General features: G+C 25.0%; 101 protein-coding genes and 1 pseudogene (2 of these 102 cut by a window edge). 78 read left to right on the top strand and 24 right to left on the bottom strand.

Going from position 1 to position 115,343, the window contains the following annotated elements; genetic code table 4:
* The 7 genes from RRG59_RS03760 to RRG59_RS03730 form a co-directional block, all read right to left on the bottom strand.
* Positions 1-2,526: the 5' portion of a DNA topoisomerase IV subunit A gene (locus RRG59_RS03760; protein WP_322902214.1), read on the bottom strand. The gene continues 39 nt to the left of window position 1, outside the view; only the first 2,526 of its 2,565 coding nucleotides appear in the window; it begins with the start codon at positions 2,524-2,526; its stop codon lies beyond the left edge, outside the window.
* 663 nt (positions 2,527-3,189) lie between these two features.
* Positions 3,190-4,479, bottom strand: a complete 1,290-nt coding sequence (locus tag RRG59_RS03755; protein ID WP_322902212.1) for a putative cysteine peptidase — start codon at positions 4,477-4,479, stop codon at positions 3,190-3,192.
* A 253-nt stretch (positions 4,480-4,732) separates the two neighbouring features.
* On the bottom strand, positions 4,733-5,821 hold the full coding sequence (locus RRG59_RS03750) for a hypothetical protein (RefSeq protein ID WP_322900399.1): 1,089 nt from the start codon (positions 5,819-5,821) through the stop codon (positions 4,733-4,735).
* Complete coding sequence (gene thiI, locus RRG59_RS03745) at positions 5,814-6,959, bottom strand: tRNA uracil 4-sulfurtransferase ThiI (RefSeq protein ID WP_322902210.1); 1,146 nt, start codon at positions 6,957-6,959, stop codon at positions 5,814-5,816. Before thiI ends, RRG59_RS03750 begins: the two co-directional genes overlap by 8 nt.
* Entirely contained in the window at positions 6,949-7,251 is a 303-nt protein-coding gene (locus tag RRG59_RS03740) for a hypothetical protein (RefSeq protein WP_322902208.1), read from the bottom strand. Before RRG59_RS03740 ends, thiI begins: the two co-directional genes overlap by 11 nt.
* A gap of 24 nt (positions 7,252-7,275) precedes the next feature.
* Positions 7,276-8,439, bottom strand: coding sequence for a hypothetical protein (locus RRG59_RS03735; protein ID WP_322902206.1), 1,164 nt, complete (start codon positions 8,437-8,439; stop codon positions 7,276-7,278).
* A 1-nt stretch (position 8,440) separates the two neighbouring features.
* A complete protein-coding gene (locus RRG59_RS03730; protein WP_322876389.1) occupies positions 8,441-9,211 on the bottom strand; it encodes a hypothetical protein in 771 nt (256 codons plus the stop codon).
* Between the two features lie 79 nt (positions 9,212-9,290).
* Here RRG59_RS03730 and RRG59_RS03725 point away from each other — a divergent pair, with 79 nt between their 5' ends.
* The 13 genes and pseudogenes from RRG59_RS03725 (at position 9,291) to RRG59_RS03660 (ending at position 20,600) form a co-directional block, all read left to right on the top strand.
* The gene (locus tag RRG59_RS03725) at positions 9,291-10,199 is read left to right on the top strand and encodes an ROK family protein (protein ID WP_322902204.1); all 909 of its coding nucleotides are present in this window, start codon (positions 9,291-9,293) and stop codon (positions 10,197-10,199) included.
* A gap of 35 nt (positions 10,200-10,234) precedes the next feature.
* The gene (gene nadE, locus RRG59_RS03720; protein WP_322900395.1) at positions 10,235-11,026 is read left to right on the top strand and encodes an NAD(+) synthase; all 792 of its coding nucleotides are present in this window, start codon (positions 10,235-10,237) and stop codon (positions 11,024-11,026) included.
* Positions 11,027-11,035: 9 nt separating this feature from the next.
* Positions 11,036-11,761, top strand: coding sequence for a YebC/PmpR family DNA-binding transcriptional regulator (locus tag RRG59_RS03715; protein ID WP_322902202.1), 726 nt, complete (start codon positions 11,036-11,038; stop codon positions 11,759-11,761).
* Between the two features lies 1 nt (position 11,762).
* A complete protein-coding gene (locus tag RRG59_RS03710; RefSeq protein ID WP_322900393.1) occupies positions 11,763-12,797 on the top strand; it encodes a ZIP family metal transporter in 1,035 nt (344 codons plus the stop codon).
* A gap of 83 nt (positions 12,798-12,880) precedes the next feature.
* On the top strand, positions 12,881-14,845 hold the full coding sequence (locus tag RRG59_RS03705) for a GGDEF domain-containing protein (RefSeq protein ID WP_322902200.1): 1,965 nt from the start codon (positions 12,881-12,883) through the stop codon (positions 14,843-14,845).
* Between the two features lie 2 nt (positions 14,846-14,847).
* Positions 14,848-15,306: a 50S ribosomal protein L9 gene (rplI, locus tag RRG59_RS03700; RefSeq protein ID WP_036430723.1), complete on the top strand. Its 459-nt coding sequence runs from the start codon at positions 14,848-14,850 to the stop codon at positions 15,304-15,306.
* Positions 15,293-16,780 (top strand): replicative DNA helicase, encoded by a 1,488-nt coding sequence (locus tag RRG59_RS03695; RefSeq protein ID WP_322902199.1) that lies wholly within the window; start codon positions 15,293-15,295, stop codon positions 16,778-16,780. The genes rplI and RRG59_RS03695 overlap by 14 nt, the downstream gene beginning before the upstream one ends.
* Positions 16,781-16,828: 48 nt before the next feature.
* Positions 16,829-18,061 carry a CNNM domain-containing protein gene (locus tag RRG59_RS03690; RefSeq protein WP_322902197.1) on the top strand — a complete coding sequence of 411 codons (1,233 nt, stop codon included), beginning with the start codon at positions 16,829-16,831 and terminating at the stop codon, positions 18,059-18,061.
* 129 nt (positions 18,062-18,190) lie between these two features.
* A complete protein-coding gene (locus tag RRG59_RS03685) occupies positions 18,191-18,658 on the top strand; it encodes a hypothetical protein (protein WP_322902195.1) in 468 nt (155 codons plus the stop codon).
* Between the two features lie 477 nt (positions 18,659-19,135).
* A complete protein-coding gene (locus RRG59_RS03680; RefSeq protein ID WP_322902193.1) occupies positions 19,136-19,405 on the top strand; it encodes a hypothetical protein in 270 nt (89 codons plus the stop codon).
* A pseudogene (locus tag RRG59_RS03670) lies at positions 19,386-19,921 on the top strand (DNA cytosine methyltransferase). Before RRG59_RS03680 ends, RRG59_RS03670 begins: the two are co-directional and overlap by 20 nt.
* Before the next feature lie 206 nt (positions 19,922-20,127).
* Positions 20,128-20,547 carry a hypothetical protein gene (locus RRG59_RS03665; RefSeq protein ID WP_322902189.1) on the top strand — a complete coding sequence of 140 codons (420 nt, stop codon included), beginning with the start codon at positions 20,128-20,130 and terminating at the stop codon, positions 20,545-20,547.
* Positions 20,505-20,600, top strand: a complete 96-nt coding sequence (locus RRG59_RS03660) for a DNA cytosine methyltransferase (protein WP_322902188.1) — start codon at positions 20,505-20,507, stop codon at positions 20,598-20,600. The genes RRG59_RS03665 and RRG59_RS03660 overlap by 43 nt, the downstream gene beginning before the upstream one ends.
* A gap of 62 nt (positions 20,601-20,662) precedes the next feature.
* Here the strand turns inward: RRG59_RS03660 and rplS are convergent, their stop codons facing one another.
* The 3 genes from rplS to rpsP are packed head-to-tail and all read right to left on the bottom strand — an operon-like array spanning position 20,663 to position 21,929.
* Positions 20,663-21,013: a 50S ribosomal protein L19 gene (rplS, locus tag RRG59_RS03655; RefSeq protein WP_036430715.1), complete on the bottom strand. Its 351-nt coding sequence runs from the start codon at positions 21,011-21,013 to the stop codon at positions 20,663-20,665.
* Complete coding sequence (gene trmD, locus RRG59_RS03650) at positions 21,003-21,689, bottom strand: tRNA (guanosine(37)-N1)-methyltransferase TrmD (protein WP_036430713.1); 687 nt, start codon at positions 21,687-21,689, stop codon at positions 21,003-21,005. Before trmD ends, rplS begins: the two co-directional genes overlap by 11 nt.
* A 3-nt stretch (positions 21,690-21,692) precedes the next feature.
* Complete coding sequence (gene rpsP / locus RRG59_RS03645; protein WP_260622795.1) at positions 21,693-21,929, bottom strand: 30S ribosomal protein S16; 237 nt, start codon at positions 21,927-21,929, stop codon at positions 21,693-21,695.
* 404 nt (positions 21,930-22,333) lie between these two features.
* Here rpsP and RRG59_RS03640 point away from each other — a divergent pair, with 404 nt between their 5' ends.
* The 19 genes from RRG59_RS03640 to RRG59_RS03550 all read left to right on the top strand — a co-directional run bounded on the left by RRG59_RS03640 (position 22,334) and on the right by RRG59_RS03550 (position 48,730).
* The gene (locus RRG59_RS03640) at positions 22,334-23,998 is read left to right on the top strand and encodes an IS1634 family transposase (protein ID WP_322901920.1); all 1,665 of its coding nucleotides are present in this window, start codon (positions 22,334-22,336) and stop codon (positions 23,996-23,998) included.
* 369 nt (positions 23,999-24,367) lie between these two features.
* A complete protein-coding gene (locus RRG59_RS03635; RefSeq protein WP_322902186.1) occupies positions 24,368-24,733 on the top strand; it encodes an HNH endonuclease in 366 nt (121 codons plus the stop codon).
* A gap of 392 nt (positions 24,734-25,125) precedes the next feature.
* A complete protein-coding gene (locus RRG59_RS03630) occupies positions 25,126-25,686 on the top strand; it encodes a hypothetical protein (protein WP_322902185.1) in 561 nt (186 codons plus the stop codon).
* A 92-nt stretch (positions 25,687-25,778) separates the two neighbouring features.
* The gene (locus RRG59_RS03625; protein ID WP_322902183.1) at positions 25,779-26,600 is read left to right on the top strand and encodes a nicotinamide mononucleotide transporter; all 822 of its coding nucleotides are present in this window, start codon (positions 25,779-25,781) and stop codon (positions 26,598-26,600) included.
* Positions 26,528-27,253 (top strand): hypothetical protein, encoded by a 726-nt coding sequence (locus RRG59_RS03620; RefSeq protein WP_322902182.1) that lies wholly within the window; start codon positions 26,528-26,530, stop codon positions 27,251-27,253. Before RRG59_RS03625 ends, RRG59_RS03620 begins: the two co-directional genes overlap by 73 nt.
* A 302-nt stretch (positions 27,254-27,555) precedes the next feature.
* Positions 27,556-29,433 carry an alpha-amylase family glycosyl hydrolase gene (locus tag RRG59_RS03615; protein ID WP_322902181.1) on the top strand — a complete coding sequence of 626 codons (1,878 nt, stop codon included), beginning with the start codon at positions 27,556-27,558 and terminating at the stop codon, positions 29,431-29,433.
* Between the two features lie 98 nt (positions 29,434-29,531).
* A complete protein-coding gene (locus tag RRG59_RS03610) occupies positions 29,532-29,981 on the top strand; it encodes a hypothetical protein (protein WP_322902180.1) in 450 nt (149 codons plus the stop codon).
* 33 nt (positions 29,982-30,014) lie between these two features.
* Entirely contained in the window at positions 30,015-32,459 is a 2,445-nt protein-coding gene (locus RRG59_RS03605; protein WP_322902179.1) for a hypothetical protein, read from the top strand.
* A 1-nt stretch (position 32,460) separates the two neighbouring features.
* Complete coding sequence (locus RRG59_RS03600; protein ID WP_036429986.1) at positions 32,461-32,967, top strand: hypothetical protein; 507 nt, start codon at positions 32,461-32,463, stop codon at positions 32,965-32,967.
* A gap of 2 nt (positions 32,968-32,969) precedes the next feature.
* A complete protein-coding gene (locus tag RRG59_RS03595; protein ID WP_322902178.1) occupies positions 32,970-36,032 on the top strand; it encodes an ABC transporter permease subunit in 3,063 nt (1,020 codons plus the stop codon).
* 1 nt (position 36,033) lies between these two features.
* On the top strand, positions 36,034-36,993 hold the full coding sequence (locus tag RRG59_RS03590) for a sugar ABC transporter permease (protein ID WP_036429982.1): 960 nt from the start codon (positions 36,034-36,036) through the stop codon (positions 36,991-36,993).
* Position 36,994: 1 nt separating this feature from the next.
* The gene (locus tag RRG59_RS03585; protein ID WP_322902177.1) at positions 36,995-38,239 is read left to right on the top strand and encodes an ABC transporter ATP-binding protein; all 1,245 of its coding nucleotides are present in this window, start codon (positions 36,995-36,997) and stop codon (positions 38,237-38,239) included.
* Positions 38,239-38,910, top strand: a complete 672-nt coding sequence (locus tag RRG59_RS03580) for a hypothetical protein (protein ID WP_322900373.1) — start codon at positions 38,239-38,241, stop codon at positions 38,908-38,910. Before RRG59_RS03585 ends, RRG59_RS03580 begins: the two co-directional genes overlap by 1 nt.
* Positions 38,911-38,980: 70 nt before the next feature.
* Positions 38,981-39,700, top strand: coding sequence for a GntR family transcriptional regulator (locus tag RRG59_RS03575; RefSeq protein ID WP_322902175.1), 720 nt, complete (start codon positions 38,981-38,983; stop codon positions 39,698-39,700).
* 172 nt (positions 39,701-39,872) lie between these two features.
* Positions 39,873-41,891 carry an alpha-amylase family glycosyl hydrolase gene (locus RRG59_RS03570; protein ID WP_036429972.1) on the top strand — a complete coding sequence of 673 codons (2,019 nt, stop codon included), beginning with the start codon at positions 39,873-39,875 and terminating at the stop codon, positions 41,889-41,891.
* The gene (locus RRG59_RS03565) at positions 41,891-43,525 is read left to right on the top strand and encodes an alpha-amylase family glycosyl hydrolase (RefSeq protein ID WP_322900371.1); all 1,635 of its coding nucleotides are present in this window, start codon (positions 41,891-41,893) and stop codon (positions 43,523-43,525) included. The genes RRG59_RS03570 and RRG59_RS03565 overlap by 1 nt, the downstream gene beginning before the upstream one ends.
* A gap of 7 nt (positions 43,526-43,532) precedes the next feature.
* Positions 43,533-45,914, top strand: coding sequence for a glycosyl hydrolase family 65 domain-containing protein (locus RRG59_RS03560; protein ID WP_322902174.1), 2,382 nt, complete (start codon positions 43,533-43,535; stop codon positions 45,912-45,914).
* Positions 45,907-46,578: a beta-phosphoglucomutase gene (gene pgmB, locus RRG59_RS03555; protein WP_322902173.1), complete on the top strand. Its 672-nt coding sequence runs from the start codon at positions 45,907-45,909 to the stop codon at positions 46,576-46,578. The genes RRG59_RS03560 and pgmB overlap by 8 nt, the downstream gene beginning before the upstream one ends.
* A gap of 70 nt (positions 46,579-46,648) precedes the next feature.
* Positions 46,649-48,730, top strand: a complete 2,082-nt coding sequence (locus RRG59_RS03550; RefSeq protein ID WP_322902172.1) for a transglutaminase domain-containing protein — start codon at positions 46,649-46,651, stop codon at positions 48,728-48,730.
* A 36-nt stretch (positions 48,731-48,766) separates the two neighbouring features.
* Here the strand turns inward: RRG59_RS03550 and RRG59_RS03545 are convergent, their stop codons facing one another.
* Positions 48,767-49,600: an HAD family hydrolase gene (locus RRG59_RS03545; protein ID WP_322900367.1), complete on the bottom strand. Its 834-nt coding sequence runs from the start codon at positions 49,598-49,600 to the stop codon at positions 48,767-48,769.
* 179 nt (positions 49,601-49,779) lie between these two features.
* Between RRG59_RS03545 and RRG59_RS03540 the strand changes: the two genes are divergently transcribed.
* From RRG59_RS03540 to RRG59_RS03355, 38 genes are all read left to right on the top strand, one after another.
* Entirely contained in the window at positions 49,780-52,047 is a 2,268-nt protein-coding gene (locus tag RRG59_RS03540; RefSeq protein WP_322902171.1) for a putative immunoglobulin-blocking virulence protein, read from the top strand.
* 10 nt (positions 52,048-52,057) lie between these two features.
* Positions 52,058-55,027: an Ig-specific serine endopeptidase MIP gene (mip, locus tag RRG59_RS03535; RefSeq protein ID WP_322902169.1), complete on the top strand. Its 2,970-nt coding sequence runs from the start codon at positions 52,058-52,060 to the stop codon at positions 55,025-55,027.
* Positions 55,028-55,034: 7 nt separating this feature from the next.
* Positions 55,035-56,642, top strand: a complete 1,608-nt coding sequence (locus RRG59_RS03530) for an MSC_0624 family F1-like ATPase-associated membrane protein (protein WP_322902168.1) — start codon at positions 55,035-55,037, stop codon at positions 56,640-56,642.
* Between the two features lies 1 nt (position 56,643).
* Positions 56,644-57,144, top strand: coding sequence for an MSC_0623 family F1-like ATPase-associated protein (locus RRG59_RS03525; protein WP_036429953.1), 501 nt, complete (start codon positions 56,644-56,646; stop codon positions 57,142-57,144).
* Positions 57,144-58,043 carry an MSC_0622 family F1-like ATPase gamma subunit gene (locus RRG59_RS03520; RefSeq protein WP_036429950.1) on the top strand — a complete coding sequence of 300 codons (900 nt, stop codon included), beginning with the start codon at positions 57,144-57,146 and terminating at the stop codon, positions 58,041-58,043. The genes RRG59_RS03525 and RRG59_RS03520 overlap by 1 nt, the downstream gene beginning before the upstream one ends.
* Positions 58,043-58,495, top strand: a complete 453-nt coding sequence (locus tag RRG59_RS03515) for an MSC_0621 family F1-like ATPase epsilon subunit (protein ID WP_051619505.1) — start codon at positions 58,043-58,045, stop codon at positions 58,493-58,495. Before RRG59_RS03520 ends, RRG59_RS03515 begins: the two co-directional genes overlap by 1 nt.
* Positions 58,488-60,752, top strand: coding sequence for an MSC_0620 family F1-like ATPase-associated subunit (locus RRG59_RS03510; protein WP_322902166.1), 2,265 nt, complete (start codon positions 58,488-58,490; stop codon positions 60,750-60,752). The genes RRG59_RS03515 and RRG59_RS03510 overlap by 8 nt, the downstream gene beginning before the upstream one ends.
* A gap of 1 nt (position 60,753) precedes the next feature.
* Positions 60,754-62,274, top strand: coding sequence for an MSC_0619 family F1-like ATPase alpha subunit (locus tag RRG59_RS03505; protein WP_161553235.1), 1,521 nt, complete (start codon positions 60,754-60,756; stop codon positions 62,272-62,274).
* Entirely contained in the window at positions 62,274-63,653 is a 1,380-nt protein-coding gene (locus RRG59_RS03500) for an MSC_0618 family F1-like ATPase beta subunit (RefSeq protein ID WP_322902164.1), read from the top strand. The genes RRG59_RS03505 and RRG59_RS03500 overlap by 1 nt, the downstream gene beginning before the upstream one ends.
* Before the next feature lie 86 nt (positions 63,654-63,739).
* A complete protein-coding gene (locus tag RRG59_RS03495) occupies positions 63,740-65,830 on the top strand; it encodes a PTS fructose transporter subunit IIABC (protein WP_322902162.1) in 2,091 nt (696 codons plus the stop codon).
* Complete coding sequence (locus tag RRG59_RS03490) at positions 65,831-66,748, top strand: 1-phosphofructokinase (protein WP_036429941.1); 918 nt, start codon at positions 65,831-65,833, stop codon at positions 66,746-66,748.
* 80 nt (positions 66,749-66,828) lie between these two features.
* On the top strand, positions 66,829-68,493 hold the full coding sequence (locus RRG59_RS03485; RefSeq protein WP_322902160.1) for a ribonuclease J: 1,665 nt from the start codon (positions 66,829-66,831) through the stop codon (positions 68,491-68,493).
* Position 68,494: 1 nt separating this feature from the next.
* Positions 68,495-69,520: a hypothetical protein gene (locus RRG59_RS03480; RefSeq protein ID WP_322902158.1), complete on the top strand. Its 1,026-nt coding sequence runs from the start codon at positions 68,495-68,497 to the stop codon at positions 69,518-69,520.
* A 21-nt stretch (positions 69,521-69,541) separates the two neighbouring features.
* Entirely contained in the window at positions 69,542-69,880 is a 339-nt protein-coding gene (locus RRG59_RS03475) for a thioredoxin family protein (protein WP_036429934.1), read from the top strand.
* 191 nt (positions 69,881-70,071) lie between these two features.
* The gene (rpsJ, locus tag RRG59_RS03470) at positions 70,072-70,377 is read left to right on the top strand and encodes a 30S ribosomal protein S10 (protein WP_036429932.1); all 306 of its coding nucleotides are present in this window, start codon (positions 70,072-70,074) and stop codon (positions 70,375-70,377) included.
* A 26-nt stretch (positions 70,378-70,403) separates the two neighbouring features.
* Complete coding sequence (gene rplC, locus RRG59_RS03465; protein ID WP_322875424.1) at positions 70,404-71,198, top strand: 50S ribosomal protein L3; 795 nt, start codon at positions 70,404-70,406, stop codon at positions 71,196-71,198.
* Between the two features lie 2 nt (positions 71,199-71,200).
* Positions 71,201-71,980 carry a 50S ribosomal protein L4 gene (gene rplD, locus RRG59_RS03460; RefSeq protein WP_322902156.1) on the top strand — a complete coding sequence of 260 codons (780 nt, stop codon included), beginning with the start codon at positions 71,201-71,203 and terminating at the stop codon, positions 71,978-71,980.
* Positions 71,981-71,982: 2 nt separating this feature from the next.
* Positions 71,983-72,456 (top strand): 50S ribosomal protein L23, encoded by a 474-nt coding sequence (gene rplW, locus RRG59_RS03455; RefSeq protein WP_322901133.1) that lies wholly within the window; start codon positions 71,983-71,985, stop codon positions 72,454-72,456.
* A 114-nt stretch (positions 72,457-72,570) separates the two neighbouring features.
* Positions 72,571-73,416, top strand: coding sequence for a 50S ribosomal protein L2 (gene rplB, locus RRG59_RS03450; RefSeq protein WP_036429924.1), 846 nt, complete (start codon positions 72,571-72,573; stop codon positions 73,414-73,416).
* Positions 73,416-73,694: a 30S ribosomal protein S19 gene (gene rpsS, locus RRG59_RS03445; RefSeq protein ID WP_036429922.1), complete on the top strand. Its 279-nt coding sequence runs from the start codon at positions 73,416-73,418 to the stop codon at positions 73,692-73,694. The genes rplB and rpsS overlap by 1 nt, the downstream gene beginning before the upstream one ends.
* Positions 73,694-74,035, top strand: a complete 342-nt coding sequence (gene rplV / locus RRG59_RS03440; protein WP_419198138.1) for a 50S ribosomal protein L22 — start codon at positions 73,694-73,696, stop codon at positions 74,033-74,035. The genes rpsS and rplV overlap by 1 nt, the downstream gene beginning before the upstream one ends.
* Entirely contained in the window at positions 74,035-74,709 is a 675-nt protein-coding gene (gene rpsC, locus RRG59_RS03435; RefSeq protein WP_322876355.1) for a 30S ribosomal protein S3, read from the top strand. The genes rplV and rpsC overlap by 1 nt, the downstream gene beginning before the upstream one ends.
* A complete protein-coding gene (gene rplP, locus RRG59_RS03430) occupies positions 74,687-75,112 on the top strand; it encodes a 50S ribosomal protein L16 (RefSeq protein ID WP_036429916.1) in 426 nt (141 codons plus the stop codon). Before rpsC ends, rplP begins: the two co-directional genes overlap by 23 nt.
* A complete protein-coding gene (gene rpmC, locus RRG59_RS03425) occupies positions 75,112-75,306 on the top strand; it encodes a 50S ribosomal protein L29 (protein WP_161553225.1) in 195 nt (64 codons plus the stop codon). Before rplP ends, rpmC begins: the two co-directional genes overlap by 1 nt.
* A gap of 2 nt (positions 75,307-75,308) precedes the next feature.
* Positions 75,309-75,578, top strand: coding sequence for a 30S ribosomal protein S17 (gene rpsQ / locus RRG59_RS03420; protein WP_051619504.1), 270 nt, complete (start codon positions 75,309-75,311; stop codon positions 75,576-75,578).
* Position 75,579: 1 nt separating this feature from the next.
* The gene (rplN, locus tag RRG59_RS03415; protein ID WP_036429910.1) at positions 75,580-75,945 is read left to right on the top strand and encodes a 50S ribosomal protein L14; all 366 of its coding nucleotides are present in this window, start codon (positions 75,580-75,582) and stop codon (positions 75,943-75,945) included.
* 23 nt (positions 75,946-75,968) lie between these two features.
* Positions 75,969-76,304, top strand: a complete 336-nt coding sequence (rplX, locus tag RRG59_RS03410; protein ID WP_036429908.1) for a 50S ribosomal protein L24 — start codon at positions 75,969-75,971, stop codon at positions 76,302-76,304.
* A 2-nt stretch (positions 76,305-76,306) separates the two neighbouring features.
* Positions 76,307-76,852, top strand: coding sequence for a 50S ribosomal protein L5 (gene rplE / locus RRG59_RS03405; protein ID WP_036429905.1), 546 nt, complete (start codon positions 76,307-76,309; stop codon positions 76,850-76,852).
* Positions 76,852-77,037, top strand: a complete 186-nt coding sequence (locus RRG59_RS03400) for a type Z 30S ribosomal protein S14 (RefSeq protein WP_036429903.1) — start codon at positions 76,852-76,854, stop codon at positions 77,035-77,037. Before rplE ends, RRG59_RS03400 begins: the two co-directional genes overlap by 1 nt.
* Positions 77,038-77,039: 2 nt before the next feature.
* Positions 77,040-77,435, top strand: a complete 396-nt coding sequence (gene rpsH / locus RRG59_RS03395; protein WP_036429901.1) for a 30S ribosomal protein S8 — start codon at positions 77,040-77,042, stop codon at positions 77,433-77,435.
* A gap of 9 nt (positions 77,436-77,444) precedes the next feature.
* A complete protein-coding gene (rplF, locus tag RRG59_RS03390) occupies positions 77,445-77,984 on the top strand; it encodes a 50S ribosomal protein L6 (RefSeq protein ID WP_036429899.1) in 540 nt (179 codons plus the stop codon).
* An 18-nt stretch (positions 77,985-78,002) separates the two neighbouring features.
* A complete protein-coding gene (gene rplR / locus RRG59_RS03385; protein ID WP_036429896.1) occupies positions 78,003-78,353 on the top strand; it encodes a 50S ribosomal protein L18 in 351 nt (116 codons plus the stop codon).
* Position 78,354: 1 nt separating this feature from the next.
* Complete coding sequence (gene rpsE / locus RRG59_RS03380) at positions 78,355-79,017, top strand: 30S ribosomal protein S5 (RefSeq protein ID WP_322875418.1); 663 nt, start codon at positions 78,355-78,357, stop codon at positions 79,015-79,017.
* 1 nt (position 79,018) lies between these two features.
* A complete protein-coding gene (rplO, locus tag RRG59_RS03375) occupies positions 79,019-79,459 on the top strand; it encodes a 50S ribosomal protein L15 (RefSeq protein ID WP_084271888.1) in 441 nt (146 codons plus the stop codon).
* Positions 79,460-80,049: 590 nt separating this feature from the next.
* Positions 80,050-81,804, top strand: a complete 1,755-nt coding sequence (locus RRG59_RS03370; RefSeq protein WP_322902153.1) for a S8 family serine peptidase — start codon at positions 80,050-80,052, stop codon at positions 81,802-81,804.
* A complete protein-coding gene (locus tag RRG59_RS03365; RefSeq protein WP_322902152.1) occupies positions 81,789-82,028 on the top strand; it encodes a hypothetical protein in 240 nt (79 codons plus the stop codon). Before RRG59_RS03370 ends, RRG59_RS03365 begins: the two co-directional genes overlap by 16 nt.
* Complete coding sequence (locus RRG59_RS03360; protein WP_322902150.1) at positions 82,006-82,788, top strand: hypothetical protein; 783 nt, start codon at positions 82,006-82,008, stop codon at positions 82,786-82,788. The genes RRG59_RS03365 and RRG59_RS03360 overlap by 23 nt, the downstream gene beginning before the upstream one ends.
* A 547-nt stretch (positions 82,789-83,335) precedes the next feature.
* Complete coding sequence (locus tag RRG59_RS03355; protein ID WP_322902148.1) at positions 83,336-85,000, top strand: IS1634 family transposase; 1,665 nt, start codon at positions 83,336-83,338, stop codon at positions 84,998-85,000.
* Between the two features lie 747 nt (positions 85,001-85,747).
* On the opposite strand, the gene RRG59_RS03350 is transcribed toward RRG59_RS03355, so the two are convergent.
* From RRG59_RS03350 to rpsD, 3 genes are all read right to left on the bottom strand, one after another.
* Positions 85,748-85,897 (bottom strand): hypothetical protein, encoded by a 150-nt coding sequence (locus tag RRG59_RS03350; RefSeq protein WP_322902744.1) that lies wholly within the window; start codon positions 85,895-85,897, stop codon positions 85,748-85,750.
* 603 nt (positions 85,898-86,500) lie between these two features.
* Positions 86,501-86,710 (bottom strand): 50S ribosomal protein L31, encoded by a 210-nt coding sequence (gene rpmE, locus RRG59_RS03345; RefSeq protein WP_161553218.1) that lies wholly within the window; start codon positions 86,708-86,710, stop codon positions 86,501-86,503.
* Between the two features lie 13 nt (positions 86,711-86,723).
* Positions 86,724-87,323, bottom strand: coding sequence for a 30S ribosomal protein S4 (gene rpsD, locus RRG59_RS03340; RefSeq protein ID WP_036431100.1), 600 nt, complete (start codon positions 87,321-87,323; stop codon positions 86,724-86,726).
* 264 nt (positions 87,324-87,587) lie between these two features.
* Between rpsD and gpmI the strand changes: the two genes are divergently transcribed.
* Positions 87,588-89,093: a 2,3-bisphosphoglycerate-independent phosphoglycerate mutase gene (gene gpmI, locus RRG59_RS03335; RefSeq protein WP_322902146.1), complete on the top strand. Its 1,506-nt coding sequence runs from the start codon at positions 87,588-87,590 to the stop codon at positions 89,091-89,093.
* Between the two features lie 111 nt (positions 89,094-89,204).
* Here gpmI and RRG59_RS03330 read toward each other — a convergent pair whose 3' ends face one another.
* On the bottom strand, positions 89,205-89,771 hold the full coding sequence (locus RRG59_RS03330; RefSeq protein ID WP_322902145.1) for a restriction endonuclease subunit S: 567 nt from the start codon (positions 89,769-89,771) through the stop codon (positions 89,205-89,207).
* A 165-nt stretch (positions 89,772-89,936) separates the two neighbouring features.
* Positions 89,937-91,295, bottom strand: coding sequence for a DUF2179 domain-containing protein (locus RRG59_RS03325; RefSeq protein ID WP_322902144.1), 1,359 nt, complete (start codon positions 91,293-91,295; stop codon positions 89,937-89,939).
* Between the two features lie 217 nt (positions 91,296-91,512).
* On the opposite strand from RRG59_RS03325, the gene RRG59_RS03320 reads away from it, so the two are divergent.
* From RRG59_RS03320 to RRG59_RS03290, 7 genes are all read left to right on the top strand, one after another.
* Positions 91,513-92,733 carry a class I tRNA ligase family protein gene (locus tag RRG59_RS03320; RefSeq protein WP_322902143.1) on the top strand — a complete coding sequence of 407 codons (1,221 nt, stop codon included), beginning with the start codon at positions 91,513-91,515 and terminating at the stop codon, positions 92,731-92,733.
* A gap of 37 nt (positions 92,734-92,770) precedes the next feature.
* Positions 92,771-93,475 carry a 23S rRNA (guanosine(2251)-2'-O)-methyltransferase RlmB gene (gene rlmB / locus RRG59_RS03315; protein WP_322902142.1) on the top strand — a complete coding sequence of 235 codons (705 nt, stop codon included), beginning with the start codon at positions 92,771-92,773 and terminating at the stop codon, positions 93,473-93,475.
* Positions 93,462-94,061 (top strand): hypothetical protein, encoded by a 600-nt coding sequence (locus RRG59_RS03310; protein ID WP_322902141.1) that lies wholly within the window; start codon positions 93,462-93,464, stop codon positions 94,059-94,061. Before rlmB ends, RRG59_RS03310 begins: the two co-directional genes overlap by 14 nt.
* 73 nt (positions 94,062-94,134) lie before the next feature.
* Positions 94,135-94,575, top strand: a complete 441-nt coding sequence (locus RRG59_RS03305) for an RpiB/LacA/LacB family sugar-phosphate isomerase (RefSeq protein ID WP_322902139.1) — start codon at positions 94,135-94,137, stop codon at positions 94,573-94,575.
* 2 nt (positions 94,576-94,577) lie between these two features.
* A complete protein-coding gene (locus RRG59_RS03300) occupies positions 94,578-94,808 on the top strand; it encodes a DUF2188 domain-containing protein (RefSeq protein WP_036430482.1) in 231 nt (76 codons plus the stop codon).
* A gap of 55 nt (positions 94,809-94,863) precedes the next feature.
* Positions 94,864-96,372 (top strand): phospholipase D-like domain-containing protein, encoded by a 1,509-nt coding sequence (locus tag RRG59_RS03295; protein WP_036430484.1) that lies wholly within the window; start codon positions 94,864-94,866, stop codon positions 96,370-96,372.
* Positions 96,373-96,469: 97 nt separating this feature from the next.
* The gene (locus tag RRG59_RS03290) at positions 96,470-97,681 is read left to right on the top strand and encodes an IS256 family transposase (protein ID WP_322902137.1); all 1,212 of its coding nucleotides are present in this window, start codon (positions 96,470-96,472) and stop codon (positions 97,679-97,681) included.
* A gap of 380 nt (positions 97,682-98,061) precedes the next feature.
* Here RRG59_RS03290 and RRG59_RS03285 read toward each other — a convergent pair whose 3' ends face one another.
* The 8 genes from RRG59_RS03285 to RRG59_RS03250 all read right to left on the bottom strand — a co-directional run.
* A complete protein-coding gene (locus tag RRG59_RS03285; protein WP_322902136.1) occupies positions 98,062-105,972 on the bottom strand; it encodes a hypothetical protein in 7,911 nt (2,636 codons plus the stop codon).
* A 30-nt stretch (positions 105,973-106,002) separates the two neighbouring features.
* Entirely contained in the window at positions 106,003-111,144 is a 5,142-nt protein-coding gene (locus RRG59_RS03280) for an MGA_1079 family surface serine endopeptidase (protein WP_322902134.1), read from the bottom strand.
* A gap of 1 nt (position 111,145) precedes the next feature.
* Positions 111,146-112,102 (bottom strand): hypothetical protein, encoded by a 957-nt coding sequence (locus RRG59_RS03275; RefSeq protein WP_322902133.1) that lies wholly within the window; start codon positions 112,100-112,102, stop codon positions 111,146-111,148.
* Between the two features lie 102 nt (positions 112,103-112,204).
* Positions 112,205-112,429 carry a hypothetical protein gene (locus RRG59_RS03270; RefSeq protein WP_322902131.1) on the bottom strand — a complete coding sequence of 75 codons (225 nt, stop codon included), beginning with the start codon at positions 112,427-112,429 and terminating at the stop codon, positions 112,205-112,207.
* A gap of 144 nt (positions 112,430-112,573) precedes the next feature.
* The gene (locus RRG59_RS03265; RefSeq protein ID WP_322902129.1) at positions 112,574-114,073 is read right to left on the bottom strand and encodes an endonuclease; all 1,500 of its coding nucleotides are present in this window, start codon (positions 114,071-114,073) and stop codon (positions 112,574-112,576) included.
* Positions 114,074-114,140: 67 nt separating this feature from the next.
* Positions 114,141-114,512 (bottom strand): 50S ribosomal protein L7/L12, encoded by a 372-nt coding sequence (rplL, locus tag RRG59_RS03260; protein ID WP_036430050.1) that lies wholly within the window; start codon positions 114,510-114,512, stop codon positions 114,141-114,143.
* Positions 114,513-114,551: 39 nt separating this feature from the next.
* Complete coding sequence (gene rplJ / locus RRG59_RS03255) at positions 114,552-115,049, bottom strand: 50S ribosomal protein L10 (RefSeq protein ID WP_322902126.1); 498 nt, start codon at positions 115,047-115,049, stop codon at positions 114,552-114,554.
* A 171-nt stretch (positions 115,050-115,220) separates the two neighbouring features.
* Positions 115,221-115,343, bottom strand: partial view of a phosphopentomutase gene (locus tag RRG59_RS03250; RefSeq protein WP_322900853.1) — the 3' end only. The gene runs 1,065 nt beyond the window's last position; only the last 123 of its 1,188 coding nucleotides appear in the window; the start codon falls outside the window, past its right edge; its stop codon occupies positions 115,221-115,223.

Here is a 115,343-nt window from a genome sequence, read left to right as displayed (position 1 = left end):
TTCATCTATATTGTCTTCTTTTTCTTTTAAATTAGCTTGCACATCTTCAAAGGTTTTATTATGTTCTTTTATAGTTTTTACATCAAAATCAGTTAATGGATTTAATTCAAATTCTTTTTGGATTTTATTGAATGAAATTGATTTTATTTTTGTATATGGTAATTTTTCTTCTTTTGTAATTAAATCATATAAATTATTATTAAGATTAATTTCATTATTGTATATGAAATAAGAATTATTTTTGTTTAAAGTATATAAATCAGAAATGACTTTATATTCTTTTAACTCATTTATTTTTTTACCTTTAATATTCTTTGTTATTTGGGGTATTTTGGATTGTTTTACTTTAATTATTTGTTTATTATCACATATAAATAAAAGGTCTTTATTTTTCGAATTAATTGTAAATGATTTAACTTTATCATTTAACGATAAATATATTCCTTTGATTCCTTTTGCCTTAGTTCCATATAAATTAATATCTAATTCTGAATAATTAGTTATAAGTCCTTGTTCTGTTAATATAACAATATTATTTTGATTATTAGACAAATAAACACCAATTACAATATCATTATCTGTTAATTGCATAAATGAATATGATTTATTTAACCTTTGAACTCATAAGTCAGCTAATTTAATACGTTTAAAATAACCATTTTTAGTACCAATTACTATAAATAAATCTTTATTAAAATCCTTAATTTCGATAAAAGAAATGATTTTTTCTTCACTTTTGAAATCATATAAGTTTTTATAATATGTACCTAAATCTTTTCATTTATTTTCTGTTAATTTATGAATTGGAATAATTGAATAATTACCAAAAGAAGTAAACACTAATAAGTAATTCATAGTATTCATTTTTGCTATACCTAATAGTTCATCACCTTCTTTAAAATGATAGTTAGTTAAATTATTAGATTCAAAAGTTTTTTCATTAAATCTTTTGATATAACCATTTTTAGTAAATGAAATATAAACTTCTTCTTCTTTAATTAAATCTGTTTCCTTATGATTAAATTCAAATTCAGTTTCTTCAATTAGTGTTTTTCTTGGACTGCAGAATAATTTTTTAATTTCCTCAAGTTGATTAATAATATATTGATTAAATTTATTTGGATTGATTAATAATTCTTCTAATCTCTGGATTTCTTTTTCTAATTCTTCTTTTTCTTTTAAATATGCTTCTTTATCTGTTTTGCTTAAACGGTATAATCTTAATTCAGCAATAGCAGTTGATTGAATTTGACTAAAATCAAAGTGCTTCATTAAGTCTCTAATAACACCCGATTTAGATTCTGTTGATTGCCTAATAATTCTAATTACTTCATCTGTTATTTCAGACACCTTAATAAATCCTAAAACTATTTCTAAACGTAATTTATTTTTTTCCAAATCAAAAATAATAGTTTTAGTTTTTATATCTCTCACATGTTCTACATAACTTGAAATCATTTGATTTAAATTCAAAAGTTTAGGTTGATTGTTTTTTATAACAGTATTGTTATATGAATAAGTAATTTTTAATTTAGTTTTTTGATATAAATATGATAATATACTGTTTTCATTTACAGAATTATTCATTGTTATCACAATCTTGATACCATTTCGATCTGATTGGTCTTTTATTTCTAAAACACCATCTAATTTACCTTCATTAATTAATAGGTCAATTTCATATACTAAAGATGACTTACTAATTCCATAGGGTATTTCAGTAATTTCAATAAATTTTTGATTACCTTTAGTATATAAAAAGCATTTGCTATATAAATGAATTCTTTCTTTTGAATTATTTCCAAATTCAAATGCTTCTATAATTCCTTTTGTCCCTTTAATTATTCCGCCTGTAGGAAAATCAGGACCTTTAATATATTTATTTAACTCAGTATTACTCAAATTAGGTTTTTTTATTTTAGCAATAGTTCCATCTATGATTTCACCTAAGTTGTGCGGAGGTAAGTCAGTTGCAATACCAACTGCAATACCCATTGCACCATTTACTAATAAAGTAGGAAAAATAGAAGGTAATACAGTTGGTTCTTTTTCACTGTCATCAAAGTTTGGAACAAAAACTACAGTGTTTTTCTTTAACTCACCAAGAATATACTGACAAACTCTTGACATTCTTACTTCTGTATACCTCATAGCAGCTGCTGGATCATTATCTATTGAACCAATATTACCGTGCATATCTAATAAAGGAATATTAGATTTTCATCATTGACTTAAATTTACCATTGCTTCATAAACAGAACTATCCCCATGTGGATGATATTTACCGATAACATCACCAACTACTCTTGCTGATTTTTTATATGGTTTATCATATTCTAAACCTAAGTCATACATAGAATAAAGAATTCTTCGTTGAACTGGTTTTAGACCATCTCTGATATCAGGGAGGGCTCTTTGTTGAATTACATATTTAGCATACCTTCCAAATCTTTCTGACATTATTTTATCTAATGATTCATTTATTATTTTTTCTATCTTTCTTTGATTTTCAAAATTTTTATCCATATAATCTCCTGATTATTAATATATTAATTATAATAATAAACTCATAAAATTAAAAAATAGAATATTCAAACATTTTATAGTAGTTATCATTTTATTTTGTTTTTCTTTTTAACTTTTTTAAGTTAAATGTTTTATTTTGAATAAATAATAAATACAGAAAGAATATATTAAATTGAATTAAATTAATTAAAGTTAAAACAAGGTATCAATATAGAGTGCTTGGTGTGTTGTAGGTATTATATTTTGACACCATTCAAAAAATATCATTTCCTAAAAATACTATTCAAAAAGAAATGAAAAAAAGTTTAACTATATAAATTAAAATTTTTTTTACTTTTATTATTTATATTAAATTTTCTTGTTTTTAGTTTTGCTAAAAAGAAAATAGGAAACAAAAAGTGAAAAAACTTATTTCTATTTATTATTCATAAATATAGAAAACCAATTATATACACTCCTGTACTAGATAAAACAATACTAAAAAAATTTACTAAAAAAGTTGATAAAGCAGTAAATCCATAAATTCTTGGTTTATATCTTATGAATTCGAAAAATATAGGTTTTTCGTTTGGAAAAAAACAAAAACATACAATGGCATAAAAATAGCAAACGAGATAATTATTAGAAATAAAGCAACAAAAGTAGTGATTCCTATTTTTTTCATTATTTTACCTCTTCTACTATTTTGGTTATTTCCTTGCCGTCATATAATTTATTTTTATAACTAAACAATTTTTTTAAACTTTTATTTTCTTTAGTAGATTCTATTGTAAAGAAATGTGAACCTCAAGCAAAGTTTCAATAAGAATACAAAGTGGTAGTATATGACTTGTTTGGAAAACATTCTGAAACTAAAAACATATCAGAATTATCATCATATCCATAAACTAAATAAGAGTGTCCGTATCCATTGCCTAAAGCGGTAGTTAAAACACTAGGTATACCTTTTTTAACATATTCTCATGCTTTATAATAACCACCATATTTTCCGTCTAACTTCCAATTATTTATGTTATTTTTTAGGATTTTCTCAGTTGTATTTCACAAAACAGAAGAAGTCTTTAAATCATAATTATAACCACCTTTATTGAACAAAGTAAATACTAGCGAATTATCTAAATTTTCATTATTTAGATTATGTTTAGCGAATCTAAAGACAGGAGAAGAATCATTTATGTCTTTTTCTGAATCTTTTAATATAAAATATTTATCATAATCAAATTTTGAGAAAATAGTCGAATCAACAAACAGATGATTATATAAAAGTAATTGTGATAAAGCAACATATTCACACAAACCATTATCCTCATAATCTATATAACCAGATTTTTCATAGTTATTTTTTGTTGAAAATCATCAAGCATTAGATACTACATGAGAGACATTAAATTTATTATTTCCGATGTAATCTAACTTTGGAAAATTAGGTCTTTCAGCATTAGATTTATATAAAGAAAAAGTATTAATTTCTTTTTCTCTTTTTTCTTTCTGTTTATTTATAAATTGATTGTCATTGGGTATATTAATAGGTAAGACGTTTTTTATAAAATGATTTTTGTAAAATATTTCATTATTACTTATGTTTATTAAGTTATTATCTTTTTCTTCATATAGTCCCAAACCGGGAATATATATAAAGTTTACATTATCATTTAATTCTAAAGTTTCAAATCTAGTTTCTAGAGTTATAAGTGTTTTAAAATCTATAATAGAATATGCGGATTTAGTTGCAATAACTAGTAGTTTTCTATTATATAAATCTTTAATATAGAGTTTCTTTTTAAAAAATTGTTGTACATTTTGCAGTCTTTTCAATCTCATTAGTTCTGAGATAATTAAAAGATTCTCTGTATCTTTTTCTTTATAATTTATATTTGAACTCACGAGAGATACGGAATTACTTAATAGAAAACAAGAAGAAAATAAAATAAATAACTTTTTATATTTTTTCATAATTTCAACCTTATATCTTTATTTTATATTTTTTTAAAACCTTAGTTTAAAAATAAGTTTAATTGCTATAAAAAAATATAATATTTACGAAAAAATGTAATATTTTCCACAAATATTATAAATTTAATTATAAAGTTAAATTTTATTGTTAATTTAATAATTTATATAAATAACAAAATTTTATGTTAGTTTAGTAAGTTATTTAAATATCTTAATAATAATATAACTAATCAAGATATTAGTTATTTATTGATTATAGTTTGGGTGTTATTTTATTTTTCTTATATGTTTGACTAGCAACTAATAAAATTTTAGAATTGTATTTTTCTATTTCATTTTGAAGTTTATTTATTTCTATATTTAATAAATCTAAGATTTCAAATAATTTTATGTTTCCAAATTTTTTAGTTAGTTTGTTTATTACTTTTATTTTTTCAATATTTTCTGATGATTCTATTTCATTGTTTTCAAGTGTTATTAATTTACTGCATTCAATAGGAGTGAGTTTTAAATCATGTAAATATTTCTCAATTCCTCTTAATAATCATATATTTTGTGATTTAGCAGAAATAATTGAATTTCTTTCGTTTTCTATATTTTTGATCAAATTTATTATTTCATTGGATACTTCTCAGTATTTATGAATTAAGGCTAATTTACAAACATCATCTGAATTATAAATTTTAATATCATTCATTAATATTTTTATATCTTTTTCTTTTATTTTATATAATGTATCATCATTTCATTTATCCAATAAAAAAACAGAACCAAGCACACACATTTTTTCACCCGTTGAATCTGCTTCTCTTGTGGTTTTTTTTCTAATCTTGAGATTTAAAATAGGGTTATTGGGATAAGATTTTATTAATAAATCCCAATTAGAAATATATTTTTTTTCAAACAAATTTTGAGGTATTAATTTATCTATAGAAATTTGTCTATTGGTTAAATTATCTGTTTTTAGATTAAAAATCTTCATTAAGACCTTATCTTCTAACAAACCACCTCAAGAATAAAACACCGAATTATTTTCGTTTGGCATAAAATCTTTTATTCCTGTTAGAAACCTTAAATCATTTAATATTTTTACACTTAATTCATTATCTCTATTATTTCCAAAAGATTTGAACTTAATGAATGTAGTTTTCTTGGTAAATTTTGAAAAATTAGTTTCCTTAAAATACCCTATTGTATAACAAAAAATAAAATCTTCAGATTTTAGTTTTTTTAATTGGTTGTCATCTATATTGCTATTAGTTAATCATTTTTTCTTAATGATTTTACGCATATAATCCAAAGTTATTGCTTCAAAATCAATGTAAAACTCGAATTTATCCATTTTTATTACCAATTTTAATTAATTCAATTTTAGATTGAATTAATTCTTCTTCTAATTCATTAATCATATTTAATTCACTTTCTAATAGTAAAGCTTGTTGAATGTTAGGTTTTGTTGTTGGTTCCTTAGGAGCAAACAGTTCACAAGTTTCATTAGCTTTAATAATAGAAATATCGTGTGTACTGATTTTTTTAGCAATATCAATTATTTCATTTTTATCATAAGTAATTAATGGTCTTAAAACAGGTACTGTAATTACAGAATTAATTGTATTAATTGATTCTAAAGTTTGAGATGCAACTTGACCTAAGTTTTCACCATTTGATATTGCTAAAATCTTATACTTTTCTGCTATTTTTTGTGCAATACGGTAAAAACTTCTTCTCATTAAATTGATTTTATATGATTCTTTAGAAGTTAATGCAATATAATTCATCAAATGAGAATAGTCAGCTAATAATAAATTACTTGAAATTTGGTATTTAGTTAAAACAGAAACTAAATCATTAATCTTTTTTATAGTTCTTTCATCTGTTTGTGGAGGTGTTAAAAAAGATAAAAAGTCAACTTTCAAACCTCTTTTCATTAATTGAAAAGCAGCAACGGGTGAATCAAAACCACCAGAAAGTAAGTGTAAAACCTTTCCTGAAACTCCAACAGGTAATCCGCCTAGTCCCTTTATATAATTAGAAAAGATATAAGTGTTATTTCTACGAATTTCGATATAAAATATTTGATCAGGATTATGAACATCTACTTTTAAATTTGAATTCTTTAAAATATGTCCACCAAGAATATTATTTATTTCATTTGAATTATGACCAAATTTTTTGTAATTTCTTCTTGCTGATATTTTAAAAGTTTGAGATGATGGATTAATGAGTTGCAAAATATTTTCTTTAAAAAGTTCAATATTATTTTCAACAACAATTACAGGCGAATAAGAACTAATTCCAAAAACATAATTTAATTGTTTTAAATTTTGTTCTGAATAAGGAAGATACATTCTATCAAATTCTACTTCAGGATTTGTTCCTACTATGTTCTTTATATTATTTTTTAATTGATTAATAAAAGTTTTTCTGTTTTTATGCTTTAAAACTAGTTCACCATATCTTATGAGTATTTTACTGAACATTATTGCTCCTTTCAAAAAAGTCTTTAAGCAAATAAAAAGCATTTTTAAAGCTCTTTTTATGAATATGCTTATTTATTGCACCTAAATCTATTTTCTTTTGATTATTATATTTATCTGAATTTTTTTCAAAATAAAAATTTAATTTACTAAAAAGGTTGTCATATTTATTGTTTAATTGAATTGAAATAATTAATTTTTCCAATAAATAAATTCATTCATTTCAAGTTTTAATACTGATTTCGCTCGATTGATTCTCTATATTTTTTATAAAAAAATTATTTATTTTTTCCACTAATTTCTTATTTTGAGTGTCAATTTATAAATAAAAATGACTTTTTAATTTTATAAATAATTCTATACTTAATTGAATTTTTTTATCTTCTTCTAAGATACTTTTGCCCTTTAAGAGAGATATTTCTTTTTCAGATTCTTTTAAATGATTGATTAATTCTTCTATTTTATTAATTGAAGAATTAAAAAGATGAAGTTTTTTACTTATGCTGCTTGTAAAAAGAATTAAATTATTTATTTTTTTATTTTTATTTATGTTTATATTATTAAATTCATTTTTTAACTTGTTAGATAACAAAATAAATTTATCTTTGTTTTTCTCAAAAAAATTATTTATTTGATTATTTATATATGATTGTTGTTTATAATTTAAAAATTGACTATAAATATTTTTTATTTTTTTAATTGAATTAATTATATTACAATTACTTTTTGATAAGGATAAGTTTTTAATTTCTTTGATAAAGGTTAAATATATTTCGTTTATATTTATATCAGACCTTAAATTATAAATTTCTAATAACATAAAATCAATTTTCTGACAAGATAAAAATAAATAACCTAAATTAAATATTTTATTTTTTAAATCATTTAATTTAGTTATATTACCGCTTAGATTCTTAGTTTTATAAATATCTATTTTTCAAATATAAATAAGTGTTTCTTCAATTAGATTATGAACTTTTTCTTTAAAGAAAAAGTTAGAAATTTCCGTAGAAATTAATTTATTTTTTCAAGAGTTAATTAGTTGTATATATTTATAAATAGAATTATCTAAATTATTTCATTCATTCATTATTTTATTTGATCAATTTCAAAATTCATTTTGTTTAAATTGAATTTTAGAATTTAATTGTTTGATTTTTTTTATTTGATAAAGTGATTTAAATAAACCAAATTGCTTTTTGTTTATGTTATATGAATTAAATTCTTCAAAAAATAAATTAATTTCTTTATTCAACCTATTTAAGTTATTAAATATAATTTCATTTTCTTCGCTATGCGTCCTTACTTTACTTACTTTACTTATATTTCTTATATTTTCATATTTATAATTACTAATTTTAATGTTTATTTCTTCTGAGGTTTTTAATATAGATTTTTTTATTAGCAAATATATTAAAATTAAAAATAATGCTAAAAATAAAAAAAGAAAGATTGATATACCAATTAAAAATAATATATGCATTTTATCTTATTACTAAATATACTTTTGAAGGAATACCATATTCAGCAGTTATCTTATCTTCGTATTGATCTATAAATTTTTGATCTATTAAATTAATATCTGTATTGAATATAGTTTGAAGTATTTCATTTTCTATTAATTTATTACTTGGTATATTATTTCCTTCTTTGTTTTGTCTAATTATGAAATAAAAATCAGAATCTACTATTATTTTATTATTAATTAATTTAAGTTTGATTATAGTTCTTCCGAAAGTAATGAATAAAATTTTTTGATTATCTTTTGTATCAATTAAAACGTCAGATATTGAGGTGAACTTAGAAAAATCAATTCTCAATACTTTAGGGAATGAAATATGTGAGTGAGGAATACTATTTTCATTTTCTATTTTATCTAAACCTAAAGCATGCTTAAACAATCTAGAGTGTTTTGCTTCTTTTTTTTCTGGAAATAAAAATCAATCTGTTTTATTTTTTTGTTCTGCACCAAATAATTTGATATTACTTAAAAATCAAACTCAATTATTGCTTAATAATTTTGAAACTTGAATATTAAATTCTGAATCATTAATATTTAACTTTTGATATTCTTCTTTAAACTTATCAAATGATAATTTTGGTTCTTGAGATTCTATGTTTAATTGAAATTTCTTTAAGACTTCATTGACAGTTAAGTCATTTTTGTAATCTTTTTGTGTTTCTTTATTATTACAACTTATAATTGATATTGGTAAAATAGACAAAGGCAATAGGTTTATTCAGACTTTTTTCATAAAACTCCTTATATTACTAATAAGTAATATTATATTTTAATTTAATTTTTTATATTCATAACTTATATATAATTTTATTATGAAATATCAAGATTTTAAAAATTATGCAGTAATAGATGTTGGTGGAACGAATACACGTTTTGCATTGTTTAATAAAAATGGTGAAATAATACACAAAATTAAAACTAAAACAAATTATACAAATGCATTTGAAACATCAGATTGAATTATTGAGCAAATAAACAAAAATAATATAAATTATTTAGCACTATGTATTCCAGGACCTAGTGATTATGGAAATGGAATTATTCTTAATAGTCCAAACCTAGGAGGAACTTGAAGAAATTTTGATTTAAAAAATTATTTACTAAAAAATACTTCTTTAAAAGATATAGTTTTTGAAAATGATGCTAATGCTATGGCATTAGCAAATCATAAAAATTTTAATAAAACTAAAAATGAAATTAGTCAATTTTTTACATTAAGTACTGGTTTTGGTGCAGGATTAATAATTAATGATCAAATTTATCATGGTAATAATTACTATGCTCAAGAAATAGCACAAATTCCTGTTTCAAAACATTCATTTCAAGGGTCATCTAGATTAAAAAATTCATATTCATTAGAATTACACTGTTCAGGAACTGGAATAGAAACTAAAGCAAAATTTTTAGGTTTAAATAAATCAGCAAAAGAAATTTTTGAATTATCGAAAACAAACAAAATAGCACAAGAAATAGTTAATCAAGCAAAAGATACTCTTAGAGATATATTTGCTATAAGTGCTGGTATATTAGCACCTCATAATTACTTTATTGGCGGAAGTTTAGGTTTAGCACAAAAAGAAATGGTTAAACAAGCATTCCAAGAAGCAAAGGAAATTAGTGATTTTAACCATTTCCATGGAATTAATTTATATTTTGATGAACTAGGTGATGATTCTGCACTAATTGGTTTATATTACTTAATAAAGCAAAGAAATAATTAAATTGATTATATAATAATAATTATACAAAGGTAAAAATGAGTATAATAACAAAATATAGCAATAATAAAGTAGATTTTGATAAAGAAAAAGCGTTGAATTATATTGAAGTAATTTTAAATTTTCTTCAAAAATATTTAAAAAAAGCAAAAGCAAATGGTTTTGTTATAGGTATAAGCGGTGGTATTGATTCTGCTTTAACTTATGCATTGGCTAAAAAATTATGCCCAAAGAATACATATGGTATAGTTTTACCTATAAAAAAAATGACTACTAGTGATTTAGAACATATCAATGAACTAGAAAAAAGGTTCAATGATTCATTTCAAAGAATAGACTTGACTAAAACTTTCAATGAATTACTTAATAATTTAACATTAAGTAATCTATTAGCAATAGCAAATATTAAACCGAGATTAAGAATGACAACTTTATATGCAATTGCTCAAGAAAAAAATTCTTTAGTATTAGGTACAGACAATGCAGATGAGGTATATATAGGCTATTTCACTAAATTCGGAGATGGTGGCGCAGATTTATTACCTATTTCACAATTAACAAAAGCAGAAGTTAAATATTTAGCAAAATTAGTTGGAATTCCCGATTCAATTATTAATAAAAAACCATCAGCAGGCTTATGAGAAGGACAAACCGATGAAAATGAATTAGGATTTTCTTATGACGATCTTGATTTTTATTTAAATCATTTAACTAATAAAAATGAAATAAATAAAAAACTCAAACCCGAAGTTATTCAGAAAATAAAATTAAAACATAAAATAACACAACATAAAAGAGATAAAATTTACAAACCAAATAAAGTTAAATAAGGAGAAATTATGGCAGGACACTCACATTCAGCAAACATAGCGCACAGAAAAGGTGCCCAAGACGCAGCAAGAGGAAAAATATTTCAAAAGTTGTCAAAAGAAATATTTGTAGCAGCTTCATTAGGACCCGATCCAGATATGAATCCAACTCTAAAATTAGCGATTTCTAAAGCTAAATCAAAAAATATGCCAAAAGAGAACATAGAAAGAGCTATTGCAAAAGCAAAGGGAACAAAAAGTTCAGATTCATTCACTGAGTTGGTATTTAATGCAACTATAAGTGGAGGAGCAACATTTATTGTTGTCACATTAAGTGATAATGTTAATAGAGTAAAATCAAATATTCAAGCATATTTTAATAAGCAAAATGCTACCTTAGGTAAAACAGGTCAAATTCCTTTTGTATTTGATAAAAAAGGAATTATAGAAATTTCTAAAAATGAAACCACAGAAGATGATTTAATGATGATAGCTCTAGAAAGTGGTGCAGATGATATTCAAACTTTAGATGATTCATTTATAATTTTCTGTAAACCAGAAAACTTCAGCGAATTAAAGAATGCTCTAGAAACTAATTTAAAAATAGAAAACTTTATCCAATGTGAAGTTACATATATTCCTAATATGTATGTAGAATACGATGAAGAAAAAAGAAACAAACTCCTAGAATTTGCTGAAAAATTAAAAGATGATGATGATGTTCAAGATGTTTATCATAATATAGAAGTTTTATAAAATGCAGTGAATTTCAGATTTATATGTTTATTTAAATGATAATATTCAGATTCAATGAGCATCTAAATTAATTTTAGTTTTCATTTTTTTATTTGCTTTATTATTAATACCAATAATTTTATCCTTAGTTTTACCTTTTTTTAAAAATATCTTAAAAGGGAAATCTAAAGTATATTTATATGCATTTTCTACTGGATTTTTTATCATACTATCTATTTTTGGTTTTCTAAAGGAATCACTAGAAGTATCTAGTTTTCAAGGTGCAATAAATGGTTATTCATCAACACAAACATATTTGACAAATATTGGATTAGTAGCAGGGGGAACCTTAACTGGAATTATTTTTTCTTTTGTTCTAAAATTTGTAATATCATTTCAACTTAATAAAAAATTAATGTCTTCTAAAAAATTAAGTATATTCATCCATCAACATGAGCATAGTGATCACGTTCACACACATAGCCATTCAGATTTTATGAATAATAAAGATGATAAATTATCCTTAGTAGAAGATACATTAAAAGAAAAAGTAGAAGGTAAGTTAAAATTAATTGCTTTATTATTATTATTAACTCACAGAATACCAGAAGGATTATTAATTGGTTATAGTTTAAATCAACATATTCCAGTTGATGGTGTAATTTATAGTCAAAATAGTGCTTTAACAACTGCATACTTTCTTTCATTAATTTTTCATTTAATACCAGAAGAAACAATTTTTTATCTTAGATTAAGAGAATCTGGTCTTTCTCCTTGAAAAGCTTTATTTGTTTCATTCATTGGATTATTTTTATTTTTACCTTTTATGTTGATTGGAATTTATGTTGGAGATTTTATTAATTCATTTTTAAAAAGCTTTATATACGCAGGAATAGGTGGGGTATTTTTATTTACTTCTTTAGTGGAATTTTTCCCTGAATTTTATCATGAGATTTTCAATAAGAAGAAATGATTAATAACATTAATCTTCTTATTTATGGGAGTTATTTTTGCAGTTATTATTCTTTCTTTCCATACTCATTCTCATGGAATTTAAATCAACTAATAGTTGATTTTTTTATTTAAATTTTCAAAATTTAAATAGTGTATAATTGAATTATTAAATTAAAATGGAGAATAATGAACTCGAAACAAAAATTTTGAACATTTATATTTTCTGGAGTAGTATTATTTATATTATTACTTACTTCATTAATTGTATTTTTAAAAATTGAATATAATTTTTATTTATATTTATTATTAATTTGAGGCATTTTTTTATTATTAATTTTGATAACCTTCATTTTGTATTTTGGAGTAATTAACTTTTCAAATTCTAGGGAACTAGTTAAAAAATCCTTTAATAATTTAATAGAAGAAGTTATTTCTAATAATCATTTAGGACTTATTATTTATGATAATGAATTTCAAATAATTTGGACAAGTAAATTAATTAAAACTTCATTTAGTAATGATTTAATTGGAACAAAAATATCAGACTTTTTTAAATATTATGATTGTGATATTTCAAATTTTCATAAGTATATTGATATAAATTTCACTAAAGATAATCAAATTTTTCAAGCTCAATTTTTACCCATTCAAAATACTGTTGTTATTAAAGATATAACTTCCGAAAATATAATAAAAAGAGAAGTAAAAGATCTTAAACCTGTTGTGGGAGAATTAGAAATAGATAATTACAACCTATATCAATCTATTTTATCTGAAGAACAATTATTTATGATCAACAAAGTTGTTATAGATGTTTTAAATGAGTGTGTAAACAAATATAACATTATTTATCGACAGTATACTAATGGTAAATTTATTCTATTTTTAGATGAAAAGACTTTAGAAAAATTCAAAAAAACCAAATTCAATATTTTTATTGAAATAAATAAACTTATAGAATATAGTGATATAAATAAACTTTCTTTAAGTTTGGGTTTTGCTACAGGTTGGACATCATTAAAGGAAAAACTTGAGGAAGCAAAAAAAGCTTTAATTCATTCACAATCCAGAGGTGGTGATCAAGTAACTATTTTTTCTAATCATTCACAACCTATATATTATGGTTCACATACTGAATTGATATCAGATAATAATCGAACAAAAATTAAAGCAATCACAGAAATTTTAATTAATAAATTATCAAGTGATAATATAGAAAATGTAATTATTTATGGACATAAAAATGCGGATTTAGATGCATTAGGTTCTGCCTGTGGAATTTATGAAATTGCATTAGCTTATAATAAAAAACCATATCTTTGTATGAATACATTTGACAGTACAACAAATTTATTAATACAAAAAAAAGAATTTAAGGATTATAAATTTATACACCCAAAATATGTAGACGGTTTGATAAATGAAAGAACGCTTGTTGTTATGGTAGATAATTCAGATATTTTAAGATCTGATTATAGTGATGGTTTACTTAATGTACAAAGAAATAATATTTTTGTTTTTGACCATCATAGACAAGGTAAAATCATAGATTTTGCTCCAAAATCAAATATTTATATAGAAACTACTTGCTCAAGTGCAAGCGAAATAATCACAGAAATTTATATGTTCTTAACACATAAAATTTATTTAAAACCTTTTATAGCACAATTATTATTAAATGGAATATATCTGGATACAAGTCAATTTTCACGAATAACCTCAAAAAGGACATTTGATGCTTGTGCATTGCTAGAATCAAAGGGAGCAAGTATATCAGTAAGTACTGATTTACTAAAAATAGACAATGATACAGCCATTAAGGTTTCTAAATTATTAGAAAATTTAACTGAAGTAAAAACAGGTTATTATTTAGCTTACTCAGACCAAGAATATTCAAACGATGTAATATCTATTGCATCTAATGAAGTTTTAAGAGTAAAAGGAAGAATTGCTTCATTTGTTGTTGGTAAATTAGAAAACAGCAATTTATATAAACTAAGTGCAAGAGGTCTAGATGCAAATGTACAAATAATATGTGAAGCAGTTGGTGGTGGAGGACACTTTTCAGCAGCAGCAGCAGAAACAAATGAGGATTTAGATACTTTTATAGATAATATTAAACATGCAATAAACACAATAGAAAAGAGATAATTATGAAAATCATATTAACAAAAGATTGTAAAGACGGAAAAGCAAACACAATTATAGAAGTAGCATCAGGTTATGGAACAAATTTTTTAGTTAAAAAAGGATTTGGTGTTCCATATAATGAAAAAAACTATGCTCAATTACAAAAAACACTTAATGATTTAGTAGCAAATGAACATGAAACTAGAACGAATGCCTTAAGGGAAAAAGAAAAAATAGAAGAATTAGTTCTAAAATATCAATTAACTGCAAATATCGATGGTAATCATAATTTAAATGTACATGGTTCTGTATCTACTAAAGATGTAGATAAATCATTAAAAGAATTAGGTTTTAAATTACCAAAACACTCCTTACAAAAAATTCACTTAGTTTCTGAAGGTAATCATGATGTTGAAGTTAATTTGTATAAAGACATCATAGCTAAATTAAGGATAGAAATAAAAATTAATGTCAAAAAATAAAAAACAAGATAATCAATATCATAATTTCGAATTTTTACCTACAAAGTATATTGAAAATACTTTGTTTAGAGATTCATTAATAGAAAAAAATATTTTAGCAATTATGATTTCTGATGAATCTAGACAACAAATGGGAATTGATTATTTAACATTAGATGATTTTGTTAGTGAAGAATATAAACAATTATTTAGTTTAATTAGTGAAAAGAAAAAACAAACAGGAATTGATAAAATTACTTTTTTTAATTTCTATGATATATCTAATGATATTGAAACATCACCTTCATTAAGAAATAAATTTCCTTTAGTAACTAGTTCTTTATTGTCTGATTTATCTATATCATTCCAAAATGAAAATAACTTTAATTTCTACATTGAAAAATTAAGAGAATTAACAAAACTTAGAGCATTGGAAGTTTTTTATGAAATATCATTAAATTCATTTAAAAACAAAAAAGATATTTCATGAGATTTTTCTCTTGCTGACTTTGAAAAGTTTGTTACAGAACACAATGGTAGTGGTATTAATAATAGTTCTTTTGTTTCAATTGGTCAAGCAACCCAGGAATTTCAAGAAAAATTAAGTGAAATTAAAGCATATAATTCAATAGATAAAGACACTTTATTAACAGACTTTAATTCAATAGATTATTATGTTAAAGGTTTTAAACCAGGACAACTAATAGTTTTAGCAGCAAGACCTGGAGTTGGTAAAACAGCACTAGCCTTAAACATAGCGTCAAATATTTCTAGATTAAAACCATATGATGATAGTTATGTTAAAAATGTAGCCTTTATTTCCCTTGAAATGCCTGTAAATGAATTAATTGCTCGTTATTATTCTTCACTTGCTAAAATTGATTTATGAAAAATACAAAATCCAAGAAAACTAGATGATGAAGAATGATTTAAATTACAAGGTCAATTTATTATAGAAGAAGAAAATTCACACTTGTTTTTTGATGATGCTACAACAAGTAGAATCACTGACATAATTTGAAAAATTAAGCAATTAGCAAAAAATCTTAAAGATGGTTTACATTTTGTAGTTGTAGATTACTTACAATTAATTTCAGGCGGACCAAATGCCTCGGGAAACAGACAAAATGAAATAGCATTAATTTCTAGAAGTTTAAAAACTTTAGCACTTGACTTAAAAATCCCTATAATGGCTTTATCTCAATTATCACGTAGTGTAGAAAACAGGGAAGATAAATCTCCGCAACTACATGACTTAAGAGAATCGGGTGCTATAGAACAAGATGCTGATATAGTTATTTTCTTAAGCAGAAATAGTCAAAAAAAATCAAAAAATAATAATGATTCAAAAGATGAATCATCTGAATATACCTTAACAAAAGTCTCTGTTGCAAAAAACCGTAATGGTCAACCAGGGAATTCAGAATTAATTTATGAAGGTCGAATAGTAACATTTAACGATGCACCAAGAGACATTTCAATAAATGAAGAATAGGAGAATGATGGAATATTCCTGTTGTAAGATAGTTTATAAAGGAGAATTATGTCCTTTATTTATTATTTAGTAATAATACCAATTTTAATAATTTTGTTTTTATTAAGTTCAATATATAGTGGTTGTGAAACAGCCTATTCAACTTTACCGAAGTCTAAGATTTATGAAATGGTAGAAAATAAAGAAACTTCAAATAAACTCATAAGTAAACACTATAATAAATATAATAGAATATTAACAACCATTTTAATAGGAAATAATTTAGTTAATGTTATTTCTTCTGTTTTAATGGGTGTATTTTTAGGTAAATTATTTACTGATGAAACACTAATTATAATTATTTCAACTGCAATTGTTACACCTTTACTAGTTATCTTTGGTGAAATTACACCAAAACTATTAGCTAGAAAAAATCCAAAAAAATTCTTGCAAATTTTTAGTTGATGAATTGATTTAAATTATTGAGTATTTTGAATCTTAACATGACCGATACATAAATTATCAAAAGATGTTTATATAACTAATTCAGAAGAAGATTTAAAATCAATAATAAATTTGGCTCAAAGTGAAGGTGTTTTGCAAACCGGAGAAAGTTTACTAGCAAAAAATGCTCTCGATTTAGATTCAACAAAAGTATTATCACATTATATTAAACTTAAAGATGTAACAACTCTATCTTATAAAGCAAATGTATCTGAAGCAATACATTTATTTAAAGAAACTAACTATTCACGGATACCAGTTGAACAAAACGGCCAATTAATAGGTATTTTATTATTAAAAGATATCTTTCATCTTAAAAAAGGAAAAATTATTAATTATATAAAAAGAGTTCCTTTAATTTCATCTAACTCAATTTTATCTAGTGCTTTAGAAAAAATGCGAGCAGCAAGAGCACAAATGGGTTTTGTAGTAGAAAATAATAATAGTACAGACGTTATAGGAATTATAACAATTGAAGACATTATCGAAGAAATTATAGGTGAAATCTATGATGAATATGATGATGATGAAAAAATTTATGAAATATCATTAGAAAAATCCAGAGTACGAGGAGATACTTTAATTGGAGAATTATTCAAACAGTTAGAACTATATCCAAGTTTATTAGAAGAAAATGAAGAACAATTAACTTTATACCACTGATTTGCTAAAAAAATAAATAAACCAAAACTTTATAAAACTTCTAAATACACACTTAAAGATAAAGTAAGTTTTAAGGTATTAGAAACAAATAAAAATAAAGAATCAGAGACCTTAATAGAAGTATACATAGAATAAAAACCACTTAAAGTGGTTTTTATTCTTACATTCTATTATTAATAAAAAAGACAATTTTTGTTGAATATAAAATTTATATTCTATTAAGGATAATTTTCATTTTTTAAAAGTATTATATTTAGAAGAAATATGAATAATAAATATAAATCAGAACAAATTGATAAAAATGGAAAAATAATTATTTATTTTGACCAACCGATAACAAAGAGATTAAATTTTCTTGAAATATTAAATAATTCTCTGAATTTTGGCGTTAAAGAATTTAAGTACAAAAATAAAACTGTATTCTTTTATATGAATAATAACATTAAATATTACTTTATTTGTGCTTCAGTCACTTATCTTGGGAATCCTCATCCTATTTTTAAAAAAAGAATCCAATTAAAAAGTTGATATAATGAGTTCATAAATGAATATCAATCTAATGAAACTAAAATATACATTTTTGGTATTTACAAATATAATGATAATGTTTTATTTTGTGATTTTAAAATTACTGATTATATTAACAATAAATTAAACTCTTCTTCTGCTCATGTTTATATAAATGACTTATATCAAGGTTTAACATATAATATTTCCAGAAAGTTGATTTAAGAAACAATCATATTTGTGTAATTAAATCTAATTATTTATTTAAATATATAAACAAAGACAATCAAGACTTTCAAAATTTATTTTCTGTTTTTTCTAATTTTAAAAAAACATTTAACTTTAATGAAACTTTAATGGCAATAAATTGTATTAAAGAAATGAAAGAAAATGATTTATATCAAGCAAAAGGTGTTGAACGACCTGACCGGTTTTAGAATTTAAATTTAAGCAATTTGTTAATTCTCAAAATATAGATAATTTAATTTTTGTCAAGGATTATAAAGATAAATTTGATTTAGATTTTGATTTATTTTTCAATGATGAAAATTTCTATGGTGATTTAAAATGCTCAGATTTATCTAAGAAACAAAACCAGGTAATGACAAGAAAAATACACTACAAGCACTTAAGAAATACAAAAAACTATGATACATAGTTTATGAACATACAACCTTAAAAGATAAGGATTTTAATAATGAAATGGCAAAGGCAAGAATGGAATTATTTAAAATTAATAATAGTAAAATTTCTTATGCAAATAAAATGAAACATTCTGTAATTTTTAAACAGATGAGGATATTTGAAATTAATGAAAGTAATTTTAAATACATATTATGAGATTTTAAACAAGGTCATAATTCAGGTACTAATCATAATAAAAGAGAACCGAAATTTTTATTAAATAAAGAAAACATGAATAATAGCATTGTTTATACATATATAAGTAAGGATGGTTATGAAAAAATTTAAATTTATAGATTTATTTGCAGGGATAGGTGGATTTCATCAAGGAATGGAAAATTTAGCTGGTGAATGTGTATTTGCTAGTGAAATTGATAAATATGCAATTGAAACTTATAAAAAAATTATGGTATTAATCCTTATAATGGTATAACAAAAATAAATGCTCAAGCCATACCAAAAGATGATGTTTTATGTGCTGGTTTTCCTTGTCAACCTTTTTCGAAAGCGGGTGATAGACTTGGTTTTGAAGACAAAATTAAGGGAACATTATTTTTTGATATAGCTAGAATTTTAAAACATCATAAAACCCCTTTTATCATTTTAGAAAATGTAAGAAATTTAGTTTCACATCATCAAGGAAAAACATGAAAAACAATTAAAGAAACACTGGAAAACCTAGGTTATATCATAACATCATCACCATTAGTTATAAGTCCTCATCACATTGGCATTCCTCAAATCAGAGAAAGAGTAATAATTGCTCGTTATCACAAATCATCAAATATAAAAACTTTAATATAGAATTACCAAAAAAAGATGACTATAAAAATGATATCGATACTATTCTCGATAAAGAAGTAGATAAAAAATATAACATAACTAATCACGAAGAAAGAATATTAGAATGTTGGAATCATTTTATAAATGGAATTAAATATATTCCTAAAAAATCAAAATCAGAAAGAGCTTTTTTAAAAGAAAAATTTACAGGTACATTAGGATTTCCTGTGTGATCAGAAGAATTCTTAAGTCCTTCACATCTTTTAGATTCAAATAAAAAATGAAAAAATGATTTTATCTTAAAAAATAAATTATTATTCGAATATAATAAGGAATTTATTTCAAATTGATTTAAAAAATGAAATTATCTTAATGAATTCACTAAAACAGAAAAAAAATTAGAATGACAATGTGGTAGTGATTATAAATCTATTTGAGACACTATAATTCAATTTAGACCTTCTGGAATAAGAGTGAAAAAACCAGATTTCTTCCCAGTTCTTGTAGCTATGGTGCATCTACCTATAATAGGTAAATACAAAAGAAGAATAAACCAAAAGAGGCAAGCAGATTACAAAGTTTTTCAGAAAATTTTATATGTAATGTGAATGATTATCAAGCTTATAAACAATTTGGTAATTCAGTAAATGTAAAAGTAATAGAATATATAGCAAAACAATTTATTAAACTCAATAATTAGTATTACTAGTGTATTTATTAATTTATTGAATAGCAAAAATCATCCGATTTGGATGATTTTTGCTATCTTTTAATTTCTTTAAGACGTGCACTTTTACCTTTACGGTCTCTCATGTAGAATAATCTTTTTCTTCTAACTTTATTAGAACGTAAAACCTCAATGTGTGCTATTAATGGTGAGTAAACAGGGAAGGTTCTTTCAACACCTATACCATAAGATATTTTTCTAACAGTAAATGTTTCTCTTGTTCCTGATTCTTTTTTAGAAATAACTAAACCTTCAAAAACCTGAATACGTTCTTTTTCTCCTTCACGGATACGAACTGAAACTTTAACATTATCTCCTGTTTTAAATTCAGGTAAATCTTTACGTAACTGTGCTTTTTCAACTACTTCTAATAATTTATTTCTCATTATTTTTTATCCTTTCAATAATATCGGGCCTATTTTTTTTAGTTTTTAATAATTGTGATTCCCGTTTTCATATTTCTATTTCTTTATGATTCCCGTTTAATAAAACTTCTGGAACCTTCATACCTTTATATTCCCTTGGTCTTGTATATTGTGGATAATCTAACAATCCCATTCCTTGAAAAGAATCGTTTATGTGTGACTGCGATTTAATAACACCAGGAACTAATCTAGCAATAGAATCTGCAATAACCATAGATGGTAACTCACCACCAGTTAAAACAAAATCACCAATAGATAATTCTAAATCCACAAGTTGAACTATTCTTTCATCAAAACCTTCATATCTTCCTGAAATTAGTGTTATTTGTTCTTTGTTAGCTAATTCATTAGCTATTTGTTGATTGAATATCTTGCCTTGAGGTGATACAAGGATTTTATACCCACCATTATCATTTAGTGAATTTAATGCTAAATCAATTGGTTCAATTTGTAATAACAAACCATGACCTCCGCCATAAATTTCATCATCGACTTTTCTATGTTTATCTTTGCTAAATTCTCTAAAATCAATAACATTAACTTCTAATAAGTTTTTTTGAATTGCTTTGTTTATTATACTTTCATTCTTAAATGGCTCAAAGTATTTAGGAAATAAAGTTAAGAAATTAATTTTCATTATTTATTTAGATACTTTATGTGTTTTGAATAAATTTGCAACAGTATCAGTGGGTTTTGCACCTTGATTTAATCATTTCAAAGCACTTTCGTTGTTTAAAACAAATTCTTTTGTTAAAGGATTATAGTGTCCTAATGCTTCAATGAATTTACCATCACGTGGTGCTCTTGAATCAGCGACAACTATTTTGTATACAGGTTTAAATTTACTTCCCATTCTTCTTAATCTAATTTTTACCATATTTGCTCCTTTCTTAGTGTCAAGCACTTTTGCTTGACAGATATAAGTAATAGTATTATAAAACAAAAGAAGAAAAACAAAAATTTTTTCATTAATTTAACCTTAAATTAAAGAATATTAAATATATTAATCGATACGAGGAATCTAAATTATTAAAAAGAAAAAACAAATATTTTATTTATTTGAAATATTACTAACTACTTTTTTAACATTTGCTTTGTTTTTTTTGTTTTAATTTATTTAGGTTAATTAAAATTTTCTTAAAATACAACGTTTAAATTTATATCCTGAGTTTCTGAGTTGAAGACCAAATTTTTAATTTTTTTAGAATCTATATATGTATACATATATAGAAATTTTTATTTTTTGTTTTGAATACTATGATTACAATGTATAATTATTATATGAAAGTGAATAATTACATAATTGGAAAAAGCAAAAGAGCAAAAGGAATATATATTTTTGCTGGAATTTCTGGTGGTTATGGTGCTGGTACTAAGAAACAAATTGGTTTGGGTTGGTTAGAACAATTAGAACAAATTAATCCTGATGTTATTTCTATTTTAAAAACAAAAGCAAAAGAACTTACAGAAGATATGGAAAAAGATTTCGTTAAACAAGAATTACTAAATTCTATTCAAAATCAAAAAATTACAGTTAATTCAATTAACTATGGAATAGAAGTTATTTATAAATTTATAGACAAACTACAAATCTTTGAATCGATATCAAAAACCAAGCATAAGGATTTAAAATCAATTTTAGAATATTGCATTGCTTCTAGAATAATTAATTCAAATAGTATCATTAGAAATTTTGAAATTAAAGATAACTTTATTAATACAATAAAATCACAAAAAGATGCATTTTATTCTCTTTTAGATGTATTAGTAGAAAATGAAAAAGGTATTTTAAAGAACTTAAACAATAAATTAAGTAAAATTACTAACAGAGAAATTGAACTTGTTTTCTTTGATTCGTCAACTGTTTATTTTGAAACTTTTCAAAGAGATGGATTGAGATTTCCTGGTTATTCAAAAGACGGAAAATTTAAAGAAGACCAAGTTGTTTTGGGTATGGCAACTGATATTAATGGAATACCAATTCATATGAAATTATTCAAAGGAAATACAGCAGATCCAAATACTTTTATCCCTTTTATTTTAGACTTAAAACAAACTTATCAAATTAATAACATAACCATTATTTCTGATAAAGGTATGTCCACAAATAGAAATATTCGTTTTTTAGAAGATTTAGGTATAAATTTTATTATTTCATATAGAGCAAAGTCAGGAAGCGCTGAATTTAAGAACTATATTTTAGATCAAAACGGTTATGTTGGTAATTCTGAATTTAGATATAAAGAAATTGAATATAAGTCATTATGAAACAACAAAAGATTTAACGGGAAAACTAGAAGAAGAATTATTACTTATTCAAAATCAAGAGCAATTAAAGATAGAGAAGATCGTAAAATACTCATAAATAATTTTGAGAAAAGACAAAATAAAGACGGAATTGTTAGAGGTGAACAAATGTTTGCTTCAAAAAAATATAAGTTTTTTAAACAAATAGGTCGTAGTGATTTTGAACTAAATTGTGAAAAAGTCTTAGAAGATAAAAAGTTCGATGGTATTTATGTATATGAAACAAATAGAACTGATTTAACACCACAAGAAGTAGTTCAAATTTACCAAAACCAATGAAGAATTGAAGAAAATTTTAGAACATTAAAAACAGCGTTAAAAGTAAGACCTGTATATGTATGAACCAATTCTCATATTAAAGGTCACTTTATCTTGTGTTATTTATCTTTAGTAATAATTAAGACAATAATTCACTTATTGAATGAGTCATTTAAAAAAGATGCAGGACTTATTGATTTTAAAATAACAACTGATAACTTTATTAAAGCTATATTAACAGCTAACAAAATAGTTAAAAAGGTTGATAACAAAATAATAGAGACATTATTTGAAACAAATGAAAATAACAAAAAAGATTTTCAGAATTATGTATTAATTAAAAAATTCACAGATTTTATACATAGTAAATTAGATATATAAAAAGACGAATTTCCCTATTTCATAGGGTTATTCGTCTTTTTATCTTAATTAACTCAGAAACTAAGGAAAACAAATATTTTATTTATTTGAAATATTACTAACTACTTTTTTAACATTTGCTTTGTTTTTTTGTTTTAATTTATTTAGGTTAATTAAAATTTTCTTAAAATACAACCTTTAAATTTATATTTTACTTTATGTAGTCCTTATTTTTATATTTTTAAAAATAATAATTATAAACAAAAATATAGTTTGTCTGTTAATAAAGAAAAACATAAAAATACTAGAAAAAATTATTCATAAAGTAAAAGTAAAGTTTTTTATTAAATTCTACTTATTTTTAATTTCTATTTTATAAAGGAGAGAATGATGAAAATAAATAAACATACAGCGTTAAATTTGTGAGACGAGAGATATGGTAATAAAAAAGAAATACAAGATTACACAGGTAAATGAATCTTAAGAGACCATTATGAAGGAAACTATGAAGGAAGCGAAATCGAAAGTGATTATGTTTGAAATTTAGACCATCTAATACCTATCTCTAGAGGTGGGGGGAATAATAAAGATAACCTAGTAATTTGTCATGTAAAAACAAATGAAGAAAAAGATGACAAAACATCATGAAATGCATATGACGCTGATGGAGATGAAATTACACTTCAAATAAACAAAAAAAGAATAATAAATTTCCATTCAAGAGAGGTTCTTTATGACCCGAAAAGATATAAATAGAAATATGGAATAGAAATTAGATTGAACAAAAAAAGTTAACAAAATATTTGGTATTTTACTCTTAATTGGCACTTTCTTCCTAATGCTAGCCATTTTATTTTTTGTTTTATATATATTTAATTTTCTATCTGTACCTAGCCGATCCCTACCTAACACCACCACTCCAAAATTAAACTTTAAGGATTTTTTGGTTATTACGGTAGTTCGTCTATTAGTTCTTACGATAGCTTTTCACAAGAAAAAAATTATTTAATAACTTTTTCAGTATTTTTATCCACTTATGGAATGATACAGATAACTTTATATGTATTATCTTTCATATTATTATTTAAAACATATTAGAGAATAATGATACAGAAGAAAAAAATAAAAAGAGAAGATTGACTTGATTTTTGATTTTACAAATTCTTTATATTCTTAATTTTTGAAACCCGTTATTTAGTATACCGATTGCTTATACAATTTATGTCCTTAATGCTTTATCAAATAAAAAAGAAGAAAATCAATTCATATTCTTTAATATTAATAATATTGAAGTAACTAGCAAGAGAGTTACAAAAATCTTTGGTTGAAGTTTTTTAGCAATTTTTGTTTTAGTAATTGTTCAAGGAGTTATTATTGGTGGAGTTTACTCTTTATTGTTAAATTCTGAGAAGGGTCCTCTTATACCTACAATTGCTTTATCAATAATATTTGCATATATAGATATATTTATTATTCTTTATACATCTTATTTAACTTTATATCACCAATTAAGAAATAAATGAGTTGATAATTTATATAAATCTAATTTATTTATTATTTTACAATTCTTAATGTTTGCATTACCAATGTTTTTGGTGTTTTTCTTTATCATTTTATTAATGTTTTATATAGTAGAAAATAAAAGTTTAAATAAGGAAGAAGAAATACAGACAAAAAATTGAAAAGAAACAAGAAAATATTTTTATTAAAAAAGTAACTCCAACCACTAATTCAGATATTAAGTGAAGACCTAAATTTTTAAAAAATAGAGTTTATAAAACGATAAAAGAAGGGATATTATTTGCTAAAATATTATAAAAATAAAATAAAACTAATTTCAATAAATACCCTTTCTTACACATTAATAGCATTTTTTTCAATTGTTTTAGTATTTTTATCTGTTTATAATATCGAAACTAAAGATTTTTTCTGACATGAAAATAAAAATAATTTAGCAAATCTTATAAATTTATTTGCAGCAATATCTGGTTTTTTAGGTGTTATATCAATATATCTTTTTGCAAAGAAAAAGCAAATAGGATTTTTAATTGCAACATTAAATGCAATATTCTTGATTATTTATTTAGTTTACAGTGGTTTATTGATTGATGCTACTTTAAACTTTATATATATTTTAATAATGATTATTACATTTTGAAAAGTTAAAAGAGGAAAAACAAAAAATATACCTAAATATATTATTTCATGAGAAATATTATTAATTATCTTTATTTTAGGACTTTGTATATTTTTAGTTTTTTATTTTACAAACCCTCTTATAAATAAAGTAGTTAAATATTTAATTTATAAAGATTATAAAGAGTTTGTTTATAACTTTAATAATTTTATATGAGGTTCCATTTTATTATCAACATCAAATAGTGTTTCTGTTATAGCTTTAATTTTAATGACTATTGGTTTTAAGTCAAGTTGAATTATTTGGTGTTTTAAAAACATCGCAAGCATCTTATTCTTTTCAGGTATAGGATTTTTAGATATTACATTAATCTTAATCAATGCAATATATATGACTTTTTCTATTTACTTATTTTGGTTAGAAAAAATGAATCACAAATCAGATTTGCCTTTATTTGTATGGGTGCATCTGGTAAATCAACTATAATCAGAGAATTAAGTGAGTTTTTAAAAACCAATAATATTAAGATTATTGATGAAAGATTAACAGATGAAAAAGTTTTTTTAAAATATATGGAAGATTTCAAAACTAATGGCTATCAAACACAAATTTTGTTTTTTAAAGATAGACTAAAACAAATCAATGAAATGTCTGATTATTCTTATTCACTAATAGATAGACATATGATAGATGATTTCTTGTTTCCAGATACTTTGATTGAGATGAAATACTTTAATAAAAAACAAATTCTGTTTTGAAAATACTTATACAAACATTATTATAAAATAATGCTTTTAGTTCAACCTAAAGTAGATTATACTTTTGTTGTTCTTAAAAATTATGAGCTAATAAAGTTAAATAGAAAAAGTGCTTCCGAAACATCTGCAGATGACTTTCAAAAAAGAAGAAGAACAGCAGAAATCAATGATGGAAAGAATGATTTATTTTTTAAAAACATCAATAATAAATATTTGAATAATAATAATATTTCTAATGAACTAAATTATTTGTTAAAGAAATATTCGAAAAAATGAGAGATTTTTATTGATGAAGATTATAAAGAATCAATTCTAAAAATAAAAAAACTCATTAAAAATCAAATATTTTTAAATAAAAAGAAAGGAGGAGACTATGAATAATAGACCTAATGATCAAAGATCAAATGTCAAAAATTCAAATAATATTGCTTATAAGCAAAATAAGGATAATAGATCTAATCAATTAAATCCAAATAATAAAAAAACTAAATAATTTAAATTACTTAGTTTTTTTATTATTTGTTTGATTTAACTTTCTTTTTTTTAAAATCTAATTCTTATTTTTTCATATCGATATACTTATATATACAATTTATTATGATTTAATTTCTTGTTATATAAAATAAAGTTCTTTTATTTGATATTTTTTATTTTTATAAAAAGGTAAATATATAATTTATATTATGAAAATTAAAGAACATTTGAATAAATTAATGAATATGATTCCTATTGTCTTATCAGGAATAATTATTAGTTCTTGTAATAAAAACATAAAAAGTAATTATGAAGAATTATCAGAAATTAAAACACTGAAGGATTGGGGAGATGAATCATTTAATAATATAAATAGAATCAATAGTTTAGAAAATTTAACTTATGATGATGAAGTTGCTAAAGAAGAATTTAAAGCAGAATTCAATCAAAAATTTAGACCTTCTAATGTGATGTACCAACTAACTGTTTATTCATTTGCTGATGGAAATGGTGATGGAATAGGTGATTTTATTGGTTTAAAAAATAATTTAGATTACTTTGTAAATTTAGGAATAGATACATTATATCTTTCTCCTATTCATCCTGCATCAAGTTATCATGGTTATGATGTTATAGATTATACAAATATAGCACCAGAATTAGGTGGTATGGAAGCATTTGATGATTTTATTAAAGAAGCACACTCAAAAGGAATTAAAGTAGTTATAGATATGGTATTAAACCATACCTCATATGAACATCCTTGATTTTTAAAAGCACTGCAAGGTGATACAAAATACAGAGATTATTATTATTTTTATGAAAATGATGAATCTAAAGGACAAGGAGTAGATACAAATATTAGAAAATTATTCAAAAATATTAATATTGATAAATATCATCAAAATGATACGAATGCAAAATATGTTGCACAGTTTTGATCAGGTATGCCTGATTTAAATTTAACTAATAAAGAAGTTCAAAAAGAAATAGAAAATATCCATCGCTTTTGAACTAAAAAAGGTGTAGATGGATTTAGATACGATGCTTTTTATCATTATTTCGGTTCAGAAAATAAAAATAAGTCAACAGATTTAAATAATAGAAAAACAACAAGTTTATTTAATTCCTGAAGAAAAGTAGTTGAAGAAGAATTAAATAATTTAAAAAATAAAGGACACAGTGTTTCATCTGATACTGCATTTATGTTTGGTGAATGATGACAAAGTGTAATTAATTCAAATAAATATTGATTTACTAGAGATTTTGAACCTGCTCTTGGTACAGTTATAGACGGAGAAAATTATAAATACTCACTTCAACCGTTTATTAATTATGATAATGAAGTAAACTTAATTAATTCTTTTAGTTCTATAAATGGAACTAAAAGACAGTGACTTCCTTTTTTAGATAACCATGATGTAGATAGATGGATAGCAAATTATAAGAATCACAAAACAAAAACATCACTTGATTTAGATTCTCACCAGCTTAATTTACAAGAACGTGCTGGTTATTTATCTGCTTTATTTTCATTATTATCAAGAGGAGGAATGCCTATTTTATATAATGGAAATGAAATATTAATGCAAGGTGGAAATAAAAGGAAGGGTGATATAAATGTTAGAGAAGCGTTTTATTGAAAAGATAAAAACAAAAGAGTTTATTTTAAAGAAGCAAAATCACAAAATGACTTAATACAAACTTTAACTTCAAAAGGTGAAGGTTATGTAGAAGATTTAGTATCAAAAGAAAATGGAGCATATCTATTAGTTTCAAAATTAATTAAGTTAAGAAAAAAATATAAATCACTTAGAGAACAGGATATTAAATATATTGTTAACCCAAATGATATTATTGATTTTTCTCAATCTAATATAACAGAAAATAATATAACAGTAAGAAAAGAAGATGAAAACACATTAATATTAGTTATATATAATGATTCATTAAAACAAACAAACGTTAAATTCAAAGAAGATTTTAAAGAAATAAATCAACTTATTTCATATGGTTATGAAATTAAGGGAAAAGAAATAATTGGTTCAAACGATATTCAAGTAGGTGTTTACAAATTAATTAAATAAATACATCTTGATATGTCAAGTTATAAATAAAAAAACATCTTTTTATAATTAATATATATAAATAAAATAATAAAAAATATTAAAATTAAATTAGGATTATGGAAAGGCAGCTAAAATTCAAAAAAATATCGTTTAAAGATCGATTACGATGGTTTTTTTTAGGAAAATTACCGTTAGAAAGAAAATATAAACCAAAAATTTTAGAATATTTATTTAATATATTTTCTAATATTTTGATTTTAATTATTCAAATAGTATTTTTGTATATGTATTTGAAAATAGTAAATGAAAAAAATGACAATTCAAATGCAGTAAATATTTTATTAGTATTAAAGAAATTTGAATTCAGAGTATTATTATCGATTTTTATTTTATCTTGATTGGTTCAAGTTTTTATGTTTATGCATATTATGTACATTTTATCTAAAACTGAGTTTCACAAATGAATTGGAATTATTGGTGGAATAACAGGGATATTACTTTTAAGTCCACTAAGTATACTTTTTAACATAGTTGCATATCAAAAAAATGAATTAGCTTTTGAATAGATAATCCATTATTTAATTAATTAAAGAGGAAAAATGAAAAAAAGAAAATTATTTTTATTAAGTTCATCACTTTTATCAACTGCAGGATTTTTAGCTGCTGCTTCATGTGGTAGTTCTGAATCTAGTGAATCAAAAGAAATTGTTGTAGCAGTAGATGGAGTTCAACAAAATTTCTATAAAGAAATTATTGAAAAATTCCAAAATACAGAATCATACAAAGAAGGTTACCGTATTAAAACAATAACCAAGGATGTTTGATCTGCACTTGATTTTGGTGTTCAAGGATTAAATGATCCATTAGTACCAGATATTTTTTATGGACCTCAAGATCGTTTAACTGATTTTGTCCAAAAAAATGCTTTAGTGGATTTAAGTGTATTTTCACCTACACTATTTAGTGAATTAGCAACAAATTTAAATTTATCAGATGTTCAAAGACAAGAAATGGAAGCATTTGGTAAAGTTGTTGGAAAATCAACAGATGGTTTAAGAAATGTAGAACAATTTGTTGGTTTAAGACACAATAAAGAAGGAATTATTTTAGCTTCAAATAAATCAGAAGAAGAAACAAGAACAATTTTTAACAACGCTAACACAGATACATTAAAAGAATTAGTTGAAGCAGGGGAAACAGTATTAAGAATACAAGACCTTTGATATGGTAATGGTGTATTTTATGGAGGTATGGAAACATACTTTAACTCATTATCTGAAGAAGAGCAAGAAGCATTTGGTAAGAATTTTGCAAATATTCTAGCTTCAAAAATTTTATATTATGATGGAACAAAAACAACTTCTGGTTTTATTAAAACAGATAAGCATCACGAAATTTACAAAAAAGGTCTTGAAGCAGTTGCAGATTTAGTTTGACCAATTATTGAAGCTGCTTACATTAAGAATGAAGCAGAATTCGTTGAAACTGTATGAGGTAGAAAAGGGTTCAAGCAAGGTGACTTACAAGGTTTATATGTAAGTAATATGGGTAATGTTCATGATTCATTAATGCAATTTATGTCAGAAGGTAAATTATCATATGCTTTAATTGGAACATGAGATGTTCAAAACTCAGAACGTGCAGGAAAAGCTAAATCATTCTTCAATGTTCTTAAAGTAAATGAAACAGTTCCATATAAACAAGCACAAGGTTCTTGAGCTTATATGGTTAACTCAAGAAACAATGGTGCTAGTGAAGGAAGAAAAAAAGCTATTACTGAAGTATTAAAATTAGCATTCCAACCAAAATCATATTATGAATACTTTAAAACAGATTCAAAAGTTCCATTTGCAGATAGTAGACAAACTGAAATTAATAGAAGTATTGAGCAAGAAAATTCAAGAGAATTTGAGAGATTCAATAAATTATCAAAAGATTTAGGTTATTCATCAATTTCTGAATTACAAACAGCAACAAGTGAATTTTTAAAACCATTAATTGCAATAAGTACAGCAGGAATTAACTGAAATGCTTGAGAAAAAACAACTGATGCTACAAGTCCAATGTCAGAACAAAATATGATACCTGCATCAGAAATGCAAATTACAGGTGATAAAAAAGCAACATTTATTTCTGATGAATCATACAATACATTAAATTCTTCATTAACTTCCACATTACCATTAAGAAACACAATTGCAAGTCTTTTAGGTCTTACAAATGATTGAAGTAATCAATTAGTTGGTGGGCAAGGTAACCAATCATGACAAGTAGGAGCGCAAATTCTTAAGGACGGAGCATTTGCTGCATTATCAGAAGAATATAAAGATAATATTGTTCAAGAAGCAGCAAATGGAGAAAATAAAGGTTCATTCCATATGAGAAAAGTGGAAAAAATTATTTTCGGTGCAAACGGAGATAATAAAGAATCAGAAGTTTTACCATTAATTGAAGAAATTTCAAACGCAATTAAAGAAAACAAATTAGAAGAATTACAATCAAAAGTTGTTGCTAAAGCTAAAGTCTTTTCGAATAAAGCAGCAAAAACAACAGTAGATGATGCAACAATTGAAAAAGTAGCAAAAGCGTATTTCGGAAACTACGTAAATGCTGCGCGTATTTCATCATTAGTTAAATCAGAATTAGCAAATAAAAATATGCCTAAAAAAGATAATACATCTTCAGAATATAAAGGTCAACAAGTTATTGATGAATTAGCTAAATATGATAAATTGCTAAGTTTTTACAAAATATTAAAAGTTGTTACATCAACAAAAGATTTAAAAAATAATGGTATTGGTGTTTTAACTACACAACCAACACGTTTCGACTCATCTAACCCTCAATTCTCACATGTATGAGGAAGATGAAATGATAGAACATTTGGAAATGCAGAATTTTATAAAACACTTAAAGGAAAAGGTGTAACTACAAAAGAACAATTTGTAAGTGCAATTGAAGATAATTTATCAAGTTTATTCTCAGAATGAGCAAGCACATTTACAGACCCAACTGCAACAAGCGTTATTATAGAAACAAAATAAAATGTATCAAAAATACAAAACAAATATAACTAAATCACAGTTTTATATATTGATGACATTATTAGCACTGCTTACAGCAGTGCTTCTTATATGAGTTTTAATTCCTTTTGGATATGGAATTAAACAAACAGATGAAATCAAAAAATTGTCTAAAGAAGAAATCTCAGAATTAGCAAAAAATATTTCAATTAAAACATTAGTTTCATATTTTGCTAACACATTTATAATTATCTTTTTTATGATTTATATCCTTTTATTGAGAAATAAATTAACTGCTGGGTACTTCTTTTTTAGCATTTGAATCATTGTGTTTGTTACATTAATTGCATTACCCTTTTATCAAGGGACAGATAATTTAACTAATTTTCAAATAGTTTTAGGTTCACTAGTTTCCTTGGTTTCTGGAATTATAACAATAACATTAATAGTTTATGCAATTCAATATTATATAAAGAGAAAATTTAGTTATTATGAATGATATAAAATACACAAAGGACGGAGCAAATAATTATGGAAGAATTAAAACTTTATAATTGATATGGCGAAACGTTCGATAATATATTACCAGCTGCTTCAGGTAATATAAAAGCTTATAAAAAACAAGTTTATAACATTTTTTCAAGACAAGCAACTAAAATAAAAAATCAAGAAAATATAGATAAAGACTTGTTCTTAAGAGCTAGAACAAAATTACAAGATAATTTAAAAAGAAATTTAGATAGTCATAAAGTAGCTTATAAAAATAAGGTTGCTGTATTAAAAGATTCAATTAAAAAACTAGCTTTTAGTGAATCTAGTGTTTCATTATTAAATTTCGAAATAAAGAAAATCAAACACTCATTAAAAGATACACAAACTTATGCAAAAGAATTTGTTTATTCGCTCACAAAATCTGCAGATGATTTAGAAGATAAAGTAAAAAATATTAAGAAGTTACAAGTAACAACTAAGAATGAAGAAAATGAATTATTCAAAAAATATACAATTTTTAATATTTTAAAATTATATATAACAACTTTTAATGATTTTGATTTTAATATTAGTAAATTAAAAGATAAGTTATTACCAATTGAACAAGTTTGAATAGATAAGTTAGGTAATAAATCAAGTAAATTCTTTAAAGAAATCTTTGATGGAATTGAAGAACAAAGATTGTCATTATTAAGACGTAAAAATGAACTTGAAAGAAAATACAATCAAACCTATTTAAAAGAAAAAGAACTTTATCATAGAGAAAAACAAGCAATTATTTTAGAATCAAAACAAAAAATATTACAGTTAGAATATGAATATAAAAGCAAGGTAAGTGAATTAAATTCTTTAAATAAACATAAGAAGATTGAATCGTTAGCTAAAATAGAAGAACAAAAACAATTAATTTTAGCTAAAGAACAAAAAAACAAGGAACTTTTTGAGAAAATCAAACTAAAATCAGTTCAAGAAGTTCAAAACATTAAATCAAAATATAAAGAGCAAAAACTTTTTAATAAACAAAGAGCAAAATTACAATTAAATAAAGATTTATACGGATTTTTAAGTAAAAGAGTAACTGATTTACCAAAAATTAATTTTGATTTTAATAATTTATCTTTAGAAGAAATAACACAGAAAAATGTTAATATATCAAATGAATTATTAAACTATAAAAATAATTCAAATAATCCTCTGGTAAAAATATCTTTTGAAACTTATTATTCAAAAACTAATATTTTAAGAAACCAATATGAATTTTCATTACTATTAAAATCACAATTAAAATACTTAATTGGTAAATCAAAACAAAGTTATACCTATGAAGGTAAGTTTAATTTAGAAGAATCTAAAGCATTAAAAGAAAGATTTATTGATTATAGGTTAACAAGATTGAAATATCGTGAAGAAAAAATATTAGCTAAAACAAAAATATTTAAATTAAAAGAAAGTGGTGAGTTAACTAAAGAAAAAGAAAAAAATACAATTTTATTTAGTGAAATTAAAAATAAATATAACCAAAATATAAAAGAATTAAAAGCAAAACTTCAAGAGAAAGTTATTTCAAAACAAGCTTATAAAAACAAACTATATGAATACAAAATAGAGAAAAAAGAATCAATTAATGAAGTTAAATTACAATCAAAATCTCTAGCAAATAAGGAAATCTTAAAGACAATTTTCTGAAGAGAATTTGCAGAAACAAAGGTTAATAAAAAAGTTTATGAAAGTAAAATAACAGAAGCACAAAAATCTATTCCAATCGAAACAATGAAAAATCTAAGATGATTATCACTATTTTTAGGAATAATTTTCCCTGGTTTATCAGAAGTTTTATTATTTAAGCAATATGTTAAAGGTATTATTATGTCTATTTTTAGTATCTTTGCTTGAGTTTTAATTATTCCGTTTGCTTTCGGGTTTTACTGAGAACAAATGGGTGGAATACCTGGATTTAGTGATTTAGGAAAAAGTTTACACGATATAAATAAAGGTATATTAACAGATGCTAGATTATACTTATTTGGTGGAGTAATCTCAGTATTATTAATGGTATTTGTTTTCATATATTTTATTGTTTCAGGACTAGGTGCTTATAAAGTTGCAAAATACTTAGAATATGGTTCAAGACCAAGTAAGTGGTCTCACACAAAAAGATGACTAAATACAAGTGGTTTCCCTTGAGTTATTTCAATACTTGGTTGAGTGTTAATGTTATTTATAGTAGCTACACCTATTATTACATCTGTTTTAGTTTCATTTACAAATTATGGGTATCTACATGAAGCGCCTGGAAGAACTGTCGATTGAGTTGGATTGAAAAACTGAGGATATTGATGAGAATTTCGTGAAAATAAAATGTTTTTATCATTAGGTAGAGTTCTTGGCTGAACTGCTATTTGAACAGTTGCTTCAACTTTCTTACCTATTAGTTTTGGTATTATTATTGCTGTTTTAACTAATAGTCAAAGAATAAGATTTAAGAAAATATTTAGATTAATCTATATTTTACCTTGAGCAATTCCTGCCTTTGTTACTTTAACATTCCTAAAAACAGCATTTAAAGAAGGAAGTGATGGTTATATTAATACCATTATGTTATCTCTTAATTTAATAGAAAGACCATTGAATTGATTGTCTGAAATAAATTCAGCAAGAGTATTAGTAATTATTGTCCAAACTTGAATTGCTTATGCATTTATATTTATGCTAGTAACAGGAAACTTGCAATCAATACCAAAAGATATTTATGAAGCAGGTTCAGTTGATGGGGCAAAAGGGAGACAATTATTCTGATATTTAACATTACCATCATTATTACTATCTATTTCACCAATGCTAATAGGACAATTTGTTGGAGCATTTAATAACTTTACAACAATTTCTATCTTTACTGGTGGTGGTCCAAACTTTGCTGAATCTACTATATTTGGTGAAGCTTCAACTGATATTATTATTTCATGAGTTTATAAATTAACTACAGGAGCAGCAAACTTTGAAGGAAATCAAGCCTTTGCTGCTGCGTTAACCACACTTGCAGCTATATTTAGTATTGCAGTAGGTGCAAGAGGATTTATAAAATCAATGTCAAGGAGAGATTAAGATGATTAAGAAATTTTTAAGAAATAGGTTTTATCAACATGTTTTTGATAAAATCAAAGTTTCAGAACAAAAATTATCACCAAAAAGATTAAAGTTCAACGAATCAGACACTAAACCTCCAACAACACTTGAAATAATATGATTGTTCTTCAATTATTTAATATTAATCTTTTGATCTATTATAATCTTATTCCCAATTGTATCGTTGGTGCTTGCTGCTTTCAATGTAACAAACCCTCGTATCATATCAATTACACCTTTTAACTTTGGGTTAGATAACTTTAAATATTTATTTGAAAATGAACGTAGTTTATTCGGTAGATGATATTTAAATACAATTATTATTGCTGGATTGACAATGATTATTTCTACAGTTGCAGTGGCATTAAATGGTTATGCTTATTCTAGATTTAAATTTGCAGGTTCAAAACATTCTTTAACTATTATTATGATGTTACAAATGATACCAGCTACAACTGCATTAATTTCTTTATATTTATTAGTTCGTATGGGGAACAATATAGGTATTCCATCTATCTTTATGCTTGTTCTAATATATTCAGGTGGTTCAGTAGCAGGAAACACATTTATGTTAAAATCATATTTAGATACTGTTTCACCAGAATTAGATGATTCAGGTAAAGTTGATGGATGTACAAATTGAGGATTGTTCTTTAAGATATTAGTTCCAGTTATCAGACCAGCATTAATAATGGTTGCTCTTTGATCTTTCTTAACACCATTCACTGATGTTATCTTACCTAAATTCGTTTTAGTTAACAATGATGAAAAAACACTTGCAGTAGGATTAGATATATTTATTAATGCTGAACCAAAACATGTTAATGCAGGTGCATATGCAGCCGGTTCATTATTAGCTTCAATTCCAGCTTTTGCATTATTTATGTATTTACAAAGATATATAGTTGGTGGTTTAAGTGATGGAGCAGTGAAAGGATAAAATGTTTAAATTTAATAAAGAAAAATCGATAAATAAAGAAAAAGAAGTTAAAGAATTGTTACCACATACAAATAAATTACAAGATTTAGAAAATGGTTTTGAAACAATTGATATTGACGCATTAGTTTCAGAAGTTGGTGAAGTTTATTCATCTAATAATGGTGCAGAAATTAAACTAGTAAATCTTTCAAAAAAATACGAAGGTAATGAAAATTACACATTAGAAAACATTAATTTAGATATTAAACCTGGAACATTTTGTATTTTTCTAGGTCCATCAGGTTGTGGTAAAACAACATTACTAAGAATGATAGCTGGTTTAAACTCAATTACTAAAGGTGATTTATTATTTAACAATAAAAGATACAATAACCTTTTACCGAATGAACGTAATATAGCTATGGTTTTCCAATCATATGCTCTATATCCACATATGAATGTTTATAATAACATTGCATTCAGTTTAAAAATAGCAAACGAAAGAAAAGATGTTATTGATCGAAGAGTTAAAGACGTTGCTAAAATCTTAAAAATTGACCACCTACTTTATAGGAAACCAAAAGATTTATCAGGTGGACAAAGACAAAGGGTAGCAATAGGTAGGGCAATAGCCAGAAAACCATTAGTATTCTTAATGGATGAACCACTTTCTAACTTAGATGCTAAACTTAGAGAAAACATGCGTAGAGAAATTGTTAATATTCACCGTATGTTAAACACAACCAGTATTTATGTAACACACGATCAACTAGAAGCTATGACTATGGGAGATCAAATAGTTGTATTTAATGATGGTAAAATTCAACAAAGTGGAAAAGGAAAAGATTTATATTTCAGACCTGCTAATATCTTTGTTGCGAAATTTATTGGTTCTCCAACAATGAATACTTTTGAAGCAATTTACAAAGAAGGAAAAGTATTTAGTCCTTTAGGTAAGGTTGAAATTGAATTAGAACCTGAAACAACAAAACTATTAAAACCAAATCAAAAATTAGAAATAGGATTTAGAAGTGAGGACTTACGTATTCATCATAAATCAGTTCCTAATTCTGTTTTAGGAAAGATTACTAATATTGAATTAATAGGTAAAGACCAACTAATAGCAGTTAAAATTAATGAGGATATAGAATTTATAGTAAATGCTTCTAATAATGAAGAATATGAATTATATGGACATGTATATGTTGAATTTATTGTTCCTAGAATTCATATATTTGATAAAGAAACTGAAAATAGAATTAACTAATGAATAAGTTTAAATATTTTGATTCAAAATACAATTATTTAAGAAGAAAAATTTTATTAGGTACTTTATCGTTCTTCTTTTTCATTATTCTTATATTGCAATTTACTATGTTTAATAGATTTGCTGAAAGAATTGAAATTGAATATAATTTTATATCTTCAGGAGAATCTTCAGCAGGATTATCTATTCAAGAAATTTATAATTTATCTACAGCATATAAATTAAAGGAATTATTTACTTGATTAAACTCATTAGTTGTTTTTACTACTTTTATGATTTTGTTTATTTTAAGTTTTATACAATATTTAATTTATACAAATAAAAGTAATGGAGATAAACATTTTAAATTATTATTTTATTTAATTCCTTTAGTTTTTGTATTAATGTTTTTAATTAATGCATTACAACCAACAGAAGTAACTCGTGGTAAATACATTTTTTCTGAAAATGAAAGTAATTGAATAATTTTTGCTGAAAAAATTTCCAACAAAATGAACTATACAACATCATGAATATCAATGATTTTAGCATTTATATCAATTATTCTAGTTATTGTTGCAAAGAAAAGTTTTGGATTTATACAAAAAGATATTATTTTAAATTCATTACCTCCTGAAACTGAAGATTTAAAAAAAGAAATTAAATACATTCTAGACAATTCAAAACAATAAAACCAAGTTAATTCTTGGTTTTTTTACTTATATTAACAAAATAAAAATATTTTTAGTAAAATATAGAGTTATGTTAAAGAATAATAATAATAATAATAATCAAAGAAAGAAAATAGTTAAAGTTTCTGAAAAATCAGCAATCAAAACCAAAACAAACATGGTAGTTGATTATTTAATTGATTTAATAGTTTCAAAAAAAGTACCAGTAAATAAGATAATGCCTTCAGAACATTATGTAATGGAAAAAATGGACTGTTCGAGAAGTATTGTTGTATCTGCATATCAAAAATTAGAATCCATAGGTGCTATTTATTCTATTTCTAAAAGGGGACACTTTGTAGCAGAAAATTTTCATAATTTAATTAAACCAATTCCATTTATGTTAGATGTAGACAGAATTTTTGGCAATGAAGTTACATCTATTAAACCCAACTGATTCCAAGAAAAGAATATAATTTTTGTTAATGGATTTAGAACATTTGAAAAACAATTAGAAAAAAAAGGACAAATAATTGGTCAAGCAGAAATATATATTTCACTTAAAGTAGTAGATTTATATGAACCACTTAACTTAAACAAACCTTTAGTAGCAAGTTTAAATGACCGTAAAGCACTAAAAAACATAGTTTATGAATTAAAGTATGAAAAATGTTCAAAATTAAATGATGAGTTATTAGTTGTTATTACCTTTTGAGGTTATGATAATAATAGTGTAAGTATCGCTGGTAAGTATTATATTAAACCTGAATTCTTTAAATTTTATCATCAAGAATTTTCTTTAAATCACTAATAAATAAATAAAAAACTTTTAATTCTATTTTCAAGCACAAAAAAGAATAAAATAAGTCAAAAATCAATCAAAAAAATAACTTTTTAAAGTTATTTTTTCTTTTTGTTTTGATATATCAAGAAAATAGAAAAAGACCTAATTAAATACTCTTTTTAACATTATAATTATAAATATGAATATTCAAGGAAAAAACAAACAATTTTTTAAAGATTTTGATGAAAAATTTGCATATAAAAAGCCAGATTTAGGAATTAAATTTTTAAAAGATTTTATTCAATTAAAAATATGACAACCATTAGCAAAAAGGGTAGAAGTATTAGTTTATAGTCCAGATGATTTATCGAAGGAAGTTTATAAATTTACTTCACAAAAACTTGATGTAATTTGAAGAACAAATATTCCATTAGAATACGAAGGTTATTTTTATCAATATAAAATATGAGACGAAAATAATGAATTTAAAATTTGTTTAGACCCTTATGCTATTTCTTTAGCACCTTTTAATTGGCAAGGAGATGAAACAAAAGTAGGTTTTGGTGCTTTAGTTAATATTGATTCTAAGTTAGCAGGAAAAAAACCTAGAAAATTAAAATGAACAAAAAACAATCATACAGATTCATTTATTTATGAATTACATGTTAGAGATTTTACAAGTTTAAAAAACCAAAATGAATTAAAAAATCAATTAGGAACATTTAATTCATTACTAGAAAATAATTTATTTGATTATGTTAAAAAAATAGGAATGACACATGTTCAATTTCTACCTATACATTCAGCATACACAGTAAATGATTTAAATAACAGTATTTTGTTAAAAAATCAAGGTGATAAATGAACAACTAATTATAATTGAGGATATGATCCACATAATTATTTTTCTATAAATGGAATTTATAGTTCCAATCCAAAAGATCCATATAATAGAATTAAAGAATTTCGTGAATTAATTGATAAAGCACATGAAAAGGGTGTGGGAATTATTATGGATGTTGTTTATAATCATATGATGACCAATAATATATTTAACAATATCATACCCGGATATTATTATCGTGATAATGCTAAACATAAACCTGTTATCTATCCACCACTAGCAGATGAAAGATTTATGGTTAAAAGATTGATAATCGATTCATTAAAATATTTTGCCACTGAATTTAATATAGATGGATTTAGATTTGATTTATCTTGTTTCCATCACAAGGAAACAATAGATGAATTAACAAAAGAACTAAGAGAAATTAATCCAAATATAATCTTACATGGTGAAGCATGAAAATTTACAGATTTAAACCACAAAAGTTCTTATGTTAAAGGAGTGACAGATAATAACATAGCATTCGGTTATTTTAATGATACTTTAAGAGATTCAATAAAAGGACCTGAACACAATAGTATAGAACCTGGTTTAATTACTAAGTATGACAAAGACTTATTTAAAAAATATGTTACATCTGTTCCTGGTAATTTAAAAGATTTTGACTTTAAAGAATTTAAATTTGCAAGTGATAACTATTCATTATTTGCAAACGATATATCAATTAATTTAGCATATTCTGCTTGTCATGATGGATTTACATTATGAGATAAAATAAACATTACTGCAAATAAAAATGTTTCTTTTTTAGAAAGAATTGAAATGTATCGTCAGGCTTTAATGATGACAGTTTTAGTTCAAGGTAGACAATTTATGTTAGCAGGTACTGAATTATTACAATCTAAACCTTGTGATGTTTCAGGTGAAGAACCAGAAAAATGTATGTTCTCACCATTTGATGATTTCAATGAACAACCATATAAAAATTCATTCCATCCAAATTCATATAAAACAACAGATTATGTAAATGGGATAAAGTGAAATCACTTAGACAATATATTAGTTAAAGAATATGTTTTTGATTTTGTTTCAAATTTAAATAAATTTAGAAATAAAACACCGCACTTTAGGTTAGGTACGAATTCTGAAATATTTGAAAGTTTAAAATTTAAGACTGTGGATGTGAAGAATGGTATTTTAATTTTTGAAGTTTCAAAAGATAATAAACTATTCCAAGTTTTACATAATTTCTCAAATTCAACTTATGAATATGAATATACTGCAAAAGATAAAATTTTATTTAGTTCAAGAATTAATTTTAAAAAAGGTGAATTGCTACCTAATTCATCAATCTTAATGGAGAAAAAATAATGAAAACAGTTAAATTAGAAGACAAAATTTTATATCAAATTTTTCCTAGATCATTTTATGATTCTAATAATGATGGAGATGGTGATTTAAAAGGTATTACAGAAAAGTTACCTTATTTAAAAGAATTAGGTATTAACGGAATTTGATTATGTCCTACATACGATACACATTTTGTTGATGCAGGATATGATGTATTAGATTACAAGTCTGTGTGAAAACAATTTGGTACATTACAAGATTTTAAAGAAATGTCTTTAAAAGCATCTGAATTAGGTATTGATATAATTATGGATATAGTTTTAAACCACGTATCAAATGAACATGAATGATTTAAAAAAGCTTCTGAATCAGAAAACAATATTGAACATAGTTATTTTATTTGAAGAAAAGAATTAACAGAACAAGAAAAACAAGCACAAAGTATTTTTGGTGGTTCTGCTTGAGAATATGTTAACAGTGTTAAAAAATACTATTTCCATTTATTTTCAAAAGAACAAGTTGACCTTAATTGATCTCATCCGAACACAATCGCTGCAATGGTTGATGTTATTAATTTTTGATATGAATTAGGTGTTAGAGGATTTAGATTAGATGCTATCAAACATGTGGCAAAAACATTTGATAATGTTCAAGGTAATCCTTATTTTGCTTGATGTGATGGCGCAGTAGATTTTCTTAAAGAATTTAATAAATTAGCTTTTTCAAACAAACCCGATGCATATACGTTAGGAGAAGCTTCAGGAATTACTGCAGAAGAATTATTAGAATATGGTTCAGGACAAAATCAAGTTTCACAAAATTACTTCAATTTTGCTTGATGATGAATAGGTTGAGGTAAAACAGGAAGAAATGGTTATGATGCAAACTGAAATTACAAAGAATTTGTATACCAACAACAACCATTCCAACACAATGAAAATATAAAACCACATATGTTTACTAATTTTTTATCTAATCACGATACCTCGCGTAGTGTTTCACGTTGAGGAAATGAAGGAATATTTAGAGAAGAAAGTGCAAAAGCACACGCTTTAATGTTGTTAACTTTAAAAGGTATTCCATGTTTATACTATGGTGAAGAAATTGGATTGCTAAACACTCAATTTAATTCAAGAAACGAATTTAAAGATGTTGATATTCATAATGGGTTCAAATCTTTAGTAGATGAACAAAAAATATATAGTGAATCAGAATTTATCAAATATTTAAATATTAATTCAAGAGACGCTGGAAGATCATTAATGCAATGAAATAATACAATTAATGCAGGATTTAATTCAGGTAATAAACCATGATTAAATTTAGGTAAAAATAAAGAATATATTAATGTAGAAAATGCATTAAAAGACAAAACAAGTATTTTCCACTTTTATAAAAAGTTAATTGATATGCGTAAAAATGAATACAGAGATGTTTTTGTTTTAGGTAAATCAGAAATTTCTTTAACTGAAAATGCTTTGGTTAAAATATCAAGAACATTTAATGATACTAAATTAACTGTATATATTAATTTAACCGATAAAGAAGTTCATCAAAAAATTAATTTAGGAACTCAATTATTATCAACTTATAAAGATCAAAAAAATGTAGTTAATGTATTTAGACCATACGAAGGTATTTTAATAAAAGAATAGGAGCATAATGGATTTTTTAAAATATGATTTAGAAAATAAAAGAATTTCCCAGGTGAAGTTCGATAAATCAGTAACTGCAAAAACAGAGAGTATATTTGCTTTAGGTAATGGTTATTTAGGAATACGTAGTGCAGATGAAGAGAAAACTTCATATAACAAAGAAGACTTTTTTGTTAATGGTATGTTTAATAAAGATACCAAAGATGATGTGCCTGAGTTAGGAAATTTAGCTGATTTAATGACTAACCCCATTTTAATTAATGGTATTACATTTGATGTTAAAAAAAGAGATTCATATAATAAAACATTATTTATTCGTGATGGATATTTAAAAAGAACAGTTGAAGTAGAAAGGAGTCATGGAAAGTATCTATTTACTTTTGAAAGATTTGTTTCTAGAGATGATGCTAATGTTTATGCACAAAAAATAGAAATTAAGGTGTTATCTACAACAGAAAATCAACCTGTAGAAATAGTTTTAAAACCAGCAATTAATGGACAAGTAACAAATTCAGGAACTCAACATTTTGGAGAAGGACTAAAAAGTCGTCCCACAACTGAATCATTACAAATGGAGCAACAAACAACAACATCAAAACGTTGAGCAATTCACAACTTAATCACTAAGTTTTATGTAAATGGAAAACTGATAGAAGGCGGAAATGATCATTATGTTGTTGAAATGAAACGTAGATATGTCGGTTTTAAACTTAAAACTAAAGCAGTTGCAGGTGATGTAATTGTTCTTGAAAAGTTAATGTCAGTTCATACGTCAGTTGATTCAAAAAAATATTTATTAAGAAAAGCACAAGTTAAAGAAAATGCTGATAAAAAACACAATGAACTCTTAAAACAAAGTTATGATTCTTTAAAAAATGCATCAATATTAAAAATGCACCAAAGAGTATGAAAAGAATTCTATGTGAATATCGAAGGGAATGGTCAAGATAGTAAATACGACTCATTAGCTTTAGACTTTGGAATTTTTCATTTAAATGGTTTTGTTCCTAGACACTCTACAAATATGAATATTGGAGCAAAAGGTTTATCAGGTGAAGGATATCAAGGACATACATATTGAGATACAGAATTCTTTATAAATCCAATTTATTTATTTAACAATCCTAGAGTAGTACGTAATTTATTAACTTATAGATACAAAGGTATCAAGGGTGCCAGAGAAAAAGCAAAAGAAATTAAAGAAAGACCACAAGAAAGTAATTTACATGGTGCACAATTTCCTTGAGAAATGGCTTGACCTACAGATGGAGAAGTTTGTCCATATTGAGGTCAAGCAGATGTTGTAACAGGCAAACAAGTACCAATTGCTTCTAGAAGACAAGAAATTCACGTTTCTGCAGATGTTGCTTATGCTATTAATCAATATTACCAAGTAACTCGTGATGAGAAATTTATGGAACAAATGGGTTATGAAATGATTATTGATACTGCCATTTTTTACTCAAATAGAGCAGAATTACAAGAAGATGGGTCATATGCAATTTTAGACGTAATGGGACCAAATGAATATAAGGGTAATATTGACAACAATGCATATATTAATATGTTTGCAAAATATAATATAGATTTAGCATTGAAATATATTAGATATCTTAAAAAACACAAAGTTGGTTTATGACACTTAATTGAAAAGAAAATACCTTACAAAATTAATGTATCTAAACTAGAAGAAGTTTCTGAAAAATTAATTCAACAAGTTCCAAACAAGGATTTCATCATAGCTGAAAATGATCAATTCTTAAAATTACCTAAACTTAATGTTTCTGAATTTCAAATGCTAGGAGATGCAGGTAAAAAATTATTTAATACCAAAGAAGGTAATAAATTATTATCTGCTCAACTTGTAAAACAAGCAGACGTAGTTTTATTATTAAATATATTACCTCATTTATATTCTAAAGAAGTTCGTAAAGCTAATTTTGAATATTATGAACCAATTACAACCCATGATTCATCGTTGTCTCCTGCAACATATGTAATTGAAGCAGCAAGATTAAAAATGATACAAAGAGCATACAAAATTTTTAAATATGGAATTAACATCGATTTAGGTCCGGCTATGCATACTTCAGATGCTGGAATTCATGCTGGTTCTTTAGCAGCTATTTATCAAATGATTGTATTTGGGTTTGGTGGTTTAGATTGGCATAATGATAAGTTATATTTAGATCCAAAAATACCTAATGAATGAAATAAGTTAACATACAGATTTAGATATCAAAGTGCATTATTTGAAGTAGTAGTTGAGCAAACACATTTTAAAATTAAATTAATTTCAGATTTAAAATTCAGAGGATTTATCTATATAAATAATCAAAAAACAAAAATTAATCATGAATGACAAACATTTGAGGTAAAAAATGATTAAAGGATTTGTTTTTGACCTAGATGGTGTTATTACTGATACAGCAGTATTACACTATAAATCATGAAATGAAGTTGTCAAAAAATTAGGTATAGATTATACTGAAGCAGATAATGAAAAACTTCGTGGTATACCTAGATTAGAAACCTTAAAAGAAATTATAAAATTAAAAAAACCAGAATTAAAATTATCTACAGAAGAATTATTAAATATTTGTGAAATTAAAAATAATTTATATAAAGAATTACTAAATACAGAAATTAATAAAGATTCAGTTTTACCAAATATTAAAAATTTCTTATTAAAAGCAAAATCACATAACATTAAATTATCTATTGCTTCAAGTAGTTTTAATGCTCCGAATATATTAAAAAAACTTGAATTATTTGAATTATTTGATTATATTGTATATCCTGGTGACATTAAAAACGGTAAGCCTGCGCCAGATATCTTTATAGCAGGTGCTAATGGAATTGGATTAAAAACAAGTGAGTGTATTGGTTTTGAAGATGCAATAGCTGGAATACAAGGTATAAAGGATGCTCAAATGCTTGCAATAGCTATTACAAATGGTTCTAATGAAGATTTCAGTAAAGCAGATTTAATTTTAAATTCTACTTCTGATTTAGATTTTGATTTTATTATTAATAAATTTAATAAAGCATAAACAAAAGTTTATGTTTTTTTATCATTATTTTTAATTTAATTAGTAAAATAAAATGATAATATTTAATATTATGATTAAAAAATATTGCAAGATAACTAAAGGTTTATTTTTAACATCAGTAGCATTACCAATTATACTTACTGCAAGTTGTAAAGAAGAAATTAAACAAACTATTAACAAAGAACCAGAAGAAGAAAAAAAACCAGAAGAAAAGATAACTAAAATAACTGAGCAACCAAAATCAACTGAACCCATTAACAATCCAGAAGAACCGGCTAAGTCAGAAACAGAAAAACCATCAGAAACCCCTAAAGTACCAAATAATCATGATGCAAAAATACAAGAACCATCAATAGAGGATAAAAAAGAACCAGAAAAACCTGCAGATTCAACTTCAGAACCAATATCAGAACCAAAACCATCGGAACCCAAAAAAACAGAAACAAGTATTGATAATAAAAATCAACAAAGATTTGAAACCCAAATTAGAAATTATCACCAAAATCTAGAAACTGTAATTTCTAAGAGAAATGATATTAAAAAAGAAGCAACTTATAAATATGAAGCAATTGTAGATGATTTAGATAAACTTGAGGAAAAACTTAAGTATTTTAATTTAAACTTTGATAATTTACAAGAAATAGAAAGTTTAAATTCATATACAATAGATGAATTTAAACGTATTGATGAATTAATCAACAATTTAAAAAATACTAGTGATTCTAAACCTACATATGCAGTTGGAAACTTTGATAAAAATGCACAGAAAGTAGATAAAGACGCTGCAGATTTAGATCCACTACAAAATTATCCAGAGTTAGATGCAATTAATAGAAGTTTAAAATCAAATAATACAACTATTAATGCTGCAAATGCTTTTATTAATAATCAAGCAATTCAATTTGCAAAATTTGCTGGTAGTGTTTCAGTACCAGGTGTTACAGAAAATGGCTATACAGACCAAAAAAAGGAGTTAGTTAGACAGTTTGTTAACAGTCATATTATTAAAAACTCTAATATGACTTTAAAAGAAAAAATGAGAGCAATCTTTGATTGAATAACAAGTAATGTTAAATATGCAACAGGTTCTTCACATCCCGCTATTGAACCTCATGAAGTTATGACAAGATTAGTCGCTGTATGTGGTGGTTATAGTACTTTATACAAAGCTATGCTAGATATTATTGGAATAAAAAATGTTATGGTTGCAGGTTGATCTGCAGCAGGTGCTCATCAGTGGAATATAGTTGAAGATCCTGAGACACATGAATGATTCCACTCTGATGCTACTTGAGGTTCAGTTAATAATAAATATTACAATTTATCTTCAGAAGCAATTTCTCCAGATCATAGAGTTGATACCATAATTGATTTATCTACAAATCACGAAGGTATTCAATATAGATATTGACACGGATTATCTGTTTTTAATTCAACAAACCCTAATACAATAGTTCCAGATACTGTTTCAAATATTAAAGTAGAATCTATTTTTAATGATTTATTCAATAATGACAAAGTAAAGACATTATCAATAGGTAGATATGTTAATCGTATAGGCTATAGGGGTGGAAGTCACAACTTAGTTTCATTTGAAGTTAATTCAGAAAATCCTAATTTTTCTGCAAGAGATGGAATTTTATATAGAAATAATTTCATTGAAATTCTTTCTACTCCTGGTCAAAACCCAAGAACCGAAATAGTTATTCCTAAAGAAACTAGTGATTTAAGAGATGGTAAAGAAATATTTAATACACCCAATTTAACAAATATAGTTGTTGAATCTGGAAACTACTCTTTTGCTTCATACAAAGGAATCTTATACAATAATGATTTTACACAAATAATCTCAGTTCCTGCCGGTTTAAGAGAATATTTTGTTAAAGGAACAGTTAATTTACAAGGTCAAGAGTTTTCATTTAAAGATAGAGTTAATAAAATAGTTTTAGAAGAAGGAATTACAAGCATTCCTGAAAGCACATTTAATCAATTAAATAATCTAAGAGAAGTACATTTACCGAATTCAATAACTTCTATTAGTCCATATGCTTTTAATCAAATCAATCATGTTACCTTAATAACTAAGGAATTTAATCAAGTTATTTCAGATTTTGCTAAACAAAAAGGTTTTACTTATAGAATAGACAAATAAACTAAAAATAACAGAACTTCAAATTCTGTTATTTTTTTAGTCTAAAAATTGTTCTAAATATCTAGCTAAACCAGATTCATCACAAGTAAATTCAGTAAAATCATCTGCTATATCTTTGAGATCTTGATGTGAATTAGCCATAGCAACTAAAGTACCTATTTTTCCTTTGGTACTTGCATCATTATTAGAATCACCTATATGCATTGCCTCCATAGGGTCAATTCCTCATAATTTACATAATCTAACTTCTTCATCACCTTTGGAAACTCCAACATTTGTTATTTCTAAAATATTATTACTTCCACTAAGAGAAACATTTAATTTACCTTCAAATTTTTTAGATCACTCATGGTATAGTTTCATTATTTTATTTTTAGATAAACATCAAACTAACGCTTTTAATGGTTCAAAATTTTTATTATATTCAGAATAGTTTTTTGCTGTTTTTTTACCAAAACTCATAAATAATTTATATATTTTATTTTTTGTATAAGCATTATCACGAGGATTTGAATCATACACAACAAAGCATTTATGTTTTTTTATTTCTTCAAATAACTCATTTGCTATTTCTTTTGGAATAGAATTAGAGTGAGCAACTTCTCCATTAATAACAGTTTTAGCACCGTTTCAAGCAATATATGTAGATGAACCAAAGCTATTAACTATTGCTTGTGTTTTTGGATTAACCCCACGACCAGTTGAAACTATAACGGGAATACTTTTTTGTAATTTATTAATAACATTTTTAGTATATTCTGTTGCTTCTTTTTGTCAAAATTTTTCTCCTGGTCCATCTAATGTTGTTCCATCTAAGTCAATAAAAATTATTTTAGGTTTTTTTATTTCTTTTATTTCTTCTTTTTTCATAAATAAATTATATATATAAATACGTAAAATAAATTTTTTCTTATAAATATAATAGCAAATAATTTTTTTTATTTTATTTCATATTTTAAAAAAATAGTAAAATAAAAAGGAAGAGAAATTCTAATCAATATATATATATATATATATATATATATATATATTCAACTACTTTTTAGGAGGTGATTATTAATTTATTCAAAAAACGCAAAATAAGAATGTTAACAATAGTTCTTGGATCTACTGTTGTGATTGCTTCTATTAGCGGAACACTTTTACAAAAAACTCTGGGAGAAATAAATTCTAAGAATTTTGTTATCGATGATTCTTTAAAAGCAGAATTAATCAATAAAGACAACTTGGATTTAAATAAAGCCAGAGAATTCAATACAGATATTGGTTTAAAAGAAATCCCTAAACCAAAACCCATTTTGGTAGATGAACCCAAACCAGAACCCAAACCAGAACCACCTATTATTATTTTAGAACCAGAACCAGTTCCTCAACCAGAACCAGTTCCTCAACCAGAACCAGAACCAGTTCCTCAACCAGATCCAATCCCTGAACCTCAACCTATTCAACCACCTAAACAAAGTGGTAATGAATTAACTATATTAATAAGAGGTGTTCGTGTTAAGGCAAGTATTACTAAGGGTAGACCAAGAACAGTTTTTGATTATGATGTTGCTAATAATATTGCTAATAATGAACCATACACAGCTGAATTAACTGGTAAATTAAATAGTATAGAAGTAACAGATGAATTAAGAAGAAAAGTAGTTATTGATACTGCTCAAGAATTTGTATTCAAAAGAAGTAACCCAAATGATACATTTGGTTTAGCTACTTCTGTCTTACAACATTATAATAATGATTTAAACCAATTAGAAGCTTTTTTAAGACAGCAACCTGATAATTGAACTAATTATGTTTATAAATTTTCACGTTTAATAAATTCTGATAATGTAGTTAATTTCTTAAAAGAAGAAGCAAAACCAATGTATCCAGAAATTAAAAATCACCCTAATAAAACTTATAGAGAATATTGATTAATTAATAATTTAGATTTTTCGTTATTTACTAAATTATCATCTGCAGCAGAGAATTTCTTGAAAAAAGGTGAAACTCTTGATCCAAGAAATGCATATATAACAGAAAATGGAGAATGGGAATCGCATTCATATTCACCGCCAGATGAATTTAATACTGTTACAACACTTAGAATAAGAGATAATCAACACAAACGTGCTTTTGGTTATGATACATGATATGGTAGATCACCTTCTAATATTAAAGAAGGTAGATATGATGGTTGAACTAAAACTAATGTTAAAAATCAAGAGAAGTTCAATAAATTTAATATCCAAGACATAAGAGGGATTCAAATTTTTGAGTTAACAAGGGATACCAAAATTCCAAATGATTTTAATAGAGGTTATGTTGTTGAGTTAGATTCAGCAGACCCAAAAGCATACCAAAGAACCAAAACTTTAATAGAAGATTTTAAAAAAGAAGGAATTGAAATTAGTTCTTATAGAATTTTCAATATGGGTAAAACGTCTTCAAATCAAAAATTTTTAGAGATATTATCTGTTTTACCTAATGAATTAAGACAATTAGAACTATTTTTTGATGCATCTGCAGCTAATACATCTGCACTCATTGCCCTTGAAAATAAAAAAATTAAAGAACTTTCATTATACACAGAAGGAAATTCACTCTTAGAATATTGAAGTTTAAATCCTCTAGCTTTAAGAAACACCAATTGAGTTAATACAATTGATTATAATGTAAGTAAGGAAAATCCAGCTAATACAAATATACCAACACGTATAACCTTTAATGCATTAGCATTTGAAGAATCTGATTATTTAAAAGGTGAAGAAGATCCATACAAAAGAATTAATGATGGTTTGAGATTGGCATATTTTTCTCGTAATAATGAAGGAATTTTCCAGGGTAATCATGGTCCAGGTTTAAGTCCAGACCATAATGAGGGTGATAATAGTTATCCAACTGCATTAGATTTATCGAGAGCACCATCACTAAGGTCCCTTAAAGGTTTAAAATTTTTTGATATGTTTAAACCTTCTAATAAACCAAGAAAATTAAAAACTTTATGGCTTTACAATAATTCTGAAAACTTTGATATTGATGTCTCGGAATTAAATTCAGCGGGTTTTGAAAATATGGCAATAGGTGAACCAGGTCCACCTAGAACCAAAATTGAATTTTCAAACAAGGAATCTACTAGATATCTTTATATTAAAGGTGTAGGAACTTTATTTGGTTCTGGTTTAACCAACTTAACTTTATTAATGGATTTATCTCAATCACTTGATAAAACAACAATTAAAGTAGATCCTGGAGCAACAGAATTAAAACAACAATTAAGAAGTCAAGGTTATACTGTTGTTGATTATTCAGAAGATGATTTTGTAATTACATAGAAAGGAAAGTATGAAGAAATTTAAACTTATCACTTTATGAGCAAGTAGTGTTCCTATTACTTCATTAATGGTTTTATCTGCTGCTTGTGATAATTCTCAAGGACCTGGGCCAAAACCAAATTCTAATGAAAATGATCCAGTAGCTTTAGAAAATAAAAAAAATGAAGCAAGAGAATTAATAAGAAAATTAAAAAATAATAGTGGTGCTTTATCTGCTGATATTACTACTGCTAGTTCTATACAAGAAATAGAGCAAGTTATAAACAGGTTAAAAGGTGCAATTGAAGATCAAAGAAAAGAAGAAATCAAAAATTCTACTCCTGAGCAATTAAAAGAAATAGCAAAAAAAGAATTATCTTTTTTAAGAGATAAAAAAGATTATTTAGCAAGAATAGAAAGTGAAGTTGATAAAGAAAAATTATCTCAATTAATTGAGTTAATAAAAAATGATTTAAATAATCAACAGAAATTAACCGGTGAAGAAGCAGAAGTTAACAATCAAGAATTTCAAAACATAGTTAATAATGCTAGAGAATCAGTTGAATTTGATTTAGTACAAATAGGATTTGGTTTTTCTAAACCAAAATCAGAAACCTTACCTTCAGAAGTTGTAGAAGATAGTGCGAATTGAGAAGTTAGAGTTAATTCAGATTATGCTTCAAAAATAAAAGCACAATTATCAAATATAAGGTTAGAAAACAATGATAAAAATCTTGCCAATTCAAAAGGTGAAGTAGAAATATTTGTTAGATTTAGCAATCCAAACACTGATATAAATGAAATAATCAAATCATTTAAAGTTACAGGATTTAAATCAGGTAGTGACGGAATAATTACTATATCACCAGAACCACCAAGAAATGAATTAGTTGAATACTTAAAGAAAAATCATTTAGATCGTTATAAGTATGATAACAATAAGTTTGTGGAAGTTGTTTCTAGAAGAGATGGTGGAAATTGAAAATCATTAAGAAATGGACAATTGAAAAATACCACAGATGTCAAAGTAACAGAATTTAATACAAAAGCTCAAGAAGTAGGAGTTAGTTCATATTCAGATTCGGTTTTCAAAGGTTTTGGAGTTCCTGCTTATAAAACAGATGGTACATTAGATGGATTAGTTATTTCTCAAACTGATCCTGGTAATTTAGCATCATGAGTTGATGCATTCGGTAAAAAAGACCCGCATCGTGCAACAGGATTGGGAAGAAAATTACCTAATAAAACCTATGTTGATATAGCTAAACAATCATATTCAATAGCTTTTAGTTCATATTTAGCTTCAAGTGTTGAAAGTGAACGTAATGAAGTAATGAGATTGTTAACTAATAAAGAAGATTTAAAAGAGTTAATTAAGAAAATTAATAATACTGAAAGAAGAGATTTCTTTTTAAAACGCTTAACAGATAATCCAGATGCAAATTGAAGAGAAAAAGTTAAATTAGAAGTATTCGATGAATTAAAAATTGAAAATAATAATAATGAAGATGCAGCAGCAAGAATTTATACTGATTATATAAATACATATAGAAATCAAATGAAAAAAGATGTTGATGCATCATCATTACCACAAGATGTCAAGGATAGAGTAAAAGCAAAAATAGATAAAGAACCTAATTTAGATCAACTTGCTTTATTTGGTAATCAACAAAGTGATGTTAGAGGAACTATGTGATTGATGGATTATGAAATAAAAGATGGAGAAGATTATCCTACCAAATTTTATTTCGGGACAAATCTTCACGTAGCAGATGGTATGATTCCTGGTTTATTTAAAGGATATAACATATCAAGAATGAAAAAAGATGTTAATCCAGTTTTGAATAAACTTAAATTTGTTGGTTTAGATGATAATTTTGAAACATTTATTTTAGATAGTTCTACAATTAGGAGAGTTTTTGATGGAAGAGATTATCTAAATAAAAAACCAGCAGATTATTTAGCAACTAAACAAAAAGAATTATATAAAGATGCAGAGGAATTCATTGATTTTGCTATCTTAGAAATAGATTTTTCTAAAGCAGATTTAAGTTCATATAAAAATGCACATCCAAATGCAACTGCAAGTGATTATGCAAAACACATAACTAATGATTATAAAAATTTATCAGATGATAAAAAAGTTAAGTTCTTAAAAGAATCATATTTAAAAAATTATGCCAAAATAGATTTTCCTTTAGCATTAAATAAAACACAGAGTCAAACATATGATTGAAGTAAATTGGATCAATTATTTATTTTAGGTTATCCATTAGCAAATTCCGGTAAATGAAGAGATTATTATCTTGAAATGCATATTGATGATAATCTAGATAGAGTTGCAAAATATTACAACACTATTTGAATTAATGCAGATCAAGATTTTTATAAATTACAATTAGGTGAAGATGAACCAGAAAAATCAGAAAAAGATAAATTAAATAGAGGTAATTTCTTATCATATAACATTGGTTATAGAACTTTTATAGATAAACCAGGTATTACAGATGCATTCTTATCTGCACCTGTTATTGGTTCAAAAAGTAATCCATTAGATAACTTATACATATCTACTCAAGATAATAAACATTATATTAATTTTGGTTTAGAATACACACCTAGATGATATGCTCCAGGAGGAGGTGCTTCTGGTTCTAGTGTAAGAAATCAAAGAAATGAATTAGTCGGTGTATATCATGCATCAAATATTAGTGCCAGAACAGGTTTAGCTGCTGCTTTTAGATCAGAAGGATATGATTATAAAGGATTATATGGAACTTATAATTTACCTCAATATGACTTAATTTATGGTGGTGGAAAAGACCAAAAAAATTCATATAGAGATGCAATGTTAAAATTATCTAAAGAAACAAATGGTGGTGGTATAACAAAAACATGATTATTTAAAAATGGTTTTGAAAAAACAAATATACCTAGTGAATATAATTTTACAGAAAACATATTAACATATGAAACAACTAAAAAAACAAATGAAAGTTAGGAGATAAATGAATTCTATTACATTAGAAAATAGAAGGTTTTATATTGATTATAGAAATCAATTAAGTTCTAAATCATATAATACCTTAAGTTCTATTTACAAATGATTATTAATCGGATTTTTAGCAATTGGTTCATTGATGTTATTTTTATTTATGGATAAGTCATTGTTCCATGCAAAAATTTTAAGATCTGAAGTAGCTAAATACCCACTAGAATTTTTATTTAATTTTGAAAATACACAGTTTAGACAAATGAATGCAACGATTATTTTAAGGTTTAGTCCTTTAATATTTGTCTTTCTGTATTCAATATTTAAAAATTATAAAAACATAAATACTCAAAAAGAACAAATTAATAAATATGCAAGCTTTTATGTTTTATATTTTGCTTTAGCATTAATTTCATTATTTTTATTATTCTTTTATATTGATTATTCATCTCAATCTACAAGAACCATTGATATAAAAAAATTAACACCAGAACAACTTAATCAATTAGATTCAAGTAAAATAGATCCAAACACAGGAATTTTTACTGATACTATTACCACCTCTGTTCCTTATGGAGCAAAAGATGTGATGTATTTATTCTTAATTTTAATTCCTTTATTTTTAGTTAATTTATCATTTGAAATTTATAATCATATTTATAAAAGAAAATCTGAACCAGTTCTATATTCTTCATATTCTTCTTTAATTATTCAACTAGTATCACAATTTATTTTATTGACATTTATTTTAATTAATATCTTCTTATGAAGAAATGGAAATGCAGAATTTAATAAATACCCTAATACTTATTTATTCGATGAAAACAAATATTTTGAAGGATTAGAAAATATTTTTAATCAAAAATCTACTTCAAATCTGTTTATAGTTATAGCGATCTTTTTATTTATTGGTATTTCGTTATTTGGTGCTAATATTAAAAAAGTTTATAGAGTTTCTGAGAAAAATTTATTACAATCTAATTCAAAGGATAAATATGTATTAAACATAACTTTATTTGTATTCTTATTGTTGGCTTTCTTTAAAGTTATGACCATTAAAATTAGAACAAATGTAATTGGAGAAAGTGAAATTTATAATTATTTTTATTTATTATTTATTTTTAGTGCAATTATAGTAGGAATTATTTATTTTATTGTTGTTCACTTTAACAAAAGAGTAAATAAAAATTCCACAGTATTTGCTATATATATGACTTTAACTCAATTAATATTATGAACTTTATTGGTTATCTCAGTTTTTGTTATTGAAAGTTCAAATCAATATGTTTATAATATTTTTGTAGTTGGTATAGTTTCAATATTAATTTATATTCATTTCATAGTTTCAAATAAAGGGATTAATAAATGAATTTCAGGATTCTTAAGATTATCTATTTCATTACAAACATTATTAATGTTTACATTTGCATTAAATCAAGTACTAGTTGCTCAAAATAACTTTGTTTTAGTTTCTGTACCAACACCAATATCTATTATTAAAATTATTACAATTATAAACTTTGCATTATTATTAGGTTTCTTTATGTGTTCTATTGTTTATATATTTATTACATTACAAAAAATTGAATCGCTTAGTAATTATGTAAAAAAAGGAGTAAAGTAAAATGAGTAATCAAAAGAAAGAACTAACAACAGAAACTCAAGAATTATTTGATTTGTATGCTGATTATAAAAAAATACAAAAAGATTCTAAATTTATTTCTTATAAAAAGTTGTTGGCTTCTATTTTGTTAAGAATTAATTCAAGTTTTAATTCAACTGAATTTCAAAATCTATCTGAACAAATTGAATATGCTATAGCAAACAAGTATGATATTTTATTTGATGAATTTACAGTTAATTTCAATTTAGTTCCTAAGTATAGTACAAATGTACTTGTACCAACATTAAGTTCAGCTGAATCAAGTTCAAACGAAGGTTTTTTATTAACAAGTTCTACAACATCTGATTTTCAGGTAATAGTTGAACAATTAAATAAAGAAATATGAAAATTATTAGGTGAATCATATTTTGTTGAATTTTTACCTAAAATGATTTTATTTGTATCTTCTCAAACCGGTTCTTTAAAATTATTCTTTGATAAATCATTGACCGCTAAAATCTAATGCATTTAAAAGATATAATTCAAAAGAAAAATAACCTAGAAAACATTAGGGTTAAAGTCAATAATGACAAAAATATTCTTTTGATAACAATTATGAAACTAACTAAAAAATTATCTTTTTACCTTGATAATTCATTACTTAATATTCAATTAATTAATGCATTAAAAAATAAATATAGTATTAAAAATAATTTTGTTAGTTCACAAAATAGTAAATTAATAAACAATTTTCAAAAAATTCTAATCAAAGACAAAGAACTTTATATATATTTGACTGAAGAACAAAAATACGGTACTGATTCATATACACGTTATGAAACAACAATATTAGAGAATATAAAAAACAAAAATGCTGATTTTATTTTAATTGGAGAAAGAGCCATTCAATTTGGTGCAAAAAATAAATTAAGTGTAGTTAAAGAATTCAAGAACAGTTCTCATAAAGGTTTAGCAAAAATTCTTACTCAATTAACTAAAATCTTATTTTTAGATAGTACATATAAAAAAGTACACTTTGTAATCAATTCGAATAAAAACTATAAAAAACCATTTACCTTATTACCTTTAGATAATTTTGATGTTGATAAATTATTAAATATTAAGCATACTAATAGTTTAGATTCTGTTATTAAAACATATAAAATCTATCCTAATATTGAAGGTTTTATAGAAAATCAAATTCATATTTTTTTAGAAAATGCAATAAATGCTTTAATAGTAGAATCATCGTTTTATAATGCTAAAAACGCTTTAGTTTCAACAAATCAAAAAAGCAAACAGTTAGATGAAGAAATCATTAAAGTATCTAAAAAAATAAATCGTGTAAAACAAGAAAAACAAATAGAAGAAATTGTTTTACTAACAAAGAAAAAGAAAACAATTTTTGAGGAAGGTAAATAATGTCTAAAAAAATTATTATGTCTTTCTTAGATAATAAAGTTTTAAAATTAAAAAATTATGAATTATATTTAAATCATAATGAAGAATTAGATTGAATTAAAATTACAGATAAATCTATCAGTGCATTTTCTAGAATGTTAATTAAGTTGCATAATAAAGAAAAAGATAACACTTTTTATTTATTCTTAAAAAATTTAAATATAGTTGATACCGGACAAGAAATTCTGGTTAAATCATTTTCTGATATTCATTTTTATAAACATTCAAAACATAAACAAAACTATAAACAAGAAATTAAAGAATTAAAAAAAGAAATTTCTAAATTACAAACTGCATTATATTTAGGTTTATCTATTGATGATATTATTGAATTAGAAGAATATACTGATTTATTATATGAATATGAATTAAAACAACTATTAAATATTAAAGAAAGGGAGAATTATGAATAAAAAAAATAAATGAATAAAAAACCTTTCTTTATTAGGAGTATTATCTTCTCCTATAATAGCCTTATCAATGGAACCTGGAACAACTAATACACAACCAAATACAAATAAACCACCAGCTCCGCCTGTTTTATCTAATGATTTTCCTAAATTTAAAGATCAAGCACAAGAAGCAACGGCAACAAATTTAGCTCAAGCATTAAAAACAGCTATTTCATATTTGGAAAATGAACTAAATAAAGTTGTTTCTGAAAAAGATCAGGTAAATGAAAAAGATGAAAATGGAGAACCTGCCCCATATGATTACAAGAAAAAAATTAGTAGATTAACTTATTTAAACCAATTAATTTCATTTGTTAAGGAAAACGAAGCAGATATTAATAAAAATCCATTAAAATATGGAATTAATGCAATTTTCCCAAGAGTTATTTCCGAAGAAACTAAGTTGAATTATGGTGAAGTAACATTTAATGGTGAAAATTTCCAAAATGTTAAGTTAGGATTAAAAGATCCAACTGATTATGTTAAAGCTGTAGAGGGTAATGGAAACATAAGAAAAACTTCATCACAACCAGAAGTTAATGCAATTACACCAAATAAATTAAAAGAAGCGTTAGCTAAATATGGAGAAAAACTACGTTCTGATTTAGGTTCTGTATTCTACAATCCAGAAGATTTAACATTAATTGAAGAAGACTTTAATGTTATATTCGAAAAAATAAATGATAAATATGTTTATACAATTTCAAATCCTAAAGATTTTAGTTCTTGAAATGAATATTTTATAAGCAAAATAAAACCAAGATATACTGCATTTGATTTAAGTGCTAATCAAGAAATAGAAATTCAAGAAGAAAGTGAAGAACAACCAAATCCAGATGATCCTGAAAAACCACCAAAACCACCTTTAACAAACCCAGATGAAACTAAACCAACTGAACCAGTTGATCCAGAAGAACAAATTTTATCACTACCAATCTTAAGTCCGATACCAACATATAATTATTTAAATAAAAATATTACGGATTTAAAAAATGTATTTGATTCTTCAAACAATGAAGGCAAAGAGAAAATATTTTTCTTTGATAATCCTATTAATACCAGATATGTTTATTCTGTTCAAAGTTTGGAAGTTAAAAATAATCAATTAATAGCTGTAGTAAAAATTCAAGATTCTAACCAAGATGACTTGCATAGAAGTTATTCAGTTGTAGTCAAAGAATATGCAGGTACTGATAAATCAATTAAATTTCAATATTTATATGAAGTTCAAGTTAAAAGCTTAAAAAATCACTTTATTAAACTTTATAAAGCAGTTGGTTTGGATGAAAAAATTAATTATAAAGATTTAAGATACCAAGAACTAATCAATCCGTTATTTGCAATGGTAGCAAAAGGTGTGGATTTTTCAAATGAAGAAAAAACATATATTGAAACACAAAAGAATATCCTAAACATATATGCTGATTCACAAGATATTGGTAGATTAAAAGAAGGTAATAGCAATGTAGAAAGTTCTATTAACACTTTTTTAGCTTATGTAACAAGTAATTTAAAATCTTCTAGAATTAATAATTATGGTTATTATGCTAATTTAGCTAATGGTTATGAAAGTATGTTAGATAGAGTTAAAGAAAGTATAGAAAACAAAGATTCAAAAATTAAGGCAACATTAGAAAAGAATTTAGAATCATTAAACTTTAAAACAAGTATAGTAAATTCATTTTACAATAAATTAGAAATTGATGTTTTCAAACTTAAACAGTTAGCACAACCATCACAAGCAACATTTAATGTTTTAAACTGATATGAAAATTATATTAGTCAACTAACAACTGTATCAAATAATATGAAAACACTTTATGAATTATTTAATTCTAAAGATTTAACTGAAGAAATAAATAAAACAAAAGATAGTACTACTTCTGAAACACCAAAAAGTCAAACAGAACCTAATTCAGATGAAAATACAGAAACAAAACAACTATCTGAACTAGATATATTTAAAAATGCTTATGCAAAAATGGAAAAAGAAGTAACAGATGAAGTTAATACTAATAATAATACCTTAAAAACTTTTGGATATGTATTATTAGCATTAGGTTCAATAGGAACAATTATAAACGCATTAGCTGCATTAATTAACTTAAAAAATAAATCAAGAAAAGTTAAAGGATTATACTTAATTATGGGTATAGCATTAGCAATGGTAATTATTATTGCTGCAGTATTTTTAGGCGTAGGAATGAAAGGAATTTAATATGAAAAACCCAAAAATTACATCGATTTTTGATTACATAGTTGAAGTAACTGGTGAATTTCCTTATAAGCAAAGACAATTTTATACATTAAAAGGAAATTCTAATGTTAAATTAATGTTAATTAATGCATCAAAAGAAAAAGCTTTCTTGATTGCTAACACAAAAACTGATGAATTAAAAATTAATACAGAAATCATTTTAGAAAATGATAATGCCAGAGTAGATACATTTGAAAACTTCTTTGGTAAAGTTATTGATATAGAAGGAAACGTAATTTTACCAACAAAAGAAAATTTTGAAAAAACAGAAGCATCTGGAGCTAAAATTTTTGAACTTGCTCATGATTTAACAACTGTTAAAACATTAAATGAACAATTATTTACTGGAATAGTTGCAATTGACTTATTAATTCCAATTGGTAAAGGTCAACGTGAATTAATCATAGGTGATCGTCAAACAGGGAAAACTCATATTGCTTTAAATACAATCATCAACCAAGCAAGAAATGGTGTTAAATGTATTTATGTAGCTATTGGTCAAAAAAGAGAAGCAATCTCAAGAATCTATAATACATTAAAAGAATATAATGCATTAGAAAATACTATTATAATAGATGCTCCATCAACAAGTGCATATGAACAATACTTAGCACCATACATTGGTATGGCTCATGCAGAAAACATTTCAAATTTTGAAGATGTTTTAATAGTATTTGATGATTTAACAAAACATGCTAATATCATTCGTGAAATTGCTTTATTAACTGATAGACCAGTTGGTAAAGAAGCTATGCCTGGAGATACCTTCTTCTCACATTCTCAATTGCTAGAACGTTCAGGTTCTTTTGTTGGTAGAAAAACAATTACAGCTTTACCTATTTTACAAACAGTAGATGGAGATATTACTTCATTAATTTCTTCAAATATTATTTCAATTACAGATGGTCAAATTGTTACAAGTGCTGACTTATTTTCTCAAGGTGTTTTACCAGCTATAAATATTAATTTATCTGTATCTAGAACTGGTTCATCAGTTCAAAGTAGATTAGTAACAAAAGTAGCTGCAGAAATAGGGAAAATTTATAAAGGATATAAACGCCACTTAAAATTAGCTTTATTAGATTATGATTTTAACAAAGAAACATCATTATTACTTTACAAAGGTAAAATGATTGATAAAATGTTTAACCAAAAAGGTTTCTCACTTTATTCACAAAAATTTGTCTTATTTATGTCAAAATTGATTTCATGAACAATTTTAAAAGGTATTAAAAACGAACAAAAAGCACTAGAATTTCTAGATGTATTAATTGAAGTTAACGAAGAAGCAAAAAGAGCATATGAGATTATAATGAGTGGCGAAAACTATGATGATGAATTAGTTAAAGCTTATTTTGCTAACGCATTAAAACAATACTCAGATTACTTAAATTTAGGTTGAGAAGTAGAAACAGAACATGAATTTGTTTCATTTGAAGAAGCAGAATTAATGAAAATTGCTAGTGAATTAGGAGATATGTAATGTACGGAAAAATTATTAATTTATGATCTGATGTTATAGAAATAGAATTTGATAAATCAAATCTACCTGAAGTTAATCATTTACTAACCTTACATAATGATCAAACTTACTTATTAGTAAAAAGAGTTTTAGATGAAACAACAGTTAGAGCAATTATTATTTATAATTCTGAAGAAATTTCAATTAATGATCAAGTAAAGAACACTAAAAAAAGTTTTATGGTTCCAGTAGGTTTAGAATCTAGAAATAATATGTACTCATTCAAAGGTATACCACTTTTAGACGATAGAGAAACTAAACCAAAATATGTTGAAATGAATTCAACAATTAATCAAAATAGATTTTTAAATAGTGAAATAGAAATAGTTGAAACAGGAATTAAAGCAATAGACTTCTTTATCCCAATTATTAAAGGTTATAAACTAGGTATTTTTGGTGGTGCTGGAGTTGGTAAAACTGTTTTAATGAAAGAAATTATTTTTAATGTTAATAAACAAAGTGTTAATACTTCTAACATTTTCATAGGTTCTGGTGAACGTTCTCGTGAAGCTATAGAACTTTTAAATGAATTAGAAGGATCAAACTTAATGGATCGTTCAGCTATGTATATTTCAAAAATGAATGAATCTCCTGGTGCCCGTATGTCTATTGTTCCAATTGGTGTAACAGCAGCAGAATACTTAAGAGATCAAGAAAAACAAGATGTTTTATTATTCATCGATAATATTTATCGTTTCGTACAAGCTGAAAATGAAACAAGTGCTTCATTAGGTAAAAAACCATCAGTTGGTGGATATCAATCAACTTTAGAATCAGATGTTGCAAACATAGAAGATAGATTATATAAAAATGAAAATGGTTCAATTACTTCATTCCAAACAATGTTCCTACCAATGGATGATTTATCAGACCCATCAGCTGTAGCTGTGTTTAACCACTTAGACGGTTCACTTGTTCTATCTAGAGCACAATCTGCTAAAAATATTTTCCCAGCTTTTGACCCATTAGCATCACAATCAAATTCAGTTGATGAAAAAATACTTGGTAAAAAACACTTTGATGCCATCATAGAAACAAAAAGAATTTTAAAAGCATATAAAGATTTAGAAGATGTTATTTTAATTTTAGGTTTTGATGAACTTGATGAAGAGAGTAAAATAACTGTTAAAAAAGCTTTACAACTTGAAAACTTCTTTACCCAAAACTTCTTTATGACAGAACACTTTACAAAATCTCCGGGACAATATGTTTCTTTAGAAGATACTGTAGATAGTGTTATTAGAATTTTAGAAGGTAAATACATCAAACAAAGTCCAGAAATTTTCCAATATGTAGGTTCTAATTTTGAAATTCCTACAGATGAAGAATTAGGTTTATAAAAATCACTTTTGTGATTTTTATTTTTCTTAAAATTCATTAAATTTTGATAATATAAATATACAAAATATTTTAAAGAAAGGATTGTATGAAAATATCAAGTTTATTTAGTGAAAATACTTTTTATTTAAAAAAAGATTTTGCTTCAAAAAAAGACGCTTTAAACTTTTTTTGCCAAGATTTACATTTAAATAAATATGTATCAGATTCTCAAAAAGCAAATACACTTTTTTGAGAAAGAGAAAATCAATCATCAACAGGTATTGGTTCTCAAATAGCAATGCCACATATTGGTGATGATATTGTGTTAAAAAACACACTATTTTTTGCAAGAGTTAACAACTTAGATTGAAATTCATTAGATGGTCAAAATGTTAAATATATTTTTGGTATTGTTTTATCAAAAACAGACCGTGGAACATCACACATGAAAATAATGCAAAATTTATCAACTTTACTAATTAATAATGAATTTATTAATGAATTAGATAAAGTATCTAATTACAATGAATTCATAACATTAATTAATAAGTATGAAAAACAATTAATTAGTAATGAAGTTAATTCAGGTAAAGAAAATAGTTATGACGTTGTTGCAGTAACAGCTTGTCCTACCGGTATAGCTCACACATTTATGGCTAAAGACAAATTATATCAAGAAGCTCAAGATATGGGAATTTCAATTAAAGTTGAAACTCAAGGAGCAGAAGGTATTGAAAATAAACTAACAGAACAAGAAATTAAAAATGCAAAAGGTGTTATTTTAGCAGTAGATAGAGAAATTGAAAAATCAAGATTTGCGAATGCAGAGAATGTTTTAGAAATTTCAACTCAAAAAGCTATTCATAACCCTGGAGAGCAAATTAGAAAAGTTTTAAATAAAGAAGGAACAAAATTACAAGTTTCTTCATCTTCAGAAAAAACAAACGAAGATTCACAAATGTCATTTAATGGTTTTGGTAAAAAAATGTACAGATCATTAATGTCAGGCATTTCCCATATGCTACCATTTATTATTTTTGGTGGTATATTAATAGCACTTGGATTTATCATTGATATGATAATAGGTGCATCAAACGGAGTAGACCTAAATAATAGTTATTTCCTAAGTAATTTTGGATTTAATTTTGGAGCATCTAAAATAATTTTTAATATAGGTAAAATAGCTCTAGGTTTAGCTGTTCCTGTGTTATCTGCTTACATTGCTTTTTCATTAATTGGAAGACAAGGTTTATTACCTGGTTTCGTTGTTGGTGGTATAGCGAGTGGTCAATTATCACATACATATGGATTTTTATCTAAAACAATAGAAAGTTCTGGTATTTCTAACCCAGAGAAATTCTTAGGTACAGGATCAGGATTTATAGGAGGAATTTTAGGAGCATTTTTTGCTGCTGCTATGGTTATTGTATTTTCTAAATATATTTTTGGAAAATTACCGAAAACCCTGAGCGGAGTAAAAAATATTTTATTCATTCCAGTTTTAGGAACAATAACAATCGCAATAACATTCTGATTCGTTAATATAGCTTTAATATTCATTAATTTAGGACTAGTTTTATTCTTACAATTATTTGAAGGTAAACCATATCTAGCTTGATTGTTAGGATTGATTTTAGGATTAATGATGGCCTCAGATTTAGGTGGACCAATCAATAAAGCTGCATATATTTTTGGAACATTGACTATAGCTAATGGAGCAAGTACAGTATCAATGGCAGCTGTAATGATTTCAGGTATGGTTCCACCTCTTGGGATTTCAGTATCTATGTTTATTTCAAGAAAACTATGATCAAAAGAAGAAAGAGAATCAGGGAAAATCTCAAATATCTTATTTGGACTTTCATTTATTTCTGAAGGTGCAATCCCATATACAAGTAAAAATCCAAAAGTTTTAATTCCTGCAAACTTAGTAGGCGGAGCAGTAGCAGGATTGGTATCTGCTGTTCTTGGTGTTAATATAGTTGCTCCTCATGGCGGTATATTTGTTATTTTCTTAGCAAGAACTACACTATTTGCAGATTTAGGGACATCAATTGGTTTAGGAATTTTATTCTTTATTACTGCTTTATTAGTGGGGGCATGTGCTCAAGCAGTAACAATATATTTAATTACTTTCTTAAATAAAAAATACCCAAATCTTTTTCAATTTAAAAAGAGAAGAAAGTTAAGAAGTTAAATGATTTATACATTAACTTTATCTCCTTCAATAGATCTATTTATAAGTTCTGATAATTTTGAATTAAACAGCGTTAATAGATATAGTGATTTTGAATTATTACCAGGTGGCAAAGGTTTAAATGCATCTATAATGCTCAAAAGACATGGTTTTGATAACATAGCTTTAACACTGTTTGATAATGAAACACATAAATTATTATCAAATTTCTTTAACAAAGAAAATCTAAATGTTCATAATATTAATTATCATGATAAGACAAGAATTAATATTAAATATTATGGAAAACAGAATAATTTTGAATTGAATGGTCCTAGAACTAATTTGAATAATAACGAGTTTCAAGAAGTTATTGATCAAATAAGCAAACTAAATAAAAATGATGTTTTAATGTTAATGGGGATTGGAAATGAAGAACAATTGTTTGAAATCCTTAATATAGTATCAAAAAATAATGTGAAGTTAATTTTAGATATAGAAAGTTCTAAATTCATTGATTTATTAAAATTTAAACCTTTTTTAATTAAACCTAATGTTAATGAATTAAAACAAATTTTTAATTACAAACAAGAAGTATCTCAAGAATGAATCGTTAAATCAATGTTATTATTACAAGAATATGGTGCTTTAAATATTATTGTTTCAGATGGTTCAAATGGTTCTTATTTATTAACTTCAAATAAGGAATTATATCAATCTAAAATTAAAGAAAAGGTTAACTTAGTATCAGCTACAGGAGCTGGTGATACATTAATTTCTATTTTTAGTGCTGAATATATTAAAACAAGTAATCCAATAGATTCCTTTCAAAAAGCTACAGCAAGTTCAATCGGAACAGTAACTGTATCATGATTAGGAAATTCAAGTTTAACAGAACAATATTTAAATAATGTCGATATAAAAAAACTAAATATCTAAATGGTTATTTAGTTTTTTTATATGTTATAATTAAAAAATATTTATAAACAATTTTTATATATTAATAACTAGGAGTTTTAATGGAAAAAGTCAATATTTTTGCATTAGGTGGTCAAGATGAAAATGGTAAAAATTGTTATGTTTTAGATTACGATGATTCATTATATATAGTCAATGCAGGTGTGAAAATTCCGATTAATATGAGTAACGGAGTTGATACTTTAATTCCTGATTTTTCTTTTTTAGAAAAAAATAAAAACAAGATTCAAGGAGTTTTTATTACAGACATTAAAAACGAAACTTTTTCTGCACTACCTTGATTAATAATGAAAGTTCCTAATATAACAATTTATACTTCTTTTTTAAATAAACAAATAATTAATGAACGTCTAAGTAAATACAACATTAAATCACAATCATATAAAGTTCAATCAATAACAAAAAGAGAAAAAATTGGGAACCTCTATGTTCAACCTTTTTCTTTACCAGGAACTGCTCCAGGTAATTTAGGTTTTGATTTTATTACTCCAAATGGTGACTATGTATTTATGATGAATTATTCTGAAGGCGATTTAGGTATTTTTGGAAAAGCATGATTTATACATTTACCAAAATTATTTAATAAACGTAAAATAAATGCTTTAATAACTGATGCTGGTAAATCTAAACAACCAACTAGGTCAATTGATCGTTATTTTATTCCTAAATCAATTAATAAAGTATTTCAACAAACAAATAAGAATAACAAAATCATAGTTGGTGCTTATTCTGAAGATATGGTTAATTTGCATCAAATACTAGAATTAGCAACAAAGTATAATCGTCCTGTTATTCCTTATGGTAAAGCTTATTCGGACTTATTATTTCTAACAAAACAAATTCAAGAAAAATTAAATCCTGAGTTTAAATATCCTGTAATTCAAGACCATAAGTCTATTTCTAAATATGACAACGCTGTTGTTCTTGTTACTGGTTCTGTTGAAAGACTATATCAAAGATTTTTAAGAATTAGTCAAAATGAAGACTTGCATTTAAAAATATCAAGAAATGATGCAGTTATAATGATGGCACCACCAGTTAATGGTTTGGAATCTCTTGCAGCAATTACCTTAGATGAAATAGCAAAAAAAACAAGAAATATAACAGAAATCCTTGAAAGTGAATTATTTATATGTAGACCAACAAGATTGGATATATATAATTTAACTAAAGTCTTAAAACCAAGTGTTTTAATCCCTGTTCAAGGACTATATAGATATTTAGTTGATGCTATATCTTACATTGAACAAGATAAAGAATTAAGTAAAACAGTTAAATCTATTATTTTACAAAATGGAAAAATTGCACATTTTGCAAATGGTAAACTATTAAGTCAAAATGGTAAAATAAAAGAAGTTGGAGATACTATTATTGATGGATTTGGTGTGGGTGATATTTCTACTGAAGTACTAGCTGAACGTGAAGTTCTAGGTAGAGACGGAGTAGTTATAATTAATTCACTATATAGTCCTATAACCAAACAAATAGTAGGGCAATTACATATTAATTATATTGGTGTTATTGACCAAAATGAACAAGAACAAATAAATAAACTTATAAAAGATTCGTTGATTAATATAATTGATTCTAATGAATTTAATACAATGCGTGAAATGAATGAAAAAGTGCGTAAAACCATAAGAAAAAAAATTTTTAAACTAACTGATAAAGATCCAATGGTTGCATTTACATTGACTATGGTATAAAATGAAACAAAGACAACTTCTAAATAAATTAAATATAAAATTTATCGAAAACGAACCAGTAAATAATGAAACTATAACAATTAATACTAATTTATCATTATTAATTTCTAGTTGATTTATTTATTTAGTTAGTTTAATATTTAATATCTTATTTTTAATTAATTTGTTACCACAATGAATGAATTATATTTATATTTATACATATGGTTTGATATTTGGTAATTCTATATACATATTCTTTTTAATGTTTGGTATTTTTTTAGTTTTTCAATTAGTTAATAAATTATTTATTAATAAATGTTATTCTTTTGGTTCGAGATTAATAAAACTTAGGTGATGAGACTTTGAAAGAGAATTGAATAAAATGTTAATTAAAATATCAATTATTTTGAGTATTTGATTGTATATTGTTTTTTATTTTATTCAAAAAAGGAACTTCTTTGAATATGATTGAAATAATTATTTATACAATTTATTTACTAAAGGCTGATGAAATAATTTTATTGATATCAATAAAATTGAAACAAATCATTTAAATGTTTTTTTAACAACTGGTTTTATTATTGATTTTCTTTATAATGTATTGAGTATGTTAACAATTTTATTTCCATTGTTAATTTCTATAATCTTAATAATAATAATTATTTTAAAAATAACTAATTTTAAGATTAAATATAAAATAAAAAAAATGAATATATATGATTTCGAATCCTTAATAAAAAATAAATTTAATTCATTGAAAATTATCTTAACAGATGATCTTGATACTTATTTAAAATTTTTAATTCATAGTTGCAATTACTTTAAAATTAATTATTTGGAATTACCATTTTTAAAATTAAACAAATTAATTCTTAATAAAATAAAAGATGAAGTAATTTTGAGTTGCATAAATTCATATATAAATTCAAATAATACTACTGATGAAGAACATCAAATTAATTTAAATCAAGAAGAAACTTTTAATTCACAAGAAAACAGAGAACAAAGAGATAATATAGAAATACTAGATGAAATGTTTAAATAATAATAAATATAAGAGGTATATATGTTTAATCAGATGTTATGAAAAGATGCAGAAGAACACATAAATAAAAAACAAAAAACACAATTAACTTTTTTAATTTTTACTACTGAATGATGTGGTGATTGTAAAATGATGTTACCAACATTTAATAACATAGCAAAGAAATATGAAAATCAAAAAATAGAATTTATACAAGTTGATGCAGAGGAAGCAAAGTTATTTAGAAATCCATTAACTAAATGAAAAGTTTTAAAGGCTCCAACTATGATGTTATTATCAGGTGATCAAATACTAGAAAAAGCATATGAATATGTTCCTGAGGAAGTGCTATCTAGCTGAATAGATGATAGGATTTCGTAAGTTGATACACCGGAATTAGTTGTTAAAAATAAAATACAGAATTTTCGTTTTCTGTATTTTATTTTTACTATATAATTTAAAGGCAACTATAACTATGAACTATAAGGTTGCTAATTATAAATAAGTTGTCAATATAATTAGGTTTTTATAGGGAGTTATGTTCAACAAAAAGAACAAAGGAGACAACAATAATGAGTAAATTAAATATTAAAGTAAAAGGTTTTGACCATTCTTTAGTAGATTTAGCAGCAAAAAAAATCTTTTTAGCAGCTAAAGAAGAAAAAGCTAAAGTTAGTGGACCTATTCCTCTTCCAACAAAAAGAGATGAAGTAACAATTTTAAGATCAGTTCACGTTAACAAAACAAGTCGTGAACAATTTGAAAGCAGAACACACCAAAGATTAGTTGTTATTAACAGTGCATCTGCTCAATTAACAGACAAAATTAATAGACTTGAATTACCAGTAGGTGTTGCAATTCAAGTAAAAGTAAAATAATTATATTTAATTTTTAAGGAGATAATATGAAAGGAATCTTAGGACGTAAAGTTGGTATGACTCAAATATTTACTGAAACAGGTGCTATTATGCCAGTTACAGTAATAGAAGTTCAACCAAATGTTGTATCAAAAGTTTTAACAAATGATAAAAATGGTTATGTAGCTACTCAACTTGCTGTTTTTGACAAAAAAACAAATAGAGCAAATAAACCTGAAACTGGTCATTTTAAAAAAGCAAATACAACACCTAAGCGCTTCGTAAAAGAAGTTCGTAATATGTCAGGTTATGAACTTGGACAAATTATAACTGCTGATATATTTAAATCAGGAGAACTTGTAGATGTTACAGGAACATCTAAAGGTAAAGGATTTGCAGGAACCATTAAAAGACACAACCAAACCATTGGACCTAAATCACATGGTGGAGGTGGAGGTTCTCAACCTATTAGACAAACTGGTTCACTTGGAGATATTTCAGGTAACAGAGTTTTCAAAGGAATGACAATGCCAGGGCATTTAGGTCATGTGAAAACAACTGTTCAAAATTTAGAAGTAGTTAAAGTAGATTTAGTTAATAATTTACTTCTAATAAAAGGTTCAATTCCCGGACCAAAAAAATCATTTGTAGTTGTTAAGAAAGCTGTTAAAGGTTTACCAGACCACAAAGAAGTTAAATTAGTTGATATTGAAGAAGTTAGATTAATGAATGAATTAATTGAACATGCTAAAAAATATAATATTGAAGTTACAGTTGGAATGAACTCAACTGAATTAAAAGCTTTAATCCAAGAAGCAGAAGCAAAAGAAGGAGATAAATAATTATGGCTGAAACAAAAGTTAAAAAAACTACAACAGCTGCAAAAACAACTAAAGCAGCTACAACTAAAACAACAGCTACTAAGAAAACCCCTGCAAAAACAACTAAAGCAGCTACAACTAAAACAACAACTACTAAAAAAGAACAACCAAAATCAGTTAAAGTAACAGTGAAAAAAGAAAAAGTTCAAAAAGAAGTTTTCAAAGCAGATTTACCTAAAAAATTATTTGCTTCAGAAAAAATATATGAGCAAGCAATCTTTGATTCTATTCTTTCTGAAAGAGCTTCAAGAAGACAAGGTACACACCAAGTTAAAAACCGTGCTGAAGTAAGTGGAAGTGGTAAAAAACCATGAAGACAAAAAGGAACAGGTAGAGCTCGTCATAGTTCAACACGTTCACCAATTTGAGTGGGTGGTGGTAGAGCATTCGGTCCTCAATCAAACAAGAACTATTCATTAAAAGTAAATAAAAAAGTAAAGCAAGCTGCTTTTATATCTGCTTTAACATTATTAGCTAAAGATAATGCAGTTATTCTTAATGATTTAGAGTTAAAAAACATTAAAACTAAAGATTTATTAAACAAGTTAGTTGAATTAAAAGTAAATCATTTAAAACGTATTTTAGTTGTAACAGAAAATACAGTAGTATTTAAGTCTGCTAAAAACCTACCAAATGTTTCTACTTCAAAAGCTAATTCATTAATGGTTGAAGAATTAATTGGCGCTGATGTAATGATTATTTCTAACGAAAGTTTAAAATTATTAGAAAGTAGAGCAAAATAATTATGGAATTAACAAAAGTAATTAAATCACCAATTTTAACTGAAAAAACAGATATTTTGAGAATGAAAAATCAAGTATATGTTTTTAAAGTTGATTATGCTGCTAATAAATTTCAAATTAAAGAAGCAATAGAAACTATTTTTAATGTCAAAGTTCAAGATGTAAACACTATTAAAGTAGGTAAAAAACCAAAAAGTGTAGGACGTTTCCATGGATTCCAAAATCGTTATAAAAAAGCAATGGTAACCTTAAAAGAAGGTCAAAAAATTAATTACCTTCCTGCTGAAGAAAAAGCAAAAATGAAAGAAGCAGAATTAGAACAAAAAGAAAAAGAAGTAAAATTAGCAAAAACTCAAAAATCTAAAGAAATTGAATCTAAAGTTGCAAAAAAACTAGCATCTAAAAAATCAGTTGCAACAAAAACTACATCAACTGTTAAAAAAACAAGTACTAAACGTAAAGTTGGTGGAGAATAATTTAATTTAAAAATAATGAATGCAATAGTTATATTCATTAAGTATTAATAAGAATTTTAAATAAAGTAAATTGCTTAAAAGAAATAAATATTTTTAAGCTAAGGAGAAAAACATATGGCAATGAAATATTATAAGCCAACTACTAACGGTAGAAGAAATATGTCTTCTCTTGATTTCAAACAAAATCTTTCAGGTCACGCTCCCGAAAAATCATTATTAGTAAATTTAAAAAATCATGCAGGGCGTAATAATCAAGGAAAGATTACTGTAAGACATCACGGAGGACGTGTAAAAAGATTTTACAGACTAGTAGACTTTAAACGTAATAAAGATAATATTCCAGCTACTGTAAAAACAATTGAATATGATCCAAATAGATCAGCAAACATTAGTTTAGTTGTTTATGCAGATGGAGAAAAAAAATATATTTTAGCACCTAAAGGAATAGTATTGGGACAAAAAATTGTTTCTGGACCTAGCGCAGATATTATTGTGGGTAATGCCTTACCTTTATCTAATATTCCAGAGGGAACATTTGTTCACAATATAGAAATGCAACCAGGTGGTGGAGGAATCATAGCACGTAGTGCAGGAACTTCTGCTCAGATCTTGGGTAAAGATGATGATGGTAAATATGTTGTTTTAAAATTAAAATCAGGTGAAACACGTCGTATATTAGCTAAATGTCGTGCTACAATAGGTGTTGTTGGAAACGAAGAACATTTACTTGTTAATGTTGGAAAAGCAGGAATCAATAGACATAAAGGTATTAGACCTACAGTTCGTGGTTCTGTAATGAACCCAGTAGATCACCCACATGGTGGAGGGGAAGGAAAACAACCAGTTGGTAGAAAAGCTCCTCTTACTCCATGAGGTAAAAAAGCTCTTGGTGTTAAAACAAGAAAAACTAAAAAATCTTCAAATAAACTTATTTTAAGAAGAAGAAAGGATTCTAAATAATGGCTCGTAGTTTGAAAAAAGGACCATTTGCAGATGAACATTTATTAAAAAAAGTAGATGCAATTATCGAAGGTAAAGCACCTAAAAAACCTATTAAAACATGATCTAGAAGGTCAACAATTTTCCCAAGTTTCGTAGGTTTAACATTTGCAGTTCACAATGGTAAGCAATTTATAGAAGTATATGTAACAGATGATATGGTAGGTCATAAATTAGGAGAATTTTCTCCTACAAGAACCTTCTCAGGTCATGGTGCAGATAAAGGTAAGAAAAAATAATGTCACAACAAGCAAAAGCATATGTTAAATTACAAAGAGTAAGTAGTTCAAAAGCAAAATTAGTTGCTAACTTATTCAGAGGTAAAGACGTTAACATCGCATTAGCTATACTTAAAAATACTTCTAAAAAATCTGCTCCAATATTTGTAAAATTATTAAATTCAGCAATTGCAAATGCAACAAATAACCACGGTATGAATGCATCTAAATTATTTGTAAAAGAAGTTTATGTTAATGAAGGACCAACACTAAAAAGATTCCAACCAAGAAGTCAAGGTAGAGCTTATTCTATCTTAAAACGTACATCTAACTTTTCAATTATTCTAGAGGAGAGAAACTAATGGGACAAAAGGTTAATCCAAATGGATTCCGTTATGGAATTACAAAAGCACACAATACTACTTGATTTGCTGATAAAGATCAATTTGGAAGTTATTTAGTAGAAGATGCAAAAATCTATAAATTCTTTGATAAGTTAGTTCGTCAATACCAAATAGGACAAGTACAAGTAAAAAGAAACCAAAATAACAAAGTTACTGTTTTAGTTCATACAGCAAAACCAGCTGCTATATTAGGACAAGAAGGTAAAAATATACAAGAACTTACAACAAAAGTTCAAAAATTTATAAAAAACAAAAAATTAGAATTAAGAATTCAAGTAATAGAATTAAAAAAACCTGATCTTAATGCAAGATTACTTGCAGAAATGATTGCAACAAAATTAGAAAACCGTGAAAGTTTTCGTCAAGCACAAAAAATTGCTATGAGATTGGCAATGAAATCAGGTGCTAAAGGTATTAAAACAATGGTTAGTGGTCGTTTAAATGGTGTAGATATGGCTCGTTCAGAAGGTTATTCTGAAGGTGAAATGAGATTACACACATTAAGACAAAATGTTGATTATGCTACAGCAACAGCTAGAACAACTTATGGAGCAATAGGAGTTAAGGTTTGAGTTTCATTAGGTGAAATTTTGGAAGGAGATAAACAAAATGCTACAACCAAAAAGAACTAAATATAGAAAACCTTTCTTAGTTAAACATGACAAGCGTAAAGCAACAAAGGGTAATACTGTATCATTCGGAGAATATGGATTACAAGCTGTTACTTCAGCTTGAGTAACTGCTCGTCAAATTGAATCAGCACGTATTGCAGCAACAAGAAGAATGGGACGTGAAGGACAAGTTATTATTAGAATTTTTCCTCACTTTTCAAAAACTTCTAAACCAATAGGAGTTCGTATGGGTTCTGGTAAAGGAGCACCAGAATTATGATATACAGCTGTTAAAGTAAACACAATGATGTTTGAAGTTAGTGGAGTTTCAGAAGATATAGCACGTGATGCTTTACGTTTAGCAGGACACAAATTACCAGTAAAATGAAAAATAGTTAAAAAAGATGAAGGAGTACAAAAATAATGCTTTATAAAGATTTATTAAATAAACCAAAAGAAGAATTGGAAAAATTAGTGACTGAACTTAAAGCGGAATTATTTACTTTGAGATACAGAAATGTAACTGGTGATTTAAAAGAAACTCACAAAATTAAAGTTTTAAGAACTGATATTGCTAAAATTTTAACTGCGCTAAATTCATTAAAGGGAGCTAAATAATTATGGAAAGAAACACAAGAAAAACACTTGTTGGTACAGTTGTTTCGGCTGGTAAAACTGCAAAAACAATTATTGTAGCAGTAGACACATACAAAAAACACCCATTATATTCTAAACGTTATAAATCAACAAAAAGATTTGCAGTTCACGATGAAAAAGAAATAGCAACTTTAAATGATATTGTAACAATCATGGAAACTAGACCACTATCAAAAACTAAACATTTTAGATTAGTATCAATCAAAGAAAAAGCAACTGAAGGAAATAAATAGTATGATTTTAGAATTATCAAGAGCAGCTGTTGCTGACAATTCGGGTGCAAAAGAAATTGGTGTAATTCGTATATTAGGTGGTTCAAAGAAAAAAGTTGCCAAAATAGGTGATATTATTGTATGTTCAGTTAAAAAAGCAATTCCAAACGGTGCTGTTAAAGAAGGTCAAGTAGTTAAAGCTGTTGTAGTTCGTTCAAAATATGGTATTCACCGTTCAAACGGTTCATACATTCGTTTTGATGATAATGCTGTTGTTATTTTAAAAGAAGACTTAACACCACGTGGAACACGTGTGTTTGGTCCAGTAGCTCGTGAATTACGTGAAAAATTCCCTAAAATTGTTTCTCTTGCACCTGAAGTATTATAAAAAGAAGGAGATTAATTTAAATTATGTCAAAAATTAAATTTAAGAAAAACGATCAAGTTCTTGTTATAGCAGGAAGAGAAAAAGGAAAAATAGGAACAATTGAAAAAGTATTGCATGATTCACAAAGAGTTATAGTTAAAGATATTAATATAGTAACAAAACACAATAAACCTACACAACAAAACCAAGATGGTTCAATAACAGAAAAACCTGCTCCAATTCATGTATCAAACGTTGCTTACTTAGTTAAAAAAGCAGGAAAATCAACTCCTAATCAAATTTCAAAACTAGGATATAGAATTAACAAAGATGGAAAAAAAGTTAGAGTAATCAAAAAAACAAATAAGGAAATTAATTAATTATGTTAAAACAAGTTTATTTACAAAAAGCAGTTCCTGCTTTAAAAGAAAAATTTAATTACTCATCTTTAATGCAAGTTCCTAGAATAGAAAAAGTTGTTTTAAATATGACCGCCGGTAAAGAAGTTTCGAACTCTAAAGCCATTGAAGAAGTCTTAAATGAATTAACAATTATTTCAGGTCAAAAACCATTTCAAACTAAAGCTAAAAAATCAAATGCTTCGTGAAAATTACGTGAAGGTATGCCTATGGGCGGAAAAGTAACACTACGTAGAGACAGAATGTGAGATTTTTTAGAAAAATTAATAAATGTTGCAATGCCACGTATTCGTGATTTCCGTGGTGCCAATCCTAAAGCTTTTGATGGAAGAGGAAATTTCGCTTTAGGAATTAAAGAAGAAATTATTTTCCCAGAAATCGAGTTCGATAAAATCCGTCGTATTAAAGGATTGGATGTATTAATTGTAACTACAGCAAAAACTGATAAAGAAGCAAAATCATTATTAGAATTACTAGGTGTACCATTTGAAAAAAAAGGAGCTAAATAATGGCGAGAAAAGCTTTAATAGTTAAATCAAAACGTCATCCAAAATTCTCAACACGTGCTTATACACGCTGTGAATTGTGTGGACGTCCTCATGCTGTTTTAAGAAAATATAAAATATGTCGTATCTGTTTTAGAAACCTTGCTCATGAAGGTAAAATACCAGGTATGAAGAAAGCGAGTTGATAATAATGTTTATAACAGATCCTATTTCAGATTTAGTTGTTCGTATAAAAAACGCTAATGCAAGAAAACATAAAACAGTTTCAATCCCATATTCAGTTAAAAAAGAAGCTATTATTAAGCTAATTGAAAATGAAGGATATATTGCTTCATATTCAGTTGAAGGTCAAGGTACAGAAAAAAAATTAGTAGTTACATTAAAATACAAAAAAAATCAACCAGCTATTGTTGGAATTAAAAGAGTTTCTAAACCTGGTTTACGTGTTTATGTTAAATCAGAAGAAATTCCTTCTATAATCTCAGGTTATGGAACAGTTATCATTTCTACATCAAAAGGATTAATAACAGGTAAAGAAGCTAGAAAGGAAAATGTAGGTGGGGAAATCATCGCTTACATTTGATAGGTATAGTTTATGTCTCGTGTAGGAAATCGTATTTTAACTATTCCTGCTGGTACTAAAGTAGCAGTAGAAGGTTCAAAAGTTTCTATAACAGGTCCATTAGGAACTTTATCAAGAGAATTTAGTTCATTAATTTCAATAAATGTAGAAAATAATCAAATTACAACTACTCGTGCAAATGAAGAAAAGCACACTAAACAATTACATGGAACAACTAATGCTCATATTTCAAATATGTTAATTGGTGTTTCAAAAGGGTTTAAAAAAGATTTAGAAATCAAGGGTGTTGGATATAAAGCAGTATTAAATGGTTCGATCTTAGAAATATTTGCCGGTTACAGTCACACTCATAAATTAGAAATTCCATCAGATTTAAAAGTAACAGTTAATAAATTAGTTGAAGTCTCAGTTTCAGGTATGGACAAGCAAAGTGTAGGTCATTTTGCATCAGTAATTCGTGCAGTTAGAACACCAAGTGTATATTCAGGAAAAGGTATTTCATATAAAGGTGAAAAAATCAGAAGAAAAGAAGGGAAAACAGCTTCTAAATAATAAGCTGACAAAATAATTATGGCAAATTTATCAAGAAATAAAGCAAGAAAAATTAAACATAATCGTTCACGTTACCATATTAATGGAACAGCAGCTAAACCACGTTTAAATGTTTTTAAATCTCACCAAAACTTATATGCACAATTAATAGATGATCAAGCAAGAATTACTTTAGCTAGCGTTTCAACATTAAAAAATTCTGAATACAGTGGAAATATTGCAGCAGCAAGCAAACTAGGTGAACTAATGGGTGAAAAGATTGTTAAATTAAATATAAAAGAAGTCGTTTTTGATCGTGGTGGTTATTTATACCATGGTCGTGTTAAAGCTTTTGCAGAAGCTGTAAGATCTAAAGGGGTTAAATTCTAATATGTCATCAAAAGAAAAAGTAATACCAGTTAAAGAAACAAATGGAACAAAAGAATTAACAGCAAAAAGAACTTTAAGACCAAGAAAACAATTAACTGAAAATTCAGAGCAATCAAATTCACAAAAACAAGAACGTCGTCCAAGAAGAACAAATAAATCTGTAGAACGTCGTCCAAGAGAAGTTTCAGAATATACAGAAAAAGTTATTGATATAGCACGTGTAACTAAAGTTGTTAAAGGTGGAAGAAGATTTAGTTTTTCTGCTTTCGTAGTTATCGGAAATAAAAAAGGTAGTGTTGGATATGGTCATGGAAAAGCAAACGAAGTACCTGATGCTATTAAAAAAGCTATTAAAGATGCAAAAAATAACTTAATCTCAGTACCATTAGATCCAAAAAGTGGAACAATATTTCATCAAGTAGATGCTAAATTCTTAGCATCAAAAGTTATGTTAAAACCAGCACCAAAAGGAAAAGGACTTATTGCTTCAGGTACAGTTCGTGCTGTTACTGAATTAGCAGGTTATACTGATATTGTTACTAAAACATATGGTTCACGTTCAAAAACAAATATTGTTAAAGCCACAGTAGAAGCTTTAAAACAATTAAGAACTCCAGAGCAAATTGCTGAAATTAGAGATAAAGATGTAAAGGATTTAAAATAATATGGCAATTAAATTACATACATTAAAATTTACAGAAGGTTCAAGACCAGAAAAACACCGTAAAGGTCGTGGGCATGCTGCTGGAAAAGGGAAACAAGCCGGAAAAGGACAATCAGGACAAAACAAACGTAAAGGTCACAGATTAGGTTTTGAAGGTGGTCAAACTCCTTGATTCCGTCGTATTGGAAAACGTGGATTTAATAATGTAAATCATATCGAATATCAAATTGTTAATTTAAGTCAATTAGAATTAAATTACAAAAATAATGAAGAAGTAACAATTGAATCTTTATTTGAAAAAGGTTTAATCAAAAGAAATCTTCCCGTTAAATTATTAGGTAATGGAACTTTAACTAAAAAACTAACTATTACAGTTAACAAAGCTTCACAATCAGCAATTGAATCTGTAGAAAAAAATGGTGGAAAAGTAGTTGAATTATAATAAAATCTTAAATTAAAAAAACTTATACAATCATTAAACTTGTATAAGTTTTTTTAATTTAAGATTTTAAATAAAAATGGAAATATATACAAAAATTTTATAAAACAGTACTTTAATTTATTAATTTACTTATTTAATTATTAAAAATAGAATAAAATAAAAATATATAAGAGGCGAGAAATATGAATGAATTAGTTAAAAAAATTAAAAAAATATGATTTATACCTATAGCGGGAAAAAAATATTCGGACACTCCTAATACCTGAGTTTCCCAGTTAAAGAAAAAAATAAACGTTTTCACCCTTAAATATAGGGAAAAACGTTTATTTTTTTCTTTAACTGGGAAACTAAGGGTTGTTATAGACTTGTTATCAAACTTAAGATAAATTATCTGCTTGTCTATAAATATAAAGAGTATTTATTAGTACTATAGTTTCTTGGTAAATTTATTTAATTTTATATAAATAGTTTATTTTCCATAATATTTTCATATTTCTTTGTATTTTCACAAGATTTTTCTTATAAAATAAGAACACAGAAATAACTTTTTATATAATTTAAATATAAGCAAAATATAAATTGGAAAAATTATGAAAAGAATTAAAAAAATATTACTAACTTTTTTGAGTGCAATGATCCCTATCGCAACAATTTCGGCCTCATTAACTGAAGCAAATACATTAGAAGTTAATTATATAAACTCACAAGAAACCAAACAACTAAGAGATGAAATTATTATTGAATTTAAAGAAAAAATAACAAATTTTAATGAAAATTTAGTTATAAAGGAATTTCAAAAAATCAAAGAAAGAAATATTGATTTTTCATCACTTATTTTAAAAGAAACTACAGTACCATATAATAATATAATTCATTTACAAATTAAAAATAATAATTTAAACACTATTATTAATTACTTAAATAAATATAATTCAATTATTAAAAAAATTGATTTTCTAGATTATAAAAATACTTTAATAAATAATAGCAGTCGCATAGAACCCAGATTAGATGATATTCTTTATGTACCTGGTACACCAAAAAATGAAATTGAAAAACATAAAATTTTAGACTCTTCTAATACAAGAAATAATTATGAAGAGAAGTATGCGACTTCAAATGTGTTTGCAGAATATAAATATAAAAAAAGATTTTTAGACACTTCAAAAATTATTAATGTTGGTGTTTTAGAAGTAGAGGGAGTCATAGAAGACAGTGATGAAGTTTTCCCGTTACGAGAAATTTATTACAAAGATGTATGAAAAACTTCTAGACATGCAAATATGGTAGCATCTATTATAGGCGGAAAATACGGAGTTTATGAGAATTCAAAAATATTCTCAGCATCAACAGAAGATCATAACTTTATCCAATCATGGTTAGAAAGACTTTCATGATTGGTAAGAAAAGGAGTTAAAATTATTAATCATAGTTATTCTTTTTTAAAGACACCCAAAAATAAAAAGGAAATAGATTTATTTCCTAAATTAGATGAATATAAATATTCATTTTACTCAAGTACTTTAGATAATCTATCTTTAAAAGGTAATATTATTAATGTTGTTGCAGCAGGAAATGGAAATAACCTCCCAAAAGAACATTATGTAAATGAAATTACATCAATAGGAATGTCTTATAATAGTATTATTGTTGGATCATTAAATGATTCTAAAAATTCATATTTAAAACCAAGTAATTTTTCATCATATAAAACAAATTCAAGTTATTCTTATGAAAATTTGCCAAAGCCTTTAATTTTAGCGCCTGGTGAAAACTTTGTTTATCCTGATGAAAAATGACATAACAAATGATTAAAGTTAGATAAATCTAAAAATGGGTATGCTTCATATTCAGTTAGTGGTACTAGTTTTGCTGCACCAATTATTTCAGGTTCTATAGCATTATTTTTATCTAATCAAACTAGAGAACTAAAATTTTATGAATTAATATCATTATTATCTTTATCAGGAGAAATAGATAAGGAAAAATATAAAAAAGATGATTTAAATAAACCATTATATAAAAGTGATACTGGTGTAGGAATTTTTAATTACGAAAAAATGGTCGATGCTGCAAAAAATACAATACTAACAATTAACAGTAAAGATTTTCATAATGATGTTTGAGAATATGAAACAGAACCAAATAGGTGAGAAACAAGAGTGAATCTCAGTTATGCATCTAAAAAGTTTAGTTTCTCAAAGTCATATCATTCACCAATTGTATTTTCATTATTCTGATCAAGAAAAAATGGTTTTAATACTAACTCCTATGTATACAATAATATAGATGATTTTGACTTATACTTACAGTATGAAGAAAATAATGAATGAGTTACTGTATAGAAAGATCAATTGTAACAAATACAAATCTTGAGATTATAAAATTTATACCACAAAAGAATGTGAATTATAGATTAGTTATTGAATTAAACGAAACAAATTCTAGTTCAAATATAGACTTAGAAAATTATTTAAATAATGTATTATCTATTTCATCATTAGTTTCAAAAGACATCCATAACATTTTTCATTGAGAGGAGAATTATGAAATTATTAACTTGAATTAAATATTCATTAATTCCTATTTCAACAAGTATATTACCAATATCAATTTCTTGTGGTTTTAACAAAAAATATGAAGAAGAAGTTTCACAAAACAACGAAGCAGTAACTGAATATTTTTCCATAAATCCTTTATTGATTGGTATAGATGAGGAATTAACTAATAAATTAAAAGAAAATTTTCCAACTTATTTAAATAAGAAAATACTTAGCACTAACATTAGGTATTCAGGAAATAGAGACACACATACAATAAAATCCTCAGATAATGAGTTAAAAAAATATATTTATATTACATTTGATAAAGAGTATCGAGATAGACAAGGTAATAAACATATAAATAAATGAGAAACTTTTGAATTTATCAAAAAAAATTTTGAAATAGATTATTTAGATAAAGAACAAGGATTTGCCTATCTGAGTTCAGAAAAGTCTATAGAAATACTTAAATATCATTTTTGAAAATTCGACTATTTATTAAACTTTACTGATGCATTTTTTGTTAAGAAACCAGAAAATTATTCTAATTTCTTAAAGAATGAATTAAAAGAATTAGAAAATAATGAAATAGATTTAGTAAATATAGATAAAGAGCAAAACCAAGAAAATATTATATTTAATGAAGTTACCAAAGAGAATGTATCAATTTATTTTGATGAATTAAATATAACAAAACTTGATTTTAAAAACAACAAATATTTTTATTACTCTAATTCATATTTCAAGGATATAGAAAAAAATATAAATTTGGTACTAACCATATAGTCACTCACAAAATATTTAAAAGATTAGATAATGAGGATCTTTATTTCGAATTTCATCAAGATATAGAACACATATGTGATATTCATTCTAACCCTGATAAAAATAAATCATATCCATTTAAAAATGGTTTCCTCTTTAAAATAAGCAATAAAATTTTAAAGAAAAACAAAAATATTTATATAGATTTTCATCAAAATTTAATTAAAAACGAAAAACAGATTTGTGTTTCTAATGCAGAATAAAATTTATTTATTTCCTGTGTTCCCCCCACTATAAAGTAAACAGGGAAATTTTTTTCGGACAGTTTAAACCTAATAAAGTTAGTTTTGACTAAAGTCAAAATTTAACTTTTATTAGGTTTTTTTAATTTGATTTTACAAACGAATTCTTTTAAAATTATATCAATTAATATACTCTTTTATATTTCTCCTGAGTTTCTGAGTTGAACACCAAATTTTTAAATTTTTTTATAATCTATATATGTATACATATATAGAAATTTTTATTTTTTGTTTTAAATACTATGATTACAATGTATAATTATTATATGAAAGTGAATAATTACATAATTGGAAAAAGCAAAAGAGCAAAAGGAATATATATTTTTGCTGGAATTTCTGGTGGTTATGGTGCTGGTACTAAGAAACAAATTGGTTTGGGTTGGTTAGAACAATTAGAACAAATTAATCCTGATGTTATTTCTATTTTAAAAACAAAAGCAAAAGAACTTACAGAAGATATGGAAAAAGATTTCGTTAAACAAGAATTACTAAATTCTATTCAAAATCAAAAAATTACAGTTAATTCAATTAACTATGGAATAGAAGTTATTTATAAATTTATAGACAAACTACAAATCTTTGAATCGATATCAAAAACCAAGCATAAGGATTTAAAATCAATTTTAGAATATTGCATTGCTTCTAGAATAATTAATTCAAATAGTATCATTAGAAATTTTGAAATTAAAGATAACTTTATTAATACAATAAAATCACAAAAAGATGCATTTTATTCTCTTTTAGATGTATTAGTAGAAAATGAAAAAGGTATTTTAAAGAACTTAAACAATAAATTAAGTAAAATTACTAACAGAGAAATTGAACTTGTTTTCTTTGATTCGTCAACTGTTTATTTTGAAACTTTTCAAAGAGATGGATTGAGATTTCCTGGTTATTCAAAAGACGGAAAATTTAAAGAAGACCAAGTTGTTTTGGGTATGGCAACTGATATTAATGGAATACCAATTCATATGAAATTATTCAAAGGAAATACAGCAGATCCAAATACTTTTATCCCTTTTATTTTAGACTTAAAACAAACTTATCAAATTAATAACATAACCATTATTTCTGATAAAGGTATGTCCACAAATAGAAATATTCGTTTTTTAGAAGATTTAGGTATAAATTTTATTATTTCATATAGAGCAAAGTCAGGAAGCGCTGAATTTAAGAACTATATTTTAGATCAAAACGGTTATGTTGGTAATTCTGAATTTAGATATAAAGAAATTGAATATAAGTCATTATGAAACAACAAAAGATTTAACGGAAAAACTAGAAGAAGAATTATTACTTATTCAAAATTAAGAGCAATTAAAGATAGAGAAGATCGCAAAATACTCATAAATAATTTTGAGAAAAGACAAAATAAAGACGGAATTGTTAGAGGTGAACAAATGTTTGCTTCAAAGAAATATAAGTTTTTTAAACAAATAGGCCGTAGTGATTTTGAACTAAATTGTGAAAAAGTCTTAGAAGATAAAAAGTTCGATGGTATTTATGTATATGAAACAAATAGAACTGATTTAACACCACAAGAAGTAGTTCAAATTTACCAAAACCAATGAAGAATTGAAGAAAATTTTAGAACATTAAAAACAGCGTTAAAAGTAAGACCTGTATATGTATGAACCAATTCTCATATTAAAGGTCACTTTATCTTGTGTTATTTATCTTTAGTAATAATTAAGACAATAATTCACTTATTGAATGAGTCATTTAAAAAAGATGCAGGACTTATTGATTTTAAAATAACAACTGATAACTTTATTAAAGCTATATTAACAGCTAACAAAATAGTTAAAAAGGTTGATAACAAAATAATAGAGACATTATTTGAAACAAATGAAAATAACAAAAAAGATTTTCAGAATTATGTATTAATTAAAAAATTCACAGATTTTATACATAGTAAATTAGATATATAAAAAGACGAATTTCCCTATTTCATAGGGTTATTCGTCTTTTTATCTTAATTAACTCAGAAACTCAGGAGAAAAACAAAAATATTTATATAGATTTTCATCAAAATTTAATTAAAAACGAAAAACAGATTTGTGTTTCTAATGCAGAATAAAATTTATTTATTTCCTGTGTCCCCCCACTATAAAGTAAACAGGGAAATTTTTTTCGGACAGTTTAAACCTAATAAAAGTTAGTTTTGACTAAAGTCAAAATTTAACTTTTATTAGGTTTTTTTAATTTGATTTTACAAACGAATTCTTTTAAAATTATATCAATTAATATACTCTTTTATCTTTCTTGATAATTCAGAAAAAGTAAGTTATTGACAAGTTTTATTAAAATTAGGAAATATTTCACTTTTGAGAATTGAAAAGAAATATTCAATTTCTCTGTTATCTAAACTATTTCTAATTCTAGCATAGATATTTTTCCATTTAGGTCTTTAATTCTTTCAACATATTCTAATGAATAATATACTGATCCATGGTCAGAGTGTAAAATAAACTGAGTTGGAAACTTAGTTTTTTGAATATTTTTAATAACTAGATTTGTATCATTATTTAGTGATAATTCATATGTTACAAATTTTGTTTTATGGTCTATTATTGTAGATAAATATATGTGGTTTTGATTAATATCTTTTGGTGCAGGAATATAAGTTACATCTGTAGCAAAAATTGTTTCATTGACAGAATTATAATTTCTTTTAACTAAGTCTTGAAAATGAATATTTGTATTTTTTTCTTATCTTCTTCTCTTTTTTTTCTCACAAATGTAAAAAGATTTAGTTGTTTCATATAGTTACCAAGGGTTCTAGGATTAATTGTAATGTTATATTCTTTGTTTATATAATATGCTAATTTCCTTCGTCCATACCTACCCTTATTATCATAAAAACTTTTACAAATAACTTTTTCTTTTTTTTAATTTCTCATAATGTGTAGATCTTGATATACACAAAATTTTAGATTTCTTTTTAGAAGATAATTTATTTAATTCCTTGATTTTTTTAATATCAACTTCTATGTCATTTTCATCAAATATTATTTGATAATATTTAATTACAGCATCTTTTTCTTCATCAGTTAAAGTTGCAACTCAGTCCTGATTTAAAACTTTTTTTCTTTTTTGGTTTACCTACACCTTTTCCCACTTTAGAAGATTTACCTGTTTTTTGATTGAATATCCATATTCAAATTATACAATCTTCTTTTCTTCAAGATGTTTTTCAATGAATACTTTGTTCAATTTTTACATCTGATTTTATAACAAATACTTTCAAATTCTAATTATGTAATTTTAGAAATTTTATATTCTTCAAAGGATTTAAATATTTGTATTCATTCATGAATTTTTAAATGTATCATAATGCCTCTTTTGTTATGATAAAAAATATTCGGAGTGTCCGAATATTTTTTCCCACTATAAAGATTGAAGTGGTTTTAAATTAATCGAATGATAAACTATTTTGAAGCTTTTTCAAGACGTTTGTTAAATCTATCAATTCTTCCTGTTGCTTTAACTTGTGTTCTGTTACCTGTGTATACTGGGTGACATCCTGAACATACATCAACAGAAAAACTTTTTTTAGTTGATTTAAATACAAATTGTTTTTGACATGTTGAACAAGAAACATTTAATTCATAATAATCTGGATGAATATTTTTTTTCATATTGGCTCCTTTATTATTTAGAGTAGAACTCAACTACTAATGCATCCTTAATTTCAGGATGAATTTCGTTTCTTTCTGGTAATCTATCTAATTTTACATTAAAATCTTTTCTTGTTAATCATGCAGCTGCTTGTTTATTTTCTAATGCTTCTACAATTTGTTTGTTATTTCTTGATTTTTCTTTCAATTCAATTGAATCACCAAGAGAAACTTGAATAGATGGAATATTTGCTTTTTTACCATTTAAAGTAAAGTGATTGTGATTTACTAATTGACGAGCCTGTCTTCTAGTTGAAGCAAAACCTGCTCTATAAACTAAATTATCTAAACGTAATTCTAGTAATTGTAATAAGTTTGTACCTGTTACACCTTTAAGTTTAACTGCTTTTTCAAAAACTTTACGTAGTTGTTTTTCATTTAAACCAAATAGGTATTTAATTTTTTGTTTTTCATATAAGTGCAATCCATAATCAGATAATTTTGTTCTTTTATTACCATGTTGACCAGGTGCATAGGTTCTTTTTTTACCTTTTGAAAATTCTTTTCCAGTTTCTAAAATTGAAAAACCTAAACGACGAGATTTTTTGAATACTGGACCTGTATATCTTGACATTTTTCCTCTTTCTGCATATATGAGGGTTTATTTCTACTTAGATAAATTTAACTTAATGTTTTTGATTATTCAGCTTTATCTACTTACAAAGTTTAACCATGTTAAATTTAATAATTAAATATAATAAACTGCTGCTTAAAATATGCTTATTTATAATACCATATTTATAAATAAATAAAAATTTTATTTTTATTATAATAATTTCTCAATAAAATTTTATTAATAAGTAATATAATTAAAATATTAAAAATATTAAGGAGAAAAATGAAAAAAACAGTTTTAATAGTAATTGATGGTTTGGGATTAAGAGAAGAACAACAAGGTAATGGTTTTGCTTTAGCTCATACACCTACTTTTGATAAGTTATTTAAAGAATACCCTAATTCAATTATTCAAGCATCAGGAGAATATGTTGGTTTACCAGAAGGTCAAATGGGTAATTCAGAAGTTGGTCATTTAAATATTGGGGCTGGAACAGTTGTATATACCGGATTATCATTAATAAAAAAAGCTTTAAATGATGGAACATACAAGAAAAATAAATATTTTAATGAAGCATTTGATGATGTTCAAAAACATAATTCAACCTTACACTTAATGGGTCTTTTATCACCAGGTGGTGTACATTCATTAGAAGACCATTTATTTGAATTATTACATAGTGCACATGAATTTGGATTAAAAAAAGTTTCTGTTCATGTTTTTGGTGATGGTAGAGATGTTGCTCCTCAATCTATCTTATCTTCGATGGAAAAATTACAAAACATTTGTAATAAATATAATTATAATATAGCATCTATTTCAGGAAGATTTTATGCAATGGATAGAGATAAAATGTTTGATAGGGTTCAAAAATCTTATGATGCTATCTTAGGTAAAACAACAAATAAATTTAATGATGCAATTTCTTATGTAAATGAACAATATAGTCAAGGAATAACAGATGAATTCTTTGTACCAGCAATAAATGAATCTTTAACAAAAGAAGATTTTGTTAAAGATAATGATTCAATTATTTTCTTTAACTTTAGACCCGATAGAGCAAGACAATTAACACATTTATTTATAGGTTCAGATTTATATGAAAATAAACCTAATACACGAGTTAAAATAAATAAATTTGTTTCAATGATGAAATATGAAGGTATTAAAACAATTGTTGCTTTTGATGAAATGGAAATCAATATGCCAATAGGTAAGGTTATTGAATTAGCTAACAAATCTCAATTAAGAATTGCTGAAACTCAAAAATATGCTCATGTTACATATTTTATGGATGGCGGAAAAGATGTTGAGTTCAAAAATTCAAAAAGAATTATGGTCGATTCTCTAAAAGTAGAATCTTATGCTACAGCCCCAGAAATGTCTGCACAAGGAATTACAGATGAATTATTATCAAATGGATTAAACTATGATTTAACAATAATGAACTTCGCTAATCCAGATATGGTAGGGCATACAGGTAATCTGGAAGCAACAATTAAAGCAGTTTCATTCTTAGATATTCAAATTAAAAGAATAATTGATTGAGCTAACGAAAATAATGTTACTGTTTTTATAACAGCAGATCATGGTAATGCAGAAATCACAGAAGATAAAAACGGTAATCCAGCAACTAAACACACAAGTAGTCCTGTTATGTTAATTTGTTCAGATAAGTCAGTAAAACTAAAAAATGGTTCATTAGCAAATGTAGCACCAACAGTTCTTGAATATATGGGTATTAATAAACCAATAGAAATGGATGCAGCATCACTATTAGTCAAATAATAGAAAACAAAAACTAAATAATTAAATATTTAGTTTTTTTAGTAATTTTATTAAATTAGTTATATCTAATTTAGATTTAATAAATTTATAGATACTGAATTCAATAAATAACTAAATAAACATTTTTTGCAACAACGCATCTTTAATTTGTTTGAGTTTATTTAGTTTGGAATTGTAAAGGGAAATGAGGTTATCAATCTTACTAAAGAAATCTCCGATTTTTTGTTGTTCAGAATAAGAAGACAAATAAATAACAAAATTTTTAACGTCTTCTAATGATACAGAAGGAATAGTTCCTACTTGTTTATTATCATCAAATTTATATTTATTTATTAACATTGAATAAAATATAAATTTGATATTGCTATGTCTCTTTGATGTTAAATCTATAGAATAACAACTATTACCTGCTCAATATCTTTTCTCTGAAAAATTTATATAACCAGCATTTGCTCCTCTTGCACTTACAATTATTTTATTTCCTTCATTATTATATTCTTTATAAAAACCAGTATTTGTAATACCTCCATTATAAACAGGGTATTCATAAAAATCATTTTGTTTTGTTTTTATAACAAATTCACCAATAGTTATTTTAGAAAAACTTTCTATTTTTTCTTCTTTCCACTCTTCATCAAACCCTTTAAATCTAACCCTTGGAACTAAAACTTTTTTCATAATTACCCTTATTTATTTTTAATAATTTAATTATAGCATTATAAAATTTATTGTTGTCTTATTATTAAATAGATAGTTTAAATTATTTGATAATTAAGTTAATAATTTAAATAAGTTTATTGATACATATATAAAAAAATATAACTCCTATAATTAGAAGTTATATTAGAATTTATCTTGAGGAAGATAGATATAACCATCAATGCTTGTGACATTTGAAATAGAAATAAATGCATCTTGGTCAATCTTGCGAACATCTTTTATTAATCTATTAACTTGTCTAAATAAAGTAATAGATGTAACAATTTCAATGTGTTCAGAACTAAATCCACCACGACCATTGAATAATGTAATTCCTGTTACTATTTTTTTATCATCTCTTAATTTTATTGCTATTTCTTGCGAGTGTTTCATTGAATAAATTTCAACACGAACTAATTTAAATTTAGGATATAGTTTGTTTAAAACTATAATATAAACAATATTAGTTAAGATGGTTGCAATAAAATTAGGTGATAAATACAATTCAAAAGATCAAGCAAGTTTATAAATTTTTATTTGTTCTTCAGTTAAAGCATTATTTTTTGCTTGTTCACCAAAAGCTTTTTGTAATAATATTGAACCAGGTAATCATGAACCAACTAATACACCTATTAAAACAATTACTATATTCATATAACCAGAAATAGAACCAAATGATTTTTGCTTTGTATTAGCATATCATTCACCAATAATTCCTGTTACACCTGCTGTTCCACCAATGATTTGAATTATTGCAAAAATTCAAGCAAGTAAATATCCATAAATGATTGCAAATAAAAATAATGCTATGATATTCCCACCATCACTTCATGATAAAGGAATAATTGAACTAAGTGGTTTGTAATAGTCTTCTAATGATGTTTTAACTAAACTATTAGAAAAATCACCAATTAAATAAATGTTATTAACTCCAGGAATTAAACCGATTGAAAAGGCAACAACGGATGATACAACTAAGAAAAGAACAGTTAAATTAGAAAACATTTTACCTATTTTTTTATAACCAAAAACAAATATAGGAATACTTAAAATAATATATGCAATCCAGAAAACAAATTGGTCAATTAGATTTCTTAATTGAACACTGATTTGGTCTTCTTTGAATAAAACAACTAAAAATCTAGAGAAAGCTTGACCGAAAGCAGCTAATCCAAAGTTATAAATACCTACATTTTTAACTAAAAAAACAGAAATAACACCAAAAAATATGGCAGTAGAAATTGTTATAAGGATTAATTTTCATGTAGAGATATTTGAATATAATTTATTTAATTTTAAACCAAAATTAGCCATTTTTGTTCTTTTATAAATTGTATTCTTTTTAACCAATTTTGATTTTACTTCATCTGAACCAACTAACATTTGACTTAAGTCATTCACAAGTTGCTTGTTACTAAATTTAGATATAATATTTTGTTTTTGTTCAATATCCTTGACTTCTTCAATGGTTGGATCAATATAATTATTTTGTTTTTCTTGCAAAATGACCTCCTTATATTAATGTATTAAAAAAATAACAATAAACAAAACTCGTTTATTTGTTATATTTTACTATATAAACTGTTATTTATTGCTATTTTTTGTTTTTATACTTAAAAAAATGAATAAATTATGTTATATTTACATATTTACCATAAAATAAAATTATTTTTAAAGATTTAAGTTATTTAAATACTAAATAATAAATATAATATTAATTATGTTAAAAGTATATGTTTGTGGTCCTACAGTTTACAATTATGTTCATATAGGAAATTTACGTCCTATACTAACTATGGATTTAATTTTAAAAGCAGCAAGAAATTTGAATATTGATTTTCATTTTGTACATAATATAACTGATATAGACGATAAAATCATTAATAAATCAATTCAAGATAATAAAACAGAAAAAGAAATATCAACTTTCTTCACTAATCATTATTTAAATATTTTAAAAGATCTTAACATTGATACAATCTCTAAAATTGAATTAGTCACAGATAATATAGATTTAGTATCTGAATTTATCAATCAAATTTATCAAAATAATGATGCATACATAGTTGCTAATTCTGTTTATTTTGATGTTCTTAAAAATAAACATAATTATGGAAATGTATCAAATCAAAAAATAGATAATATGATTTTTGAAAAAGAAAATGATTTTAAAAAATTTAAAGCTGATTTTGCTTTATGAAAAAATACTAATGTGGGAATTAAATACAACTCAAAATTTGGATTAGGTAGACCTGGTTGACATACAGAGTGTGCTGCATTGATAGCCAAAAATTTTAATAATCAAACAATAGATATCCATGGAGGAGGAATGGATTTAACTTTTCCTCATCATGAAAATGAAAATATTCAATATTTTAGTTTGTATAATAAACCTATAACTAAAACTTGATTGAGAACCGGACAAATAATGTTTCAAGAACAAAAAATGTCTAAATCATTAAATAATGTTATTTTAGCATCAGATTTTTTAAAAAAATATTCAGCAGATCATTTGAAATTTATTTTTTTGCTTAATAGTTTTACAAGCACCATAAATATAGATGATAATTTAATCAATAATATAGAAATAATAATAAAAAGATTAAAAAATATCTTTTTTACAAAGGAAATAAATGGTATTTCCAATGATATTTATAATATAGAAGAATATAAAAAAATAATGCAGTTTATTTTTGATAGAAGATTTTCAGATTTTAATAAATCAATAAATGATTTAATTAAAGAAATTAATAAAAATAGTCAACTTCATAATATTAGTTTGTTATTTAAAGTTTTTTTAGATCTTGGTTTTGATATAGCAAAATTTGATTATCAAGTTTATATTCCAAAATACAAACAATGAAAAGAATTTTTAAAGCAAAAAGATTATAAAAACGCTGATGTTTTAAGAGAAGAACTAATGAAACAAAACTTAATCTAAAAAAATACTTAAATTATGAAAAAAGAGGTTATAAAATATGAAAGAATTATTAATGTGTGGAAAAAATACCGTTATTGAGGCATATAATAACAATATAAAATTTAAAAAAATATATTTATCAAAAAAAGAGAATTTAAATTATTTTAAAAATTCTAAAATTAATATAGAGATAAAAGATTTAAATTTTTTAGACACATTAACCAATGAAAATCACCAAGGTTTCATTGGTATTGTTAATGGAATCCAATATCAAGATATTAATTTTTTATTAAAAAATAAACCTGAAAACATCTTAATCCTAGACCATATACAAGATCCACATAATTTAGGTGCAATTATAAGAACTGCTAATGCTGCAGGAATAAATAATATCATTTTACCTAAAGAAAAATGTGCTGATATAAATTCAACTGTTTTTAAAGTTTCTTCAGGTGGAACAATTAATATGAATTTTTATAAAGTAAATAGTTTATCAGCAACTATAACCAAACTTAAAAAAGAAAATTATTGAGTTTATGCAACTGTATTAAATGAAAAGTCAGTTTCACACACAAATATACAATACAACAAACCTACTGCAATAGTTTTAGGTAGTGAAGGAGATGGTGTATCAAAAAGCGTACTTTCAGTGTGTGATGAATTTGTTTATATTAAACAAAAAGGAACTGTTCAGTCTCTTAATGTATCTGTAGCTACTGGAATTATTCTTTTTGATTTAATAAACAAAAATGATAAAAATTAAAAAAGATAAATTAACAAATGAAGCAAAAGAATTTCTATCTTTTGACATTGATAAAATTAAAACAAATAGAAATGAGATTTTATTTCGTTTTAATACAAAATACTTAGTAAGATTAAAACAATTGATTTTTAAAATACAAAGAATATATTTTAATAACGTTTTTGATTTTGATGAAATTTTAAATATTTCATATTTTGAAGTTTTAGAAATTTTAAAAACAGAAAGAGAACATAAAGTAATACCATATGAAAATTATTTTTGAAAAACATTAAAGTATAAAATATTAAATTACTTTAATGTTAATTATAATACCCAAAATAAATTTGAGACAAAAGTTTCATATAATCTCATAAATTTAAAAAAATTACAATCTAAAATTTACCAAGAAAATATTTCTGCAGAAAATTATAAGAACCTAGCGTATCAAAAAATAGAAAAATTGAAATCCTATTTAAATGATCAAGAACTCTGTTACATAGAATCTTATTTAAACAATTCAAAACCAAAAGAATATAATTTTTATTCAACATCAAAAATAAATGAAATATTGCATAATATAAAAGAAAAATATAATAAATATATATAGTTATATTGTATTTTATCCAATTTATTTAGTATAATATAATAATATCTATAATTAATTTAAATGAAAGGCACTTATGATTAAAAAAATTGTAGCTTTTGCTAGCGACCATGCTGGTTTTAAACTTAAAGAAGAATTAAAAGAATATATTAAATCAAAAGGTTATGAACCAGTTGATTTAGGACCTAATACAGACACTGTTTCAGTGAGTTATGCAACTCAAGGAAATGAATTGGCAAATTATGTTAATGATAATAAACCTGTTTTTGGAATAGCAGTTTGTGGAACAGGACTAGGTATTTCTTATGCTTTAAATAGACACAAACATATTAGAGCAGCAAGAGTTGTTTCAGTAGAAGATGCACATCTTGCTAAACAACATAATGATGCAAATGTTTTAGTTTTTGGTGGTCGTCAAATTAATATAGATGATGCAAAAAAAATTGTTGATGAATATATAAATACAGAATTTGAAGGTGGAAGACACCAAAGTAGAATTGAAGAATTGGATAAATAATAATGAGCGAAAAAAATGAATTAAAAGCAGTGTGACATATAACACTTGATAAAGAAAAAGATAAATGAAGAGTATATAGAGAAGGTGCAGAAAGAGCAACCATTACTTTTGATACTCAAAAAGAATGTATAGCATATGCAAAAGAATTAGCAAAGAAAAATAATGGAACTTATTATATTCACGGAGAAAACGGAAGAATCCGTGATGGAAAAGGTTATAAAGCTAAAAAATAAGATAAAAACACAATATTTATAAGAAAATATTGTGTTTTTGTTATATGGATAATATATGAAAAAAAGAATACACTTTAAACGTTTATTTTTCTTCATTATACAATTTTTATTTTTAACAGGTATTTTTGCTTCTATTTCTAGCTTATTATATTTAATAAACATCAATTATATTTATTTGATTTTATCTTTATTTTACTTTATAAATACCATATTTGTTTTTTTTATAGGGTTGCAAAAAAGAAATTATGAAGCAAAACTAGGTTGATTATATATTATTACATTGTTTCCAGTTATAGGCCATGCTTTATTTTTTGGTTTTGGTTGAATATCTAAAAATAAATTAGAACTTAAAATCCAAAATGATTCGAAATACAAATTAAATACTTATATAAACTTAGGCTTAATTAATAAAGAAAACTGTTCAAATGAATTAATTAATTCTTTATCTTTGATTCATCAAACTACTGTCAAAAGTTCTGAATATGAATTTTTTAAAGAAGGTTATAGATTTTATGATAAATTAATTGAAGATATAAAAAATGCAAAAGAAAGTATTTATTTAGTCACTTATATATTAAAGAAAAGCGAAATATCTAAAGAGTTTATGCATATTTTAAAAGAAAAAGCAAAACAAGGTGTAGAAATTAAGTGATTAGTAGATTATTTTGGTGCATATAGATCTCAAAGAAAGTTATTAAGAAAACTAAAAAAAGATGGAATAGAAATTCAATATATAGGAAAAATCATTTATCCATTTATAAATGCTTCTAGTTTTAATAGAAATCATCAGAAATTCATTATAATAGATTCAGAGATGGTGTTTTCTGGTGGAAATAATATTTCTGATGAATATGCATCATTATCAAAAAAATATGGTCACTGAATTGATTTAAATTATAAAATAACTGGTGAATATATCAATACATATATTTTACATTTTGCTAGATTTTGAAAATTTATTACTAGAAAAGAAATAGAGATAAAAAGAAAATTATTAAAACTAAAAAATAATGAATTATATACAACTCATTCAATTTTAGTTGTTGATTCTCCTAGTTATTCTCATTCTTCATCTGAATATACATGATTAAAATTAATTTCAAATGCAAAGAAAAGCATAAAGATTTCAACACCTTACTTCTCTGTTTCAGAAGCTATTTATAAACAAATTATATTAGCATTAAAAAGTGGAGTAGACATAACAGTTTTTATCCCTGGTTTGCCAGATAAAAAGTTAGTATACCAAATAAGTATTTGACAATTAAGAAAATTAATGAAATATGGACTAAAAGTTAGAGTTTATAATGAACACTTTTTACACTCTAAATTAGGTGTAGTTGATGATCAACTAGGCTGAGTTGGTACTAATAATATGGATAGCAGAAGTATGTATTCACAATATGAAACAATGGATGTTATAACTGGTAGCGCTGTTAATTCAATTATAGAAATATTTCAATTATATAATTCTAAATCAACTGATATTCAAGATAACTATAACCTAATGAAAAAATATAATTCATTTGAAAACTTCTTCTTTTCATGGATGAAACTATTGATTTAAAAAAAGTTAGTATAAATTAAGGAAGTGTAGTTAATTTTGTGTAAATTCTCTTAATAGCAAATATTTAATTTAAAATATTTATATTAGGAGATTTTTTATGCAAAAGAAAAGTACATTTAATCTTGATACTGAAAAATTATATAATCAGTATAAACCAAAGACTATTGAAGACGTTCAAGAAATTCTTAAGTCTCAAACTAAAGACTTAATTGAAAAAATTTTACAAGAAGAGATGAAAAATTATCTTGGTTATGATAGATATGAACATGAAAAAGTAATTAAAGATAATTACAGAAATGGTTCATATGATAAAAAAGTTAGATCACAATTTGGTGATATAAATTTAAAAATACCAAGAGATAGAAACGCTGAGTTTGAACCACAAGTAGTTCCAAAATTTCAATATGATATTTCTTTTATTGAAGGTGCAGTAATTAAACTTTATAGCAGCGGTATGTCCACAAGAGATATTTCTTCAACATTACATGAAATTTATGGTATTGATGTTGAACCATCATTTGTAAGTAGAATAACAGATAAAATAATGCCACAAATAATTGAGTGAAGAAACAGACCATTAGAAAAAGAATATGCTATGGTTTTTATAGATGGGATTAGATTTAAAGTTAAAGAAGAAAATAGATTGGTTGAAAAATCTGTTTATATAGTTATGGGTTATACACTTGAAGGACAAAAAGATGTCTTAGGTTTTTGAATAGGTGAATCTGAAAGTGCAAAATACTGAATGCAAGTACTAAATGACCTTAAATTAAGGGGTGTACAAGAAATTTTTATTATTTCAAGTGATAACTTAACAGGTATATCAAATGCTATTAAAGCAGTTTTTCCTAAAACCCAAATACAAAAATGTGTAGTTCACCAAATCAGAAACTCAGTTAAATTTGTTAATTACAAAGACTTAAAAGAGTTTACAAAAGATATGAAAAATATTTATCAGGCAAATAATATTGATGAAGCAACAAGATTTTTACAAATTTTTGAAGATAAGTGAAAAGATAAATATATGTATGCCATTAAAAGTTGAAGAGATAATTTTGAAGAATTAGTTACATTTTTTAATTTCCCAAAAGAAATAAGAAAGTTAATTTATACAACTAATATTATTGAAAACCTTAATAGAAACATAAGAAAAATTACTAAAACAAAAACTTCTTTTCCAACAGAAGAATCACTTATGAAATCAGTATATTTTGCTATAAATAATCAACTTGCAAAATGAGATAAAATTACTCCAAACTGAGGACAAATCTTAAGTCAATTATTAATAATATTTAAAGAAAACAACTAAAAATTGTTTTTAAAATTAAAGTTTTTTGTCTTACTTTTTTTCAAAAAAGTAAGGTCTCCCTTGATTGCAATCAAGGGACGGAAGGGTTAAAAAAAACAAAAACCAAACAAAAACCAAAAAGCGGAAATGACATTCCGTCTTTTTGACATTTTGTTTGGTTTTTTTCTGTTATAATAGAACCAGATTTGTGTTTTGCTATCACTTTTCTCTTACTTTAAAAAGTAAGTTAAAGAGAATTTACACAAAATATAATACAGTCCCCAAAACCTCAGGGAAATCCTGAGGTTTTGTTTGTTTTTTTAATACAAAATATTTAATTATTTGTCTTTATATAAAAGCAATTGTAATCCAGAGATTATTAATTATTTTTTAGAGAGAAATTATGGATGTGTTCATTCAATAGGTTCAGGTATTTTTATTTCTTTATCTTCTCTATTTCCACTACCAACAACTATCCTAATAACTCTATATGTTTTTCCAGATGTTAATCCACTTCAATTTCCTGTATAATTAGAAACAGTTCTAAAACTATATCTACCTGAATAAGTTTTTTCTGTTTTTGTGTCAACTTCTTCGGCTATTACTAATATAGTTTCTTCTTGGTTTGATACTCTATCAAATGGTAAATTCATTTTTGAATGATTACCATTTCTTGTAACTCTTGGTCTATTACCACCTGTAAAGAATCTGAAATCTTGTCTATATCTGGTTTGATCATATAAAGTTTTATATTCATTAAGTGTTTCTATTGAAACAATTGAATTAAATTTCTCAGTTAATTGTTGTTGTTCAGTTTGTTTAGATGGATAATATTTAATATATTCATCTAATAATCTTTTTCCTTCTGGTTCATATTCTTGAACTGTAGATGCTTTTATTAGTTCGTCATATAATCTTCTAAAATCATTCTCTGTATCTGCTATGTTATTGTATTGAGTTTTAGCATTATTAAAGTGTGATAAGGAATTTGCTATATCTTTTAATTCATCTCTTAATAAATTAATGTTTCTAGCAATTATAGTTTCTAATTCTGCAGTATTACGTGTTGAATTAATTTCTAATAAAAGACTTTCTTTTCTGTTTGGGTTACTTGTTAATCTTTTATTTACAATATTTGTAAATCTATTTGTTTCTGTTTTATATGTGTTAAACTCTTCCTTAACCCTTACTATACCTTCTGTAGTTGTTTCATTTAACATTAATTGAGTATAATAATCTTTTCCTGTTTGAGGAACCATATTAGCATCTGAATGTGTAATTGTTTCCCTAAATCTAATGTTTTCTAGATAAAGTGGTAATTTATTTTGAACAAAATTATTAAATTCAGTAACGTCAGATATTTCCCACATATCTGCTAATAAATGACGGTATGTCGGTGCTGTAAATGTAGTTCCACCTGAGATTCATTGTCTACTACTTCTATCACGTATTCCAATCAATGATGCATCATTTCAGAATTGAATTTGAGCATTTTGCATACTTTGCATATTTGTATTTATATATGCATCTAATTCAGCTATATCATTGGTATTGATTAATTTCTTAATAAAACCAGGATGTCCTCCACCAAATTTATCTATAAGTCTATTGATATATTCATGTTTTTTTGTTACTAATGCTAATTGAGTTTCAAAAGTAGATAATGGATTGTTTTCATCTGCTTCTTTTAGATTTGCAACTTGTTCATTAATTGATTGTTTTAATTTTTCAATTTCTGCAAAGTAACGTGTTTGAATTTCTCCATATCAATCGGTTTTTCCGTATTCTCCATCTGTTCTATTTTCCCTACGTGCTGGTTGTCTGAAATTATTTATTTTATTATTTATTTCTTGTATTTTTGCTAAGATATTATCTTTTCTAGTGTTAATATTATTTATTTCATCTTTGGTTTGAATAGAATTTAAATCAGCTAGTAATTTTTCTTTATTATTTGGAGATAAACTAGTTGCATTAATAGTATCACGAGTTTGGTCTTGAACTGTTTTTAATTCAATTGCATCATTTTTAATTTGGATTACTTGTTCTTTAGTAGGAGTTGGGTTAGTGTTATCTAATCTACTTTGTAAAGTTGTACGAGAACCTTCTGGAAGATTATTAATAGCATTTTGAGCTTCAGTTTGTGCTTGAGCATATTCTGCATCTAGTACATCTTGCCTTTGGGCTTGTTGTATTTTAGTAAGAACTTCTGCTACTTTTTCTTTAGTAGTAGCATTGTTTAATTCTTCTTGTAAATTCCCTTTGTTTCTATCTGAAACTTTATCTAATTCTGTTTGAGCTTCATTAATTTTTGTTAATAATTCTGCTATTTTATCTATTACTTCTTGGGTTTTTTCTTTTGTAGTAGCATTGTTTAATTCTTCTTGTAATGCAGTTTTGTTTCCTTGTGAAGGAAGCGAAGCTAATTCTTGGTTTGCTAAATTATGTAAATTAACTAATTCAGTTGCTTTTGCTTGAATTTCATTATAAGTTTCAGTTGTATTTGCATTTGTTAATTCATTATTTAATGATTCTCTTGCATTTTCTGGTAATTTATTAATTTCAGTTTGAGCATTATATTTAGCTAATTGTTTTAAACTTTCATTGTATTTTGCTAATACTTCAGTTATGTTAGTATTAGGCATATTTGTTACATTAGTTTTATTTTGATCAGCATCTGGTAATGGAGATATAGCATTTAAAGCAATTTGATTAATAGAATTAATAATACCTTGTTTTGCTTGAGTTAATTGTTCTGGTGTAGTTGCATTAGCTAAGTTATCTAATAAACTTTGTTCTAGATTTAGATTTGCTAAATAAGGTCTTAGTTCATTTTGAATACTTGCTACATCTGCTCTAACTTCTTCGCCTTCTTCTCTTAATTTTTCAATAGCTGTATTTTTAGCATTTAAAATAGCTGTTAAATCATCACCAGCATTTGTTAATGTTTCTCGAGCTGCATTTTGTTTGTCTGGAGTTTGAATTAGAGCAATAATATCATTTGTATCTTGTTTTGCTTGTGCTATTTCTGTTTTATTTTTTACAGATTTAACAGCATTTAAATCTGTAGCATTTTGTAATTCTTCACTTAAAGTACCTTGATTTTCTGTTCTTAGTGCATTAATTTGAGTTAATACTTTTTGTTTCTCGTTTTCAAATAACTCTTCTGCTTTTTCTTGAGCTGCTAGTAATTGTGCATATGTTTGATGAGCTTCTGGAGGTAGTGGAAGACTTTGTGCTTGAACTTCTGTATCACCATTTAATTTATTAATTGAATTTTGTGCTTGAGTTCTTGCTCGAGATAATAAAGCAGTTGTTTCAGAAACTACATTAATTTTATCTGTTACAGAAATTGTTGTATCTGAATTAACTTTATCTATTAATGATTGTAATTGAGGATGGTTTTTAGATGGATCACCTTCTACACCTAATAATATTGTTAATTCTTTATTTACTAATTCTTGAGTTTTTGCTAAAACTTGGTTTTGAATTTCATTAATTTCTTGAATATTAGATGCATTTAATAATCTTTCTTTAAGTTCATTAACTGCACTATCATCTTCTGGTTTAGCAAAAGCTAGTAAAGTATCAATGTTTGCTTTAATTTCATTTAACTTATTATCAAAAACAGTTTGTGCTTCATTTTTTAATGTTTCTAATTCATCGATTGTGATATTTTGATTGTTTAATCTTTCAACAAAGGTTGTGTTTTCAGTTGAACCGATTGTTTTATTAACAACTGCTTGAACTTCTGCTATTTTAGCGTCAATAATTTGTTGAGCTTGTTGTTGGTAGTTTGCTATTTTTGCTTCTGTATCTGTATTAACTTGGTCATTTAAGTTTTGTAATAATTCAGATTTAGTAACTCCGTTTGATAATCTATTAACAACACTTATAGCATGATTTCTTAATCTTTGTATTTCTTGTTCTGCTTTGGTTTTTAATGCATCTCATTCAGCTTGACTTGGGGTGTTATCTTGTCCAAATTGATTTATTAATGCTTCAATATCTAAACGTGCAGGGTTGTTTGGTTCTAATTTATCTCTTAATTCTAATGCTTTATTTTTGGCATTTTCTAATTGAGCATTAATTTCTGAAATGATTGCTTGAACTTCTGCTTGAGTTCTTGCATTATCTATTCTTCTTCCAAAATCACCTTTACCATCTTGAATATTAGTATCTGTAATTTTTAATAATTCTTCTCTTGCAGATTCTTTTGATTTTTCTAAATTATTTTCTTCTTGTGTTCTTTGAGATTGTGCTACTGCTTTAATATCTTCTAAATCTTGTGTACTTAAAGAACTATCTGGTCCTGTGGTATTAGCATTACCTTGTTCATCAACTCCATTGATTTGTTTTAATAAATCCATTTTAATTTGTTGATCTTCAATGTTGTTGATTAATTCTAAAGCAGATGTATAAACTAATCTATGTCTTTCTTGTTCTGCTTGTATTTCATATGTTGCTTTTTGTTTTACTTCATTTGCTTTTTCAACAGTATCTACAGCATTTAATTCATCGATTAATTCTTCTCTTCTTGTTTGAGATTTAATTTTTTGGATTTCTTGTAATGCTTGGTTTTTAGCATCTTCTAATTGTTTTGCACTAATGCTATCTGTTTTTAATGTTTTTAATTCTGATAATGTTTTGGCAGGATTATTAATAGCATTTAATAATTCTGCTTTTTTAGGGTTATCATCTGATAATTTAACTGCTTCTGCTAATGCTTGATCTCTGAATTTTTGTAGTGTTTGTTGAACTTTTTCAGATAAAACTGCTAATTTATCTTCATCAAGATTTGCTTGAGATTTATTAGCATTAAATGTTGATAAATTATATCCTTCTATTGCTTCACTATCTTCTAGTCCTGTTAATTTTGCTAATTCAGTTTCAAAATTTGTTTTTAATGTTTCAAAAACTTGTGTTGCTTCTTGAGCAATGCTTTTTGCTTGTTCTACATCTGCTACATCGTCTTGTGAATCAGGATTGTCAATAGGTAAAGCTGTTTGCAATCTTTCTGTTAATTGTTGTTTTAATGGATTTGAATCTGATAATAAAGAAATTGCTTCTCTTACTTTTTTACGTTCATCTTCAATTAACTTATCTTCTTTAACTTTTTCAGCTAAAATTTCAGTTCTTAGATTGTCTAATTGCTCTTTTGTTGTTGCTGCGTTTAATCTATTTTCTAATTCAGTTCTTTGAGATGAATTTGCAACTCTTAAACGTGATAATTCTGAGGTTGCTAATTTTTTTGATGATTCAAATTCTTTTTGAGTTTGAATCATATTTTGTAATTCATTTGCTTTAGAAACAGCTTGAGATAAATCTGTTGTGTTTTTAATTTCATCTAATTTAGTTTGGAATTCTGCTTTTTTAGTAGGATCAGTTATTTCAGTTAATTCTGTTTCTATAGATTGTTCTTTTTGAGTTTTAATAGCAGATAATTCTGTTTCTCTATTTAATTGTTCATTAATTTTTGTTTCAACTTCATGTAATTTAGTTAAAACAGCAGATTGATCAGTATTTGGATTGTTACTATCATCATTTAATGCATTAGTTAATTGAGTTGCTATTTCTTGTCTTTTTCTTTCATCTGTTATATTTTCTAACAATGAATTTAATCTATTGTGTAAATCATTATTAATTTCTTCAGCAGTTGCATATGCACTTGCATCTGAACGAATCTTATCTGCTGCTTCTTTTGTTGATGCATTAGAAAGCATTTGTTCAAATTCTGCTTTTTTAGTTGGGTTAGTAATTTGACTAACACTTTGTGTAGCTTGTGCTTTAGTATCACTATATTCTTTTTTAAGAACTATTTGATCTTTTATTAATGCAACGCTATCTGCATCATTTGCTGAATTTAATTGATTTTGTAATTCTGTTCTTTCTTCTTCTGTAAGATTACTTGCTGAAGTTAAAATAGAATTTGCAGAGGTTAGTTCATTTTGTCTTGCTAAATGTGCATTTGCTTGATTATGTATATTAGCAAATGTTTCATATGTAGAATCTGGAGAATTTTTAGCATCATCTAATTGTTTTTGTAATTCTGCTTTTTTAGGATCTAAATCATTAATTTGATCAATAACTCTTTGTGTTGCTGATATTTCATCATTAAGAACTTGTTCTGCTCTAATTTTTAGTGCAGTAAATTCATCTTGTGTTGTTGAATTAGATAATTGATTGCTTAATTCTCTTACTAAATCACTATTTCCTGCTAGTTTATTAATTGAATTTTGGGTTGTTTCTCTAGTTGTTTGTAATTGTTGATTAACATTGGTTGTAATAGTATTTAATTGTGTTTCAGCTTGATTTATTACTTGTTCTGCTGATGCTAAATCAGTAATATCTAGATTATTTAAACTATTTAATAAGTTTGTTTTTTCTGGAGAATCAGTTAATTTATTTAATAAATCAGTAGCTTTATCTTTTAAGTTTTGTAATCTTACAAACACTTCTACTTCATCATCTAATGTTCTTAATTGAGTTAATTCTGCACTCGGATCGTTATTAGCTGCGCTTTGAATTTTATTTAATAAAACATCTTTTTGACTTTGAGGTAAATTAGAATCATTTATTGAATCAATTAAATTTTGTTTTTTAACATAAACTAATCCAGGTATCCCTGATTGTTTAGTAATTTCAGTTTCTAAATCATTATTAAGATTGTTTAAAATTTCAGAAATTCTTGGAGCATTATCTTGTAGATATTGATCATCTAATGCTTTTTTAACATCTTGTTCTTTTAAATTATTTAATGACGTTAAATCATTTGTTGCTGTAATCTTATTGATTAAATCTGTTTTTTGTTCTGGTGTTAAATTAGTATTATTAATCAATTCAGTCAAAGCATTTTTTTGAAGATTTAAAAATGTATTATTTTTAGTTTCATCTGGATTTTGTCCTAAAATAGTTGCATTAATTCGATTTTCAATTTCTGTTAATTTTTGACTTGCTTGAGTTGGATTGTTTTGAATTAATTCTCTTGCTTGAGTTAATTGATCTAATAAAGGTGTTAATTGAGATTTAGTATCATTATCAATTGAATCATTATTGATTAATGATGTTAATAGGTTTGCTTTATTGTCTAAATTATATGAATCAGGAATATTGGTTGCTTGATCTAATCTTTGTTTAAATTCTTCTTGTTTTTTGTCATTAATAACTGCATCTAATAACTTTTTATTAACAGCAGAAATTTTATCATTTTGTTTAACAGTTTGCTTGTTGTTTAGTTTTTGTGCTAATGCTAAAACATCATTAATTGTTGTTTGTGTATTATTTGATGAATCATCTGTTGAAGTTGTATCATCTGAGTTTGATGAATTATTACTAAAATCAACTTTATTTAAAGCATCTACAATAACTTTTTTATCATCTGGATTTCTTTCTTTTAGATGGAAAATAATGTCAGCTATTTGCTTTAATTTTTGAGTTTCTTCTAAAACTTTTTGAGATTTTTCTCTGTTTTGTAAAGTTAAATTATTAATATTTTCTTGTGTATTTAACTGATTAATTTGATTTTTTAAATCATTTATTTTTTGATCATAAGAATTTAATATATCACGTTTAACTTCTGATAATATTGAACTAGATGTAGAAAGATTTGTAACAAATTCATCTTTTTCTGTTTTAATTTGGTTTTCAATATTTTTCTTAGTTTCTTGAATTTTCGGTAAATCTAAACTTGCTGAAGTTTGAATTTGTAATAATAATTCTGTTTCCTTTTCTTTATCAGTTACTTTTGTTAATAAAACCAGAGAATCATTAGTTGTTTTTACTTCTTCTTTTAAATTGTTTAAATTATTTAAATAAGTATTTTTAGCTGTTTCTAATTGATCTGGTGTGATATCACTTTGATTAATTGAATCTAGAAATTTTTGTTTAATAGCAGCATATTTTTTTTGGTATGCTTCTATAATTTTTTGATCTTTTTTATCGTTGTATTTTATTTCATTAATATCTGAAATTAAAAACATTTGACCTTGTTTTTCGGTCTCTTGAATTTCTTTTTTATGATTGTTTTTTGCTTCTTCTATTAATTCTAAAATATCTTTTAATGATTCAGGGTTATAATCTTGTGAAATTGTGTTTAATTTTTCTGTTAATTTATTTCTTGTTTCTGTGTCTGTTATTTTTGAAATTAATTCTCTTAATTCATTCTTTTTATCATCATATGATTTTTGTCTTTGATTTGATTCTTGTGAATTAATTGCTAATATTGTTCCTGCAATAGCTGATGATCCTGCTAATACTAATGCAGAACCAATAACTACAGCAAAACCTTTTTTCTTTTTATTCTTATTTTCTGTCATATTGTGTCCTTATATATATATATATATATATTATTTATTATTTAAAATTGGTTTGTAAAACCATGGCATACTAAACTCACCTGGGTTTTTTAGACTTGCTTTGAATAATACATTACCAAAAGAACCAGAATTTTTTAATTCTAATGGATTTTCATTATTATGATTTACGCCCATATAACTAATTCTTTCTGTTTCCATATGAGTTCCAGTACTTCAAGCTCCATTTGCTCCTGAATGTCATAAAGAAATCAATGAATCATCTCCTATAAAGAAAGAAGTACCTGAATTACCTCCACCAAACTTCATTGGTGAATAATTTGGAAATTGCCTAATTACTGTTTCGCTAACTCCTACTTCTGGACGATGATTTACATAACCAGTCAATCCACCTCAACCAGGGAATCCAGTATGTGCAATATCTTTTAAAGCTGGTACTCATATTTGAGATGCAGAATAACTAATATCAAATTTTACGTTTTCTGAATTATAAATATCATCAATAAAGCGTATCATATCTCCTTTAGCTCTTAAATTAGCTTGTTTTAGAGATTCTTTTAAATCTACAACAGTTATTGTTGCATCAATTTTTGAACCTGTTTCACCTGTTCTTGTTTTAAAATCAGTACCTGTAATTCCTGTTCAAATTGCTTTAGCACCAGGAATTCATGTTGCAGTAACATGGTGTTCATCTGCACCACCATAATTTGTATATGGATTACCTTCATGTATTTCGTTTTTATAAATATTTAATGGTAATCTCATTCCCACACCACCACCTAAGTCTTTAACTAAATTATTTTCATTAAAGTGAGATAAATTATTAATCCTACTTTCAACATGATGATTTGTTAGGATGTAAAATCTATAATCTGTTGGATCATCACTTACTTTACCTATTAAAGAACCTGAACCTAATGAACCTGTTGTATATCTAATAGCACGCTTTTTAACATTTTTAATTAATGTTCAATTATCATCAACTCCTCATTCTGTTCTAATTCATTGACGATCTGGTTTATAACCTTGATTATGTTTTCAAGGAACGTTTTGGTTTGGATTGTAAAATGAATAATCACCTAATATTTTACCATCATTATATAAAATCATTGGTTCTTGTGGTTGTCCAAAATCTACTTTATTATAATCATATAAATTAGTTTCATAGTTTAGACCAAATGTTCCTTCATCTTCTGTTTCATTAACATAGTTAATAATCATTTTAGCTGATGCAGGTGATACAATGATTGCACGATCATTATCAAAAGTTTTGTTTTCTTTTCTTTGTTGCTGTGTTGATATATCTATTAATAATTTATAAGTAGAATCTAATGAAAGAAATTCAATTGTTAATCCTTTAATATCATCTCATTTAAAAATAAAACGGTATGGAATGGTTGTTTTTTGGTTATTATCTGTAAATTCAAAATTAGATTCTCAACTAATTAATTTTTCTACAAACAGTTTTTCAAAATCTAATTTATATTTAATAGCATAACGTTCTTGTTTTTGTCTATTATCCTTGTTATTATCAAATATTAGTGGAGTAATAAAAAATGAAAAATCAATTGTTCTATTTCTTGTATTTGGTTTTAGAAATGTATGTTCTAGGTATTGTTTTTTTAGTGTTCATGATGCTTGGTAATCAGAATCCTTATTTCATAATAAATCTTTTCAATAAGGTTCTAATATTCTACTTCTAAATACTTCATTAGTTGATAAATAAGTAGTTTTTAATAAATCTGTTCCATGGTCTAGATTCCTAAATTCTAATATAGATTCATCTGAATCAAAACCAGAAATTCTATATCAATTATGTCCTTTAACTATGTTATCATTATTATCTTTGAAACCAAATCTAACAAATGCATAATTTTCATTACCTTTAGTAATATCTATAATTGAAAATCTATTTTTTGGTATTTCATAATTTTTATAACTTATAAATTCATCTTCTTGTTTTAAAGCAATTATTTCATTTAGTTCATTTAGATTATTTTTGAAATATGATGCTTTTTTATTTTTTAATAATTCAGTATTTATTTTTAAATCACTAAGTTTAATATTATTCAAAATAATATTCGGATATAAAACTTGTTCATAATCATTAACTAAGTTATATGCGTAAAATATTTTATTTGGATTTGTATATCTTTTATTCGAATCTTTTTTATCAATAAAACCAAGTTTATAAGAAATTCCTCTTTTACCTTTTAATTTAACATCATAAAAATAATAAAATAGTCTATTTTCAATAGTATCATTATTTGCACTAGATCATTGTATATCACTTGGATTATCTACATTATTTAATAAATGACCAACATTTAATGGAACATATCAATCATTATCATAATTTTTGTCAGCTACATGTGGAGTGTTATTATTTTGTTTTTGATTATTTTTAAGCAACCTAAAAATATAATTAATTTTTAATTCTGCATTTTGTTCTAATACTGCAGATGGATTGAAAACTCTATAAGCAGTTGTATTACTATTATTTTCTGCTTTACCTGCAGCTTTTCTAAAAGTAAAATCAGCTGAATTTAAACTATTAACTTGATTTATTAAATTATCATCAATTCTCTGGAACCCAACAAAATCTGCTTCTGTTAATTTAACACCATTTTTTGGTTCTACATAATCATCATATCTAACATGTTTAAAGTGATCAATATTATATGTATATTTATTTCTATCACTTGGCAATTCTGCTCATTGACCATCTTCTTGATATCAGAAGAAAACTTTAGCTAATCCACCTCATTGTGAAGATTCAATATTCCTTGCTTCCACTACTTCATATGGTTTAATTTCATATCTTCCGTGCTTAGGCATTATATAAATATCATTTAATGCTTTAATTACATCTTTTACATAGTAGTCAGTATGAGTTTTTTTAATTCCTCTTTTTACTGATCAATTTTCATAAAGACCATTTCTTCCTGCATTTAAAATTTCGATAATTTTTTGTTTGTCTATTGCATCATCTAATGATTGTTCTGTACTTGTTTGAAAGTTTACATTATTTTGTGAAGATAGGCTAAGTGTTTTTAAAACTTGGTCATTAAAATAAATATCAATTTTAAAGTTTAATTTATTATTTTCAAATGTTGGTATTTCTTTTAATTGATATGTAAAATAACTTTTTATATACTTAGATTTTTTAAAGAATAAATTACTTTTTTCTGTTTCATATTCAATTTCACCATTTTCTTTATTTATTACATTAGCAAAAATCCCTAAAGTTTTATAAGTTTGATTTGTTTTATTTAAATCAAACTTATTTTGAAATTCTTCATAAGTCAGTTTTGATAATTCAAAATAATTAATATCAATTAATGAATCAGCATTATTATATTCATTTAGTGAGTTAAATTTCTCAACAACTTGATTGTTATCAGTTCCATAATCTATTGTAGTTTGTAATTCTGTTTTTAAATTAGGATTAAATTTACTTGTTATTTGATATGTTATTATTAAATTTTTTTTAGAATCATCTAATGCTAATTTTGATATTTCAAAATCAAAACTGTTGTTATCTAATTCTTTTAATAAAATTTTAGCGTTATTATAGTTAATAGAACCAACAGATAAAAACCCGTCATTTCCTTCCGTTATACCTGTTGTATTATAATTATTTTTCAATTGAGTTTTAATTGTATTAAAGTATTCAGTTGTTTTTTGAACAAATATTTCTTGTAATGATTGATTATTTGAAGTAGAAATATTTAATGAATTTAAAGAATTATAAAAAGTATCTAAGATATTAGAATCTATTGTTTTTAATTCATCATTTAAATTATTATATAAATTTAGATTTGAACTTAGCAGTTCATAAAAATCATACTCTGATTGGCCGCTAATTGATTTATTATTAATTAGATTTTTTATATCTTTTATTTTGTTTACAATCTGATTAGTTTTTTGGTTGATTAAATTTAATTGATTTTTGTACTCATTAACATTTGATAAAGTTTTTAATTCAGTTATTTCTTTTAATTTATTGTTTTTGAATTCTACTGAAATCTTTGTATTAGCTAAAACATTTTTTAAATCTTCTTTTTGGTTTCTAAAATTATTTAATAATGCATCAACTTGATTTTGTAATTCATTAAATAAATCAAAATTATTAATATTTTGTAATTGATTAATTAGTTCATTATATTTATTTTCATCTATTGATTTATAAGTTTCAATTTTTTGTTGTAACTGTTTGATATAAGGAACTAACACAAATGAATTAATTTGTTCGTTTTGACTTAATATAACATTAAATTCATTTAATTTTGCTTTTAATTCATTGTTCAATACTTTTATTTCTTTATCTCGAATTGTTTCATTTAATTTATAAAATGAAGATAAAACTAAAAATAAATTCTCTTTTAATGTTTTTTTATTTTCTTCTTGAATTGATAAATTATTTACTATATTATCAATAACAACAGAAACATTATTTTCATTATCTATATTTAATGTTTTTAAAATATTATTTGATTTGCTTAAATTATTTTCATATTCTTGAATTAATTCTTCTGTTAAGTTAGTATTTAATTCAATTTCTAAAAACTGCTTGAAATTATTTTTAATATTTATATATAAATCATTAACAGTAAAGTTATGTAAATTAAATAATTGAATTAAGTTCTCTGTTTTTTGATTAATTAATTTGTTTTCATTACTTATTTTTGTAATTTCATTTTTAACTTCTGTTAATTCTTGACTAACTTCTGGTTCCAAAAGTGCTTGAATGATAGAATTATTACCTTGTCCTTTATTATAAATTTTTGTAATAACATCTATTGTATTAGGTTTACTTATTGAAGAAGGAAAGAAATCGTTTAATTTTTCAAAATCTGTATCATCTGTTTTTTTTAATTCAGAAAATACTTTATAAATTTCATCTAAGTTATTCCCTTTTTCTAATGCATTTTTATATGGTTTAGATTCGAATTCTAATAAAACAGCATCAATTACCTGTGTATATTGTGGATTTTTATGCAAATCAGATAAAAGTTCTTTTAATGTTTCATTTTGCTTATTTTGGTTTGTTTTGTCATTATAATAATTTTTATTTGATACATAACTACCTACACTTGAACCTATAATAATTGCACCTAAGATAGATCCCCCTGCTACGGAACTACCTATGATAATTTTCTTTTTGTTTTTCATTTTATTTTCCTAACTTTATGGTAATTGTATATGTTTGTGTTTGTCCTTTTTGAGAAGTAATAAATAATTTATAAACTTGTGAAATAACTTTGTCTTTTTGTGTTGTTTGAGACATTAATTTCAATTTATTTGATAAAGCACCCCTTGAACTTTTTGTTATTATTTTTTCTATAGAATTAACAGATAAATCATTGTCAATTATTGTTAATTCATTTTTTTCGTTAAATGAATTTGTATAGTCTTTACCATCATAATTAAATTCTAATAATGCATTATCATTACTTAAGAATAATTCACGAACTTGTCCATCTGGACCTCAAAACTCTAGTTCAGTTAATCCGATTAAATTTCAGACTTCTCGATTATTATCTCTTCTTTTACTTGGATCTCATTTTAATTTTAAAAATCTTGTTTTAACAGGAGAAAAATTAATTTCTTTTGCTTCAGAAACATTACTTTCTGACTGGCCTAAATTTTGATTAGGAGAAAAGTCACTTGGTGAAACTTTATCTTGATTTTTCACAGGTATATAATCAACACCATCATTTGAATATTCTACTGTGAAAGAATTGGGTAAATTGTGTCCTGATGGTGAACCAGTTCAAAATCATAATTTAATTAGTGAAATTTCTTTTTCTTCTGTGAACTTGAATACAAGTTGTCTCTTTTTTTCATCAGTATCGTTTAAAGGAACACTCATAAATGCTCATGTATCTCATCTATTATTGGTTCTTATATCAGAATCAAATAAACCTCATAATTTTTCTTGGTATGCTATTTTATCTAAATCAAAATAATCTGATAAATTACTATTATTATTAGTTCTGCCTGATTTTAATTCTAAGGTATTTGGTTCTTTTATATGAGTTTTAATAAATATATTAACTTTTATGTCTCTATTTGATTTAGAAACTCCAGTTAAAACTAAATCATTAAAAATGAAATCATTTTCTTGCAAATCATCATCTCATTCAAAATCATTAAAATAAATAACATTTGTATTTCCAGATATACCTGAAAAATATGTTGGTAGTTCTTTTACAAAATCAATGTATCTTTTTTAACCTTTAATTAAATTAAAGGTTAAATCATAAATATGTAAATTATCTGTTGTTATTAATTCATCTGAATCTTTTATATCACTTAGCAATGGTTTGGTATCTTGTTTTGCTTGACCATCTATTTTTTTATGTTCAGAAACTTTTGGTTCTGGATAACTACAACTTATTGAAAATAAAAAAGTTGAAACGCTTAATAGACTTAATAATTTAAATTTCTTTTTCACAATAACCTCGATATATATATATAGAATTATGTTTATTATACATTTTTTTATTAAAAACTTATACTATTTGCAATCATTTTGAAAATAACGTTTTTAAACAGATACAATATCAAAAAATATGCAATAAAATTGCTATTTTCAACTTTATTGCATATTAATTAAAACACCTTTATTTTCAAAAGGTTTTGGATTTTGACCAAATAAACTTGATGCTAAATTAGGATAATCAATAAAAGGATTTCTTATAGTTGTTTCTTTAAATGTTTCATTATTTCTGTTTATATCAAACATATCAACTGGGTCTTTTGAATTTCAATTAAGATATGTTAATAAGTAATGTTCTTTAATATTTGGAAATACATCAGTTAAAATAGAATTTCCATTACTAATATTTTTATCAAAATAGCTTGATGCAAAATATAGATATGCTCTTGCTATATCTCCTTTAAATGCATCAATAACTTCAAAGACTTTTTCCCCTAAAGAATTAGTCCCACTTTTTGAACCATTTTGCGATGTAGATGTAATATTTGTTACATCATCATGAGGAAAGTTTGCTCTAACTGCGTTCACTTTAATATCAGAAGGTCATACAAATGTCGGATCATTTCTTAGTGGTTCAACTTTACTAAATCAAGATTGTGGAATAACATGTTCTCTATTAGTACCAGAACCTTCATTTCTTCCATCACCTCCTTTATAAGTTGTATATATATAAGGGTCGTTTCCTTCAGGATTTTCTGAATAAATATCTAAAATAGAACCATCTTTTTCATAATAATTATCTTTAAAAGCACTAGAATTATTATAAAAAGTAGGTAAATCATTATAAGATTTAATTGAATGTCTTTTAGATTTTTGAATTTTGTTTAATTCTTTCCATAAATCTAGACCATATAAACCATTAGCACTAGCATAGTAGTTGTTATTTGCATCATAAACATAATTTGATTCATTTACAGAAGAAGGATTTATGTGAGTTGTAACAGATGATTTAATTGTTGTTTCTTGTTCTTGATTTTTAACTTTGTATTTAACTTTAATTGTTTGTTTTGCTCCAGTTTTTAAATCAAATTTAGATTTAAATGTTAAATTAGAAAGTGATATATTACCCTTATCAAATAAAGCAATTTTATATTCAAATTCAATAAAATCTCCCATAATTTCATAATCAATAAACGAACTTATTCTCTGTTGATTTCTTTCATTTATATATGTGGGATTTTTAGCATTTGCTAATTGATATGAGCTTAATGATAGATTGGTTGAAAAAACATCTAGTTCACTTCTATTACCTAAGTTTTTTCAATCCACACGAACTGTTCCTTTAGGTTGAATTAAAACTTTTTTACCTACGCGATCAAATATAAAAACACTTTCGTTTTTAATTGAATTACTTAATAATTCATTTGAAATTAAATCAATTATGTTGTTACCTTTTTCAATACCAAATAAATCTAAATCATTTGCTTGATTAACTTCTATTTCAAGTTCTGCTTCAGGAGTTTTTTCTGGATTCATTACCTTAGTTGTATTATCATTACTTGGTGTTTGTTCTGAGTTTGTTTGTTTACATGAAACAACAAAAGCAATAGGACTTATACTTAAACTAAGTAAAATATTTATCAATTTAATTTTTTTCATAATTTCCTCTTATAATAATTTTATAAAATTTATAAAAAAATAGATGCAAAAAGCATCTATTTAGAAATTATTCAACTGAAACTTCAGCACCAGCTGCTACTAAATCAGCTTTAATTTGTTCTGCTTCTTCTGCTTTGACGTTTTCTTTAATTGTAGCAGGTAAAGCATCAACTATTTTTTTGGCTCCCATTAAGTCAAGTCCTAATACAGCTTGAACAGCTTTAATAACTGGGATTTTCTTTCCACCATCTGATTTTAAAACAACTTTGAAACTTGTTTTTTCCTCTGATCCGGCTTCTGCAGGAGCAGCAGCAACTGCCATAGCAGCCATCGGGTCAATTCCAAATGCTTCTTTCATTGCTTCTACAAGTTCCATAACTTCTTTAATTGACATTTCTTTTAATGATTCAATAAATGTTTCTTTTGTTAATTTTGACATAATTTAATTCTTCCTTTCTTATTTTATTTTTATAGTTAATTATTCTGATTTACCTTCACTATACATTTTAAGAGATAAACCAAGTTGTTGTAGTGGAGACATCATTGAACGTGCAAGTATTGTAAGTGCTTCTTCATATGTAGGAAGTGTAGCAACATCTTTTACACCTTGTGTATCAATAACTTTACCTTCAAATGTTCCAGCTTTAATAACCATTAGTTTATGTTTTTTAGCAAATGATGCTAATAATTTAGCAGCAGACATTCCATCTTGATTAGAAAAAACAAATATGTTCGGTCCTACTAAATATTCATCTAAATCAGCAAAACCTGTTGCTTGAGCTGCTAGTTTAAATAAACGGTTTTTGTAAACTTTAACTTCTAATCCTAATTTACTTGCTTCATTTCTAAATAATTCTAATTCAGAAACAGTTAAACCACGATATTCAGCAAAAGCAATTGCTTGAGAATTTTTAATTTTTGCTGTTATTTCTTGAACAACTTCTCTTTTAGCTAATTTGAATTTTGATTCTGACATTTTAGCCTCCTTTCAAAATTATTTGCAATACAAGAAAATAAGTCATACACTTGGTAACATTATTAAGCTTAGCCGTTACTGTCTTTATGTATTGCTTATATATTATAATAAAAAAACAAAATTATGTAAATTTATTTTTAATAGAAAAAACTAGGTATACCTAGTTTTGAATTATACTAATTTGTCAAAGATATCATCACCTGTTTCTAAAACTACTTCTGCTCCAAAGTTTCTTGCAACTATGTTTCCTAAAGTTCCTAAACCATTAAAGTTTGGTAATACTTTTGGATTTTT

The sequence above is a fragment of the Mycoplasmopsis felis genome (assembly GCF_034647055.2).
GTDB lineage: Bacteria > Bacillota_I > Bacilli_A > Mycoplasmatales > Metamycoplasmataceae > Mycoplasmopsis > Mycoplasmopsis felis.
This window is presented reverse-complemented; position numbering and strand designations above follow the sequence as displayed.